Raw genomic sequence first — 115,343 nt, 5'->3', positions numbered from 1 at the left:
CTTTGCTAGAAAATTATTAATAGATAAAACACTACAGAATAATATTGATCAAACGTTAGCGGGGTTCGCCACCAAGTCAAAAAGCGCGGTAGATGCTCGTTATAAACAACAAGACTTACAACGCACAGCAAATAACAAATTACCAACAAAGGGAATGCAAGATAATTCATTAGACCAAGACTCTTTCATCGCTGCTACTGCGTGGGCAAACTCTTACGGTTGGAAAGAAACCTTAATGTACACTTATATCACTAGCCGTGATTGGCGCATTTTAAGACATCCATTAACCGGTATACAAACAGGTCGTCGCATTTCAGGCGTGATCACCATGAAGCGAGATGATGGGTTATGCAGTTACCAAGGTGCTGTATTTGAACAGGCGTATAATGGCACTGACTATCAGAAAACGGTGATGGTTGGGGTTGTTCCGGGACAAAACAAATTAGACTGCAGCAAGTTATGAGGTAGTAGCGGGCAGTCGATTAAAATCGTTTCTTCCCCAAATTGAGTAGTAAGGAAAGAACAAGCTGTAAGGACAGAGTAAGCTGTAAGAATGACTAAGTCACAAGCTGTAAGTTATAAATTAAATGTTATGGCTTAAATTTACAGCTTATCTTTGTCGATTGTGAGTTGTTACCTGACTCGTTTCTGCCCCATAACCCGTTAACGTAAATACTCTAAGGACTGCTTTGAGCGAAAAGCGGACGTTGAATTTATAAAATATCTTCTGTAATTTAGTGTGTATTGAACTTCAAGGAAAGGAATGATGTGAGAGTTTTCACGGTATTTCTAATCGTTTGTTTAACGTCAGGGTGTGTATCTTCTTCTTATTTGGCTAGCGTTGGTGCGAGAGCACAGCACGGAACGGCAACAGAGCAACAAAGTAATGTAACTCTGTTAGATTCCAAAAGAATGCCAGGTGGGTGGGCTCTGATGCATGGCGTTCCTCCGTATTCTAATTTAATTCCAGAAAAGGAAGGTGTGCTCGTTGATGAAGTAGCTGTGAATTTTCAAGATATTACGTGGTTATCTTGGAATACTGGCTTAATTACTTTAGATGTAAATGGCGAGCTTTTAGAGTTTGAAGTTAAAAAAGTGAAGGTAATTTAACCTTCACACATGATTATCGTGATTGGTATGGGTATCCAGTCCAAGCTCTAATTGTTGTTACTATTCCGTTAGATATAGCAATAATAGCAGTTGGAAGTGTTGTGGGGGTAATTGCAATGCCGTTCGTTGATTAAAGGGAAACAATTGGCACATAGCTGCTCATCGCCCAAAATCGTTTCTGTCCATAAACGTAGTAAATCGGGCTTCCGCTTTGCGATCAATTTCCTTGTTAGATCCGGTCTTAACATATTCATGTAACGGTAAGAGTAGAGACGAGACGAGTTAATAGACTTTAGGCTGTAAGTGAATTTACGTTCCACGTGATCTATCTTTTCCTCGCCACTGTTTTTACAAAAAAAACTTGAAAATAGATCAACTCAATTCAAGATTTTTTGCTTACGGCTTACGGCTTACGGCTTACGGCTTACGGCTTACGGCTTACGGCTTACGGCTTACGGCTTACGGCTTACGGCTTACGGCTTACGGCTTACGGCTTACGGCTTACGGCTTACGGCTTTTCCTCGAAACTCGTTCACTCGCAGCTCACACTCTTACTGCTTAAAATGGATTTAAGCTAAAACTCATTCGTTTTGGGTAGTGTGGTGGTTTGCCTTGTTGTGAACTGGATACCGACTCAAACAAATGAAACTCGTCAAAATTCAACTCTAATTTTGGTGGCTGAGACGTTATTGGAATTAATTCTGCGTGTTTGCGGTTTAACGTTATATGCGGCCGATAAACGTCATGTGGGCTAGGTAAATCAAGTTTGCCATTTATTGCCAAACACTGTTGCGCAAGCTGTTGTAGTGTTGGTGTTGACTCAACCCCTAAATACAATATCTTAGCTTTGTTAAACACCCCTAGTTGATTGGTTTGCGTATTAACCGTCTTAGTGGAGATCTGGTCTAGTAAGGCTTCTAACTGCTCTAGTTTATTATGTTTTACCTGACCTAAAAACGACAAGGTTATATGAAAATTCTCAACAGGAACTGGTTTGTCAGAGAGCCCAAACATTTGTTTATCTCGCCAGTTAGCAATTGCTAACTTATCTGCAACTGATAAATCCAAACCAATAAAATATCGTGATTGATTTTTTTGCATTTTGACACCTCTTGTTTTCCAGACTTTATAATTTCAAGCATTCAAGCATTCAAGCATTCAAGCATTCAAGCATTCAAGCATTCAAAGGTTTTGTTTGTTTAATAATTCCTTATAATTGTTTCTACATAACGCTGAATTTAGTCGCTGAGCAAGCAGAGTATATGACCCTACCAATAGATGATATTTTCCCGCAACTTGTTGAAACATTAAACCAAGCGCAGCGTGTTATTTTACAAGCGCCTCCCGGTGCCGGGAAATCTACTCGACTGCCGTTATTGTTATTACAAACTGGGCAATTTCACAATCAAAATAAAATTATAATATTGGAACCTCGTAGAGTGGCTGCTCGGCAAATAGCAGCGTATTTATCATCACAGTTAAATCAAAAGATTGGTCAGCAGATTGGTTTAGTTATGCGGGGTGAAAACAAAACCTCAAAAGATACCGTTATTACTATTATGACTGACGGCGTGTTGGTTAGGCAGTTACAAAATGATCCAGAGCTTAATAATATTGCTTTGGTAATATTTGATGAATACCACGAGAGAGCATTACAAACTGACTTAGCGTTAGCCTTAACTTTAGATGCCCAAGAGTTGAACGAAGGCACAAATGAAGAGACTAAAGTGCTGATCATGTCTGCAACCTTAGACTTACAAGCCTTATCAAATTCATTAAATGCGCCAATTGTCGAATCTGACGGTAGGCAATATCCAGTCACGGTTGAGTATGTTAGTGCCAGCGTTACACCAAGTATTGATGAAATATGCCGTGCTATCGATGTAGCTATCCAATCTGGTTTTAATCAAAACCAATCTTCAATTTTAGTATTATTGTCCGGTCTTAGTGAAATCAACCGTGTACAACAAAGATTAAATGCAAGTTTGCCGGCGGATATTAAGTGTTATCCGTTATTTGGTGGGCTCACCATAGACCAGCAAACTAACGCCATCAAACCAGCAGCTAAAGGTTTACGAAAGATAGTGTTAGCCACTAATATCGCCCAAACCAGTTTGACGATTGATGGTGTGGACATTGTGGTGGATGCAGGCATTGAAAAAGTAATGATGTATCAACCAAAACTTAAATCTGAGCAGTTAGTTAGTCAGCAAATTTCACAAGCATCTTCAATACAACGTATGGGACGAGCCGGACGTTTACGTGCTGGTTTATGTTATCGCTTAGGTTCGGTTGAAAACTTTGACCGCCGTAGAAAACACGATGTAGCAGAAATAGAGCGTGTTGATTTATCCCAACTGTTGTTAGAAGTGCATTTATGGGGGGCAAAGTTTGATGAGTTATTTTGGTTAACTAAACCAGAACCGTTTTTACTTAATGTTGCTCACGATAAGTTAATGGGTCTAGGGTATTTTAAGCAGGATCATTTAAACAAGAGCTATGCCGAACAAGGTAACAAAGGTGTTCAAGTTAGCCAGTTAGCCACGCAATATCAAACTATTGGGGCGGGGTTACGATTAAGTAAAATGTTACTCAAGGCAAACAGCTTGGAGAGTCAACTTAACAATAATCATTTGCTCAAAACTGCTTGTGTTTTAGCTGCGTTAATTGAGCATGGCAGATTGTCTAATAAAGACAGTGATTTAACCAGTAAAATAGACAAGATGGATCATTATACTTGGTCACAGTTAACGGAGTTTATTAACCGCTATGCCAAGCGTTTTAATCTTAAGAGCGTTAATAAATCGGAATTACAATCCGAACATATCGGTTTGTTATTAGCCCTTGCTTATCCAGATAGGATTGCCAAAAAAATAGGTAAACAATGGAAGTTGAGTAATGGCGTAGGAGTGCAGTTTCATCCTAATCAAGTTGAGCCAAAAGCCGAATTAATAGTCATAGCTCAATTTAATGCCGGGCAATATGGACATTATATACAGTCTTATGCTGCAGTGAGCTTGGCAGAAATAGAACAGTTTTTACCTGAACTCATAAGTACGGAAGATAAAACCGGTTGGTCAAATTCATTACAAAAACCTTATCAAGCAGAGCAAATTAAAATTGGCGAATTAGTCTTATCCGAAAAGACCAAGCCGTTAATGTTAACCCCAGAAGGTTGGCAAAGTATTTGGCTTGATTACATTAAACAAAAAGGGCTGAGCTGCTTAAACTTTGATGATGATACCAATACTTTAATTAGAAAATTAGAGTTAGCTTCGCAGCATTTACCTCAGTATGATTGGCCAAGTTTGTGCCAATTAGGTTCTGATAAACAAAGTTTATTTGATGATATCACTAACAATAAACAAAATTGGATAGTGAGTTATTTGGCAGAGATACGTAGCGTAGCCCAACTTAAAAAGCTCAATATCACTGAGATATTAAAAAACACTATGGACTGGTCTTTACAACAAGAACTACAAAAAGCCTGCCCAGATAGCTATAAAACCCCTGCAGGCTCTGCCCGAAAAATTGATTATCTAGCGGATACGCCAAAGCTTTCTGCTAAGTTACAAGAAATGTTTGGTGAGCCAACCAGTCCTGCAATTTGTTATGGTAGGCAACCATTGTTGATAGAGTTATTATCTCCAGCCAAAAGACCATTGCAAGTGACGCAAGATTTAGTTAATTTTTGGAACAATGCCTACCATGAAGTGAAAAAAGAGATGAAAGGGCGTTATCCAAAACATCCATGGCCGGATGATCCAATTAACTTTGTTGCCACCAGTAAAACCAAGTCACAACTTGATAGAAGTAATAAACGTAATTAATAGATAAGAGCAAAGTATGACAGAGTCGGTTGACCCTAATCAGTTTATAAAAAAATGGAGTTATCGTTTTTTAAAGATAGGCATATTTGTATCTATTGTTTTAGCCTTTTATGTGATTTACATGGATGCTTGGGTGCAAACCCGCATGTCCGGACAGAAATGGGAAACACCAGTTAAGGTTTTTGCCCGTCCTTTGTCTTTGTATCAGCATAAGTTTTTGCCACAAAGCGAATTAGTTGCTGAATTAAAGATCTTAAATTACCGCAAAGTAAATACCGTAACTGAGCCGGGACAATACAGTGTTAGTGGCAGCAGCGTAGAGTTCTATCGTCGCGAATTTATCAATGTCGGTGAGCAATTACTGCCGCAAAAAATCAAAGTTAAGTTTGAGGATAATCGAATATTATCAGCACACCGAATGAATGATGGTGAGTGGTTACTATCAAGCATTGAAACATTAGACCCGCTATTGATCTCTCGTAAAACCAACTCTGACAACGAAGACCGTGACATCATTAACTTAGCCACCGTGCCTGAGTGGATGATAGATACTTTATTGGTGGTAGAAGACAGAGATTTTTATCATCATCATGGAGTGTCACCCTTTGCCATTATTAGAGCGTTATGGGCAAATTTAATTGCAGGACGTAAAGTGCAGGGCGGTAGCACGCTTACTCAACAGTTAGCTAAAAATTTACTGTTAAATGACTCCCGTAAAACCTACTTAAGAAAGTTTAAAGAAGCGATAACCGCATTAATTTTGGATTATCGTTTTAGTAAAGATGACATCCTTGAAGCGTATTTTAATGAAATCTACTTAGGCCAAAATGGTAATCGTGCAGTGCATGGTTTTGCGTTAGCCAGTAAGTTTTATTTCAGTAAACCGCTGGTGGAATTAGAGCAGCACGAATTTGCATTATTAGTGGCTATGGTAAAAGGCCCATCCTATTACAATCCAACCAGGCATGTTGAACGCACTAAAAAACGTCGAGATTTGGTATTGCAATTAATGGTGTCTGAAAATGTCTCTGACAGTGCAGACTACGAAAAATACATAACTAAACCTATGGTCATTACGCAGTCCAAATCCAAAGGTCGCGCCTTATATCCTGCTTATATGCAATTGGTTGAACGTGAATTAAAAGCATTAGATATAGATGAATATAACGCGAATGGTTTGTTGGTTTTTACTGGATTAGATCCGGTATTACAAAAAAATTACCAAAAATTGTTTGGTCGCAGTATTAATAAGTTAGAAAAAAAATATGGTTTAAAAGATATAAATGGCGCTGTAGTTTCAGTTGAACATGCCAGCGCAAGCATATCGGCATTAGTGGGGGATAAAAATCCAAATTCATTTGGCTTTAACCGTGCGTTAGACGCCAACCGCAATATAGGTTCGTTAGTCAAACCGGCCATATATTTAACCGCGTTAAAATCTCAAAGTTACAATTTAGCTACTGTATTGCCAAATAAAGCCATTGTAATGAAAAACAATCGAGGGCAAGAGTGGCAACCGCAAAACTACGATAAAACCACCTCTGAGTCTGTTTTGTTACAACAAGGGTTAGTCAACTCCCTTAACTTGCCGACTGTGCATTTGGGCATGGAGTTAGGATTAAATTCAGTGATCTCTACCCTTAAATCGTTAGGTGTTGAACAGCATATTCCTAAATACCCCTCTATCTTGTTAGGTGCTGTGCCTATGTCTCCTTTAAATGTCGCTAAAATGTTGCAACCTATTGCCAGTTTTGGTCAAAAGTTAACAACGTCAGCCGTTATTAGTGTAACGGATGTAAACGGTTTTGAAATTTGGAACAAACCCAAAAAAGTTACCGAGGTTGCTGATTACGCCACCAGTTACATTCTCAACGAAGGATTAAAACAAGTGACTCAGGTTGGCACCGCAAAACGCATTGGTATGTATTATCCACATGTTCAATATGCAGGGAAAACAGGCACGACAGATGACTTAAGAGACAGTTGGTTTATGGGCTTTGATCAAAACAAACTCACTACAATTTGGATAGGCAAAGATGATAATTCACCGGTTGAGCTTACTGGCAGCAATGGTGCCTTAACGGTCTTTTTAGATTTACAAGCTGCCAGAAAAGCCGAAACTATCAGTACCCCAAAACCTAATGATATTGATATTCACCCATTTGATGTAATTACCGGAGAGGCCCTGTCGGGAGAATGTGGTGAATTCATCGTGTTACCAATACAAAAATCAAAAGTGAAAGATATTAAACAATGTCCCTCGTTTTTTGATTTTTTGAAATGATGAAGAGTAGCGGCAAAGCAGCTATAAGCTGGAAAAATGGCTGCGCCACTAGCTGGAAGGAAAAGAAAAGTATAAAAGCGAATGACGAGAAATTTAGATTCGATTTAATTGAAATGCTGAATTTATCTGCTCAAAATGAGTTTTCATATAATTAGAAAGTGAGATCCCATTGGTTGGAAATAATAGATGAAATTTTTTTCAATTATCACTTTTAATTAGTATTAAATTATTTGAATAGAGGTGCTCGATGAAAGAGAATAAATATACGAAATATATTTCATTTGGCTTAGTTGTAGGTTCAGTCATCGGATTGTTTCTAGATATATATCAAATAAATGTGTTCGGGGCTGTAGGGTTAGGTATTGTATTTACGCCAATAATTGGTCTTTGCCTAGGAGCTGTTATTTGTAGCTTTAAAAATAAAAAATATAGCCCGAGTAAATAGCATATAACAAGCCATTGTAGTGCGGGACTTTTACCGTTGGTTTCCCCCATGACTTTCGTTATTTAACCAAGAATAAAATACCTTGAATGGGCGTAACTGAACGTCCGATTTCACAAGTTTTCACTATCAATCCTAGCTTGTACTAACGGCCGAAATGGCACGGAAGATAACATCGAGGTAACTCGTATTTGCCCCAAAACCAGTTATAAGCTGGAAGAATGGCTGCGCCACTAGCTGGAAGGAAAAGAAAAGTATAAAAGCGAATGACGAGAAATTTAGATTCGATTTAATTGAAATGCTGAATTTATCTGCACTAAATTGAGTTTTCATATAACTAGAAAATGAAATCAATGACACTGCCCCCATTGGCTCGTAATACAAGAAAATCTAAGTAACTGATAACTCCATTATTACCTATTGATGCAAGGTGCCTCTTCTGATGAAAATGAATATAAGCGGAAATCCAACCCAAATATGTTTCGATAGATGATTTGGCGTAATGTTTACGGTACATATATTCGACAATACTGTTTAAAAATGGCGATCTTGTTTTCATTAATCCCCCTTGTAAGCTGTTTTTATATACAGTGTTAATGAGTTTCCTACCAAGTCAAGAAAACAGGAACAATGCCCATCCTTGGGGGAACACAAAAAACGGAGTTGTTACGTAACAAAGGTGTGGTAAATGCTGTAGAGGTTTGATATTAATAGTGAAAATAAATAAGAGGAACCGTGTTGTCAGAAACTTAGGCAATCGTCCTCTGATTAAATTGTTATGAGTATCTCAAGTATTGTGAATATGGAAAGTTTGGCGGGAATGACAATAAACGAAAGACTATTCGCGTTAAATAAAATGGATAGCTTTGACCAAGCAATAACTGCTGGTGACAAAGAACGCGCTATTCAAATTCTAGAATCTTGTGATTTATCGAAAAAAGCAGCTACATCAACAGTTACGGATATATTTAGAAGTCCCCAAAAATATGGCTACTCTATCAAATAATTAAGTTATAAAGGCTCAGTGTTTTAATACTCATAACAAGTCGATAAAGAAAAGGACATAAAATCATTGGCTTGGCGCTCGTGCCTCGCTAAAGTATAACCAATTATTTTATTGCCTTTTATCGAGGCGTTAAACCTCATCGAGAGAATGGAGTCTAAATGAAATCAATTATATTGTTATGTTCAATTTTTATTAGTTTTGGTGCGCTGGCTACAGAGCTAGAAATGAAGCCAACAAAATCAGGATTATATGATGTTGGTGGATTTAAGCTTTATCTTGAGTGTTACGAAAATGACAAGCCACAATTAATACTTGAGCAGGGTTTTGGGCGTTCTGGTTCAGATGGTGTTTGGTTAGAAAATATAAAACGATTAAAAAACGATTTTAGTATTTGTTTATATGACCGAGCTGGATTGGGTAAAAGTGAAAAAGGTGTAATTCCATTCACTGTTAATGATATGGCAAGTAGGCTCAGAAATTTGCTTCAAAATGCTAATATCAAAGCACCGTATTATTTTGCTGGTGGTTCATATGCTTCTTATATAGTCGCCGCATACAATAACCTTTATCCACAAGAAGTCATGGGAGCTGTACTTATTGACCCACCACCACTTGGGTATTTTTATACAATGGGTACTAGATGGCCTATAAACTTTAAAACAGATAATGAAAAATTAGAGCGTTTTTATAAATTTGAGCAAAGTGTTTATGACCCAATGTTTGAAAGGGTTCCTGAAAATGTAGACCATATGAAAAGCTATAAAATATTAGCTGACGCCTCAAATTACGGAGACAAACCAGTAATAGTTGTACGCTCAAAGCAAACAGGTAAACGATACGATCCACCTTTTGTTCCCGATGAAATAGCAAATACCATGGATTCCTTATACGCTGGTGCAGAAGGTTACTTCAAAAATTTATCCACTAATAGCCGCATTATCTATTCGGAATCAGAAAAACACCACCTGCATATCGCAGACCGCGATTTGGTAGTAAAAAGCATTAAAGAACTTGTTGGCAAATGAGGCTTAACAAGTTGCTAAAGTTCGTTCGTAAACTCACTGGGACAATTAACAGTTGGCTTGGCGCTTCGCGCAAGTTTAGCCAACAGTCAATTGCCCCTTAGCAAAGCGTTGAGGACGTAGAATAACTCTTTTTTAAGAAAAATTGCCGATTTTATGGGTTCCAAATGCATTTACCTAGTGCAAGAAAAGCGCTTAGTATTTGATACAGGAACTCGATTTTTCATCAATTTGGGCTGTTGGAGTAATTCTACAGCCTCGTTAGTTGCCAATGGAGATCATTTTGAGCATTAGAGTTGTTGAAGTTGTTGATTACGATCCAAATTGGAAGAATACTTTTGAAACTGAAAGAGTTTTGCTAGCTAAGGCAATTGGTATTAATGCTGTCAAAATAGAACATATTGGCAGTACGTCTGTAGTTGGTTTAGCAGCCAAGCCGGTTATTGATATTCTAATAGAGGTTACCGACCTTAAAGAGTTAGATAATGTAGCGGAAAACATGGAAGCTCTTGGTTACCTAGTTAAAGGTGAAAATGGTATTGAAGGTAGACGCTATTTTCAAAAAGGTGGCAACCAACGTAGTCACCATGTTCATGCATTTCAAACTAATGACTTGCACTTGTATCGACATAGAGCATTTAAAGAATATCTAATTGAGCATTCTGAAATAGCTTCAGAATATGGAGTTCTTAAAAAAGAGGCTGCATTTAAAAGCGATAATAATATTAATGCTTATATGGCATTAAAAAATAACTTTATTCAAAAGCATGAAAAAATAGCTATTGAGTGGTTTGGCAACTAACAAGGCAATTATGCATGGGACGTTACTGTACGTCCGATTTTACTAGTTTTTCCTATCAACTCTAATTTGTTCGAAAGGCAGTTCTTGGCACGGAACAGATCATAGAGGTAACGCATTTCTGTCCATAAACATGCTAGAGCGAATTTCTGCTTTGCGTTCAAACTCCAATCAGTTGGGGTTTAAACATATTCACGTAACTGTAAAATAGATATGAGAAGTGCACTTTAACTTGTAGTTGAAATGACGTGCTACGAAGGCACTGCTTTTATCTAGAAGCTCGCCACTTCCTTCAGCAACGAGAATCGAGTCTCGAGGTACGAGTCAAAGCTCAAACTGGTTTTGTACTCGAAACAGCCCTATCTTTTCCTCGCCACTCGTAACTCGAAACTGCTTTTATCTCGCAACTCGTTGCTTGAAACTGTTTTTCACGCACCAGCAAATTCTTCTCCTACTTCTAAAGTAGCATGTACGCACAATTCTAGTGCACTACTCTTGTTGCTGTTCAAACAATGAACAATCAACAAGGTAAATAAAATGATAAAAACAATAATAAATAGAATCACGGCTTATTCGTTAATAAGCATCAGTCTGTTGTTAACAACAGAAGTGTCAGCGGGTAGTTGGCAACAAAATGTAAGTATTGGCGGTTTTACGAGCGTTAATATTTATACTCCAGATAGCAATTCATCGATAGGTAATGGTAAGTCCTTGCTTATTGTTTTGCATGGTTGTGTGCAACCGATTAGTAATTATTTAACTGCTAATCTTGAAGATGCTGCCGAAGCTCATGGAATGGTCGTTGCCGTTCCTGATGCCAAAAACAAGGCTGGCTTTAGTTGTTGGTCGTATTGGCAGGGGGCTATTAATAGAACGTCTGGTGACTATAAAAATTTAGTCAGTTTAGCCAATACGATGAGTAGTGATGTAAACAGAGAAATAGATCCTAAACAGGTTTACATAACCGGTTTATCTTCAGGTGGTGCATTTGCGCAACAAGCCGCTTGTGTTGCTCCTGATGTTTTTGCAGGGGTTGCGCCAAGTGCAGGGCCAACATTAGGTACCAGTTCAAATGGTGCGTTAAACAATTGTGAAGTGGTAAGCCCCACTACTTTTAAGTCTCGGTGTGAATCTTATGCTGGGACTTATGCAAGTCATTTTTCTGATCAAATCGCCGTGGTTGCTCATGGTACTGCTGATACCACGGTTGATACTTGTTACAACCAACAAAACGCGAATGGTTTTGCAAACGTTTATGGCGTGACCCAATTGTCCGGTACTAACAGCCTTGCTGATGATGCAACTCATACAGCAACAGAGAGTTTATGGACAAACAACCGAGTTGCTATGGTGTGGTTTGATGGTTTAGATCATTCATGGTCTGGTGGGGAGGGTGCATCAGGTAGTTATATCGCGGGTAATAGTATTAATTTTGCGACTTATCTAGGTGAATTTTTTGCTGAGAATAATCAAAGAGTGGATAGAAACTCAGGGCCTGTCATTAACAATTTGATTGTTAGTGATAATTCGAATCGTTTATCCATATCGGGTAATGCCATCGATGCAGAAGGAAGTGTTAACAACATTAGTATTAACATTTTCGCCTTGGATACTGGCAGTTCAGTATTAATGGATACCATTATGGTTTCATCTGTGCCTTCTGATGGTTATTTTAACGTTAATTCTTCAATATTAAGCGATGGTTTATATTTAGTTGAAGTACAAGGTACGGATAACGAAAGTAAACAAGGCGATATTACGTCAAACATCGTTAGGGTTGGTCCAGAACCCGCCGATACCGCCCCAACACTCAGTGGTATTGCCGTGGATGTTGTAGGTCAATGCGCTACCGTATCAGGCACTGTCATCGACATTAATCAGAATTTGCAATCAGTCACCGCTGCTTTCTCTAATGCCTCGAATACGGCTGCCGTTTCGAATAATCAGTTCTCGGTTGAGCAATGTAACTTATCTGGCGGTGTTAATGTGGTGACGATCACTGCGACCGATGATACCAACTTATCTTCGTCGGCCTCAGCTAGTTTCACAATAGATGCGGGGCAAACGGGAGATTATAACTATCATATTAATGAAGGTCATATCACTTGGGGAAGTGGATATTCGGCTTGTTATTTAGCCTTTAGTGCAAACGATTTCACTATGCGAGAGTATCCCGCAGGAACAGGGCAATGTAATTGGATTGCCGACGGTGAACCAAGCTGTAAAGGACCGACTCAAGCTTGTTCAGCACCAAGCTCGCCTGTAGACAGTGATAATGATGGGGTATCTGACAGCACAGATAATTGTCCAAACCTTGCCAACAGTGATCAATTAGATAACGACGGCGATGGTATAGGTAATGTTTGTGATTCAACACCAGATGGTAATGTCTTAGATGCAGATAATGACGGTATTCATGATGATATAGATAATTGCCCAAATGTTGCCAATAGTGATCAGTTAGATAATGACGGCGATGGTATAGGCAATGTATGTGATTCAACACCAAATGGTAATTTCAACTGTATTGATTATACCGACAGTAATTATGATCATGTCACTGCTGGTAGAGCAACGGCATCTTATGGGTCGGCATACGCAAAAGGCTCAAATGATTATTTAGGTTGGTGGAATATTTATGTAACGACCACAATTAAACAAACAAGTAGTGGATATTTTGAATTAGGCAGTTGCCCAGCTAGTTAACCTTGTTTGAACGTTAAATTGTAAATTTAGAAAGCCCGCTTCAATTCCTGCGGGCTTTTTATATTGGAGTTAAGAGTTATGGGCTACGAGTTATGAGTCACGAGCTTCGAGTTATGGGCTAGGAGTTACGAGTCACGAGCTTCGTGCTTTTTCTCGAATCTCGCCACTCGTTGCTCGAAACTGCTTTTATCTCGAAACTGCTTTCTCTATAGCTAACCGCAATTTTTCAATCTAGCGTGAAAGCAATGGATTTCCATACAAACGTAAATATTCTTTTGCCATCATAGTTGCGCCACTTACGTTAAGGTGATCGGTATTCCTATACACTATACTGTCGTTGAGTGAAGCCGTACATTTGCCATTTCTGCATAAAACCTTTTTAAAATCAATGTAGTTAATATCAGGAAAGCGTCGTTTCATTTCGTTGACAATATGATCGTCTGCATAATTTGGAAAAGGTGTTTCGAGTTCAATTGGTTTGAAAAAAACAGTTTCACTGCCTTTTAATAACTTTAACTTATGCAGATGATGTTTATCGATTACAGGTGCACTAATGATCACTGACACTTTATTACCATTAGAGATTAAGTCAGATACGGACTGTAACAAGTACTCATAATTGTTGTTGTCGGGGGAACTATAGTTATCCCAGTTTACACCTAAGATAATGTGGTCAAATTGTTTGGCATATTCAAAACGCTGTAACGCGTACTCAGGGGAGTATCTGAGTTTATTGTTTGACAGCTTTGCGGTTAAAATAGGGTGGCCACCAGATGCAGAGTCATGGAGGAAAAGTCCCGCATTTTTGGCAAGTACATCAATAAATGCCGCACTATGATTGGCAAAAGAGTCACCTATCAATACACCATCTAAAGCCTCTTTTTTAACTCCAAGCCAGCATTGCTCAATATTTCCAATTTTATCCGCATCAAAACAATGCTTTCTAACACTACTTGGAAAGTTTAAATCTTTATTAAATTCTGACAGATTTTTAAAGCGTTCAGGAAAACCATTATTAATATCTATCACTGCATAAATACTGGTTAGTAAAATAAAACCGGGTAAAAGAATACGCATAAAGGCCATCTTTAGACTTGTTAATTTAAGTCTTTGCCCCGGTTGTTCTATAAACTTCCACGAAAGGTAAGCACAGAAAATGGCTGCGATAATAGCTATGATTCTAGTCGCTCCGGTTAACTCTAAACCTACATATTGAATGAAGGTAAAAATTGGCCAATGCCATAAGTATAAGGAGTATGAGATTAAGCCTATGAATACAAACGTTTTTAAGCTCAGTAATTTATTAATAATGCCGAGTTGCTGTTGATTTTTCCCGGTATAAATAAGGAGAACCGTACCAAAGCATGGCCAAAAAGCGTTAAGTCCTGGAAATACATCTTGTTTTGAAATCGTAAACGCGGGAACCAAGATTAAAATTAAAGCCAATACAGACAGGGTATCGTTCTGCCACTTAGGTAAGTTTGGAAGTCTTGCATAATTGATAGCGAGTAATGCGCCCATCAATAATTCGAATGCTCGGGACGGTAATAAAAAGTATGCAGAGTCCGGTGATGTGTTAGATAAGTAAATAGATAAGCCAAATAAACACAAAAATAATAAATATATAGTCCTAGATAACACCTTTTCGCGACAAAACTTATGTAGAAAAATAAATAAAGTCGGCCATATGAAATAAAACTGTTCTTCAACGGCTAATGACCACGTATGTAAAAGTGGTAACAAGTCAGTGTCTGGAGAGAAATAGCCACTCGTATTTTGCCAAAGATAAAAGTTACTGGTTGCTATAAATGCATGGATTAGATTTCGAGCAAATATTTCTAAGTCATAAGAAAATAAAAAGAGGTATGCAGGAACCGTAGTTATAAGGAGTAGAAATATAAGTGCCGGAGCAAGGCGTTTAACCCTTCGAATGTAAAAGGATTTATAAGAAAAATTATTTTGTTGAACTTCAGAAAATATTATTTTTGTGATCAAAAAACCAGAAATCACAAAAAATATATCGACTCCAATAAATCCGCCGCTAAAAGCTGAAAATTTGGCATGATAAAAGAGAACTAACAGAACCGCTAATGCTCTTAATCCGTCAATATCAGGACGGTACTTAAAAAGAGTCGACATATGTATACACTTTATAAACTTATGGTTAGTTTAATTGGGCTAATACCAAATCAATTTTGGATATTGTTGTGTCAAGTTGCTCATAAGTGTGAGCTGCCGATACAAACCCAGCTTCAAATGCTGATGGCGCTAAGTACACACCTTGTTCTAAACATAAGTGGAAGAAACGTTTAAATTTATCCGCATCACAAGTTAATACTTCTGCAAAGCTTTGTACTTTTTCTTTGTCGGTAAAGAATAAACCAAACATGCCGCCAACTTGTGAGGTTGTCATTGCCACATTGTGTTTAGCTGCTTTGGCTTTAATGCCATCTAATAAGTAGGTTGTTTTTGCAGTTAGGTCTTGGTAAAAACCTTCCACTTCTAACTGTTCTAATGCAGCCAAGCCTGCTGCCATAGCAACAGGATTACCCGATAATGTGCCCGCTTGATAGACAGGTCCATCTGGTGCTAAGTGACCCATGATGTCTGCTCGGCCACCAAATGCGCCCACAGGCATGCCGCCACCAATGATTTTACCTAATGTGGTTAAATCAGGTGTTACGTTAAATAGAGTCTGACAGCTGCCTTTGGCAACACGGAATCCGGTCATCACTTCATCAAAAATTAGAACGGCTTTAAATTCATCACATAAATCTCTAAGGCCTTGTAAAAAACCATCGTTTGGTGGAATACAGTTCATGTTGCCAGCTACTGGCTCAACAATAATACAAGCAACGTCTTCTGGATGTGCTTCAAATAAGGCACGAACCGAGTCTAAGTTATTAAACTCAGCGGTTAGAGTATGAGCTGCCACATCAGCAGGAATGCCTGGAGAGCTAGGTACACCCATAGTTAATAAACCAGAACCCGCTTTTACTAATAACGAGTCGGCGTGGCCATGATAACAGCCTTCAAATTTCAATAGCTTATTACGACCGGTAAACCCACGAGCTAAACGAATTGCACTCATAGTGGCTTCTGTACCTGAATTCACCATACGTACTTTTTCTATCGAAGGTAAAAATTCAGAGACCTTGTTTGCCATGGTCACTTCAACTTCCGTTGGTGCGCCAAAACTTAAGCCGTTTTCAACCGCTTCTAATACTGCATTTTTTATAGCAGGGTGGTTATGACCTAAGATCATAGGTCCCCAAGAACCTACGTAATCTATATATTCTTTGCCGTCTACGTCATAGATGCATGCGCCATCCGCTTTTGCAAAAAAGACTGGTGTACCGCCTACGCCATTAAATGCACGTACTGGTGAGTTAACGCCACCTGGGATATGTTTTTTTGCTTGTTCAAATAGTTCTGATGATTTATTCATAGGAATTCTTTATTAATTTGTTAGTTATAAAGACCTCAGTAGTCCACTGAGGTTTAGACGAATGTTTTATGTTTTAGCTCTGTATTAAAAAGCTTATTTAGCGCTATACCAAGGTACTGGACATTGGTATTTATCCACTTGATCAGCAACCCCTAACGTCATGGCAAATAACGCCATACGGATCAAAATGCCGTTGTCGGCTTGGCGGAAAATAGCCAAATTAGGGTTTTGATTTAAATCGTTATCCAGTTCATTGGCATCCGCACGTGAGTCACGTGGTAATGGATGCATGATGACGGTATTCGATTTACAAAAACGGGTATAGATATCACTGTTTAATCTAAATTGACCACGATACTTATTGGCTTCATCTTGATTTTCAAAACGCTCTTCTTGAATGCGTGTTTGATAAACAATATCAGCATTTAAGTTATGTTCCATATCATCAGAAATAGTGACTTTATGTCCTGCATTTTCTAGTGTATCTATTACATAATCTGGCATGGCTAATTCAGTTGGTGAAATGAGACTTAAATGCACATTGTTATATTGAGCTAATAACTTAGATAAAGAATGAACGGTACGACCATTTTTTAAATCACCCACCATGGCGATGTGCATACCATCAATTTTTTGTTCAAATGCGCGTAATTCCGACTGAATAGTATAGAGGTCTAATAAAGCTTGGGTAGGATGTTCATTGGCACCGTCGCCACCATTTATAACAGGGACACGGCTACCTTCAGCAAACTCGGCTACTGAACCGGCTTGTGGGTGACGCATAGCAATCACATCGCTGTAGCTGCTGATCACTCTAGCAGTATCGTATAAGGATTCACCCTTGGCTAAAGCTGACGTTTCCATGCCTGTGGTTTCTCTAACTTCACCACCTAACAAGTTAAATGCACAACCAAAGCTAACTCGGGTACGCGTTGATGGTTCAAAAAATAAGTTACCTAAGATGGCACCATCTAATACTTTAGTGCGGAATTTACGCTTAGCGTAAGGCTCCATTTTTTCAGCAATATTAAATATGTATTCTAAATTGTCGCGTTCAAATTGATTAACCGACAGTACATGTTGACCAGAAAAATTCATGCAGAGATCCACGCTAAAAAGGACTGAAAAAAGTTGGTGCGATTATAACCGAGCAAGTGCAAAGACCAAAGCTAAGATTGCTGGTATAAACAATAATATACCCATGTTATTTCACACCGATAAATCTAGCTAAATGTTGGTTTTAATACCGCTAATAAAATGATGGCTAATAACACCAGTACAGGCACTTCATTAAATATGCGGTAGAACTTACTGCTTCTGGTATTACGGTTGTGTTTAAAGTCGTTTAATAATTTAAAACAATAACCATGATAGACATATAAGCCCGTTACCAAGAGCAATTTTGCATGTAACCAATGTGCCTGTTTAAACCAAGCCAAACCATATTGGTGGATGAGTAACAAGCCAAACAATAAAGTGAAAATGGCAAACGGGGTAACAAAATACAATAATCGTCTTTCCATCACTTTTAAGGTGTCGGAGGTATGTGAATTTGAATGTTCTGCACTGTTATTTTCACTGTGGTATACAAATAATCTTGGTAAATAAAAGATACCTGCAAACCATGCCACCATAAAAAATATATGAAATGCTTTTAACCACAAAATAGTCATTATGCTAACGCGTTCCTCTTCATTAAAATGCTATGTAATTGTTCCCACAATACGATGCCCACCACTTTTTCGCCGCTAATCGATGTGATCAATGCCGCGCCATCTCTTTGTTCTTCTAAAATTTCATAGACATGAGCCATAGTCGAACGGGTATTTAATGTTTGCAGTGGAGTGTATTTAATTTTACTTACATCACCAGTAAAAGTGGGTTCTGTTTCAGCCAAAGAATAATCTGTGCCTAAATCATGTTTGATTGACACTATGACTATCTCTTCGTCTTTGGCTTGTTTTAAATGGAAACGAACGTCCTGTTCGGTTCGGTATTCAATAAGATTGATGTTCGTTTTCATCTCGGCTAACACCCCTGTTTTTGACAACACGTCAATAACCGGAGGGGTTTGAAAAGCCAACTGTTGGTATTCAAGTTGTTGCAAGAAAATAGAACGATTTTTTAACACTTGCGCACTGGTTATATAAGACGAAACAATCACTATTATTGCCGGTGTGATTGCCTCGGATGAGCCTGTTAATTCAACAACTGCAACCAATGCCGCTAATGGGGCATGTAAACATGAAGCCATTAACCCGGCCATGCCTAATACGCCATAAGTGCTCATAAAGTGAAGGCTAGGGTCAAAGATCATAACAATATTAGCAATGCATAAACCGAGTAATAACCCCAAACCAAATACTGGACCAATAATCCCGCCTGGAATACCTAACCCTAATGCAACCCAGGTAAGGATTAATTTTGAAAACAATAAAATGATGATCAGTTGGGTATCGGTGGGGGATAACATAGCTTGATTGATTGCACTGGTTCCATCCCCTAACGCTTCAGGTACAAAATAGCCAAATAAAGCCGTTATAATCCCAGCGATTAATAAACGAGGGAACATAGATACATGACGGAATGTACGCATCATTCGCATTAAATTAGTGTTGAAAATAAAGGCCGAAGCGCCAAGGGTCATGCCTAATAAAATCAAAAATGGATAATGATTAATTGGTAAGTTAAAGACGCTCATATAAGCAAATTCAACCTGAGGACCAAAGACAGCTTGAGTAATAATCGAACCGGCAGAAGAGGCTAACATTACAGGAATAAATATATGGATTTTGTATTCTCTAAGAACCACTTCCATCACAAAAATTACCGCAGCGAGTGGCGTGTTAAATGATGCGGAGATCCCTGCTGCAATACCACATGAAGTTAACGTTCTTACTGCATTGTGAGGTAAGCGTAACCAATGACCCAACCAGCTAGAGCCTGATGCCCCTATATGTACGGAAGGGCCTTCTCGACCAACAGAAAACCCGCTAGATAAAGCTAATATGCCACCAATAAACTGATTGATGGCATTGCCCAAAGGCATATTGCCGTAATGTGCTTTAACTCGATGTAATACAAAAGGAATACCTAAGCGGTAATGTCTAAAGCCGGTAAAGTCAGCAACCACGACGATTAATACAGCGGCCAGTATAGGAAGTGAAGGAATAAGGTAAGGTGAAATGTCACCAAAAGCGCCACTTGGGCTGAAAGAAAATTGAACAAATTCAATGGATAAACGGAACAGCACGATGAGACATGCAGCAACAATTCCACCCAATAGTCCTAAAATACTAAGTTGGATACTAGTGTAGGGAACAGCCAGTCGTTTCCTTAACGCATACAGGCTATCAGATAGCATCAAAATTCCGATTAATTAGTGGTAAATCAATAGGTCAAAAGTGTACCATAAAGTTTAGACGTGTAATTAAAATTATCCGATAACAAACAACACCTTGTTTAATGGTTAAGTGGCAGGACTCAGTGTTGGTTTTTATTAGATTTGTGTAGGTAATGTATGACTCCTTGGTGGAGCTTTAGTGGTCTAAAACAAAAACTAGGCCGATTTAAATTTATGTTGTTTTTGTTAGTGATTATTATATCTGTGGGATTAACTGGATATAAAATTGGCGGCGGATTTGCGACTTGGCAACAAAATAAAATATCTGATCAAGAATATCGTTTAAGTAATTTATATAGTGAGCTTGATCAAAAGATAAGACAGATTAACTATTTAAGTGTTGAGCTTGAAGTAGAGCAGCGCGCCAACGAACAAATCCAGCAAGAGTTATTACAAATACGCGAAGAGTCATTTGCCTTACGTAGAGAATTAAATTTTTACCAAAAAGTATTAGCACCTGAGTTAGTGGCTGATGGTATTTCGGTAGAACAATTTAATGTTGAGCCGACCAATATTGAAAATCGATATATCTTTAGGTTTGCTTTGGTACAAACTAATTCGGCAAAACGTTATGCAAAAGGTTATATTCGACTGAATTTGATTGTTAGCCAAAACGAAGAAAAATTAGAACTGGATTTAGCTGAATTAGCACAGTTATCAAAAAATGATCTCAAGTTTAGTTTTCACTTCTTTCAGTACTTCGAAGGGGAGTTTGAACTGGCTCCTGGCATGATAGCCGAACAACTGGCCGTTAAGGTTGTACAACCTAAAACCAAATGGCAGTCTTATAAGGCATTCACGCAAAAATTAGATTGGCCAAATTTAGAGTTATAAACAGCATTATTTGGACATCTTACTGATTATGAATACTTGACTAAAACTGTCGGGTATTACATAATGCCGCCCTCAATTTTTAGAGGTTTTTTTCATGACTGAACTCGTTACTCCAGCTGAAGCATCAGCCGATATTCCTGAACTGCCAATCCAGTTTTCAGATGCCGCCGCGACTAAAGTAAAACAGTTAGTGGACGAAGAAGAAAATCCAGCATTAAAACTAAGAGTTTATGTCACCGGTGGTGGTTGTTCTGGTTTCCAATATGGGTTTACCTTTGATGAAGAGGTTAATCCTGGTGATATGGAAATTGAAAAGCAAGGTGTCAGTATGGTTATTGACCCTATGAGCTTACAATACTTAGTTGGCGGTGTTGTTGATTACACTGAAGGCTTAGAAGGATCTCGCTTTTTTGTGAACAACCCTAACGCAACAACAACTTGTGGTTGTGGCGCTAGCTTCAGCGTTTAATCTGCAAAAAATAAATTTTTACAAATAAGGTCGTTATAAAACGGCCTTTTTTTGTACATTTTTCTACCTAATCTAATCCGCTTGCTTTAGAATGACTGCACTAAAATATCAAGACAATTAGTATGTTGTGGCTTCTTGATAACCAGTGAAACTAACTATAGGAATTAGGATGAGCGTTTTCTCGGGTATTAAAAAAACAGTTGAACAAAAGCCTTATATCTTGGCAATCCTTGTTTGCATTTTATTAACAGCGTGGATGTTATCAGGGAACTCAAATGCTGAAGAGCAAATGGTCAGGAAAAATGCAACTTCTGCAGAAGTTGAAGACACAATCCCCTCGGTAGAAGTGACAACGTTTACCCCTAGTGCAGTCAGTCGTAGTATCGAATTATATGGCAGAACTGAGCCAAAAAGAACATTGGATCTGAGTTCAGAGTTAGAAGGCAGTGTAGATAAAATCTTGGCGATGGAAGGTGATTTTGTTAAACAGGGTCAAATCATACTTGAATTGAACAAAGACGATAGAATTGAGCAATTAGCATCAGCTAAAGCGCTGGTGATACAACGTAGAATTGAATACCGAGGCGCGAGATCATTATCTGACAAAGGCCTGCAAGGTAAGTCTAATTTAGAACAAGCTTATGCCGCATTAACCGAAGCCAAAGCATTGGTCAAAAGTCGTGAAGTTTTATTAGAAAAAGCACAATACGCGCGCCTTTTTCTGGTTTTTTAAATACACGAAAAGTTGAAGTTGGGACTTATGTTCATAAAGGCGATGCCTTATTCCAAATTGTCGATTTAACTAAGTTAGTTGTTAAAGCCAGTATCACTGAAAAATATATAGATGACCTCAATAATGATACCGCAGTGACGGTTGAATTAGTGGACGGTAGTAAAGTAAAAGGCAAGATTAGATACATTGCCAGTGTATCGGACAAAGGCACCAATACTTTCCCAATTGAAGTTGAAATTGAAAACCCAAATCAAAAAATGAAAGCGGGTGTTAGCACAGAAATGTTAATCGAATTCAAATCAGAACAAGCCATTAAAGTAACGCCTGCATTATTATCCCTTGATGCATTAGGTAACTTAGGTGTTAAAACAGTTATAGATGAACATGTTGTGTTTACGCCAATTGACTTAATCAAAGCCGAAAACGATGGCGTTTGGTTGGGTGGATTCGAAGGCGAAACGGATGTGATTACTTTAGGGCAAGGTTTTGTTCGCCCGGGTGATAAAGTTTTAGCAAGTTACAAACAACAATAAGGCGGAACGTAGATGAGAGCCTTAATTGATGCATCGTTAGATAGCACTCGTACGGTATTAATGGTCTTCGTATTATTAATTATTTCTGGTGCAGTGACGTATAACAATATTCCAAAAGAATCCAACCCTGACGTAAACATTCCAATTATTTACGTTTCAATTATTCATGATGGTATTTCCCCTGAAGATGCGGAACGCATGTTAGTACGCCCAATGGAAAATGAGCTACGAGCAATTGAGGGGGTAAAAGAAATGACCTCGAATGCAAGTGAAGGTCATGCCTCAGTTCAGTTAGAGTTTTTAGCTGGGTGGGATACCAAAAGTGCCTTAGCCGACGTACGTGACAAAGTGACACTAGCCAAAGCGAAACTGCCGGCAGAGACAGAAGAACCCGTGATTAAACAAGTGAGTATGGCAGATGAACAAGCTGTAATTACCGTTGTTTTGTCTGGTCCTGCACCAGAGCGTGCGCTGGTTACCATTGCCCGTGAACTTAAAGATGTGATTGAGGGATTAAAAGAAGTTTTAGAAGTTGAAGTCGGTGGCGATCGTGAGGACATAGTTGAAATCGTTGTTGATCCACTCCTGATGGAAAGTTACAGCTTAGATCAAAGTGATATTTTAAACCTGTTAGAGCGCAATAACCGTTTGGTTGCTGCAGGTACATTAGATAATGGCGCAGGACGTTTTGCAGTAAAAGTTCCTTCTGTATATGAAAGTGTAAAAGACGTTTACGACCAACCAATTAAGATTGATGGTGATCGAGTCATTACCTTTGGCGACGTGGCTGAAGTGCGTCGTTCGTATAAAGATCCAAGTAGCTTTGCCCGTTTAGATACTCATCCTGCGGTGTCGCTGGAAATCAAAAAACGCCCTGGTGAAAACATCATTGAAACCATTGATAAAGTAAAAGAGATAGTTGAGAAAGGCAAAAGCTTATGGCCTGAACATATTGAAGTTACGTACACAGGTGATCAATCTAAAGACGTAAAACAGATGTTAAAAGATCTGCAAAATAATGTGTTATCGGCTGTGTTGTTAGTGGTAATCGTTATTATCGCAGCGCTAGGGGTTCGTTCTGCAACCTTAGTTGGTATTGCGATCCCTGGCTCATTCTTAACCGGTATCTTAGTTATTTCACTCATGGGGTTAACGGTCAACATGGTGGTGTTATTTGCCTTAATCATGGCCGTAGGTATGTTGGTTGACGGTGCTATCGTTGTCACCGAATTTGCTGACCGTATGATGAGTGAAGGCAAAAACAGAAAAGAGGCATATCGTTTAGCAGCTAAACGTATGGCTTGGCCAATTATTGCGTCTACTGCTACCACGTTAGCAGCGTTTGCGCCGCTTATCTTCTGGCCGGGAATGATGGGTGAGTTCATGAAATACTTGCCTATTACTTTGATAGCGGTATTAACGGCATCGTTAGTGATGGCCTTGATTTTTGTACCTGCGATGGGCTCTTTAATCGGTAAAATTAGACCGATGTCAGCCAAAGATAAAGCACAAATGCATGAAGCGGAAGAAGGTGATATCACTAAAATCAGTGGGTTCACTGGTAAATATATTCGTGTATTAGCGGTGGCGATTAAACACCCTTGGAAATCGTTGGGTCTATCTTTTGTTATTGCATTTTTGGTATTTAAAGGTTTTGCCGACAGTGGGTTAGGCGCTGAGTTTTTCCCAAATGTAGAACCGGTTGGGGCAAACATTACAGTGCGTTCCCATGGTGATCTTTCTATTTTTGAAAAAGATAAGATCATGCAAAAAGTTGAACAACGATTAGTTAATTTAAAAGAAATCGAAACCTTATATGCTCGCACCGGTGGCAGTGATCAAGTGGGTTACATGCGAATGAATCTAGTTGATTGGCAATTGCGTAAAAAAGCCGATGACATCATAAAAGACGTTTATGCACTCACCGATGATATTGCCGGTGTAGAACTAGAAGTTCGTAAAGATGAAAGCGGCCCAGGTGGCGGTAAAGCATTAGTGTTAGAACTTAGCTCTAGGTTCCCTGATGAACTCACTGATGCAGTGCGTACTATTCGTCACGCGTTAGAGAAAACCGGTAGTTTTGTAAATATTAGTGACACCGCCAATAAAGACGGAATAGAGTGGCAATTATTAATCGATAGAAGTAATGCCGCACGTTTTGGCGCAGATGCGACATTATTAGGCAGTACTATCTCCATGGTTACCAATGGATTGAAAATAGGCGAGTATCGTCCCGATGATGTTGATGACGAATTAGATATTCGTGTGCGTTATCCAGAAGATAAACGTGATATTGGTAAATTAGATTCTGTTCGTGTGAAAACTCAAGCTGGTATGGTGCCAGCAAGTAACTTTGTAGAACAAAAAGCCGTACCTAAAGTGGATGTTATACGTCGTGTGGATAGTCGCCGAGTAGTACAGATTGCAGCAGACATGGCTCCGGGTGTGTTGTTAACGCAACAACTGCCAATCTTAATGGAAAAACTGCCTTCACTTAATTTAAGTCAAACCGTCAATATTAAAGTGCGTGGTGAAAACGAAGACCAGCAAGAGTCAGAAACCTTTTTACAAAATGCGTTCTTAGTTGCTTTGTTTGTTATGGCGATAATATTAGTCACTCAATTTAATAGTTTTTACCAAGCAGGTTTAATATTAAGTGCAGTATTGTTTTCAACGGTTGGCGTGTTCTTAGGTTTATTAATTGTACAAAAACCGTTTGGTATTGTGATGTCGGGTATTGGTGTTATTTCATTGGCGGGAATTGTAGTAAATAACAACATAGTACTTATTGATACTTTTAACGTGTTACGTAAACAAGGAATGAATATTACTGAGTCAATATTACGGACCGGCGCACAACGTTTGCGACCTGTAATGTTAACAACAGTAACGACTATTTTAGGATTAATGCCAATGGTATTAGAGCTAAATATCGACTTGGTTGACCGTTTAGTTGAACATGGCGCACCATCTACACAATGGTGGTCACAGTTGTCTATTGCGGTTGCTGGTGGGTTAGCCTTTGCGACCTTATTGACCTTAATACTCACACCATGTTTGTTAGCCTTGGGTGAAGGGTTTAAAGCCAAACGTGCAGCTAAAAAAGCATTTAAAGAAGAGCAAGCTGCTGAACTCGCAGAACAACAACTGACATAATCTATTCAATCAGTACACTTGTCATTGTTGAGTGATACAAATACTAAAATGCCGGTCATTGACCGGCATTTTTATTTTTAGCATAAAATAAATATTTTATTTAAACATTAATTTTCAAATACAGTGATTACTTTAATTACCCCAGTTACTTGAGAGGCCACAGTTGCGGCTTGCCCAGATTGTTCTTTGCTCACTAACCCCATCAAATAAACTTCTTTATTCTCAGTGACGACTTTAATGTTGTGACCTTTTACCGTGTCGTCAGTCAGTAATTCTGATTTAACTTTTGCGGTGATCCAGGCGTCAGAAGTTTGGGTTGTAATAGAAGCTGGAGTGCCTAATTTGATTTGATTATGGATTTTTTTAACGCCATCAATGCCTTTAATAATATTAATCGCGGTATCAATTAGAAATTTATTGGGCGATTGACCAACCACTAAGACGACGCCGTTATAACTGACCACATTGATATTGGTGTGTTTGCTAACACCATCGTCTTTCATCAGTTCTAAAATCGCTGTTACTTCGATACTACTGTCGTCTATTTGTTTACCTATGGTACGAGGGTCATTGGCTGCTGAGACTGCGGTAACGGTACCCGCGACAATGGCTGTTGCACAGCCTTGTAACGTTGACAGAGATAAAGCCAATATTAATAACTTTTTGGTAAATGTCATATATGCATATTCTCGTTATTATTGTGGTTACATTGAAAAGATAACTTCATCTATTAATTCACTTAATACATGAACAGTAAACAATTGAATTTCTAACGTTCTACTTGGCTTGTTGGTTGGGAGGCGAATTTCGATATCGTTTTCCCCTAATAAACCCGCAATTTCACCACCGTCATCAGATGTAAAGGCGATGACTTGTATATCGTTAGTCAGTGCAGCTTCGATTGCTGACTTAATTGAAAGTTCCCGATTATTAAGTGAAAACACCACTAAAATGTCTTGCTCATTACCGATGGCTCGAATTTGTCGAGCGAATACTTCGACCATTAAGCTGTTATCAACTTGTTCTAACGAACAATGCTGTGCGGTATTAGACAGTGCGATGGCTGGCAAACATGGGCGCTCAATTTCATAATAATTAACTAAAATCCCAGCAAAGTGTTGAGCAATCATAGAGCACAAGGTATCGCCACAAGTTAACACCTTATTGCCTGACAATAAGGTTTGCGAGATCAAGGCGGCTGAAAGCGCCAGAAAATCTGCGTTTTGTTCACCTGACGCCATTAGGTTTTGGATATTGCTTGTATATAATTGTTTTATTTTATTATCAGTCATGAAAATGCAGATTGAATCCAGTTTATTTGTTCATTGTCAAAAGCAACAACATCGAATCGGATAGATGGGCTAATTTTACGTTGCGATAAGTAAAAAAGCGCGGCTTTTTTTATTTTTTGTTGTTTAGTCTCTGTCACTGATGCTGCAGCTCCACCAAATTTACTGTTGGAGCGGTATCTTACTTCTACAAATATTAAAATGTCGGTTGAGGGATCGGAGAAAATCAGATCAATCTCACCTAATTTACAATTAAAATTTTGCTCAATAAACGTCAGGTTTTGAGACTGTAAATAGGTCTTAGCTTGTTGCTCTTTTATGTCACCTACAGAGCGTTTATTGAGTAAGTTTTTTAAGAACAACGATTTTCCCTTGTTGGTATCTGGACCAATCTAAATATCGTTTAATTGTATTTTGCTTATTTAAACTAAGCTTTCCTGTCAGGCCTTCAACTTCTAAACCCGTTAATATTTTTAATTGCTTAAGTAACGGAATTAACTGTTTTGCATCGTAACCAAAGGCAAATAACTTTTTAAGTTGAGTATGGTTCTCACTGACTTGTAAGTAAATGTCGGTGGCTTGTTTATTGGTGTCTTTCACCAACCACGGCATTTCGGTAAAGGTTAAATCGTTTAAGTCACGTTTTTGTGAACTGGTTTCACCTATCAGGTAACTGCGGCTAGAGGCATAAATTGGCAATAGTTTATTAAACACACTCACGTTGGTATCAAAAAACGGCTTAATCAATCGAGTTTGTTGTGAGTTAGCAATGACGTATATTGCATCTATGTCATTTCTACTGCGATTTTCTGCTTTTAATTGAGAACCAAATAGTTTTTCCATTTCTTTAACCCGGCGCTCACTATGATTTACATCCAATAAGTTCTTAACCGCGATGCCCAATTTGGATTTATTTTTAAACGCGATGGTTTCAATTTTTTTATCAGTGTGGAATAACCACTGTTGTTCAAACTGTTCCGCTAAACGTCTGCCCAAAGAGTTATCAGCATAAATAAGCGCAGGGTATTCAATACGTTTACTAATAAAATACTCAACGGCTTGGTTAATCTCATCTTCTGGAGCAAGAGAGAAATAATACTGTTCTTGGTTTTCATACTGCTCTAGTTCAATAGAGTTTAAATACAAGGTTGGTATGTTTTTTAATACTTCACTCTTTTGAAATTCTGTGATCTTTTCTTTTTTCAACGGGCCTACAATAAATTCAATATTCTGATCAATTAACTGCTTTTCTATACTTTCCAACGTTTCCGTTTCTGTGTTTAAAACTATGACTTCGATGTTATCGTCAAAGTCGACATTAGCTAAAAAGCCATTTCGGATGGTTTTTGCTTGAGTTGCAATAGAGCCAGTAAGCGGCAATAACAAGGCCATTTTTTTTGGCGCATAAGGCTGTACTGAAATAAGTTGTTTGATTTGGTCTGGTAAGTATTCGTAGTCATTAAACGATGCATAGTTTTTATGCCAACGCTTTAACTCTATTGGGAATTGGCTTGGTGCACCAATGTAGTTTTGTACAATTTTAGCCAATTGCACCCAACTGGCAGCTTGACTGCCAAAGTCTTGTACAAACTTATTTAATGACGACGCTGGAATTTGAACAATGTGTTTCCAAATAAGCTCATTAACTAATAACTTATCAAGTGAGGTTAAACGTTCTGGGTATAATTCCTTGATCCTAAATAATGTTCTTACCGTATCAATATGCTGATCGTTATATGAGCTTACTTGTGCGGTCAATAACCACATAGGTACTTGATAATGAACCGGTAATACACCTTGTTTTAACCGTTCCAATATTCGTTCTGCGTCTTGATTATTCTTAACATGTAATAGAATTTTTATTAAAGAGATGTCGTCGTCTATTGATCCAAATACTTCTAAATCAATATTAAGCAATATTTTCTTAATGTAACCAATGCTGTGTTGTTCTTGAATGGCGAGCTCAGCCGCTTTAATTCTGTATTGACGGCCTTGAGTAATATCTACTTCATCAGCCTTATTGATGAAATATTCGCTATTATAATCAGGTGAAACTACCGCTTGTTCTTGTGATTGCTTGCCCTCATTAGACTTAGTTACTTTAGATGGGCCAGAAGACGAGCAGCCAACGATAATAACCATACAAATAGAGAGTTGAGTTAAGCGTAACCAATTACCAAATATTAATTTGGTTGTTTGTCCAAGAGTCACTAATTTCCACCTTAAATGTGCTAAACGGTATTACTTATTCGTTCAATAAAAAGGTATCATACAAGCCAATTATCATCCGCACAACGGCCAAGAGACACTAAACATGATAGAAACTGGAACTCTTTATATTGTCGCCACACCAATTGGTAACTTATCTGACATTACTCAACGTGCGTTGGACATATTAAACAGTGCCGATCTTATTGCGGCTGAAGATACTCGTCATAGTGGCAAGCTGTTATCCCATTACGGTATTAAAACCAAAATGTTTGCCCTGCATGATCATAATGAAAAACAGAAAGCACAATATTTAATAGATTTAATCAACGAAGGTAAAAACATTGCTTTAATTAGTGATGCTGGTACGCCGCTTATTTCCGATCCGGGATATAACTTAGTGAATATAGCGAGAGCGCAAAATGTCACTGTTAACCCTATACCGGGACCTAGTGCCGTAATAACAGCATTAAGTGCTGCAGGTTTACCAACCGATAAGTTTTTGTTTGCCGGTTTTTTACCGGTAAAACAGCAAGCTAGAGTGGCCGAAATAGAAAAGTACAAAAATGCCGATTTCACTACTGTATTTTACGAAAGCCCACGTCGTATTATCGACACGTTGGAATACATTAAACTAACATTAGGCGAAGACAAAGAAATCGTGTTAGCGAAAGAGCTAACCAAACACTTTGAAAGTTTTGTCAAAGGCAATGCGCAACACGTTTTAGATTGGTTTGCTGAAGATAAAGATCGTCAGCAAGGTGAAATGGTTCTGATGATAGCGCCAAATAAAACCGAACAAACATTGTCGCCAGAAGCCGAAAAACTAATGAAGGTATTAATGACCGAATTACCAACCAAAAAAGCCGCCGCAATCACTGCACAAATACATGATTTAAAGAAGAATGATTTGTATAAATTAGCGCTGACATGGCAGGAAGATTAAAAGGCAGCTATAAGCTATAAGCTATAAGCTATAAGCTATAAGAGGTAAGACACTAGAGTAGTTAAAGTGGGTGCAAAGTGTCCAAGATTAGTTGACCATTACAAAGTGAGTTAAACCGTTTGTAACTCACTTATCCTCAATTTGAAATTGTTTTAAAATATCTTAAATTCTAGGACGAAAATGCTTTTCGTTTTTACTTACAGCTTACAGCTTCAAACTTACGGCTGTTTTATCTTTTCCTCGCAACTAGGAATTAGCCACTCGAAGCTGTTTCATATTAACTCGCTTTATTGCTTTACATCCATTATAATCCGCGCCGCGAGATGGCTAGACAATCGCCGCTATATCGTTGTACTTTTACTTTCGGGTTTGAGTAGACGGATGTAGGGGAGGAAAGTCCGGGCTCCAAATGGACAGGTTGCCAGATAACTTCTGGGAGGCGTGAGCCTACAACTAGTGCAGCAGAGAGCAAACCGCCGATGGCCGCTTTTATTTATAAGAGTGTGCACAGGTAAGGGTGAAAGGGTGCGGTAAGAGCGCACCGCGCGACTAGTAATAGTTCGTGGCACGGTAAACTTCAACCGGAGCAATTTCAAATAGGGTTCCTCGATCCTTAGAGGTCAACGCGTGGTCCGCGCGGGAACCGGGTAGAAAGCTTGAGCCTTAGAGTGATTTAAGGCCTAGACGAATGATTGTCCTAGACAAAACCCGGCTTATCGGCCATCTCGCACCTTCTTTTTTATATCAATTTAGACGAATGATTGCCCTATCCGCTAACACAAGAATGCGGCTAAGCGGCCATCTCGCACCTTCTTTCAGCATCGAGTTTGTAGTGACGAGCTATAAGCTCAAACCTCGTTTTGCTTTGGAAACTGGCAGCTCGAAACTATCCCAATTGTCCTATCCGCTAACACAAGAACGCGGCTTAGCGGCCATCTCGCACCTTCTTTCAGCATCGAGTTTGTAGTGACGAGCTATAAGCTCAAAGCTCGTTTTGCTTTGGAAACTCGCAGCTCGAAACTATCCCAATTGTCCTATCCGCTAACACAAGATCGCGGCTTATCGGCCATCTCGCACTTTTTCAGCAACGAGTCTCGAGTCACGATCTACGAGTAAAAGTAAAAGTAAAAGTAAAAGCAAAAGCCCGTTTTGCTCTCGCATCTCGCTACTCGCAACTGACCTGTCTCTTTCTCGAAACTCGCCACTCGCAACTGCTATTTTCTTCCAACGGCTTCATATTTTTAAATCAAAAACTGCACTGTATATGCAGTGAGCCTTAAATCCATGCTAAGCTCAAAGATAATTGTATTAAATTTAAAGGTTACATAACTTCACGTGCGGAATTTAAAGTCGACGCTGTCATTGTTATTTTTTTTAGCGGTTTCTTTGCCTGTAATCTTAATTACTGGCTTTTCTGCTCTCATCATAGAAGACGATTCTAAACAAAAAATAAATCAAAGGTTTATTTCCGAGGTTGAGCATTTAGAGCGGCATATTAATTTCATTTTTGAACAAGTCGAAGTCCGGGTAAGATTTTTAAGTGATAGCGCACCTGTATTAAATCGTGTTGGTAATCTGGATAGATTTTATCAAAGTACCAATAACACCGTCGAAAATATTACTGCCAGGGGCATAAAAGAAAAACCAATCTATAAGTTGTTTGAAAGCATCGGCAAAAGCATGGATGACATCGCTTATGTGTATATTGGTGATAGTAATAAAGGTTATATTCAGTGGCCTTTAGGTTCATTAACAGACAACTACGATCCCACTATAAGACCTTGGTTTAAATCTGCAATAAATGCCAAAGGTGCATCGGTTCGTCCCCCCGCATATTATTGGTCAGCCGATGACACAGTGATTTTATCTACGGTGAAATCTATAGAAACAGAGCATGGCGTAGGTGTGTTAGGTGTCGATATTACACTAACTCAAATGGACTCGATAATTCGCGGTATGAAATTAGGGTTTAAAGAGCGGTTGTTGTTAGTTGAATCGACAGGCACAGTGTTAGTTGATACCGCAAATAATAATAATCAGTTCCGCGCAATGGAAGAGGTATTGCCAGAGAACACCTTACTCAAGCTCAACGGTTTGAAACATTTAGACAATATACTGGTCGAAATAGATCAAACGTCTTTTTTAGCCTCTAAGTTCAAATTCGACAAAATGGATTGGACCTTTTACATATTAACGCCACAACACGCACTCACTGACCAATTTAAAAAGATAAACAAATTTACAATTCCTCTGGCCATTTTCTGCATCTTAATTTTTAGTGCATTAGGGTTAATCATTTCTCGGAAGATCACTAAGGTAATTCGTGACAGGGAGAAGCAACTACTTGAAGCAAAAGAACAAGCTGAAGCCGCGGTCGTCGCAAAATCTCAGTTTCTGGCCAACATGAGCCATGAAATAAGAACGCCATTAAATGGTGTTATCGGCATGACTCAATTGTTGTCTCTTACCAAGTTGTCAAACGAACAATCCGGTAAAGTTGAAACGATTTTGAGTTCAGGTAATCGACTTATGCACCTGATCAATGAGATATTGGATTTATCTAAAGCTGAAGCTAACGAATTGGTACTAAATCCGCAGTTAATAGATTTAGAAGAAACCATCAGTATTATTTCGAAGTCGTTCAGCGCTAATGTTGCTGATAGAGGTCTTGATCTTATATTGGAATTACACACGTTAGAAAACGTGTGGGCAAAAGTTGATGATTTACGCTTAGGCCAAGTTATTGGTAATTTACTGTCGAATGCGATTAAGTTTACCGAACAAGGTTTTGTTGCCATAAAAGGCAGCATATCAGAAAACAAATCTGAGCTAACTATAGAAATACAAGATTCAGGCATAGGTTTATCTGAAGAACAACAAACTCTTATCTTTGACAAATTCAAACAAGCAGACAATACAACAACCAGAAAATACGGTGGCACCGGGTTAGGTTTAGCACTTTCCTCCACTTTGGTCGAGATGATGGGGGAAACTACAAGTACGTTCGGCGTTAGGTAAAGGCTCTACTTTCTATTTCTCAATTCCAATAGACGTTCAACGAAATGGCGATAAAATCGATGACAAAAATCGGTCCTTATGGAAAGGATTGAATGTCATGATCTTGGATGATATTAACCTCAATATTGACGTATTGGACTCCATCTTAACTGAGTTGGGTGCTAACACGTTTTGTTATACTGAGCCCAAATTGGCACTGCATGATGTTAACCAAGGTAAATCATTCGATATGGTTATTTGTGACTTTATGATGCCGGAAATGGACGGGTTAATGTGGATAAAACAAGCCAAGTTATCAAACGATTGCATTACCGTTATGCTTACATCCGTAGACGATTTGACAGTGATTGACGAATCAAAAAACTACTTTGATAAAGTGCTCTACAAACCAATATTAATAAGGGAAATCGTAGGCCTTATTAGTGCTAGAGTGACCGATCAGCAAGATGATTTAAACTCAGCAGATGGGAGCGAAACTCCAAAGTTAACAACGGACACACCGTTAATTAAAACTTTACAAGGTAAGGTGTTAATCGTGGAGGACAACAAAATAAATTTTGCCATTCTCAGTAAGTTTTTACAAAACTATGGTGTAACGTTTGAGTGGGCTGTTGATGGTAGGCAAGCGATATCCTTATTTGAACAGCAAAACTTTGACCTTGTGTTAATGGATTGTATGTTACCGGACATCGACGGTTATGAAGCAACTGAAGCGATTAGAGCAAGTACGAAACCAAACGCCAAAACCATTCCTATTATTGCTTTAACGGCTGATTCCACTAAAGAAAATGAAGATAAATGTTATGCCGTTGGTATGAATGATTATCTGAGCAAGCCATTCGATTTAACCGTGTTATACGACAAGCTTAAACAACATTTGTGAGAAAATAACAACGAAAGAAAATAACAAGGCCACCCACCTCAATTTGACAGTTACTTAAACTGCGCTAGACTTGTTTGTACCTATATTGATACATGGGGGTTATTATGCCTAGACCCAGAGAATTTCAAATTAGCTTATCGGATACGCCGTATTATCACTGTATCTCTCGTTGTGTTCGTAAGGCATTTTTATGTGGTGAAGATAAACAAACCCATCAATCTTATGAGCACAGAAGACAATGGGTAGAAGATAAGCTGTTATTTCTCCCTCAAATATTTGCTATTGAAGTCTGTGCTTATGCAGTCATGAGTAACCACACACACCTTGTATTGCATGTAAATGAACAGCAAGCACTTAACTGGAATACAACAGAAGTTCTAACTCGTTGGCATAAGGTGTTTAAAGGCACATTACTGACACAAAAATATCAGTCCTTAGCAGAAAATGAACGTGATACGTTAAGTCAATCAGAGCTTCTAGCCATAGAGCAAACCACCGTTATTTACAGAAAACGCCTAATGGACATAAGTTGGTTTATGCGCGTGTTAAATGAAGGTATAGCAAGACAAGCGAATAAAGAAGATAACTGCACAGGGCGATTCTGGGAAGGACGTTTCAAATGCCAAGCCCTCTTAGATGAGTCAGCCTTACTTGCCTGTATGGCATATGTAGATTTAAACCCAGTAAGAGCCAAAATAGCAACCACACCAGAAAACTCTAATTACACCAGCGTAAAGCAACGCATTAAACATATAATCCAAAACCAACAACAACCAAGCACATTAAAACCATTTGTTGGTAACTCAAGAAAAGATATGCCAAACGGTATTCCTTTTGAACTAAATGAATACATAGAATTAGTAGAGGTGACAGGACGTTGCATAAGAGAAGATAAAGCAGGGCATATAAACAACAACCTACCAAGTATACTCACACGCTTAAGCATAGAGCCTGAGAGCTGGTTAATAATGACCAAGCAATTCACCAAAGTATTCCATGGTGCAGTAGGTAATGAGCATGTATTACAAAACTTCAGTGAGAACTTACAACTAAAACGACGACCAAACTTATCGAGTTGTAGAAGATTGCTAGCTTAATACCCAAAAAAGCCTGTAAAAAAAATAACCAAAAAGACAAAATATCAAATCAGAATCCACTGAGATAAGTGCATATCTAGCATTCAACCCAAAAGTTAAAACAAGCCAAAAATACGAGTAAAAGCGTAGAATTACACTCAATATTTCAAATTAAACTTCGATTAAAAATCTAGAACTTATTTTAAGTTTACAAATTGTCTAAGTTTAATTTAAAGTGGGTGGCACGTTATTTCACGTTATTTTCACTGTCCAATTATGAGTTAGTGTGAGTATTTAACCTTGCTCTGTCTTATCGGTTTTAGGGGGCAGCTCAAACTTAATATTTTTACTTCGCCCCCATCAGATCTTAATTTTTCCGTACAGCATGCAGCTGCTTCCCTCATCAAGCCTCAGTTATTTGGAGCGATTATTTAATATGGCTTCATAAACAAGGGATATGACACTGCCATAACGACCAGTTTCAAATAACTTACCTTGAAAAGCATAATGCTTTTCGTCCCCTTCAATAACACTGTGACGGGCGTTGGTTAATAAGATAATAGCTAAGTCATACTCTGGGTCTATAACAGTAACTGTACCTGTCCAGCCGGTATGTCCGTAAGCTAATGGACTTGCGTAAGGACCAAAGTGAAATTTTCTATTGCCATTGTTGGCTCGGCGCCAGCCTAAGCCATAAGTGCCATTTTTATCCGATGGCTTAACAAATTGATCGATAACACTAGAACTAATCATAGACAAGTCGCCGTATCCACCGCGGTTTAGTAATAACTGGGTCAAAACTGCTAAATCACCAGTTGTTGAGAACAACCCAGCATGACCAGCTACGCCACCTAAAGAATAAAACGCTTTTTCATCATGCACTTCACCTTGGAGCACCTCAGTTCTAATATTTGGAAAACTAATGCGGCCGCTTCTACTGTTGCCAAATATTTCCGTTGCTGCCGTTTGTGATTTGTTAAATCCCTTCTTTAAAGGGTTAAATTTTGTGTGTGATAATCCTAATGGTCTATAGATCTCCATTTCCGAATATTGATCTAATGGCATACCTGTAATTCTTTCGACCAATACACCTAAAAGCATATAATCAGTATCGCTATAAACTTGGCGCACGTTTCTGCCTATTTGCAGCGGTACCTTATTGATTAATAGTCTTTTGGTTCGTTCAGGTGTTTGTGAGTAAAATCGTTCACCTAGTTTATTGTCCGGTTTAAAAAACTTAACTTCAGGTGCATACCCGGCAGAGTGGGTGAGTAGATCTTTGACTAAAATACTATCTTTACCTTTTCCTTGGTATTCAGGTAAATAGTGTTGAATAGTCTGATTGAAATCTAACTTTCCTTCGGTATTTAACTTCATTAATGCCAAGTTAGTAGCAAACATCTTTGTATTAGAGGCGATATCAAATAAATGTTGTGTCGTCATGGTTTCTGGCGACGTTAATTCATTGCCACCATCTTCAAACTTACGGGCGTAACCATAAGATGAGTGCTTAATGATTTCGCCATTTCTTACTACCATTAACACAGCACCAGGAAAGCCATCTTCTATATCTTTCTCAATTAACTTATCAACCGCTTCAAACTGTTTTTTATGCTCAGCGGTTTTATCAACTAAGGTTGTAAATGGAATAGTAATATTAACCTGGCTATTTTCTGGCAATACATTCTCGACTTTTAATGTGTTCACGCCATTGACTGAATACCCTGCCATAGGGAATGTATATTGTTTTCCATCAGATAAGTTTTCAGTCATTTTTAATAATTTACCATTAATAAAAATGTCAGCGGAACGTGCGTCGATATTATTAAGTGTTAAATGACCTTTATCTTTATAACCTTTAAAAGTGGTACGATTGTTTACTAAGCTATTTTTAAGCAGTTTAGGTTGAGGGAAGATTTGATCAACTTGACCTAATTTAACAATATGCTCTTGTTCAGGTTGATAACGACTCTCTCTTTCATAACGTGCTAATAACCATTCTGCATGTTTAGGAAAGTACTTATCTAATAAGGCGAATAACGTAGCTGCAAATTGTTCATCCGCTTTGCCTGTTACTTGCCAAGGTATAAAATGCGCCTGAAACGCTGAAACAACGTCTTGTGTTTGTTTGTCCCAAATACCAGTCTCAATTATTTGATAACCGTATGTTTTTAATGCAGCTTGTATTAAACCTGTATTAGGTATCTCAGTTGATATAAATATATCCCAATACTTCTGAACATCATCTTTATCATACCAAGCCCCGATGCCAGCTTGATACAATTGTTGCCATGGGAATCTTGGGCCAGGATCACTTTTTCTAGCTGGCGCAATATCAGAATGACCAACAATTTGAGTTGGCCCTATGTCAGGATTCCGTTCTAAGATGTCTTGGGTTAACTTGATTAACGTTTCAATTTGCTCAGGATCGTAATCTGGGTAATAACACATTGATTCAAGGGGTAGTTGATGCTGTTGAGTTACTTGCTCTTCAACTTCAGCCTCAGAATCAGTATCAATTTCTATGCTTTGTTGATGACAAGTTGGTACATTAACAATCTCTATACCGATTGACTGATCATTTAAATCGGTCCTACCTTGCCAATAACTTGATCCAGCATGCCAAGCTCGTTCAGATTCGTCTACTAATTGCAAAACCTTGATGTCACTCTCATTGTAACTCTCATCATTACGCTCAGGAATTAAATAATGTGAACTTACTCCACTGCCTTTATTAACTAAGGCTGAAAGGGATTTCTTATAGTCTATTGCCGTATAATGCATGACCAAAAGCTTGATTCGGTTGCTCTTATTGTTGGACTCTATGAAATCGACATTTAAAGAACTACATGAGACTAAAAATAAAATAGCGATGAGTAATACATACTTACTATTTTTATTAAGTGATGAAAAATGACGATTTGAAACAACATTTTTTACGGAAAACATAAATATAACCACATTGATTTTTAAGTACACTTTTACTAAGTAAGCGCCATCTTACTCATTTGACTCCAATATAATTTGCCAAAATTGCGCAAAGTCTCCGCATTTAATACGCAAAGCACACATTAGGATAATCAGGCCTTTAATTTTGTTAAATCTTGAAGCCAAATTAAAACAAGCTTGCACATAAAATGCGCAAAATTGGCAAAGTAAAGACTCTATTTTTAAACAAATAAGGCTGTTTTTTGTATATTATCAATTAACTTAGAATGGCTAAATTGGCTTTATATGTAATGGTTATTTGAATCTTGGCAAAACATAGTCTGCAAGGGTTAGGATAGACAATAATTAACCAGCATTCTCTCAAGTGTGCCACTAACACTCTGTTTTCTAGTAGAGGACGTCCATGAAATATATGATAGTTAATGTTGTTACAATCTTGTTTTTGTTTAGCTCTCAGTTGGTCGCTAAGACTGAGCTATCCATCGACGATATTTTGCAGGAGTTGTCAGCACTTGAATCCTGCGAGTCGACAAACTCATGCCCCCAAGATCTCAACAATCCAAGAAACACCTTTTATTTGCTCGGTGACAAAATTAGCCAACAAATAAACAGAGCAATTGAGCTGCAGAAAAATATAGGGGAAAGCCTAGAATTTGTTGAACTAGGTCAGTATTGGTATCAGTACCCAAATCAGTCAGTACAACAAGCTGCTTTATCATTATTGTCTCCACAAACTGCAAAAATCAGCACTGGAAAAGTAATATTGAGACAGTTTGGGAACCTTAGAGATGCGTCGTTAGTAATAATGAGCCTTGATGAACTAGCAAGATATCCTGAGTTGGAACAAGAAACTTTTGAAGTGATAAGTGGTGTATTAACATCGGGGAGTTTTAGTGCAGCTAAAGCCGTCGCTAAAAATATCTCAGTGCTTCTTAATGAAGATAACATTGCCTCTTATCAATCATTGTTAACGCAATTACCTCCTAAAAGTGCCAAGGCACGTTTTTTATCACAAAGCCTAAATAACTATAAAATAAGGTAAGTCATGAGTAATAAAATTCTAATAACCCTTGGATTAGTCCTAGTTACCGTTATCGCGTTAGAAACGCTTAAAACGAAACCGAATGATTTAAAAACAGAGATTATAGAAAATAACTCTGAGCCAGAAAGTCATATCCAAAATAAATTAACAGACCAAAATTCAGTTCAGGACGTAGTTATTGAACCTAAGGTAGACGAATTGCCATTAAAAGAAACTGGGAAAGCAACCGAACCTTTATTAACGCAAAATCAAGAGCTTCAAAGACAAGCACTGATCAAGGAATTAAACGATTTAAAAACATGCCATTTAAATAATTCATGCCCTGTTGATAATAGTGACTCAAGAGCGTCAGAGCTTTTACGAGGACAAAAAATAAAAGAAAAATTAGAAGCATATAAACAACTTACGATAGAAAATGGCTATGTAGATGCAGAAACTAATGAATTAATTCGTTTGTTTATTGATTACCCAGACGGCCATGTGCAGGAAGAAGTGATTAATATGATGCGTGCAAGTGCATTAAATACAGAAAATGCCTTAGCCTTGATTGAAAGCCTAGAAAAAAGTTATGACGCTAAGATTATGAACCAAGCAATGGATGAATTGCTTCGCTATCCTAATCTAAGCGCTCAAACAGATCAGTTATTTACTCAATCACTGCAAACGGGCAGTTTTTATGTAGCTCAAGAAATAGCTCAGAAAATATTGCCTTATTTAAATGCCAATAATATAGCTTTGTATGAGTCTATTGCAAAAACGCTACCACAGAATAGTAAACGAGCTAACGCGTTGTGGTCGAATATTAATGAATATAAAAAGAAAACGTCAGGAGGGTAACCTAACTCTGATAATTAAATAGCTCATAAATCTTAGGTGACATTTGAGGGTGGCTATTTATCAGTATTGTGCAGATGTACTAGCTTAGACTGTTGTTTTTTTATTATTGGCAGAGTACGAATATGGTTAACACAAGACTATTTTCCCCCTGCATATTACGTTGAAGGGGGTGATAGCGAATAGCCCGTGACCGCATTATGCAGAGTGTTGCTGAACTTCTCGGTTCTGTTTAGCCTAACCTTAGTCCTATTTATCTTTAGAGCAGCGATAAAGGTTAATATTCATTAACCGTTTCTATCTAGACCGTTAATTAAATTTGTTCAAATAATATAGAGGCCAATGCGTCAAGAGCAGGGGATTTATAACGTTTATTAGATTTATCAAAGTAAGTTGAATCGTCAAACGTTGTGATGACCCAGTCGGCATATTGTGTAATGGCTTCGTTCTGTATTGGCAGATTCATACTGACTAGAATGGTTGATTTACCTTTTTCTTTTGCCAGTTTAAGTAGTTCTAGAATGTTTGTTTTGTTGTTATCAAGGTGTTCTTGCTGGTGATCTTCAGCGCCACCAACCATCACTAAACTTTTCATACCATCAATGGCGACAATCACCACTTCGCTTTGGATCACATTCATCAATTGCTGTTCTTTAGGGGCTTTAATCGAAAGTGCAGACACTTTTTTATTCGGCATAGTCGTAATTTTGTCGTTGATAAACTGCTCTAAGGCTTTGGCTTGCCTATATTTAGCTGCGACGATATGAATACTTTTTGAATTTTTAAGAGCTGCAACTATTTTGTTGTTTTTAATATTAGAATCTAATCCACGCTGCGCTAATTGTTTTTCCAACGCCTGATGTTTTTCATTACCTAGAGTTTGATTTGCCTGGTTAATTTTTATTTCCATTGGCGTTTCAAGGTTTGAGTTTGCAATAAATTTATTTTTGACTTTGATCACCCTAAGCACAGATTCTCTGATGGTATTTTTTATCCCTGACTCTTCATTAACTCGCAGCGCTAATGACTTAAGTAACGATTTGAACCCTTCTATATCAGATCGAGTTCGTATTTTCATTGGCATCATGGCAATGTCTGTACCGGCTTCAAACGTATTTAAAGTGGCTTCGACTGGAGTGAAAAAATCTGCGATTCCGGCCATATCCAGCGCGTCGGTAATAATAAGCCCTTTATAACCCATTTTATCTCTCAGAAGGTCGGTTAGGATTGCTTTTGATATTGTTGCGGGGCGCATCATTTTTTGCCCAAATTTATTAATAACCATAGAGTTATCTAATTTAGGGTACTGAATGTGTGCAGTCATAATCATGTTAATATCAGATTTATCAATGGCTTGCTGGAATGGGTATAAATCAACATTGGTAATCGTTTCATTATCGTGGTGAACAATTGGAAGGCCATGATGGCTGTCTATATCAGTATCACCATGACCAGGAAAGTGTTTAAGTGTTGCAAGCACCCCTTGAGATTGCATTCCATTGACCGTAGCTATGCCTAAATCAGCGACGACTTTTGGATCGTTACTAAAAGATCTAACGTTAATAACTGGATTTCTCGGATTGACATTGACATCAACGCTAGGTGCATGATTTACATTTATCCCAAGCACATTAAGCTCAGAACCAATGGCTTTACCTACCTGAGTTGCTAGGGTTGTGCCGTCTGTTTTATAAGTATTCCCTATAGACATATTACCCGTAAATGAGGTTGCGAGGGTACGTGGCAGCCTTACCACTCGGCCTCCTTCTTGGTCGACGGAAATAAACAGAGGTTGTTGTAATTCTGATATTGCAGCTGCTTGTTGTAAGTCTGTAGTTAGTTGAATTATCTGCTCAACAGACTGAAGGTTTTCTGCAAATAATATGACCCCTCCCAAAGAGGTTTCACTTATTAATTCAGCTATTTCCTCAGGCAATTCCGTGATGGGGGTTTTGCACTTTTCTTCTCCAGAAGCTATTTTCGCTGAATCCATGTCTGGGCAATAATAACGGATATCTAACATTATCTTTTGAGCCAAGTTTTGCTCTAAATAACCCATATCAGATTGAAATAATTTCCAAGTCCAGAAACTGATAAATATAAGCGTTACCGCAATAAAGGTTTTTTTCATACTTTTTATACCCACAATAAACGCTGTATTTATAAAGTTTAAAGAAGCTGATACTTAGAAACGTTTTAAAATTCAAAGTACCACCTTATTAAAAGGCGCCTTCCAACCGAATCCATTTCAGAAGGAAGACTAATAGCTACAGCCAACTTTACGTCTAAAGTTAATTAATGATGTGCAGCTTGCACCATCAATCTGAAGCTAAATTCAGTAAGGAGTCATCCAAACTCACTATTTAAATAATATTTACAGTTTGTGTTTTGCAAATAGCTTGAGAACAAAACAAACTTTGTACTCACGTTGATCTTGTTGAGTTAACATTTTCAAGTGTAAGCTTGGTTCAATGATGCAGGCGTAAAAGTCAAGGGGCTGTATTCTATACCTATGAAATTCAACACTTCTTTTTAACAAGCTTACTTGTAACTAAACTCACTCAGAGTCAATATGTACAATAAATTTGTCGATAGAAGTGAAAAATAAAGTAATTACAAATCATATTTTGTGCAAAAGGTATGCAAACACTATACAGTGCATAATCTAAGAAATTTTAATTCCTGATTAATAAATAACTTGAATAAATTATCGTAATTGCAGATATTAGATTTTGAGTTCTTTTATTAGAAATTCTAACTTCCTGACGTAGGTGACTAATTAAAAAAATGAAGAATAAAATACTAGTTGTAGATGATGACCATCATATAGTTGAAATTATTACATTTGCTTTAACCAAAGCTAACTTTGATGTTATTGAAGCTTCTGATGGAAATTCTGCTTTATTGCAATTTAAAGAACACAAGCCAGACCTAATAGTATTAGATGTGGGGATGCCAGAACTTGATGGGTTAGAGGTTTGTAAGGAAATTAAAAGAATCTCAGACACTCCGGTTTTATTTTTATCTGCCAAAGATGAAGAAATAGATAGGATTTTAGGGTTAGAAATCGGGGCTGATGATTACGTTGCTAAGCCATTTAGTCCAAGAGAGTTAATTGCCAGAATAAAAGCTATTTTAAGAAGAAGTCAGGTCATAGTAGAAACAAAAGATGTAGACTGCGAAATTAGTCATGGGCATCTTCGCATCAATACCAGTACGCATGTGGTGACTTGGTCATCACAGCAAGTCGAGTTAACGGCGACAGAATTTTCTATGTTAAAAACAATGGCTTCTCGTCCTGCCCATGTTTTTTCTCGTGAGCAGTTAATGGAAAACAGTTATCAAAATAATATAGCGGTTAGCGACCGAACAATCGACAGTCACTTAAGGCGAATTCGGAATAAGTTTAAAGAAGTGAATGGTTGTCCTATCGATACCGTGCATGGTGTCGGTTATAGGGTCAACGCATGCGAAACATTACTTTAAATTAATTATGAAAGTATTAAAGCTCAGTCACATTTTACTCATCATTAATTTGATTATTTTAGCTTTACCAATTACTGGAATTGCATTATTTAATTTATACGACAGTAATTTAGTTCGTGAAACCGAAAATGAATTAATCACACAAGGTGTTATTATTTCGAATGTGTTTAAGCGGTCACTCATAGAACAAAACCCGGATGTTGATTTTAACAATTACGGTGTTGCTCAAGAAGAAAAATATTGGATAAAAGAGGATCCTTCTCTAGGCAAGTGGCGACCTTTGCCGGCCTCTCTCGACCTTTTCAGTGATGAAGTATTAGAGCAAGCTCCACCTCCTATTCCTGTTGATATAAAACCAGACAAATTAGCATTAGATTTAGGTCCTAGGTTTGATGACTTGCTGCAAGAAACCCAACTTACGACTTTATCCGGCATAAGAATTCTTGATTATAATGGTATTATCATCGCGTCCACCGGTTGGACTAAGTTATTGGCATTGAACAATCAGAACGATGTAAAACAAGCACTCAAAGGCGTTACGACTAAAGTCATTCGTCGCAAGTCCCCCCAAGAAGACAGCTTTTTTCTCCCATTAGCCGAAGCAGTAATATCCGCGTTCATGTGACCCACCCTATAGTCATTAATAAGAGGGTCATTGGAGCCGTTCACATATTAAGGACACCTCCAAATACATTTCAGCATCTTTATCAAAATAGAAAAATGTACCTATCTTTTTTAGTCTTGGTTATGTTGGGAATTCTAGCCATCACGATTTTCTCAGCCTACACGATAGCTATGCCAATTAGAGCACTCGTGACCCAAGCTAAAAATGCAACAGATGGTCGTTGGCTTAAGTTAACCCCTTTAAAATCACCTATTACGGCTGAGTTTGAACTCTTATCAAATACCATAGTACAAATGTCCAATAAACAAATGGATAGAGCTGAACATATAAAGAAATTTGCGTCATATGTTTCTCATGAATTTAAAACGCCTATAACGTCTATCAATGGTGCGGTTGATATTTTGTCCGACCATCACGGCGAGTTGTCAAAAAAAGAGAGTTGTCGTTTTTATCAGATCATCTCTGACAATTGTTCACGTATGAACCTGTTGATGGCTCAATTGACCGAGTTAGCTAAGGCGGACAATATGAAAGTTTCAAGCAAAAAGAATGACTTAATTACCATTTTATCCAAGCAAATAAAGCATTATGAATCTACTTTTTCTGCGATACATTTCGATGTAGATGGCAATGAGTTTTCAATTCATATGGAGGATGAATTAATCACGAGTGTTTTTGTAAATTTATTTGAAAATGTGATTCAACATGGGGGAGATGAAATAACAATTAAGTTAATTAAATTAAAAAATAATATTGTTTTATCTTTTTCAGACAATGGCAAAGGCATTACAGAACAAAACGCTAAACGAATTTTTGAACCTTTTTTTACCACGGCTAAACAAAGTGGGGGCACGGGGTTAGGTTTGGCAATATTAAAGACATTATTAAAAGCTCATGGCGGCGATATACAGTTGGAACCTTCAACTACCGGTTGTCATTTTAGGATAACTTTTCCACTTTTAAATGACTCTAATAAAGGTGCTCAATAAAAAATTGTCGTTTTTTGAGCCTTGCTTATATTTTGCACAAAATTAACTAAAAAAGATTCATAAACCCAGCAAATTAACAGCTTGTATTCAATATTATTTACTCAATTCAGCCCATGTTTTGGAGTTCAAATATGAATAACAACCGTTTCTTAAAATACACCATCGCCTATCTCGCTTTTATTTTTATACTTTGTGGTGCGCCACCCAGTGTAAAAGCCGCGCCATGGGATACAGAAGATTATTATCTGTGTTTCAACCAAACTCCTTGGGGAGGTGGATTCGGTAGTTTTGCAATCGCTTGTGATGTCGAGCCTTGGGGGCAACCCCATTTCGTACTTGAAAACTTCAGTGCCATCATGTTTGACCATCAGGTGGAAGCAGGTGAACGTGCTAGATTCATGAACGAACTATATGCCGTGCTTAAAGCGACAACCCGATATTATATTCAATCTCGCCAGCCTGGAGCTTCAGAAGATGAAATTGAAGCGTGGCAATTAGCTAATTTTGCTAAAGCACATCAAGAATCTTACTGGACACACTATCGTTATAGCCAAAGTGGGCTCGTTCAAATGTTACGAGGTGATTCTGGCCATGGTCATGGCTTGGTTCAAATTGATGATAGGTGGCATTTTACCAAAATAGAAGAAGGCGCCGGTTGGCATATTTTTAAAAATATCACTTATGGTATGGAAATATTCTTTGCTGAATGGCAAAACGCAGCAAATGCAAGCTGTGTAGAGTCCGAAACATCTTGGTTACAACGTTCAAGAGCCGCTTACTCTGCATATAACGGTGGACCAAGTAAGGTTTGCCGCTGGACAGATCCTAGTGACGTTTGGGCACAAAACGATCAGGGCTATTTGGAGAAAATTCAAAACGCAGATTGGCTGACTCATATCACTAATCAAGAGTTAGTCACTGCCCTTGATATTCAATGTTATATGGAAGAAGAAAGAGGATGCAGTGCCGCCGAAGGGATGGTTGAAGTAGACTCTGACGACCCTGCTAACTGGGTTAACCGCGAAATAACGTTGGAGTCAGGCGAACACTGTCTATTAGTTGATGATGCGTTAGAGTGTGTAGAAAATGCTAAAGATCTATTATGTCTAAACTTACAATATGGTGCGACCAAAGGTAATGTATTTCCTTCAAGTAGTGTGACTGATGAATACAGTAAAGTCATTAATGAAGCCAAAGCTTGTTACCAAGATGCTTCGCCACATTTGGCATTCACTGGCAATGCAATGAAATATGTGGCCAAAACGAATGGATTTGCTACATCGACTCCAGATATATATGACACTGTCGGAGGAACAAAAACAGGAAGTTCAATTACGTGGGGTAAACCATATCAAGTGTTAGACATAATCGTTAACGGTTTATCAGAAAGTAATTCAGGCCAAGTTTATTACAAAGTAAAGGATACGTTCTCACAAGGTTACATTCTAGTAGGAGACTTTGACAAACTTGAGCAAACAACCCAGTTAGTGGATGTTAATTCTTTGCCAAAAGAATATATCAGTATTGCACGCGTAGATGATGAAATTATCGTATTGAACCCTGATGGTATTTCAATGTTAGAAGCGTTGAATTCTGACAATGTTCTTGCAACTGTAGAGTATGAAACCACCTTGAGCGTATTGTCAGTTACCATGAGTGGAGATGACAACGAAATTTACTATGGTGTTGAGTACAACGGTCAACAAGGATTTATTTATGGTGGCAAAATACTCAATGGCAATACTCAAAGTAATTGGGCAAGTATCGAGCAACTGCAAAGTGACGATAAACTAACAACCTTAATCAAGACCGCTTTTAAACCAGAAGGAACGGCAGATGATGATAATAGTCAAAATGTCGTTATCCCTGCCAATACCTTACTTTCAGTGTTAGATAAAGTGCTAAAATTTAAAGGTGAAGAACACGAGCTTTGGGACTATAAAGTTGAATATAATAATAGAATTGGAACATTATTTGGCGGCTTTACAAAACCATCTAAACAGGAAAGTGCATTTACTGAATCTAATGCGCTTCATCCAGAGTTAGTTGGCTTATCAAGATATTACACAGACCGTATAACCTTTACTGAGGGAGATACGGATTTGGATGATGATGGTCTGCCAAATGAATGGGAATTAACCTATGGCTTGGATATCTTTGATCCAAATGATGCTCAATCCGACACAGATTTAGATGGTGCCAACAATTTACAAGAGTTCACCAACTCAACTAGCCCTTTAAACCCTGACAGTGATAGCGACGGAATATTAGACGGCAATGACAATGAATTTACACCATCGGGGGCAATTGGATTCTCAATTAGTGAAATTCAAGTCAATGAAAATGAACCAACATTTACATTAACCCTTAATAGAACGGGGAATTTTATTGGTGAAATTGCAATCCTCGTTGAAGGCGTTGATGATACCGCAACATTAAATCAAGATTATACTATCGTTGAAACTGAATTTACTTTCCTACCGGAGGACAGTAAAAAGGTAGTAACTCTAAATATTATAAATAATGATACCTACAGCGGAGACCGTACATTTAGCATTAAATTAACCGTCCCAACAGATTCTCATGCGACATTAGGTGAGATAAGCTCTGTAAGTGTCGTTATTATAGAAGATGAAGAGAAACCGGCCGAAAGCGGCAGTGACGGTGATGGCACGAGTGAACCAGTTGAAGAAGATACAAGCAGCGATGAAGAAGAAGCGAAAAGCAGTGGTGGTAGCGTTAGTATGATCACGCTTATTATGCTTATTCTAATCCGTTGTTTTGGAGCTGTGCGAATCTATAAACGTAAATCCATAGTATAAGCCAGTAACGTTAATTTATATCAGCGAAATTATGTAATCCACTTAGCAAGGTGATGATTATTGTTAAGGACAGAGTTCTTACTTTTTATCCTTATTAATATAGCCTTGCTACATTCCCTTTATTTTCACTTCTATTTCTTCGCATTGGTATTATTCATTACTAAGCTCGAAGCTCGAAGCTCGAAGCTCGAAGCTCGAAGCTCGAAGCTCGAAGCTCGAAGCTCGAAGCTCGAAGCTCGAAACTCGAAGCTCAAAACTCAAAACTCATCTCAAAAGCGTGTTTAGGACTCTTCTTGCCAAAACCGATATTAGGCACTTAGATACCACTGTTCTTTCTGTATTTTACTTCTGCGGCGCGATAGATGGCCGTCAGTAATACTGAAAATCCAAAGTTATCAGATCGTAAGGCTCTGTTCTGTCAAAGGGAACAAGTTCTGTATAACCACGACTGTGGCATTTGAGGTTGTTGTTAGTGTGTTATAGATGCAAATGCAATGCTGGTTTAGTTCTATAGGTTAGTTGGTGTAGTTTGTTTAATAGTGAGGGGGGAGGCTTGCCTAATTGGGGGGATTGGTTAAGAATAGCGACTGTAGTTAGTCAGCTACAAAAGAAAAAACGGTCTTGTATCAATTAAAAATAAATACAAAGACCGTTTAAAATTAAATTTTATGACCCATCACTGTAAAAGAGATGATGAGCCATAAATTGTGTTTATTAGAATGTCCAGTTTATTCCTGCATAGAAACGACGACCATTAGTCCATTCGTTAACATATATCTTGTTTAAATGGTTTTCATAGTACGGTTTAAGTTCTGCCACTGGTACACCACTAGCTTCAGATAACATAGTAAATGCTTCTTCACCTGTAATAGTAGATTCAATGATACCAACACCATCTTCATCAGTCGCGATGACACGATTACCGGTAGCAACACCACTTTCGTCAACTTCGTCAATCCATTTCATCTTGTTAATAACTGGGTCATTAACAATCTGTGAAGATTCAATGTATTGAACAACATTTTCGTTAGTTAAGTTAGTAATAGCGAACGTGGCTACTACATTATCAGTAATCGCATAAGTTGCTTTTGCATCGAACTGCTGACGTGCATCAGTATATTGAATACCTTTTAGTGAACCGCCACTAGCAAACTCACTACGGTAGTTGTATGAAAGACGTACTGAGAAATCGTCATTTTCATAGTAAACCGACGCATTTAATGTGTCTTCAGATTGACCATACATAGGTTCTGTTTGAGTCGTTGTTTCAGTTAAGAAACCTGTTACACGGTAGTATTCACGTTGTTCCGGATCGGCTTGGTGAGTTTCAAAACTACTCTCATCCAAGATGGTAGAAAATGAATTTTGAGTAAACTTCTGATCAGGTACATCGGTATAAGTGTAGTTAATTAATGAACCAAATCCGTTGCCAAAGTCGTGTTGTAATTGGAATTCTAAACCTTTAACTAGTTGTTCACCGGTATTAAAGTAAGAACTTACAATGTAATCCCCCGACACTTCATAACCGTTATTGTCAGTTACTCCAGCTTCACCAAGATACGATAGGTCTTGAACGCTAGACGTTGAACGAACCATATTTGTTATATCTTTTTGGAATGCCGTTACTGCAAACAATGATGACTCAGAGAAATACCACTCTAAACCTAATTCACTATTGATTGACTGGTAAGAACCTAAATCAGCGTTACCAACAGAGCCACGACGTTGAGAGTCTGGGTTGATTCTTTCAGCGTTGCCTTCAGGTGTTAAATCTTGAGGGCGGCCATCATCGTATAATCTGAATCTCTCAGTAACCAAGCTAAAGTTACTTCTCATTTGCGTTAAGCTAGGATGTGAAATATTTTTAGACCATGCGGCTCTTAATATAAGGTCTTCAGCTAAGTCCACAGATAAGTTAAAGCTTGGTAATACATCTTGAGTGCTACTCTTTTGAACTAGCGGCTCATACATATTAAAGCCAGCTTTTTCAGCGATATACCCATCGGCATTCTCATCCGTTGGATATGACATAAGTACACCATTTTCATCTTTCGCTACTTCGTAACTCGTTGATTCACGTTGTGTATCAACAACACGTACACCAACATTACCTCGGAAGTTTTCACCGCTGAAGTTTGTCATAGCGTAAAAAGAAGCAATCTCTTCAGTTACGTCATAAGCTGAAGCTTTAGATTCAGTCATACCTGAGCGACAACCTACATAATTTGAAGAACCTGAGTCAGCAATTGCTTGCTCACAGAAGCCTTGGTTTGGTGTGCCTTCAGAGTGATACAGTAAGAAATTATTTTCTAGTAATGCGTCACGCTTAGATTGGTCAATATCAAAATATTCAGTTGGAGTATCATGACCTGCACTGTCTAAGCCTGAAACGGTTCCACCAACAAGATCTTCGGCTAAAACTAGTGGGAATGGGCTAGATTCATTCGCATAACCATGATGACGAACACTTTCTGAGAAGTAAGTTTGATCACGCTGAATGTTGCGATATTTCGCCCCCATTTTTACGCTATCAATATAAAAAGTATTGTCTAGCTCATAACTAACATCAGCTTGCAAAAAGTTTTCAACATTTTCGCGATATCTTGCTGTATTTGTTAAACCACCTTGAAGAAGGTAGAACTCATTTGTTGGTGCTAATAAGAAGTTCTCTGCACGTGCTTGTGCAGCAGCTAATGCGTCCCCTGTTAATGATGGATCAGCTTCAACGCCCCAATAAACTTTACCTGTATCTGGGTTGTAACCATAACCTAAGTTAACGCCTTCATAAGTAGGTAGTTTCACATCATGTAGGTCACCAGAATATGGGTCCGCATAATCACCATAACGACTCGCAAGTACAGTACCTCGGTCTAAAGCGGTACTTTCTGCACGCGTTTGACCCGCTTGAACTTTAGCAGTAACTACATCTCCCGCGTAATCCATAGTTAAGTGGAATCTATTTTGTTCAGTACCTGAGCCGGTTCTGTCATTTGACCCTCTACGGATCATTTCGCCCCAGATTGCTTGGCCAGCATAATAACCACCACCATCACGTAGATCACCAGGACCCGTTATAAGGTGAACGCCATCAATAGGACCAGTTGCAGAGTAAACAATATCTTTTTCTGCATCCATTACTAAGCGAGGGTCTATACCTTCAACTTCGTTAGAATATAAATATTGAACCAATCTGTGTGGTTGAGCATAAAGGTTGTCGCTCTTATTATCAGAATCAGTTTTGTTGCTGTTTAACTCTAAATTAAAGCTTAATTCATCAGTAGGAGCCCACTGAAGATTTACCGTTGCATCTAAACGTTTTTCTTGTTTTTCAAAAGCTGGCGCATAAACATAGTCACCCAATGTTCTACCTGGAGTTTGGCCTAAACCTGCAGATCGGCGACTGTTCCAAAATAGTGCCCAAAGTGGATCTATATAGTTTGGATCTATTGCTTCATCTAAGTCACCATAGTTTCTTGTGAAGTTATTCCATGGAACGGATGTTGAACCTGCAGCATTCATTAGGTCACCATAGGTGTAACCGTTTAAGGCCATATGACGAGTAATGATTAAGTTATGATTGCTCATGTCTCGTAACTTTATATCGGTACTTAAACATTCTTCTGTAGGACAAGTAATGGCATCTGTTTGCGCAAAACCTGTGCTTGTTGCACCAGCAGAACCTGACATGCCATCAGATTCAAAACCGGTACGGAATGAATTACGCTCTTGTAAACTAATCGCGATAGAAGCACCAAATGTTTCATCTTCATTTTTGAAGTTGTAAGCTGTTGAAATTTGAGGGGACGATTTTTCAGATGAATCGTTATATTCACCTTCTATATTGAAGTAACCATAACCATTTTCTTGTTCAAGTGGCTTTTTAGTATGCAAGATTACGGTACCACCGATACCACCGGCATCTATATCAGCACGTGCAGATTTGTGAACTTCAATTTTTGAAACACTTTCAGCAGGAATATTAGAAAAGTTAAAACCGTTACTTTCTGAACGACCTGGTAAATACTCAGCCGATTTAGCTGATTGACCATTTACCAATGTATTGGTTAATTCCGGAGATGTACCACGGATAGAGATTTTAGCACCTTCGCCAAATTCACGTTCAATTTGCACGCCTGGAATACGTTGTAACGCTTCAGCCATGTTTTTATCTGGGTTTTTAGAAATGTCTTCGGTATTAATTGAATCAACAATCGTGTCTGAAAAACGTTTATTGTTCAAATTTTCTCGTAGTGAAGATCGGATGCCAACGACATTAATGACTTCAATTTCTTTTTCTTTAGCTTCTTTTTTAGCGTTTTTATCCGCTTCATCAGCGGCAAGCGCTGAAGAAGAAAGTAAAGCTGCTGAAACTAGAAGACTTAACTTTGTTTTTCTATATGATTCCATGTTTATCCCCTTTAAATAGGTGTTGTCAATTTATTATTCTAATTTTTATTTTTCGGTGTAATTATTTATTCTGAGATTAGCATGGAGAAAAATTATGGCAAGTGGGATTTAATCATTGGTTTCTTTATCTAAACGATCGATTTTTGGCCTAATTGCATAAGAAGGGGAGTGGATATTTTAATCTTAATGAGGTCGCTAAGTGAACACTTTTTAATAAATAGCCTTGTAACCCTTATTTAAAAAGGAAAGTAACATTTTTGATTGTAGAGTTAAAATGAAATGATAAGTAAGCCATGACGTTAACGCTGATTTGGTAATCAATTTTTTCGCTGAAATCTAGGGTCATACTACTGAAACATTCCTGTGTTTTTGCAAAGAAATTGCAAATATCAAAAGCAATAAAAAAGCATTTATTTACCTAAAAGGCGATCTGTTTAACTAATAGTATTAGGATTGGGTACATATAGGGATCTCAAAATATTACTTAAAGCGACCAAAATGCGATTTGTATATCAGCGCTATATTTGCATCTCCATCACTTGCCAATTTTGTAATCAACTCAACTTACGTTTATAAGGGCGGATAATTGGCATTTCTTATATTTAATAAGTTCTATTCAGTTTTCACGTTTCAACGTATGATCCCCCTTCACCGCCTATTTTTATTGGATATGGGCGCCATTGATAAAGTAAAAGTGAATCTCCTTAAAAGGCTTAGATATTGTGTCCTGCTTATTAAAAATACGCGCATTAAGAGATAATTTTTCTGCCAACGAACGTCGAATTGTCGACTTCATTTTGGAGAACAGTCAATTGATGCGAGATTATTCATCTCAGCAACTTGCTAGTGCCGTTAATGTCAGTCAATCGAGCATTGTTAAATTTAGTCAAAAGTTAGCTTACAAAGGTTATCCAGACTTAAAAATGGCAATCAATGAGGCTGTCGTTATTGATCAAACTAATTATGCCAATACTCCAAGTAATCAGCTGCAAGAATCCCAAAGTCAAAGTTTAACTACAGTACAAAACGTAATTTCAGATGCGTTAAACCATTTTCAAGCGGTTAATAGTCAATTAGATATCACCGAGTTTGCACGTGAACTAATTGCGGCAAATAAAACGGTAATTTTATCGACCAGTTTTGGTAAAACCGCAGCGGCGAGTTTGGTGAATATTTTGTTAGATTTAGGCAAGGTAAGCCGAACAATTGCGTCAGATTTCCCCCATGATTTAAATACCCTACAGGGATTAAATAAGGGCGATGTGCTTTTGATTATTGAAGATAACCCGCTTTCAAATTCGCTAATTAGTGCAATAACAAGTTTGAACCGACAGGGGGTTGTTAGTTTATTGGTAAATCGTATGGGGCATTCTGTTCTTCATGGTGTAACGACTAAACAAATTGAATGGGTAGTGACAGAAAGTACTCCCTCCTTAATGAAGTGCCAAGCACAGGCGTGTTTATTAAGTTTGATGTATTCCCTTGAATTAGAGATTGCTAACCAAGGGAAGTGTTAAAACTCAGACTAATCTTTAAGGCAGTTCCCATTCCTTTTTTAATCTTTCATAATCCGCTTGAGTTAAGGCAACCATAACTGGTTTTTTACTCTTATCTAACCAAGAGAGTAGCTGATCCATATTAAACTCATCCATGGCTGTGCAACCCGCGGTTGGTTTGGTTTCACCTCGCCACAAGTGAACAAATATACAACTGCCTTGGTCAGAAATATTTTTAGGGTTGTGAGCAACAAAAATCCCTTTTTTGTACAAGTGATCTTTACTGTGAATATCTCGGCGCATAGGTTCACTTGAGCCTTTTATCGCTTCCTCACCGACAACCGAACGATCGACCGTTTGGTTGTAAAACTGCGATCCTCTGACATCTATGCAAAAATTATCAGAACTCATTTGTTGATAATCAAGTTTGGTCGATATGTTATCTAAATAGCCAAAAGACGAGGTTAAATTAAATATCCCCGCAGGTGCTTTACCATCACCTTCTTGTTTGTGATAACCGTCTTGTTTTGGATGTAAACCTAAGCCCCATGCTAAGCCAGTTCGACCAACAACTATATCGTGTGACTCTGATTGTTGTTGCCATTGACCATTCTGTTTCTCAAACCGTGTTAATCGACCTTGAATAGCACTGTCAATATCAGTAATCACTAAAACCACTTGTTCAGTGCCTAAATCAGATAGGCTAAATGATGACTGAATAGGCGTGACTTGCCACTGCATGTCGTAATCCCATTGGTCAAAATACACATTGCCACCTGACCACTCAACTTCGCCTCTTTGTGAGTCTACAGTCTCAGATCGGAAGTGTTGTTTGGCAGGATATAATGGTTGTGAATAGTCGTCGTTAAAAATGAGTCGGTAACTGTCGAGACCGCCTAAATAAAACCATTTTAAACGTTCATCGCTACTGTCTAATATGCCATGGGTAACATCCATTGGAACCCAACCATATGGTTCAAAATAGACCATTCCCCAGTCATGCATCGTATTAAACGCGTCTGCTGAAAACTCCCAACCTGATTGCCATTTTGCTGGAATGCCATTCATTCTGAGTAACGTAATAAGTAACATGGTTTGCTGCCCACAATCTGCATATGGTGCTGCAAGCGCGTGTTGACTTAAGTTGCGTATAGTTGAGTATTCAATAGATGTTCCCCATTTTTTACTGTCCACATATTGAAACAGTTTTTGGGCAATTTTATATGGATTTGTTTCGTCGCCAATTAAACGTTTATTAAGTTGTTTAAGTTCAGGTGTAAACTCTATGTGGGGTAATTGTTCTGTGACATATTGTTGTAAATGGTCAGGTATATTAGTGAATGGTTTAACGTTATTCGCATCTATATTGTGGCTAACTCCGTTGGTTTCATAACTGTATTCAACCCAAAATTGTTCAGCCATATCTGCTTGAGCTTTAGCTTGCAAATAGATAGTACGTTGTAAGTTGTCATCTGAGGCGATAATTGGGTTTTGATGTGAACTGGCCGTTAGTTTTATGTTGGTTTGCCTATCCTTTATTTCTCTTGGAAAAGGGAGCCAAACACGAATAAGCTCACCTGCTGGTACTGCATTAGCATCAACCGTTAACGTGTACTTAATGGTGATTTGGTTGCTTTGAGCAAACTCACTTTTCGTTTTTAATGTGTCGTTGACGATATCAACATGATGTTGGTTAATTTTGTATAAAGGCCCTCTGTCGATAAAACGGGTATAGCCTTCTCGTAGGGAAACAGCATCGTCATTCAATTGAAATAAGTTGTAACCCGCATTTTTAAAATAACGTTTTTTGCCGTCTATAACACGAAATTCTAATTCGCCATTTTCATCCCATTTAGCGATTTGTTTGTCGGTCACATCAGTAGCGTATTTTTTTAAGTAGCTTTTAATATCGGCAAAACTAGATACAAAATCTTTTTCAATTCTAACCATACGCTCCAGTTCAAAACTCAGCTGTGCTGTTTGTTTTTCATTAAGAGTGCCATCACTGAGTAACGTTGTTATTTCTACTTTACTTGTACTGAATTGACCCTGGTCAATTTGTGTATTTATACGATTCAGCATTTCCGAAAACTCTTGATTTGATACCCCAGAGCAAGCCGCCAAAGTGAAACTAAGGAAAAGTATTGATAAATATTTCAAGCGATTGTGCTCCTAAGTTAAATCAAAATTAAATCTTTCACCGATTTAATTCCTAAGCCAGGTGAGTTATTAAGAGTGATATCTGATCTGTCAAATATGACACCGCCTTCAATGGATGGGTATTGACATAACATAGGGCCGTCTAGGTCGATTTTTTGTATTGAGGTTGATTTTGCTGAAGCCACATGTGCGGCAGCAGAAACACTAATTGAGCTTTCCAACATACAACCCATCATACATTCAACGCCAAAGTTAGCAGCGATATCGGCGATATGAATGGCACGTGAAATACCACCGGTTTTCATTAATTTAATATTAATAATGTCCGCGGCCTGATTTTGAATTAACTCGATAACTTGCCTAGGATCAAATGAGCTTTCATCGGCCATAATAGGTGTATTTACTCTATCGTAAACATATTTAAGACCTTGAATATCACGACCTTTTACCGGTTGTTCAACTAATTCTAAGTGTATGCCTGCATTTTCTAAGGTTTGAATAGCATGAACCGATTGTTTCGCTGTCCAACCTTGATTAGCGTCTAAGCGGATAAGGGCTTTGCCATCAATGGCTGCATGTATTGCTTTTACGCGTTCAATATCTAACCCTATGTCTTTACCCACTTTAATTTTTAATGTTTCGTAACCTTGTTCTATCGCAATCACCGCATCTGAAACCATCTTGTCGATATAGTCGACGCTGATGGTGAGATCGGTTGTTAATTTTGACTCTCCACCACCTAGCGCTTTGTATAATGGCAAGTTCAACATTTGAGCCCAAAGGTCGTAAATGGCAATTTCAACGGCGGCTTTTGCGCTTAAATTATTGACCATAGCACTCTGTATTGTTTCACATAGAAAGTTTAAGTTTTCTATGTCGACACCTAATATCTTAGGTTTAATATGATTGTTGATGGCATCTTGCATGGAGGCCAACGTATCGCCCGTAATGACTGAAGTAGGTGGCGCTTCTCCGTATCCAAGGTGACCCGTGTCGGTTTCAATAATAATCACTAAGTCTTCAACTGAATCAACCGTTCTAATTGCCGTTTTAAATGGCGTTGTTAGCGGTACTTTTATTATGCCGATTTTTATATCTTTTATTTTCATAGTGATTATTTAATCTTCTTAATGTTGTAAATACCTTTAAGGTAACTTTCAAAAGCTAAAAGTGGTGTAACGGAAACGCCATTTAAAATACCGCTGACTTTTTCGCCCTGACTGTTGTGATAACCTAAACCATGTACATCATGAATTAAAAATGGCTTATCATCGTCATAACCTAATACCATAGCCACATGACCTGGTAAATACACTAAGTCGCCTGCTTCCATAGACATAAACTTTGGCATTTTGGTGTTGATAGGGGTTCCTTTGTCAAAACGTATATTTTCGCCAAATTCAGCTTTGCCTTGTTGACCTGAGTTTCTAGGCATTAAAAAACCAAATGTTTTATAAATTTCACCAACAAAGCCTGTGCAATCACGAGCATTGAAGTCATGGCCCCAACCGTATCTTTCGCCTAAAAATTTAAAACTTTGTTTGATAATATTTTCTTTGGTGTGAGCTAAGTAACCAATATTTACATCAGCGCTTCTTGGTATTAATGATGGTTTGATGGTTAATGTACCGTCAGCATTCCTTGTTGGTAATTGCACTATGTGACCTGTATATGGGTTAAGTCTGTCTAATTCATGTTTTTCAAAATCTTCATAACTTACTAGTGGCAGAGTCACGCCCATATCCAATTGAACCTCAGATGTAGACTCGTCATAAGGGTTAAACGTTGTGAACTCCTTTGCCCCTGTAATTAATAGAAAGTCTTTACTGTGTTTAAACTTTTCTATGTCGGCCTTTTCACCAACAGCTAAATGTTTAGTTTGGATCCAAGCTCGGTAGTTATAATTTTGAACGAACATCCATTCGCCAGATTTGCTTGTATGCAATATGGCTAAAGCTTCACCTGGGAAGGCAGCGGTTTCTTGAAATCTATCTATGTCGTAATCCATTCCAGAATTTAACACTCTATCCAGAGTAGGTAACATCCGCATAACGGCGCGCTTTGTAACTAATGCAAAACCAATAGTTTGTTCAGCGCTGATTTTATCCAACGCCATTTCATCTAAATATGGTTGATAATGTGCCTGCGTCAACTTGGTGCCATCGGGATAAAATCGGTCGTATTTTGACGGCTTGCTGATCTCTTTAATTAACGCGGTGACTTCTGTTCCCACCATAGTAGAGGGGTAGGTTAACGGATCAGTTAGATATTTTTTTGACTGAAACTGCAACGCATTAAATTCATTTATTTTCTCAGCTGACATAATGACTTTTGAAGGCTGTGTCGCTTTAGCTATCCAATATTCAGGGTGTAACTTTTGTTCTGTAACGCCTTCAACATTGTGATAAAACGATTGTTCTAACACATCTTGGTTTGTATTTTTTTGACAACCTGCAATTTGAAACGCAGTGATCAATAAACATAATTTTAAATAAGGTTTTAGACTAAGCATGAATTTATAACTTTTGTATGATTATTATTCTTATTATTGTTATAACAGGAATAATATTTTCTTCAACTTTTTATTTTTTGAAATAAATTATTCCTTTAAGTTTGATCCAATTCTGATTATCATCAATTACTATCATTTGCCATTTTAGAGCGTTTAGTAAACAGGTCGTTTTATTCTTTAAGAATATAGTTAACTAACCATAACTTAATCGATCTCATATGGGTTTGATGCTTTATCAGCAATCAAACTTTAAAATTAAGATAGGAACCAGCATGAAAAAATTAACTTATTTGCTAATAAGCAGTCTTTTATTTAGTGCGTTTATACATGCTGAAGTATCTGGATATATTATTAATAATGTGCAATTAGTGGATGGCAGTGGCGCAGAGCCAAGGTTGGCATCGGTGATAATCACTAACGATAAAATTCAACATATAGCTTGGGGGAAATCAAAACTCCCCAACCCCAATAATTATAAAAGCATAGATGGTAAAAATCGGGTGTTGACCCCTGGGTTTATTGATTTACACGCGCATGGAAACCCATTAACCCATGGCCAGTTTGCTAATTTTATTGCTATGGGAGTCACCAGCATTAGCTTAGGACAAGATGGTTTTTCAAGGTATATAGAAGATTTTGAAGGATGGCGTGGTCAGGTCGCTGATAGCGGTGTTGGGGTTAATCTTATTCCATTTATTGGTCATGGTAGTTTGCGAGTTATTGCTGGCATCGGACAAAATCCAGAGCCAAAAGCAGCACAGTTAAATAATATGCTAGATGTTTTAGACAAATTTTTACCCCACACGTTTGGCATGTCTACAGGGCTAGAATATAACCCTGCTTTGTTCGCAAAAACCGATGAGCTACTCGCGTTAGCCAAAAAAGTGGGTGAGCATAACCGCGTGATCATGAGCCATATGCGTAATGAAGATGATGATCAGTTATTTAAATCTATTGATGAATTAGTGCAGCAGAGTGAGTTTGCTCGGGTACATATCTCTCATTTAAAATCGGTTTATGGCAAAGGCGCTTTCCGTGCTCAAGAGATAATAAAATATATTAACCAATACAAAATGACAGCCGATTTGTATCCTTATAATGCCAGTTATACAGGAATCGCTTTGTTATTTCCTAAGTGGGCAAAAACTCAGGAACAAGTGAACAAGTTAAACCGCACACAAAAACAAGCATTATTAGAGCACCTAAAAAATAGAGTATTAAGCCGTAATGGACCTGAAGCAACGTTATTGGGCTCGGGGAAATTTGCAGGTTTAACGTTAAAACAAGTTGCAGATAAGCTTAATAAACCGTTTGAGTCAGTATTGTTAGAAGACATTGGTCCACATGGCGCATCTGCAGCTTACTTCATTATGGATAACGAATTACAACAACATTTAATTAGGGCGCCATGGTTAAGTTTTAGTTCTGATGGTAGCCCAACTATGTTTCATCCAAGAGGGTATGGCAGCTTTGCTAAAGTGATTGATGAATATGTAAATAAATTAGGTTTATTAAGCCTACCCCAAGCTATTAATAAAATGACAGGGCAAGCCGCTGAGATCTTGAGACTTAATAAACGAGGCCTGATTAAAGAAGGGCATTACGCAGACTTGTTATTATTCGATCCTAAACAAGTCAAAGCAATGGCCAGTTATGAGAACCCACATCAGTTGTCACAAGGTTTTGAGTATGTCTGGGTTAATGGCCAATTGATTAAACAAGGGTCTGATATCAAAGGTTTGGCAGGGAAAGTACTGAGCCCAAAAAGCAATTGATTGCACGGTTAATTGCAGGGGCAATTGCACGGTTAATTGCAGGATCAGTAGCTACTTTTTGTATCACCATTAAAAGTGATGGCTCCTAATGGTAACTTGAGTTGTGTGGATAATTTGAGGATATAACCGAGTTGCTTGAACTTATTTGTCGGGACATTAGATCAACATTGTAATTAAGCAGCCATGCACACCATGTTTCTATCTCGGATCAGACGAACGACTAATTTTCACGCCATATTAGTTGGTTCTGACTTAATAAAGTGATTATTAACATTTTCACTTAATTTAAATGTTTTGAATGACGCATCATAAGTATTAAAGATACGATCCCAAAAACTGCTGGTGTTTCCATAGTTCTTGTTCCATCTTTTTTGGTGATGATATAAATGATAATTTTGAATACTGCGCAAGTATCCTCTGGAATGCCTTTTATAATGTATTTGAAAATGAACAAATTCATAAAATAAGTTGCCCATTAATATACCTAGAGCAAACTGGTAAAATAACTCTGGTTGTGGAGTTAAATTAAATATCAAATAAAATGGAGGTAGTATCAATGCAGAAACCAAATATAACGTAAGAAAGCCTGCATTTAAGACTCTTCTATCATTCATAATATGGTGATGGTAAAAATGAAAGCCATCAATGACGAAACGTAATTTACGACTATTTATGTTTATATGGTATATCCATCTATGGATCACATACTCTAAAAAAGTCCAAAAAACCAAGCCCAATGTGATACAAATAATACTTAGCCAGTTAATGGCCTCAATTTGACTCAAGAAGTAAAATAATAAAGGTGAAGCACCGACAAAAACCCAAAAAGGATTTTTTGCTGCAAAAAAAACCAGCAAAAAAGGGTATTTAACAACTATGTTATTTTTTAATCTTTTAATATCATCCATAGAGTTTAATGCTATCCATATTTAACAAGGAACTTAATATGTGGCTTACTAAAAATGTACAATACAAATCGTCCAAACCTATCTCACCTTGGCGTAAAATATCTCTTGGTTCTTGGAGACCTACTGGAGATTCAAGTACTCACACAACCTTAGAACTCAATATAGAGCCAGTACAAGCCTTTTTGAAAGAGTTCAATGAAAACAATAATTGCCAATGCAATGTATTACAATATTTTTCTTGGGTCATGGCTCAAACTATTAAAAAATATCCATATATAAACCAGTCCGTTAGGTTTGGTCGTTTATACCAACGAAAAGATGTCGACATATTTTTACATGTAGCCATTGATAAAGTTAAAGGAGATAACTTATCAGGAATTGTGATCAGAACAGCCCAAGATTTATCCTTATTACAATTTTCCAAGGAAGTAGAAGGTAAGCTAAAAATATTAACAGAATTGGATGATCCAGAGTTTAAAGTTATTAAAAACGTGTTTAATAGAATGCCTGGGATATTTAGCCGAACCTTTTTAAACATTTCTAAGTTTGTTCAATACAAGTTAAACCTGTGGTCTCCATTATTCGGTAGTCCGCGAGATGTATTTGGCAGCATTCAAATATCCAATGTAGGTTCATTTGGTATCGACAACGCTATTGTACCTATCGCACCTTACACCAACATTCCAATGGTCGTTGCTTTAGGAAGTCTTAAAAAAAGGCCTTTTGTAATTAATGATAAAGTTGAAGCCATCAAAACAGTAAAGGCGGGTTTTACCGGTGACCACCGATTAATGGATGGCGTTCAATTTGGGCAGATGCAAAAAGAAATTATTCGCTACTTTAATCACCCCTCCTCAACTTGTGAGAGAACTTACTGACAACTCCATTAGCCACTTGCTGTTAGACGTGCGTATATTTTTGAGTCGTTTTAACATTTGAGTGTCCTAGTTGAGATTGCACAGTGCTTATATCAGCGCCACTTAGTAACTAGTGCTGCTTTTTTAATGAAATTTTGGACCTATGAAAGATCAAAATTATGTCGTCTTATTTAGTTTAGACAGTAGTCGAGTTTTTATCTTGATTGTGTTTATACACAGTTTTCGAGGGTTTCATACCAAGTCAAGAAAACAGGAACAATGCCCATCCTTTGGGGATCTCAAAAAACCGAGTTGTTACGTAACAAAGGTGTAGTAAATGCGGTAGAGGTTTGTTACTAATAGTGAAAATAAATAAGAGGAACCGCGTTGTCAGAAACTTAGGCAATCGTCCTCTGATTAAGTTGTTTCGATGGAATTGGAAAGGTTAAGACCTAGATATTATAGTCCATATAGAGAATTTAACTGTATATTAAATCAGCATTAAATTTCTATTTTTATAGCTATAAAATCTAACAAAGAAACTTGACGGAACTATACTGTTTTTCAATCCCTTAAGCTTAGATAGAGGCCTTTGAAAATCGACGTCATTTTTCATTGGCCTCTATCTAAGCTTAAGGATCTGAACTCCCGTTCAAGTACCACTTAATTTTGGAGTTTCCAATCTACGCAGCCAAAACGACTAAGGTCTGGCTACCACGAAACAAAGTTAAAGCAGAGGATTATTTAAAATCGCTACGCGAACTGCTATAAATAACCTCTGTTTAACGACGTTAGCTGCCAATCAAGGTGAGGAGCTATGTTCTCAGAGTTGGAAAAAATTTCAGAGGTTGATGAAAACGCCCTCATTTTATACGCACGCCTTCGGCAACTTGAAAAGTGGCTGAGGGAAATGGTGTATGTTGAATTAAAAACGAAGAAAGGTAGAAATTGGTTCAATTTTAATAAAACTAAAAAAACCTATGAGTCAGATAAAGCCGTTACTCATATGCCAACAGTCGATGATAACCCGCTAAGTTTTACCACATTTACTGAGCTCGTTAAACTTATTCAGAATAACTGGGATCTATTCTCCGAATACTTGCCTCCGAAGAACGTATGGGAAGTGAAGTTAGATGAAATTGTACACATAAGGAACAGAGTTGCTCATTTCAGAAGTGGCCACACGGATGACATTGAACGTTTATTACAACTCATGAGGGATATTGATAACGGATTCTGGAAGTTTTGTACTGATTATAATGATTTGCAGCCGATACTGCCTCCTGATAGGGATGCAGTTGCAAAAACATATGTTGATCTGGATCCATTTTCGTTCAAAGAAGTTGCTCCTAACGAATGGGCTCAAATCGGATCGGCTCCCCGAGACTTGAGATACATTGTATCTATCTCTTCACTGAGAAGGAGATGGGCCGAAAAATCGGCAGTAATTGATGGAACGTCAGGCTATATATATGACGTTAGCATTCATCTACGAGATAGCAGACAGTTCGACTACTCTAGGTTTTTAGCGACAGCAAGTAAGTATAAGGCAGAATTAATTCATATTTGCCTGGATACATTTTCGAGTACGGTTCGAGTAACTATTCCAGCAATACTTGGTAGTGATAAAGTTTGTGAAATCGTTGATGGCCTGATCAATCTCGCTGAGAATTCAATGACAACACATCGTCCTATCAATAGTGATGATCATACTGTACAAAAATTGTCTGAAGAATGGCCTGAATATGTACTTGGCCCCAAGAATCCTTTAACTTTTCTTGGGCCTGACATGCCATGCTCATTTTTCAACGTAATAAAAAGCAGCTAACAAACGCGTCAATTAGGACGCTCGCAAGCTCGCGCCTATTACGCGGGCGTTAGCATTAAGGAATTATCGAGAAATGTCTATTTCAGTGGAAGAAATTAAAACGCTTTGTGATAACTGGTGTGAGGCTGCATTACAACCTGGTGGTGGTTTTGTAATGGGGCATGAAACCGAAAAAAATAGATTGTTGGCGAATGGCCTTCAATTTCATGAAGTTGGTTTTGAAGAGTTGGTGGCTGCAATAAATGGTCTCTCAAAAGTCTTGTTACTACCAGGAATGAATACGGTTATTAATCAAGATCACTATGGATTATGGTCATGGTGTGGAGAGGTAATATTTTCTTATCACTCTGAATATTTTTCTCTAGAAGAAAGGGAAATAAGGTCACTCTTTGAAACATGCATAAGGGCTTCTTTATGTGGTTGTCGAAACCCATCATTGAATCATGAAGAATGGGAGAGACAAAACAACATTGCTCAGCAAATTCCACATAATACTCAGTATTTTATTCAAAACTCATCTCTATCCCTAGCATATTTAGCTTTTCCATTATTGGAAGCAGTCGTTAAAAGAGTCTGTCATCAATATATCGGTCTAGACGGAAAGGTGAAAGCTGAATTTACAATCGTTGGTAAAAATGGAAGAGATAGAAACTATGGGATTCAAGGAAAAGTTAGTAAGCAATGTTCAAGCCTTAGAGATTTGCTCTTTTTACTATATAACTATGTCGCTGATGATGAGTTAATTTGGCTACTAGATGAATTCAGATCCAGCATACAAAGATTAGATGAAGATACTGATCCATTTGACCTAATATACAAATGGAGAAATCAATCTTTGCATGGTACAACGAATTTCCAAACGATTGGCGGAACGCTTTTGAACTTGTCCCTTCTTATTTGTATATTCGATTTAAAAGAAGGATACACTGAGCTTAGGGATGTTATTCTACAGCAGTGTATTAGAGACTCGGAGTTCGGACATAGAAGCCCAAATTCCTTTTATCCGCCGTACTAAAAATGCTAACAAGGCAAGGCACAAGACCTCCGGTTACTGTCACCTTTTTTGCGGAGCAAAAAAAGCGCCATTAACCTCCGGCGTGTGCTTGCGGCGTTTGGCATACAAGGAGAGTTCAGTGAAAAAGTTAACTTTAGTATTTATATTCCTTATTTTGTCTTTTTCAATTTCTGCAAATGAGAAGTTCACTGCAGAACAGTTAATCGAAAAAGCAAAGGCATTTGTATCAGCCAAAAATGCACGTCAACAACCAAATACAACCATTAAAGAAATAGACCATTTTTTATCGCTATTATCTGATAATTTCATTGATGAGCATGTTAAATATAATTTTACGTATACTGATAAGTCGAAACTCCGTTCAGATTTGGTTGGTAAACTAAAAGATGAAATTATAAACAGCAATATTGAGATAAACGAAATTATGGTAGGGGCTAATGTTGTTTTTATTAAAATGACTGAAATAGGTAAAGTTAAGCCAGCACATCTAGATAAAACCATTGAATATAGTAAAACTAATATTGTCTCATTAGAGTTTAACGAATCAGGTTTAGTAAAGCATATCCGTCGACACCACGGTTGATGTATGCCATACAAGCGTCTTAACACCGACAATTTTTTGTTGTCATGGTTTTGTCAAACAACGCAAAAAGCCACCAAACTTGCTCACACATTATTCAGGCGTTAAATTTCAAACTCACTTTTGTCCATAAATTAATTAGAGTAAAGATATATCTTCGCTCTGTATTATCGGTCTGATTAGGGCGTTGCTTTCTCGAGGCTCGAGACTCGAAACTCCCAACTGCTCTTCGCTTTTCCTTACAGCTTACAGCTTACAGCTTACAGCTTACAGCTTACAGCTTATAGCTTCCAACTGCCCTTAACTCATATGCCTTTGTTGTCTTTGCAGTAACTTACTTTGGCTTTTTGATGCTACCTTTTCAACCGCGTATAAATCTAAGGTTTGGAAGTGGCTTTTTAGTTTTGACGCTGCGTAATCCAGTTCAATTTTTTCAATTACTTGTAAGTGTCTTTCAGGGAATAAAGCTTCTACCGCTTGGGAAATTAGCTCGTATAACTTTTTAAGATTGATCTTATGAGTTTGCCCTGTTTTTTCAAATATCCATTCAGCAATCGCAATAAAGTGATCAAATGGTTGATCAGCAATAATGATAGGTAGTGAATGTTTAAAGCGGCCTGAATTGCCAATCATGTCCCAGAAACGAGCAAAGCGATTTATGCGCTGCATGGTGGCAAAGTCTACTCTGTCTGTGCTTAATATATTAAACGGTGGCAAAGGGTTAAAACGTAAATCAAAGGTATTGGTATGCCTAATAATAGGACTGCCTTTTAACCGTTTTAATATCCCCAATTGAATTTCATGAGGGTAACAATGATACAGCTGATCAAAGCTATCTCTGAAGGTATCAAAGGTTTCACCTGGCAACCCAAAGATAAGATCCGCATGGATGTGCGCCGTTGTATTTTCTTTTAACCAAATTAGGTTTTCTTTAGATTTAGGGTTGTTTTGTTTACGACTTATATTGGCCTGAACCTCTTGATTAAAGGTTTGAATGCCAATTTCAAACTGCAAACTGTTCTCTGGGAACTGACTTAACAACTCTTTTAATTTTCTTGGTAGATGATCCGGTACCACTTCAAAATGCAGGTAAAGATTGTCATCCATTTTATCTAAGAAAAACTGCATGATCTGCATGGTGGTTTTTATGTTTAAGTTAAAGGTTCGGTCGATAAACTTAAAGTTTCTAGCGCCACGCTGATATAAAATTTCCATTTGGCCAAGAAACAAATCTAAATCAAATGGGTTGGAGGCGGTGTCTAAAGACGATAAACAAAACTCACACTTAAACGGGCAGCCGCGAGATGCTTCCACGTAAAGTAAACGGTTTTTTAAATCTTCATCGGTATAATATTGGTATGGCAGTTCAATATCATTTAATTCAATAGGCTTGGATTTTAAGATCTTTTGTTTAGGTTCATTGTTATTAATGATGTCTTTACATAGTTGATAAAAACTTAAATCAGCAGGGCCAGTTAATACGAAATCAGCAGTATTAACGATAGGTTGACCTTCCGTTTCATAACTCACTTCTGGGCCGCCTAATACGACTTTAACTTCTGGTGCGATGACTTTTAATAAGTTAACCACATCTGTGGTTTCGACTATGTTCCAAATATATACACCAAAACCAACAATGTCGGGTTTAGACTCTAATATTTGCTCAACAATATCCAACGGGCGTGCATTAATAACAAATTCTTGAATTTCACAAAACTCTTGTAATTCTTGTAAGTTAGCGTACAGATAACGTAAACCAAAACTAGCGTGGATATATTTGGCATTCAGGGTAGAAAGCACTATTTTGGGCGCAGATGGATCTATTTTGTGGCTAGTTACCGCACGTTGTTGTGCTGAATCTATTGAATCTCCGTCATTAACGCCAACTTGGGTGATGGTTAATTCTGGAGCATATTGTTGCACTGCCATGCTGAGCCTTAAGTACTTAGTATAATCTGGGTGGGATGATAAAGTTTTCTTACTGATTCAGCAATTAGACATTGCATAAGATCGCCTGAACTAGGCGATTATTATGGTGTATTGATGTTTTAAGTGAGTACAGGCTTATTTATTGGTGAGATGAAATTTTGCTTAGTCTCTATTTCATAAGCCTTTTTTATTAATCTTTTTTGTTTATGACCACTTCAATATTTTTAGTATCACCGGCAAACCATTTTTGCACATATATACTGCCGATAATTGGTGGCATGCCTTCTTCTGGCACTTCTTTGTAACGAACACTGTTCTTAGTTGCTTTTTCAAACTCAAATGTAACTTTTTTCTCAGACATCTTTTTTCCTAAGTATTCAATTAAAAAAGGTTAGGGTCATTTAGTACGAATATATTATGACAAATGCAGCAGGCACACAAAATCCAGCAAGCACTAATAATCCCCGTAAGCTTTTCACTCCATTTTTGCCTTTGACCATAAATAGGGCTGACAAGGCCAAATAAATCAGCATAGCGGCATACAGATCTGAAAAATAAGTCCAAGCGCTTTTGGCTTCGTTTAAGTGTAAGAAATTAAAGCTTTTTAATAAAAAACGAGGGGTAACTTGCTCTATAACGACATTGTTTTTTTGGGTATCAATAAGCAATGTATGATTGTGTTTGGTGAATATTTTGTACTTTTTAGGTGATTCCCAAAACCGAGCTTTGACCGAGGTATCAAGCTTCAGTTCTGACAATAACCAAGATTCAAAATCGTCATTGTCAATTTTGGTATTAATATCAGGAATGAAATGCCGTTGTTGGGTGACTTGATAATTAGGGTTCCAGTCATCCACATGATTAAGGGCGATACCTGATATGGCAAAAATAAGGGTTAAGCCAATACAAAAATAACCAATATCTCTGTGTAAACTGCGATTTAATTTAAACCAATTTATTTTAATAGCCATTAGTCTTTAATGGTGACACCCGTTGGCGACAATTCATAAATGGTCATAGCTTGGGTGACCGAATTAGCGTCAAATTGTTCGTCGTTTTCTTGGGCTAAATAGGCTAAATATTTTTTTGATTGTTCTAGGCTAAGTTCTAATGCTTTTAACTGACCAGTGGCATAAGCTACTTTGCCCATCGCCGCCATAGGAAACACCATATCGCCGTCACGGACTTTAATTCTTAAGGTTTGAAATTTTTTATCCGACGCTAACTCCATCCAACAACCACGTTTGCTACACACTTTAACAATGGCGCCTTCAACCGTAATCGGTGAACTCATGTAACGCTCTGGAGCGGCTAATATGCTCGATATTTTAGCGAGTTGTGTCATATCTGCGCCAGTACCAAAATTACGTTCAGCGTACGCCACATTGATTAACGATAAAGTAACGATGAGTATTACAGCAAGGGCCGTGTTTAAAAAGCGCATTTTATTTACCTTGTATAAAGTCGGTAGGTAATGAACGGCAAATCAATATTAGCCTTAAATTAAGAGAGCTGATTAATTAACAAATTACTTAACTAAAAGGGTAATAGGAAGTGCGTAGATTAATATTAACAGCCATATTAATCTTTTTTGCTTTGATTGCAAATGAGAATAGTTATCACCTTATGGTGCTAAATCGATAAATATAACTGCGCCTTATTTCTATAAGGTTTTTGAATAAAACTCACTTATATACTTGCCACCTTTAATCTCAGCAATCAGTCTTAATTTATATTGCTGACCTTTGTTGGCAATGAATTGGCGAAGTTGGGTTTCGTGTTTCCAGTAAAAGGGATTGTCGTGCATTTGCAGTTTTACACCAGTAGCCATTCCATTTTCATCCACCAAAAACAAGGTTGCTTTGGTCAGCTGGAAGGTTGAATTAATAAAGGTGGTCCCGTTTTCGTCATAAATACTGACTTGTAAATCGTCTGCTTCTAATACACATGATTTATTAATGATATCGCAATTATCAATAGGTAATAGTTGTACAACTTTATCTTCGTAGGCTTTGGTCTCAACATAAATGTCCGACAATATATAACCTAAAACGATTAACACTGGGGCAACAAATAACGCGACTTTTGTATGTTTGTTCATATTAAATCCATCAACTACTTATACCAAAAAAGGCCTCTATAAAGAGGCCAAAGATAGAAAAGGTAAACCTTAAATTTTAGTGATCATGTGCGCTAGCGACTTCGCCAACTGGTGATCTAAAGTTATCCACCATGTCTTGGATCTCTTTTGGCGCATCATCAGTAAATTGAAGGATAGCAAAGGCAACAGCAAAGTTTACGATTGCACCTACAGCACCAAATGCGTTAGGAGAAATTCCGAAGAACCAGTTTGGATCTAGGCTTCCTAAGAAGTCTGTTCCTTGGATAAACATAATGCCTTTATGTTGGAATACATACAACATAGTCACACCGATACCAGAACACATACCCCAGATAGCGGCTTGGCTATTCATGCGTTTAGAGAATATACCCATCATAAGTGCAGGGAATATCGACGACGCTGCTAAACCAAATGCCAATGCCACGGTTCCTGCTGCAAATCCGGGCGGATTGAGGCCGAGGTAACCGGCCACCAGTATAGATATTGTCATAACAACCCTACCCGCTAACAGTTCGGATTTTTCGGAAATGTCAGGGGTTAATACACCTTTCATTAAATCGTGTGACACGGACGAGGATATGGCTAACAATAATCCGGCTGCGGTTGAGAGTGCAGCGGCAATACCACCTGCAGCAACCAATGCAATAACCCAATTTGGTAAGTTAGCAATAGCAGGATTAGCAAGAACCATAATGTCACGGTCAACTTTCACCATTTCATTAGTTTCTTTGCTTGCCGTGTATTGAATTTTACCGTCGCCATTTTTATCTTCGTATTTTAATAGACCTGTTTTTTCCCAATCTTTAAACCATTGAGGGCGTGCTTCATATTCCAAATTTTGGCCTGCAACTGGTTCAATTGTATTCATAAGGTTTAAACGAGCCATCGCACCTACTGCCGGAGCAACAGTGTAAAGTAACGCGATAAATACTAGTGCATAACCTGCTGAAGAACGTGCAGCTTTAACAGATGGTACCGTAAAGAAGCGCATGATTACGTGAGGAAGACCCGCAGTACCAATCATTAGAGATAAGGTATAAGCGAACATGTTTAATGTGCCGCCCATGTTGTCTGTGGTGTACTCTTTAAAGCCTAAGTCAGTGACAACTAAATCAAGTTTGTCGAGTAAATACATACCGCTGCCGTCAGCTAAAGTACTGCCTAAACCAAGTTGTGGAATAGGGTTACCGGTTAGTTGTAACGAGATAAATACTGCTGGAATTGTATATGCAAAAATTAGTACACAGTACTGAGCTATTTGCGTGTAAGTAATACCTTTCATGCCACCTAAAACCGCATAGACCCAAACAACGCCCATACCTATGTATAAACCGTTATCATATTCCACTTCTAAGAAACGAGAGAAGGCAACGCCCACCCCTTTCATTTGACCTATGATATAAGTTAACGATGCAATTATTAAACAAGCAACCGCAACAATACGTGCAGTTTTAGAATAATAACGGTCAGCAATAAATTCAGGTACCGTGAACTTGCCGTGCTTACGCATATAAGGCGCAAGTAACATAGCGAGTAATACATAACCACCGGTCCAACCCATTAAAAATACAGAACCACCATAACCAAGGAAAGCGATTAAACCTGCCATTGATATAAACGACGCGGCACTCATCCAGTCGGCACCAATGGCCATGCCATTTTGCATTGGTGTAATGCCACCACCGGCAACATAAAAGTCACTGGTTGATTTTGCTCGTGCCATCCAGGCAATGGCAAAATACATTGCGAAGGATCCGAATACGGCGATATAGGTAAAGAGTTTTAACTGTTCCATTATTCTTCCTCCACATTATATTTTTTATCTAAGTCATTCATTTTCTTGGTATACCAAAAAATTAGACCTAAAAATGTATAGATAGAACCTTGTTGTGCAAACCAAAATCCAAGCTTGTAACCACCTAATCTAAATTCGTTTAATTGTTCTACTAGCAGTATTCCAAAACCAAATGAAACTACAAACCAGACAATTAAACAGATGAATATTAGGCGAAGATTTTCCTGCCAATATGACGTTTTATTTTCCACGACTCACTCCAAATTAATCTTTGTTAACTTCAAAGAGAAAATTCGTATATTAATTGTCGTAGAAAATTAACCTGTGACTTTCAACAACATCAATACACCAACCAACTAAAATTACATTAACAACGGCATTGAGTATGCGGTATTAAACTTTAGTCTAAAGTGATGATTTAATTGTTGTATATCAAACTAGAACCCTTTAAAAATAAAGCATGTGTAAAAATACATATAATGAAAATGTGTATATAAATTGTTTTAGGGAAGGGTTATGGGTAATGAACTGATAGAGCACTTAATGTTTGTACAGCAAATTCCGCCGTTTGATACTTTACCCAAAGCCACCGTACAGCAACTGGTCAAAAACATAACGATAACCTATGTTACTGCTGAACAAGAATTAACCACGACAGCTTCACTAAAAGGCACTATCTTATTAGTTAAAAAAGGGGTGTTAGCAAAAAAACAGAGTGGAGAAGAGTCCTCTGGTTCTGATCATCCTATAGAGACAATAGAAAAGTATTCGGATGGCGATCTTTGTCGTCAGCTTATCTTAAATGACGATGCTATCTTAGTCGTTGAGGAAGATGCGTTATTATATTGTTTATCACTAGATTCAATTCTACCGTTATTAAATGACTTTCCAGAGGTACTGCAATTTTTAACAGCATCGCCTGAAACTCGATTAAAACAAACCATTATTAGTCAACACGCTACAGAGTTAAGTGCCTCACCATTAAATAACTCATTGGTGGGTGATCTACTTTCTAAGTCAGCAGCGACCATTCCACAACATCACTCTATCGTGCAAGCAGCTGAAAAAATGACGGAGTTAGGTTATTCCAGTTTAGTGGTATTAAAAAATGAAGGCGCAACCCATTTAAGTGACTTAGGGATCATTACCGACCGAGATATACGGGTCAGATGTGTGGCTAAAAGTTTGCCTTTCACTTCACCGGTTAATGAGATTATGACCAGCAACGTCATCAGTATTGATGCCAATAGCCTTGCTTTTGATGCATTGATTATGATGATTGATAAAAACATTCATCACCTGCCAGTGACTAAAAACGGTCACTTATTTGGTGTGATCACAATTACCGACTTAATGCACAAAGAAGCGCAAAATGCAGCACATTTAATTAGTGTGATCCGCCGCGCAAAAACGGTGGATGAATTGGTTAAAGTGGGCGTTATGTTACCTGATCTTCAACTTAAAATGACCAAGTTGGGTATAGCGGGCTTACAAATAGGTAAAAGTATTAGTGCGCTCAGTAAAGCATTAACCATTCAGCTAATTGAGTTGGCTCAACAAGAATTGGGGAATGCCCCTGTGCCCTTTGCTTGGTTCTCCGCTGGTTCATTAGCAAGGCAAGAACAGTTGGCTTATTCCGACCAAGATAATGGCTTGATTATTAGTGACTCAGTATCACCGGAACAACTTGATTGGTTTAAACAGTTGGCGGACTTTGTTTGTGATGGGTTAAATTTATGTGGTTTTGTTTATTGTCCAGGCAATGTCATGGCCAGTAACGATAAATGGCGACAGACCGCCAGTGTGTGGCGTGAGTATTTTAGAACTTGGATAGACACGCCATCGCCTCAGGCGTTATTAAACTCAAGCATCTTTTTTGATTTGAGTTTGGTTTACGGAGACTCACAATTAATTGATGATATAAAACAATATGTATTGTCTAAAACCTCGAAGAGCACTTTGTTCTTGGCACATTTAAGTAAAAATATGCAGAGCAATAGACCACCATTGGGCTTTATTAGAGATTTTGTTTTAATCTCCAGTGGCGAAAATAAATCTACCATGGATTTAAAACATAACGCCATTGCACCTATTGTTGATCTGGCTCGAATATACGCACTGGCACTGGGTATTGAAGAGACGTCGACTATCGAAAGGCTAAAAAAAGTGTCGGAGCATAAGTTAGGTAATAGTGTGGTGAGCCGTTCTTCCGCGCTTAGTTTAATTGATGCCTTTGAGTTTTTAGTGCAATTAAAGTTAAGTTTGTATCTGAAAAAACATGGATCAAACTTACCGGTTAATAATTACCTGTCACCTAAGGATATTTCTCGGTTGGAACGCACACATTTAAAAGATGCGTTTAAGGTTATTAAATCATTACAAGATGTAAGACAGGCGGTACTCTAGTGTTTTTGGATTGGCTATTTACTCCGGCGAGCCATCAGTATGAGGCACGAAGAGTCGAGTTATTAAATAAAATAGATAAAAGCAATAATTTGTATGCGTTTTTGTCAGTGCCTATGCCCGCATTAAACAGCGAATTGTCTTCGGTGGAAATAGTGTCTGTGGATTTTGAAACAACTGGATTGGATGCGGTAAAAGATAAACTGTTAAGCATAGGTTGTGTAAACATGGCTCAAGGACAAATCCAACTTGGCAGTTGTTTTCATGAGATCATCGCAATAGAACAACCTTTGTCGGCTGATAATGTAGCAATACATACAATTACAGATAATGAAACTCAAAATGGCAAGTCACTAAAACAGGTTTTTGATGCATTTTTAATGAAGATTGCAGGAAAAGTTTTATTGGTTCATTTTAATCAAATTGAACGCGAATTTATTAAACAAGCCTGTATTGAATTATATGGTGTTGCGCCCGTTATACCTATGATAGATACTTTGTGTTTGGCTAAAAAAGAGTTTGCTCGTCAGGACTTTCCATTTGATCCACAAGATTTAACATTAGAGAATTTAAGAAAACGAGCTCAATTGCCATTTTACCAGCAACATCATGCACTTTCTGATGCGATTGCAACCGCAGAGCTTTATCTCACTATGATAAAGCCAAAGTGCGCCGCCAACATGCAATTAAAAGATGTGTTAATTTAATTGCGTTTTTAAATGTGTAATCAATTGTGTGTGCAATATTTTAAGGAAGCATGAATGACCATTTTGATAATAATTGCATCAAGTATATATGCAGGGCTGATGTTTATTATCGCTCGATGGGGCGACAGAACTAATAATCCGTTATCACAAAAGATCACACATCATCCTTTTATCTATGCGTTAGCACTTGGCATTTATTGCACAAGTTGGACGTATTTTGGCGCGGTAGGTACTGCATCAACAGACGGTTGGCAGTTCTTACCTATCTTGTTGGGGCCTATTTTATTGTTATTGTTTGGGTATCCGGTTTTAGAAAAGCTGGTGCAAGTATCCAAAAAACAAAATGTGACTTCTATTGCCGACTTTATTTCAGCCCGTTATGGTAAACGCCAACAAACCGCTTTATTAGTCACGGCGATAGCGACGTTAGCGATCATTCCATACATAGCACTACAACTTAAATCCATTAACGCCAGTTTCTCTGGGTTAACCTTGGCTAACGACAGTGTTGGTACTGGCGAATCAAACTCTGCATTTTTAGCCACCTTGATCATTGCGCTCTTTGCTATTTTATACGGAGCCAGAAAAGCAGATGTGACAGAATATCGGTCTGGGCTTATATTTGCGATTGCGTTTGAGTCCTTGTTTAAATTATTAGGATTGGTGGTTTCTGCGAGTATTGCGTTAACCTTATTTTATGATTTTGAAATTGTAAATCTTCCTCCCATGCCTGAGGAGATCTGGTCAGTCGATCGATTTTTTACCACTGACTTTATTGTTCAAACCTTTATGGCAGGTGCTGCAATATTATGTTTACCACGTCAGTTCCATGTCATGGTGGTGGACAATAGTGATTCTCAAAACTTACATACCGCCCGTTGGTTGTTCTCTTTGTATTTAATTTTGACCGCTGTGGCGATTATTCCTATTGCATTAGCGGGTCATTACTTCTTATTAGATACTGGGGTTAATAAAGACATTTATACAATGCAGTTGCCTATGTTCGTGAATAGTAACTGGGCTACCTTGTTTGTATTTTTAGGGGGGATATCGGCGGCCAGTGCGATGATCATTGTCGCGACGTTAACGCTCAGTACCATGATCACAAATGACGTGTTTATGCCCTTGTTGTTAAAACGAGACAGCCGTCAAATCATTGCTCAAGGGCGTTATCAATCTAGGGTTGTGCGATTGCGTCAGTTTACCATAGGTGCCATTTTACTCTTGTCTTATGCTTATTATCAGTCGTGGGCAAATCAGGCAACGTTACATAGTATTGGTTTGATTGCATTTTCTTTGGTGATCCAATTATTACCACCTATTGTGGGAGGCTTATATTGGCGAAAAGGCCATGCTAATGGTGTTTATGCTGGTTTGTTATTAGGCTTTTTAAGTTGGATGATGTTTTTACTTATGCCATTGGCCTCAGCCAGTGATGTGGTTGATCACAGCGGTATTATTAGCCAAGGGGTTATCATCAGTTTAATTGTGAATGCGCTTGCTTATTATGTATTTTCGTTAATGGCTACTGAGCGATTAATTGACAAAATACAGGCTGCTGCTTTTGTTCATCCCAATGTTAAAGTGCCAATTGGCCGCCAAAAGTTAGTTCATACCAGCGCCAGTGTAAAAGACTTAACCGACTTATTGTTAACTTTCTTGGGGAACAGTCGGTGCGAGCAATTGCTGATGGAATATGAACAAGACCAAGAAGAGCTTGCCGCAAAAGAAGGTACGGTAGCGGTTAAGTTAAAAGACCAAGAAGAACTCACCCATCATTTTGTGGAATATTGTGAGCGGATGTTAGCTGGGGTATTAGGGGCATCATCAGCACAGTCATTAGTAAACATTTTGTTATCCGGCAAGCAGTTAGATGTGGAAGATGTGGTTAACTTTTTTGATGACACCACCTTAGCGTTAAAAACCAATCAGGCTATTTTATTTAGCTCGTTGGAAAACTTAAGTCAGGGTGTCAGTGTTATTGACCGTGACTTGAACTTAGTGGCTTGGAATAAACAATATTTAGAACTATTCGATTACCCAAAAGAAATGGTCAAAGTGGGGTTGCCTATTAGAAATCTCATTCAGTTTAACGCAGAACGGGGAGAATGTGGTCACGGTGATATAGATGAATTAGTCAATAAACGCCTTTCACATTTAAAGAGCAGTCAAAAACACAGCTTTATTCGTAGACGCGGTGATGGGCGAGTTATTGAAATGAACGGTAACCCACTACCTAACGGCGGTTTTGTAACGAGTTTTAATGACATAACCAGTTTCGTTGAAACCGAACAGGCACTGAAAGACGCCAATATCAACTTAGAACATAAAGTGAAACGCCGTGTTGATCAAATAAGCGAAATCACTCAAGAGTTAAAATTAGCCAAACAAGAAGCCGAACAAGCAAACGCATCTAAAACGCGATTTTTAGCCCTTGCCAGTCACGATGTTTTACAGCCGCTTAATGCTGCTCGTTTGTATTTATCGTCGTTAAGTGAAGACTCACTGACAACAACACAACATCAAACCTTAGATAAAGTTGATCAATCATTAAATGCGATGGAAGGGTTGTTAGCAACCTTGTTAGAGATTTCAAAACTAGAACAAGGTGCGTTGATCCCCACGTTTAGTCATTTTAAATTGAGTACGGTATTGCGGCCACTATGTGATGAAATTGCACAACAGTGCCAACAAAAAAACATCAAGTTTATAGAGCATTGGCGTGACGTAGTTGTGTTTTGTGATGCAACTTACTTGCGACGAATATTACAAAATTTCCTTTCTAATGCGGTTAAGTACACCGAAAAAGGTAAAGTTCTCATTGGTATGCGCTTGGAAAAAAATGCGATTAGAATAGAAGTTTGGGATACCGGAGAAGGGATTTCTATACCGGATCAAAAACACGTTTTCCAAGATTTTTCAGAACTCATTCGGGCAGCATTAAAGGGTTAGGCTTGGGGTTAGGTGTGGTCGACCGTATGAGTGAACAACTAAAATGTCCAATAAAATTAAACTCAACATTGGGGAAAGGTTCTTGTTTTGGTGTGTCTATTCAATTGGGTCAGGCTAACCAAGCAGAAGAAACACCTCAGTTTGCCTTACACGAGTCGAGTCAGTTTAATAAAATGAACGTGATTTGTGTGGATGATGAATTACAGAACTTAGATGCGATGAAGTCATTATTAGGGAAATGGAACTGCCAATGTTTATGTTTTTCTAGTGTTGAGCAATTGAGTGAATATTTACAATTACCGGATTGTGTTCGCCCAGACGTGTTACTGATTGATTACCAACTTGAACCGTCGACAACATCGGGATTAGATCTTATCCAACAAATGCGTTTGCATTGGCAATTGGATATTCCTGCGGCACTGATCACTGCGGTGAAAGAAGAAAGTCTAAAAGAAACATGCAAAGGTTTAGACGTACGTTATATGCCAAAACCATTAAAGCCGGCCGCGCTTAAATCTTGGTTAAAGAGTTTAGTACAAAGGTAGGACTGAGTCATAAGTGGTAACTAAGAGTTGTGTCTTGGTGGATTAATTGCTGACTCGATATACCCTTATATAAACTTGGTTTGTCGATTTGTTGCGCTACTAACGACTGAGGAAGTTTGGGGGTTAATAAGTCATTAAATACCTCTACATTACTGAACGAGCTATCCAACCACAGGTCTATAGTATTGTCATTTTGCGGCAAGATCAGAGGCATCGCCTTTGAGTGTATATGTTTAAGATTGTCATGCGGCGGAAGTGTAATGACTGAACAGGAGGTTGTTGTTTGTCCTGTTTGTGGGTGAGTCCATGTTCGGTATAAACCACCAAAAGCGATTGCTTCACCTTCCATTGCGGTCATGTCGTAATAATGTATTGGTTTTTTATTAACAAATTCGGTTTCACCAAAACCGGTTGCTGGAATGATGCAACGACTTTCTCTAAAAGGTATAAAACCTGCAGTTCTTGGGGTATTTAGTTTGTCGTATCGGGTATTAAAAGACGTGTATTTGGACGGCTTAAACCCGGTATCAGTTTTATCCAGCAATAACCACCATGTGGCACTTTCTGCACACCTTTGTCTTGTTCCATCTTTTACCGTTTCATGCACTATGGAGACTTGATCGGTTGCTCTTACAAAACGTTGGTTAATCACAGGTGCAGCGTAAAAATTAATATTAAGTTGCTGGTATAACTTTTCTAATCCATTTGAGTAATTAAGGTTTAATCGACCGCACATATTTTATTCTCTTTTCTGTTTTATCATTAGCATGTCATTGCATACTTTAGCACTGAATTTTGGGAATATCGCTCCAGCGAGTAGTGTATCTTGGACTTAAAAAGGCACGTTTCATTTCCCATGTTTTGGTTTGTTGTTCGCTGGCTAATTTAATTGTGCCTTTACCAAACATTTTGTTGATTGAATCTATACTCCCCATTAACTTTTTGTTATCTAAAGTTGGGCTAAATAAATCCCCTTGCATATATTGTTCAGAAACCAGTTCAATGGCCCCTATCCCTGCTTTATAAAAACGCACACCTGGGGCAAAGATATGAGGCAATATTTCATTAACCGCATTGGCTAATACTCTAGAGTCACTGGTTGGTACTGGAAAGTCGTATAAAAAGCTGCGTTTATAAAAGTTGCCTTCGTGTTGTGAGCTATGGGCAAATACGACCAAACGTTTAGTCATTGAACCTTGTTGCCTCAGCTTTTTAGCAACAATAGAGCAATGAGTGGAAAGCGCGGCTTTTAAGTCGTGAATGTTCGTGACTCGTTCACCAAAACTTCTTGTACTGAATATTTCTTGTTTTGCCTGCTTAACGTCATCCCACGATAAACAGACTTGCCCATTTAATTCCTCAACGGTGCGTTCAACCACCACGGAAAACTGTTTACGCATGTGTTTAGGGTTTTGTTTTTTTAAATCTAACGCGGTATGAATATGCATCATGTTGAGCTTTTTACCGAGTCGGCCACCAATTCCCCACACATCGGTTACGCTCATTTTGGCAAGTATTTCATTGGCAGAGTGGTCATCGTCAATAACGGCAACCCCATTATAACCCGCTAACTTTTTAGCGGCGTGATTGGCGGCTTTTGATAATGTTGGCGTAATACCAAACCCGACACCAACAGGCAGTTTGGTTTCGCGCCAAACTGCTAATCTAATCTCTTGACCATAAGCGTACCAATCATTAATGATGGATTGAAATCCTGTAAACTGTAGAAAGCTTTCATCAATAGAATATATGTATTGGTTGTCACAGAAACGACCAATTACACTCATCATTCGACTGCTTAAATCGGCGTATAATTCATAGTTTGAAGAACGAATTACAACCTGATGTTGTTGTAAAAAATTTCGTAATTTGAAGTAAGGTTCAAATTTAGGCACATTCAGTTTTCTTGCTTCTGGGCTCACGGCACATACACAGCCGTCGTTGTTGGTTAATACAACAACTGGGCGTTTTCGTATACTTGGATCAAACACCTTTTCCGCGCTCGCGTAGAAAGCAACAGCATCAACTAAAGCAAACAAGATAATAACTCTCGGCTTTTACGATGTAACCTGACAGAGCGGGTGACTACACCTTCGATTTGAAATTCATCCGCATCGGATATGGAAACAGGACGATGTTTTGCTGAAGCTGATAAAAGCTGTTTTCGTTGTTTATCAATGATTTTACAAACAAAGTTACCGTTGTAATTGGCAACAACAATATCACCTTGAGTGGTAGTCTCTGATCTATCAACAATTAATAAATCACCATCAAAAATACCAACGCCTTGCATAGAGTCGCCATTTGCCACACCGATAAAGGTAGCGTTAGGGTGTGTGATCAGTAACTCATCTAGGGATAAGCTAAGTTCTGTGTATTCAGCTGCTGGAGATTCGAATCCGGATATTCCTGCTTCTGCATAAATGGGGATGACTTTCATTTTTAACTCATAGAACTGTTCATACATACAGTATAATATAAGTTACAATTTATGGATAAGAAAATAACAGAGACACCCACTCAAATTTGACAGTCATAGAAACTAGGCTACATTCCTTGTACCTATATCGATACATGATATTTTAGAGGTTACAGTAAAATAACAGAGACACCCACTCAATTTGACAGTTATAGAAACTAGGCTATATTCTCTGTACCTATATCGATACATGGTATTTAAGAGGTTACAGTGCCTAAACCAAGAAAAAGCCAAATAAGCTTAGAGGATACGCCTTATTATCATTGTATATCTCGTTGTGTCCGTAGGGCATTTTTATGCGGTGAAGATAAATTAACTCATCAATCTTATGAGCACAGAAGGCAATGGGTAAAAGATAAAATTGAACAACTCACACAAGTCTTTGCTATTGAAGTTTGTGCCTATGCGATTATGAGTAACCACACACATCTTGTGTTGCACATCAACAACCAAGTTACATGCCATTGGACGACCGATGAAGTACTCAGGCGTTGGCATAAACTGTTTAAAGGCACATTGTTAACACAACAATACCTATCTCAATGTCAACTAAATTCAGACGAGTTAAGTCATAACACTTTAACCCAGCTCACCAAATCTGAGCTATTAACCATAGAGCAAACGGCACAAGTGTATAGGCAACGGCTAATGGATATCAGTTGGTTTATGCGAGTATTAAATGAAGGCATCGCGAGACAAGCCAATAAAGAAGATAGCTGCACAGGCCGTTTCTGGGAAGGGCGCTTTAAATGCCAAGCTCTACTGGATGAAACCGCATTACTCGCATGTATGGCTTATGTTGATTTAAACCCAATCAGAGCAAAAGCCGCAACCACGCCGGAAACATCGGATTTCACAAGCATACAAGAACGCATCAAACAGGCAATTCATAATCAACAACCAAATAAATTAATGCCCTTTAGTTGTAACCCTCAAATCGATATACCAAACATATTGCCATTTGAATTAAGTGAATACATCGAACTCATAGAAACAACGGGACGGTGCATAAGAGAAGATAAAGCAGGGCATATAGACAAACAACTTCCCGCCTTAGTAACGCGTTTAAACATAAGGCCAGAGAACTGGCTTACCATCACGAAGAAGTTCACCAAAGTATTCCATGGGGCGGTAGGACATGAGGATGCATTACAACACTTTTGTGAGAGCCAACAACTAAAACGACGGCCAAATGTATCAAGCTGTCAAAGGTTGTTGTCTTAAACCTTTATACTTAAAACATATCAGGAATAACACCTTATCAGAACACTCTGAGATAACTTAACACCTACCATTTAGGACGAGCGTTAAAAGTTACTCAAAATTCTAAATTCAAGTAGACGATAAAGCTTAAAATCCAGGATGTCATAGAAATACAAAAGCGATTACACCATTTGGGTAAACACATGCTTGAATTTGAAATTAAAGTGGGTGTCTCTGTTAATTTGAGCCTTCTGATTTAGTTACTAGATACACTTGGTTCTAATTGTAACTTTTCAGCTAACAGTACCGCTTGTGTTCTATTATTTATACGTAATTTACGGAATATTGCGGTTATATGCGCTTTAATCGTTGCTTCTGTAACATTTAATTCGTATGCGATTTGTTTGTTTAACAAACCTTCGTGTAATAAGTACAACACTCGGTATTGTTGTGGTGTTAGTTGTGCAACACGGTTAGCTAAGTCGAGATCATCGCTAGATAAGGCCTGAATTTGATGAGCAATTCCTGGTGGAAGCCAAGTATCACCTTCTAAAATATTGTTGATCGCTTGGGCTATTTGCACCGAAGATGAGGATTTCGAAATAAATCCCATCGCACCAAACCCCATGACTTTTGAAATAATATCAAGTTGATCTGAACCAGAAATTACCGCAACAGGTAATTCCGGATAGTCTTCTCTAATTCGAATTATGCCATATAAATCACCGCTACCAGGCATGTGTAAATCGAGTAATACTAAATCTAAATCGTCGTGATTTTCTATTTGTTGGATAGTTGACTCAAGGGAGTCTGATTCAACGATACTCAATTCAGAAAATTGAGTTCGTAAGGCGCCAATTAGCGCCTCACGAAATAATGGATGGTCATCTGCTATTAAAAAGTTAGCCATATTTTCATCGATTTAGTCGATTCTCGATGATGGTATCCACCACACTTGGATCGGCTAAAGTAGATGTATCTCCTAATTGAGCATAATCATTTGCTGCGATTTTTCGTAATATCCGGCGCATAATTTTGCCACTTCTGGTTTTTGGTAAACCATTAGTCCATTGGATCATATCTGGCGTTGCAATTGGGCTGAGATCATGGCGAACCCATTCACGTATTGCTTTGGTTAAGTCTTCCGTTACTTCTGTTCCAGATATTGGCGTTATGTATACGTAGATACCCTGACCTTTAATGTCATGAGGATAACCAACAACAGCTGCTTCTGCGATTTTTTCGTGTGCCACTAGTGAACTTTCAATTTCAGCTGTGCCTAGTCGGTGGCCTGAAACATTAAGTACATCATCAACACGACCTGTTATCCAATAATAACCATCATTGTCGCGTTTACAACCATCACCGGTGAAATAGACATTTTCATAAGCAGAAAAATAGGTTTCTTCAAAGCGTTTATGATCACCATATATAGTTCTGGCTTGTCCTGGCCAAGAATCTTTAATGATTAAGTTACCTTCGTTTTCACCTTCAAGTTCATTACCTTCAGCATCGACTAAGGCGGGTTGAATACCGAAAAATGGGAAGGTTGCCGATCCTGGTTTTAATTTTGTTGTGCCCGCAAGTGGAGTGATCATGGCGCCACCGGTTTCGGTTTGCCACCAAGTATCGATAATTTCACATTTAGACTTACCAACCACATCGTTATACCAATGCCAAGCTTCAGGATTAATCGGCTCGCCGACGCTGCCCAAAATACGCAAAGTATCACGGTGTGAATCTTGAGCCGCTAAGTTCCCTTTTGCCATCAAGGCACGTATTGCGGTAGGGGCGGTGTATAAAATATTTACTTTATGGTTATCAATGATTTGACCAATACGTCGTTCGTCAGGGTAGGTTGGAACCCCTTCAAACATAAGGGTTGTTGCTCTATTCGCAAGAGGGCCGTAAACAATATATGTATGCCCTGTAACCCAACCAACATCGGCGGCACACCAATACACTTCACCTGGTTTGTAATCAAAAATCATTTGGTGAGTCAGTGATGCATAAACTAAATAACCGCCAGTAGTATGCACTAACCCTTTTGGCTGACCAGTTGAACCTGAGGTGTATAAAATGAAAAGGGGATCTTCTGCATCCATTGGTTCTGCAGGACAGGTCACAGCACAATTTTCTGTTAGTTTATGCCACCAAATTTGTTTATCTAATAATGGCATTTCTACATCGTCGTGATTAAAAATAATTGTCTGTTCAACACACGTCACGTCATCTCTTGCTAAAGCTTCATCAACATTTGCTTTTAATGGCAAACTTTTCCCGCCACGTTTACTAATGTCAGAGGTGATCACGATTTTTGCTTCACAATCAATAATACGGTCAGCAATGGCATGTGGAGAGAAACCGGCAAAAATAACAGAATGAATTGCACCTAATCTGGCACAAGCTAACATAGCGTATGCTGCTTCTGGCACCATTGGCATATAAATAACAACACGGTCACCTTTATTAACACCAAGTGATTTTAAACCGTTAGCTAATTTACATACTTCATCGTGAAGTTGTTGATAACTAATGTGTTGGCTATGACCAGGACTGTCAGCTTCCCAAATGATGGCCGTTTCATCAGCATGTTGTGATAAATGACGGTCAATGCAGTTGCTCGACACGTTAAGTTTGCCGCCAGCATACCAATCAATATTAACATTGCCTTTATTAAAGCGGGTTTGTTTAACTTTAGTGTATGGCGTCATCCAATCTAAACGTTGCCCTTGGGCATCCCAGAATTCATCTGGGGTTTCAATAGAAGCTTTATATAACTCTTTATATTGCTCCATTGTTAAAGGGTTTGATTGATTATGATTAATCTTTGGAATTGAATATGATTTAGAGGTCATAATATTGCACCTGATGAGTAAATTTAGATTACGTGTATTTTTAGACACTCGGCCATTTTTATGAATTAGACCTTAGTCGAATTGGGCATTGCGATGGTATTAGACCTTAGTCGAATAGACTAATAGCTAATTGCTCAATTAATGTTCTTTTCAAATAATGAATCTCGAAAAAGATAACTAAATGGCTGCGTAATGACTTCTGTTGGCAGCTCATCAGTTCATAATCAATGACTAGGGATGCAACAATGAAAAAAATAATAAATGTATTAACGTCAGCCAGTTTACTATTTAGTGGCCTTTCTTATGCTGCTTACGAATTTAAAGTAAATGATGAAGAAACCATTAAATTTGGTGGTTTTGTTAAAATTGATGGCCGACATGTAGATGGTAACGTGGCGTATCGAGATTTTTGGATAGGCAGTGGTTCAGTATTGGCTGAAGATGCCGCCCAAACTAAATTTTTTGCGAACGAATCTAGATTTAATACGACTTACACTAATAATGGTGTGACCGCATTTATTGAAATGGATTTTTATGGCGGTGGCGGCACTGAAACCATTTCTAACTCTTCACATCCTAGACTACGCCACGCGATGATTAAGTATGAAGACTTTGTAATAGGCCAAACTTGGACCACCTTTATGAATACCAGTGCGTTGGCTGAAACCGTTGATTTTGCAGGTGCAATGGTTGGCGAAGCCTTTGTACGAAATACTCAGGTGAGATACAGCAAAAATGGTTGGTCAGTCGCATTAGAGAATCCAGAATCATATGGTGGCGATACAGCCAATGATTCTATGCCTGATATGATTGCAAAATATCAACATAACGCCGACTGGGGTAATGTGTCAGTGGCCGGTTTAGTGAGACAGTTAACAACCACTATGGGTGAAACTGAAAGCGCTTTTGGCGTTTCAGTTGCGGGTAAAGTCAAAGTAGCAGATAAAGACGATTTTAGATTTCAATTCCATCAAGGTAATTTAGGTCGTTATGTTGGTGTTGCAGCCGCACAAGACTTGGTTGGTGAAGAAGTAGAAGAATCGACCAGCTTTATGGTTGCGTATCGTCATTTTTGGACTGAATCAACTCGTAGTTCTGTATTTTATGGCAACATAACCACAACAGAAAGCGATGTCGATAGATCTCATTGGGGTATCAATGTATTCAAAAACTACACACCTAAGTTTTCTGTTGGGGCCGAGTTAGGCAACTTTGAAATGGCTGAAGCAGATGCGGATTCAACTTATATGCAAGTATCTGCAAAATTTGCATTTTAATTTGTTAGCTGAATTGGCCAGTGTTTGTTAACAGTGGCTACCGCTTTATAAAGATCACAAGTCGTTTGAAATACTCACTCAACTTGTGATCTTTTCTATTCATATCTTTTTTCTTTGGATTGTTCGATTTGTTCTGTATTTTGTGTGGTAATAAAATACTATGGAATTAAATATGAAATCCCTAATATCAAGTCTATTCATTCTCCTTATATCCAGTACTGCATTTGCAAAAGATTCAACGCCTACTGAAAGTTTTGCGTGGCAAAAATTAGTTGAATTAACCGATGAAACGATAGGCATTGGTGCAAGGCCTGCAGGTTCAGATAAAGAAAAAGAAACTGCAGCTTGGATAAAGGAGCAATGGCAAACATTAGGATATACCGTCAACGAGTTTCCATTTGAATTCACGTTAAGAAAAAAGTCGTTTACCTCCTCAAACTTATCCATGGTGATCAAAGGCCAATCAGACAAAACCATTATTATTGGCGCGCATTATGACTCCACAGGCGAGAAACAAGGTAGTTTAGGCACCACGGATAATGGCTCTGGTGTTGCGGCTATTTTGGCGTTAGCAAAACGATTAAAAGGTCAAACCTTGCCTTATACGATTAAGTTAATCGCTTTTGGTGCTGAGGAGTACGGTTTGCAAGGTTCAAAAGCTTATGTTGGTAAACAACAAGAGTCGCTTGAAAACGTAATTGGCATGATTAACTTAGATACTATTATCGGTGGTGACAAACTCTATATTCATAATGCCCATGAAAAATCATATAAATGTAACGCAGTTGAGAACCCGAAATACAACTCGTCATCGGTATTGAGAGACGGATTGTTAACCACATCTAAAGCCTTATTTGCTGACCATAGTCACATGTTACACCCTGCCTATGACGGTTACCCAGAAGGACAAACAGGAAGTTGGTCAGATCACGCACCTTTTGCATGCAGTGGGATGCCAATTGCTTATTTGGAAGCCACTAACTTTGCAATAAATGGACATTCAGGTAATGACGGATATTCTCAAACGACACATAGTGATGTATGGAGCTGTTATAAAGAAGATGGAAAAACCGCCTGCGATAGAGACTCAGAGAAAAAGTGGGGCATGATCTGGCACACTGAGTTTGACCGACTAGACAAATTAACCACGCTGTTCAAAAACAAATTGAAACATCAATTAATCCAAAATGTTGATGTACTAGAAACTTTTGTAAAACAGGCTGATAAAAGTATTTAGCATAGAATCATTTGAACAATAGTAAAAAATAGCGCCTAAAAGGCGCTATTTTTTTATCTATGAATTTACAAATCGGAGAGGTGAAATAAAAAAACAACAATCTAATTGATAATCGTTCTCATTTGTATTGACTTAAGTGTTAATAAGTTTATTATGTTTGCAAATAAGAATCATTATCATTTAAATAATATGTCGCGCTTTAATCTCTATCTGTTACTAACCTTATTATCACCCGCTTTAACCCAATCTGTTTTTGCCAAAGAAATAGAAACCTTAGTTGTATCTGGAACGAGAACGCCAAAGTTGTTGAGTAACTCGCCAGTGTCTGTAGACGTAATTGAAGGTGAAACTATTCAACTGTTAAGCCAAGGTACGTTAGCCAATGTTTTAGACTTTATACCTGGCGTTGTTATTACTCGAAGTGCTAAAGATGGTTATAACGTTCAGATGCAAGGTTTTTATAGTAAACATGTACTTATCTTAATTGATAGCTTGCCTGTCGTTTCACCAACGGGATCCTCAGTAGATTTAGATCAAATTAGCGCCAGTGACATAGCACAAATAGAGATAATTAAAGGGGCTGCGTCTGTTATGTATGGCAGTTCGGCATTAGGTGGTGTGATCAACATCATCACTAACAAAGACAGTTCAGCCGCAACGTCACTGAGTTATCAAATATCACAATATATAGACCGTGAATACGAAGGTTCAGCACCGTTTTCAAATACATTAAAATTTAATACGGGTGCGTATGTTTTTGGTTGGGATCATAAAGTTAATGTGCAACTCATCCAAGATACAGGGTTTGATTACGACCTCAATACGGTTGCTGTGGATGCTGCAGAACTGGATAAAACTTTTCTAAACTACTCTACCAGCAAAACATTAAGTCAGTTGATTGCTCAATTTAAATATCAGTATTTTGATGAATATAAAAAGCGTGATGTTTCTGTGTTACCGGGACAATCTGATATCGTATTTTATTCTTCAGACGTTCATCAACATCAATTCGACTTTTCACTAAATAACCCCGAAAGTGGTAAAAATTGGCGCACGAATACACGTTATATTAGTCATCAAGAAACCAGTGGCCAGACAGGGAGCTTACGTGAAACCACAATAACGTTAGCTGAAATTGATGGTCAAAAAGTATGGCAACATGGAAGCATTAATCCTAAGTCTACAGGCGAATCTGGTTCAGAAACGGTTGCTGGTTGGTTATTACATCAAGATCAATTAGACCAATATAAACCTGCTGATGGCAGTGTTGAAATTAACGATGAATCTCGCAGTAGCATTGAAGCCTATGTTCAGCATAACTTTATTTATAAAAATGCTCAGTACCTAGCCGGTTTTCGCGCACAACAAGATTCGGATTTTGGGACACATACCGCATTTAGAATTAGCTCAATGCTGAACTTAGGTAAAAGTGGTACTCCAATAAAATGGCGTGTAGGACTTGGACAAGCTTACCGAGTACCTGATTTAAAAGAACGTTTTTATGTATTTGACCACAGTAACTTAGGTTACATGGTGTTGGGTAATGAAAACTTAATGCCTGAAACAGCTACTAGCTTGAACACCAGTTTGTCTGTACGTACTAGCTTATTTGATCACTTTGCGGACGTATCATTAGAAATTGCAGGTCATTATTCTGAAACGGAAGACTTGATCAATACGGTACATAACGCACAGTTATCTGCTGAAACAGGTTTGGATATTTCAGAATATAGCAATGTCGAACAAACCAAGATTTATGGCTTTGATGTGAGTTCAGAAGTCACTTTTGAGCAGTGGAGTTGGCAAGTAAATTATGCTTACAACGACAGCAAAGATGACAATAAACAGCGCCTTCAAGGCCGACCTCGTCATCAAGCTAAAGTCAGTGTTAACTATCAATTTGATCAACCTTCAATTAATGCCATTTTATATGCCGTTTATCAAGCGGACGAAGTGATCCCTAGTTCGTACGACGGAGCCGTTGTAACAGATTACACCATTGTAAAATTTAGCTTATCCCATGCATTAACTGAGCAATTGTCATTACGTTTTTCAGTAAACAATTTATTTGATGAACATAAAGATCTTGCCGCTCAAAAAATAAACCATTTTGATCCACGCCCAATATCAAGCCGAGAGCTGGTGTTTGGTGTGAATTACCAATTTTAAAAATAAAACTATTAATACTTTCAAGGAGTTTGTTATGAAAAACCTATTTAAACTATCCCTATTATCTCTTGCTGTTGTGTTGGCTGGTTGTAGTGATGACGATAAAAAAGTGATTGAAGAAGACGTGGTTGTAGAAGGCGAGATCTTTGGTCCATTCTCAACGGGTTCTAGTCAAGAGTCACACTTCGCGTATTTTGATTTAAATACTCAATCTTTGCTTGAACTTACCGCAGAAGAAGCCGCAACAAACACAGAATGGGATATAGCGTTTAAACGTACAGGTGTGTACTTGAATGAAGCACAAGATACGCCTGTTTCAGTTTATTTCACAGGTAATAACGCTGACTTTTATGATGCTAATGGTGCGGCTGTTGTAGATACATTTGTCGCTGCAACACCAGATTCAGAACTTGCTGATTACACTGCGGTAACATTTGCTGACATTCCATCTGATGAGAATATGTTTGTATCTGATGTAACTGAGCGCATTTTAGATGGTTTTTATAACTATGACTTCACAACACATGTAGTGACAGCTGCAGATGATAAATATTTCATCGTGCAGTCGGATGACTTATTCACAAAATACAGTGTGACCGACTTAGTACAAGATGGTATGGCAATGACAAGCGTAACCTTAAGCGTTGCTGTACAAGATAATACAACGGAAGAATTTGGTGAAACAACAGACGTTGTTGTTGATCTAACTTCATGTGTGGCAGGTGAATCCAAATACATTGACTTAGATGGTCAGTCGGTTGTTACTGCCACTGCTGCATACGATTTAACCATTGAGTGTGCCGATGGCGGTGCTGATTTCGCTATTGATTTAGTTGACGATGCATCAGCAATTCAAGATTTCACTAACGCGTTTAGTGGAGTGGCCGTTGCAGCAGCAACCCATTATGGTTTCCAACCAAATCAATATACGGTTCGTGCCTTTTCTGAAAATAACTGGTATGCCTACAACCTACAAAGTGGCCACAAATTATGGTCACAATACGGCGTTTATATTGTTAAAACCGGTGAACAATACTTCAAGATCCAGTTCACTAGTTATTACGATGCAGAAGGTACTTCAGGCAGTTATAGCTTACGTGCAGACGAATTAACGTCTGACTAATTACAGCTAACATTAAATACATTAATCAAAATAGAGTCAGGTATTTCAGTACCTGTCTCTTTTTGGTTTTAAATAGATTGGTATAAAAAGACAATTAATTATGTTGAATATTCGATTAAATAAGTTTGTTTCTTTGGTCACAGTTGCGCTGTTATTCCTGAACAATCAAGCAAGCGCAAAAACGTCAGAAACTACAGCTGATCCTGCAACATCTACAAAGATTTTATTTATCAGTGCTGCACACAGTAATAGAGCCAAAGTGACTTTATTAAAAGATGCCGCTAAAACTCATGAAGCAAAATGGAGCATCACCCATAAATCGACTCGTGATTTAAAAGATGTAAAACAAGTAGAGCAGTTGTTTAATCAGCACCAATTTATAGTATTAGATGGTGTATCAAAAAATGAATCCGAGAAAAGTTACCAGGCCTACCTAGGGCTGATAGCAAAGAGCGATAAGGTGTTTTTTGCGCCAGGTTGGTTGTTTCAGCAGGCTGCTCAAAAAGGCATTAACAAAGAGCAACAAATTAACTTACGTGACTATTGGAAAAACGGTGGTCGAGTAAACTTAACCAATATGTTGAGTTATATCAGTGTTAACGTATTAGATTCTGGTAAGTCAGATTTAGAGTTTGCCAAACCTATTATTTTTCCAGAAAAAGGCATCTATCATCCAACATTACCTAATCTAATTGTTGATAATTTAGATGATTACTTTGCATGGAAAAAGCCAGCGGCTAATCAACCTAAAATAGCGTTATTGTTTCAACGTGCCAATATAGAAATTGAACAAACCACACTGATAGATGAAACCATCAAACGTTTCGAAAACAAAGGCGTACATGTGGTTCCGTTTTTCTTTAAGTTAAGTCCAGGTGAAAAGAATTACAACGAACTCTTGTACACAGGTATAGATCAAACAACACCTGCGGTTGATTTAATTATTAACTTTAGAAATATTCACTGGGCTAATCAGCGTAAATTAGAATTTGAGCAGTTTGGGGTTCCAGTATTACAAGCATTAACGTATTACAGCGGTAATAAAGCGGCATGGGAAGCGGATGAACAAGGCATTGATGCTGGCATGATGGCGTTTACTTTAGTCTTGCCAGAAAGTGCAGGGGTTACCGACCCTATGGTGGTTGCTGCAATGGATAGACGTACTGCTAAAGTTGAAGTTATCGACTATCAGTTAGAACACTTAGTAAACAAAGCGTTTAATTTAACTCAGTTAAAATACAAAAAGAATCAAGACAAAAAGATCACTGTATTTGTATGGGGCGACCAAGATGTTGGGGCGTCATTTATGAATATCCCAACCACATTAAGTGCCATAACTAATACATTAGATTCAGAAGGTTATGCAATCCCAAGCCAAGACGACACTTTTTTCAGTGACAAAGTTAAAAACATATTAGACCCATTTTATCGTGACTATCAGCTTGATGAATTGTTGAAAAATGACTTAGCTGAATTAATGCCAATTGCTGAATATAAGCGTTGGTATGCCACTTTACCTAAAGCAATAACGGATAAGATCACCGAGCATTGGGGACAGCCTGAAGATAACTTTATGGCGGTTCAACGTGAGGGGACAGATTGGTTCGTATTGCCACGTATACGTAACGGCAATATGTTAGTCATGCGTCAGCCACCTCGTTCTGATAACAAAGAGAAAGAGTCGGGTATTTTCCATGAAGGCCTAGTGCCAATTAATCACTTCTATCTAGCCGCGTACTTTTATGCGCGTGATTATTGGAAAAGTGATGCCATAGTGCATTTAGGAACTCATGGATCTCAAGAGTATTTAGGCGGTAAAGAACGTGGTTTGTCTATGTATGACCAAGGCAATTTAGCGGTTTGGGATACACCGGTTGTCTATCCATTTATTGTTGATGATGTTGGTGAAGCCATGCAAACCAAACGTCGTGGACGCGCTACTGTCATTTCACATATGACACCTCCTTTTGCTGCTGCTGGCTTACATGGTGATATTTCGGTATTACATGAATTAATGCATCAATATAAACAACTTGATGAAGGTGGTGTAAAACAAAAAACAGCTAAACAAATTGAAGCTAAGTGTATTGAAGCTAATTTATGTAAAGACATAGCTTGGGATGAAGCTCAAATAGCGGCTGATTTTGAAGGGTTTTATGATGCCTTACATACCCACATGGAATCGATTGCTACAGCCAATCAACCATTAGGTTTACATACCTTTGGCGAGTTAGCTGAAACCCGTTTGTTAGTTTCAACCTTAGTGCAAATGTTAGGTGTTGAGTTCACCAACTTAGCATCTGAATTTGAACATGATGAGTTTGTCTCCGAAGAGCATGGCTCACACGATGATCACGATGAGGATGACAAAGACAAACACAGTCATAATTTCCATGAAACGGGAACGTCTGAAAAAGATGACGTTAACGACTTATTACCAGAGCAAGAGCTTGAGCAATTAGCTGGTTACCAAACAGTTTATAATTATATTGTATTGCCTGTAATAGACGCTAAAGAAGCACAACAACCTGTTGAATTTGACGATTTATCTGATGAGTTAAAGACGTTTATTGAAACGGGTAAAAATATGTATGCCAGCATGACAGGTATTCGTGAGTTAACCAGCATGTCTGACTTTTTATCAGGTAAGTATATTCCAGTTAAAACCGGCGGTGATCCAATCCGTAACCCAGAGTCATTAGCTACAGGTTACAACTTATATGGTTTTGATCCGTCAAAAGTACCAACCAAAGCAGCCTACGAACAAGGTAAAGAATTAATTCAACAAATGATTTCAGATCATGTTGCTAAAAATGGTTCTTATCCAGATAAAATGGCCTTTTCTTTGTGGTCTATTGAGACGATGCGCCATTATGGTGTACTAGAAGCGCAAGCGTTATATGCTATGGGTGTAAGGCCAATCTGGACTGAAACTGGGCGTGTAGTCGGTTCTGAGATCATTCCTTATTCAGAGTTAGGTCGTCCGCGTGTGGATGTGGTGTTATCTGCAACAGCACTATACCGTGATGCTTTTCCAAATGTTATGCAGCGTTTAGCCAAAGCGGTTGAACAAGTAGCACAGTTAAAAGAAGACTCAAATCCTATCTGGCGTAACAGTGTCCGCATTAAACAAGAACTATTAGACCAAGGTGTATCAGAAGACGATGCACAATATATGTCTACGGTTCGTGTGTTTTCCAATAAATCTGGGGATTACGGTTCTACAGTGGATACCATTGCTTGGGATAGTGGTTCTTGGGAATCAGACTCAGTGATTGCTGATAGTTACATGAACAAGATGGGTTATGCATTTGGTGCTGACCGCAGCCGTTGGGGTCAAAAACTGACGAATGAAAATGGCGAAAGAGTTAACTTATATGGTAAACAGTTATCAGGCACTGACATAGCCTTATTCTCTCGCTCATCTAACTTATATGGCATGTTGTCATCAGATGATCCGTTTGAATACTTTGGCGCATTAAGTTTAGCGGTAAGAAACTTAGATGGTAAAAGCCCTAACATGGTGGTGTCTAACTTAAGAAATGCTAACAATGCAAAAGCAGAAGATGCTGGAATATTTTTAGCAAAAGAATTAAGAACCCGTGTATTCCATCCTCGTTGGATCAAAGAAATGCAGAAAGAGGGATACTCAGGTGCGGTAGCCATGAGTTCGCGTATGGATAATTTCTTTGGTTGGCAAGTTGTTGATCCTACCCTTATCCGAGATGATCAATGGGATGAATTCTTTGATGTCTATGTTGATGACAAACTAGAGCTTGGTTTAGATGAATGGTTTGAGAAAACCAATCCACAAGCGTTAGCGCGAATGATGCAACGTATGTTGGAAGCAGAACGTAAAGAATATTGGGAAACCTCACCAGAGCGTCTTAAAAAGTTAGTGGAAACCTATAGTGAGTTTGTTGAAAAATATAACTTGTTTGTAGATAACGAAAAACTGAAAGAAAACGTGACTGAATTAGCGACCGGTTTTGGTTTAACGCCACCTAACTTTAATGCACAAGCTGCACAAGTTGAAGCGGATGCAAATCCGGCGCAAGATCAATCACAAGGGCAAACGGAACAAGTCACGGGACAGAAATTAGAACAACAAAAACCAACGGAATCAGACGTATTAGACAATACGGTTTGGTATTCAATCGTGGGTCTGTTGTTTATTTTCTTTGCTGGTTTTGTTGTTGAATGGTTTAAAGTTAGCCGCACTGAAAGTAGCGAAAAACCCGAGGTTACTGAACTAAATTAGCCTCCAATATAAAGGAGAGTTGAACCAATAAGTTCAACTATCTCAAACGACTAAAAGCGTAAGTTGATCGTTCAACTTACGCTTTTTTATTAGCATTACTCGTTATTGTGTCTAGTAATCTCATACAATTCAGACATAATCCAATAGGATAAATAAGAATAAAAAAATTAGGGAAAAGTATGAACGCTGTAGTTATTGCGGTATTGCTTATGGTGGGTCTTAGTTTAGCGCGAGTAAATATTGTTATTGCGTTAGTATTAAGTGCTTTATTAGGCGGTGTTGTTGGTGGATTGCCATTGTTAGAAACCGTCAATGTATTCACTCAAGGTTTGGGTGGAGGGGCTGCCATTGCATTAAATTATGCCATGTTAGGTGCATTTGCTGTGACCATATCTCGCTCTGGTATAACCGATGTATTAGCCAATAAAGTTATTACAAGAATTAGCGGGAAAAATGCAACCGCAGGCAGTACCATTTGGGTTAAGAGCATATTATTTGGTGTGATTTTGCTTGCTGCCATTGCTTCACAAAATATAGTCCCTGTACATATTGCCTTTATCCCAATTCTTATCCCTCCTTTGTTACATGTAATGGCTCAGCTCAAATTAGACAGACGCGCTGTTGCTTGTATTTTAACCTTTGGTTTAACTTCAACTTATATGTTGTTGCCAGTTGGCTTTGGTAAAATATTCCTTAATACCTTGCTGTACACAAACTTAGTGGATAATGGCGTAAGTATTCAAGCAGACCAATTACCTTTGGTAATGGCAATCCCTGTGTTTGGCATGTTTTTAGGCTTGTTAGTTGCCTTGTTTGTTACTTATCGTGGTAAACGCGAGTACTCGTTAGATAAAATTTTAGAATCAGAACCTGAAAGCCATACTATAAAAACGAAACACCTATGGGTTGCTGTGATTGCAATTATCAGTGCACTGTCAACTCAATTAGCCACAGACTCTGTGATCATAGGTTCATTAACGGGGCTGGTTGTCTTTGTTATTGGCGGTGTATTAAAAGTTGAAGAAACCCAAGATGTATTTACCAAAGGGGTTTATATGATGGGCTTATTTGGATTTATTATGATCTCAGCCGCGGGTTTTGCCGAGGTAATGAAAGCCACTCATGCGATAGACTCATTAGTATTAACTACCACAGATTTAGTTGGTGACAATAAAGTATTAGCGGCATTTTTAATGTTGTTAACAGGATTGTTGGTCACTATGGGCATTGGCTCTTCATTTTCCACCATTCCAATTATTGCCTCTATATACGTACCATTAGCATTAGGGTTTGGTTTCTCTCCAATGGCAACGGCTGCGTTAGTTGGTGCTGCAGCAGCATTAGGTGATGCGGGATCGCCTGCATCTGATTCAACCTTAGGGCCAACATCAGGTTTAAATGCAGACGGACAACACGATCATATTTGGGATTCAGTCGTACCCACTTTCTTGCACTACAATATTCCACTGATAATCTTTGGTGTTATTGCAGCGATGGTGTTGTAAACAAGCAAGCTATAAGAATGGCTTCGCCACAAGTTTTAAGCTTTAAGTAAGAGCAAAGAAAGTATGTATCTATCATTCAATAAATATTCAAAAATTCTGAGGTTAATTGGTTTTGTATTTGTCTGTTTTGGCTTATTTAAGGGGTACTCTGCGATTGAGAGCATGCAAGATAAAACAGTTAATGTTGTTTTAAACGGCGTAAGTCGCAATGATATTTTAGCTAAGCTAATGGGACTATTTATCCCATTTATACTTATTTCTGTTGGTTTGTGGCTTACAATGACTAAATCAAAAACGTTAATTAACGTTCATAAAATTAGGGAACAGTTCTGGGATATTTTTCACGGCAAATAAATAATATTAATGTGAATGTTTATCTCAAGTCTAAGTTGAAAAGTCGATGATTATCGGTTTTAAGAAAAACTTAAAACTTCTCCCACCTTTGTTGGGCGATTTCATCTTTAACTTCAGCTTCTACCCAACGGGTGCCTAGGTCTGTGTTTTCTTTTTTCCAAAACGGCGCGCGGTTTTTAAGAAAATCCATAATAAACTGCGCGGCTTCAAATGCGGCTTCGCGATGTTTACTGGTGACGCCAACAAATACGATTTGATCAGATAAGTTTAGTTGACCAACACGATGAATAACTCTCACTTTACCTAACGGCCATTTTGCACGAGCGTTAAGGACAATATCTTCTAATGCTTTTTCTGTCATGCCCGGGTAATGCTCTAAAGTGAGTCCTTGCACATGATTACCTTGATTGTAGTCTCGTACTAATCCCACAAACGTCACGACCGCACCATCAGCGCTATTAATCGTACTGTCGGTATTAGTCAGTAGGGCGTGGTATTCAGTTGCCATATCAAAGTCGTGTGTTTGCACCGATATCATTTTATCCGCCTGTTACCGGAGGGAAAAAAGCAACTTCATCACCATCTTGCAAAATATGCTCACCATTCACTATGGTTTGGTTTACTGCCATTAATAACTTGCCGTTTTGCATATTTAATTGCCAAGTATCGTCGGTGTTTGCTAGTTGCTCACGTAATTGTTCAAGTGTGAACGCTGATTTTAATGTTGAAGCAAACTTTGGATCGTTAAGGTCAATTCTTAACTCGGCACAGTTTAGTGATTCTCTCAGTTGGGCGAAAAATAGGACTTTGATCATTGTGAATCGCTTTCATCAATTTGTTTATTTTCATGTCGCCAATGGCCTGTTTTACCACCGACTTTTTCTAATACTTTAATGCCTTGAATTTCCATATAAGGATCAGCCGCTTTGCACATATCAAATAAGGTTAATGTGGCAACACTTACAGCCGTCAATGCTTCCATTTCAACCCCCGTACGGCCAGTTAATTTACACATGGCTTGTACACGTATGCGGTTAAAGTCTGGTTGGATTTCAAAATCCACATCCACTTTTGATAAGGCCAATGGGTGGCACAAAGGAATTAAATCGGCACATTTTTTTGCAGCTTGAATACCGGCAATTTTTGCAGTGGTGATCACATCACCTTTTTTATTGGTGTGATTAATGACTTCTTGGATAGTAGCAGGTGACATCAAGATGTAACCCTCTGCAATTGCCGTTCTTACCGTTGGCGTTTTGTCAGTAACATCAACCATATTTGCTTGGCCGGTTTGATCTACATGAGTTAACTTTGTCATGAATTAACCTCTCGACGTGTTGCAAGTATCAACCGCTGACTTTAATTGACCTACAAAATTACAAGGACGATGTGATGCGTCTAATTGAGATTCAATTATGCCCCAAGCTGTCTTACACGCACCAGTCGAACCCGGCATACAAAATACTATGGTGCCATTGGCTAATCCGGCCACCGCACGTGATTGAATCGTGGAAGTGCCTATTTCTTGATAAGACACATGTCTAAATAATTCGCCAAATCCATCTACTACTTTATCAAACAAAGGCAGCATAGCCTCTGGTGTTGAGTCACGTTTGGTGAAGCCTGTGCCTCCGGTAATTAATACGGCTTGCACATCTGTACTGGCAATCCAGTTGGAAACAACGGCACGCATTTGATAGATATCATCTTTGATAATTTTTTTATCAATCAAGTGATGACCCGTTTGTTTTAACGTGTCTGCAAGATAACCTCCAGAAGTATCGGTCGTTTCGTCACGGGTATCGGATACGGTTAAAACTGCGATATTTAGTGGTGTAAAAGGAACGGTTTGTTTTGCTGCCATCTTGTTACCTGTACTTAATTATTATCTGTTGTTAAGCGGTGTGCCATGTTCAAATGCATCTAATTTCTGGACAAACTGTTGATTAAGTCACACCACTGCTCTGGTGTATTGGTATTGATCAACTTGTCATTTTCGCCAGTGCTTAGTTGTACAGCATCAATACGAGTTAAAAATCGTCTTATAGAACGACTCGGTTTGGTGGCCGAAATATCCGACAAAATTGCTTCCAAATATTCTCTGGTTAAATTGGAATTAGGAATAAATGCAGGAAGCGGATGTTCAATATAATGAACGGCATTATCCATAGTTAACCCGGCTTCAACCAAACATATCAATAAGTCTTCTGACAATAATGGCATATCAATTGGCAACACTATGATTGGGGCACTGTTGTAGCATAACTGACTTTGAAATAACGCACTGTGGATTCCACTAAGCGGCCCTTGATGTGGATATATATCGGGTAAGCTACCTTCTGAAAAGTCATTACGACTAACAAAAACGTCGGTTGCGCCAATTTGTTTTAATAGTTTGATGTTTCTTTGCAGTAAGGTTTCACCGTCAATTTCTAATAAGGCTTTGTCTTCCCCCATACGTGAGGAATAACCACCGGCTAATATTAAACCGACAAAAGGTCTAATTTTATTTGTGCTCATATCTATCCCCCTAACATGGCTAAGTGCGTTGTTGCACCAGTGAAATTTTTAGCGAGTTCATGACCGACTACTTTGTTCGTCATGGCGGCGAGTAAAGCATCACAAGTTTGATCAACGCCATCTTCAGTTAAGTATGGGCGTAAATCTATGCCTTGCTCGGCAAATAAACATAAGTGCAGATTACCATTGGATGCTACGCGTAAACGATTACAAGATTTACAAAAATCAGTACTGTAAGGCATGATCAAACCAAAACGGCCTTTAGACTCTGGATGGTAAAACTCTTGGGCCGGGCCAGCTAACTTGTCTTTAATGACTTGAGTCCAACCTTTTGCCAATAAGTTCTGCTTAATAAACTCTCCAGAGACATGATTATCTGCAAAATATTCTTTGTTATTGCCGGTTTCCATTAACTCAATAAAACGCACAGTGACAGGTTTGTGTTTGATCCAAGTTAAATATTGATCTATTTGCCCTAAGTTAAAGGTCTTTAATAAAACGGCATTAATTTTAACATTGTTAATACCAAGCAAAGTGGCTTTGTCTACTCCGCGTAATATAGATTCAAGGTTTTGCTGACCGGTGATAGCTTGAAACAACCTTGGATCTAAACTGTCTGCGCTTACATTTAAGTGGGTTAACCCGGCATCAATCCATTCGGCGATTTTTTTCTCTAAATTAAAACCGTTGGTGGTGATGGCTATTTGTTCTATGCCTGGCGTGTCCCGACAAATTCGAATAATGTCAGTTAAGTCTTTACGGAGTCCCGGTTCACCACCGGTAATGCGGATTTTTTTCATGCCGAGTTTGGCAAATGCGCTGACTAAGGTTTTAATCTCAGGCACAGTTAGGAAGTCACGAGCCCCTGAACAGTCATAACCGTCGGGTAAGCAATAGTTGCAACTAAAATTGCAGACATCAGTGATGGATAACCGTAAGTATTCAAACTTACGGCCAAAATTGTCTTGTAACATAACACCTTTCCAAATGTGGGAGGCCAGCAACATTTCTATTGTGACCCTGGCAGTACATTTCAAACATCGAAATGACTACGGCTAATCCGCCATATTTATCAAGTTGCTGTAAAACAATAATGTTAAACATCAGCAAGTTAATAAGGTTAGGCGATGAAACGAATGAACGTATTAGCTCGGAGTTAATTTTTGTGAATCTTCATCATAACGATTTTTACTAATTAATAAACACTTGTGATGGCTTATTTTTAGACTCAAATGAAAGTGCTAATAACCAGAAATAACAATAAAGTAACGATTGTTGATCATGAAAAATGGCAAACATTATTTGTTGTTTAAACGAAACAGGTTATGCTCGGTGGTAATCATCTCCAATAAAACAACACACCTCTAAACCATGGCAAAAATAGTAAAACCGTTATCCGATCAACAACTTCTACGTTATAGCCGTCATATCATGTTGCCAAATATGGATATTGATGGGCAAGAGAAGCTTTGGAACAGCAAAGTATTAATCATTGGCGTGGGAGGTTTAGGTTGTGCTGTGGCGCAGTATTTGGCTTGTTCTGGTATTGGAAAGTTAACGCTGGTGGATGACGATAAAGTTGATAAAACCAATTTACAGAGACAAGTGCTGCATACAGAAAATAACGTAGGCTTAAATAAGTGTGACTCGGCCAAACAAAGCCTGCAACAGTTAAATAGTGAAATAACCATAGATACACACACTATACGTTTAACAGGTGAGGTCTTATTACAGACAATACAAGAGCACGATGTTGTAGTGGATTGTTCTGACAATTTAACGACTAGAAACGAATTAAATCTATTGTGTTTTAAAACCAAAACGCCATTGGTTTCTGGTGCAGCCATTAGGATGGAAGGGCAAGTTGCTACTTTTACAATGGACAAAGATCAACCTTGTTATCAATGTATAAGTTCAATGTTTGGAGAGCAGGAATTAACCTGTTCAGAGTCAGGTATTTTATCACCTGTGGTTGGCGTTATAGGATCGTTACAAGCAACTGAAACTATTAAGTTATTAGTGCAAATTGGAGAAGTTTTATCGTCACGTTTATTGATGTTTGATGCTGTTACCATGTCATTTAATGAGTTTAAGTTGAACCAAAATCTGACTTGTTCGGTATGTAGTAAGTAATTCAAATTAATTGAAATTAGATAAATAAGAATTATGTGTTTTACTTAGAGCGTGACAGTGTTGCTCACTGTTTTAACTTTGAGGTTGTTTTGAAATTATATTTAGCATTTTTGTTACTCACAATTAGTTTAACTTGCCAAGCGCAAGTTATAAAAGTGCTCGCCACCTCTGAACAACAAATTGGCAGTATCGATTTTTTTCATCATTTATTAGCGCGTGCATTGGATGTTAGCCAAGACCGTTATGGCGATTATCAATTTGAGTACCGTCAGTTTAATTTTTCTCAAAATCGCAGTTTGAAGATGTTAGAAAACGGTGAGTTAGATGTGATGCATTCCATGACAAATAGTAATCGTGAAAAGCAATTTTTGGCCGTTAAATTTCCATTAGTTAAAGGGTTGATGGGGCATAGAGTATTGGTCATTCACAAAAAAAATAGTGCGGTTTTTGAGAATATTACGCAAAGTGAACTGGCGAAAAAAATTGCCTGCCAAGGATTACACTGGCCTGACTCTGATATATTAGAAGCAAATAAATTCACAGTAGCTAGGATTTTAAGTTTTGAAGCTATGTACGAAATGGTTGCTAAAGGGCGATGCGATTACTTTCCACGTTCAATATTAGAAATAGACAGTGAATTAGTGCGCTTTTCTAAGCTTTATCCTGAGTTAACCTCGGCCAAAAATGTGATGTTGATTTACCCTGCGCCGGTTTATTTCTTTGTAGCAAAATCAAATTTTGCATTAGCTAAACGTTTGCAGGATGGCTTAACTCAATTAGAAAAAAGTGGCGAGATTGAAAAGATATTAACCCAACAACCACTGACTAAACCAATTTTCCCGTTACATAAATGGAAAAACGCAAGGCAGATTCATCTCATTAACCCTGATTTAAATAGCAGCATTAAATCGATAATACCAACAGATCATTAAACTTAGAGTTAACTAAAGGTTTTTTAGAATGTTATTCCAACCCTAAAAAACCACCGGTTTGATGTTGCCACAATTTGGCATAAATTCCATTTAACTCAAGTAGTTCTGCATGGCTTCCCGACTCAACTATCTTGCCTTGATCTAATACTAACAATCTATCCATTTGTGCGATAGTGGATAATCGGTGAGCTATCGCAAGTACGGTTTTGTTTTCCATCAGGTTATCTAAGCTTTTTTGAATGGCTTGTTCTACTTCAGAATCAAGTGCTGAAGTGGCTTCATCTAAGATTAAGATAGGTGCATTTTTTAATATCACACGAGCAATCGCGATACGCTGGCGTTGTCCACCGGACAGTTTCACACCTCGTTCGCCCACTTGAACATCGTATGCGGTATTACCTTTATTATCACTTAACTTAGCAATAAATTCGTCAGCCTCTGCTGCTTTTGCCGCTTCAATAATCTCATCGGTTTGAGCATTTTGTTTACCGTAGGCAATGTTTTCTTTAATAGTACGATGTAACAAAGAAGTGTCTTGCGTCACCATGCTAATGTTAGCTCTAAGGCTACGTTGGCTAACTTCTGCAATGTTTTGCCCATCAATATAAATACCGCCTTTATCGAGATTATAAAAACGTAATAACAAGTTCACTAGGGTAGATTTACCAGCTCCAGAACGACCAACAATACCCACCTTTTCACCAGGTTTTATTTTGATGTCTAATTGATCAAACACTCGATTTTTTTCATCGTAATTAAATGTGATGTTTCTAAAATCTATTGCGCCTTGTTGAATGTTAAGGTCATTGGCGTTGTTAATATCTTGCACTTCTATCGGTTTGGCTAGGGTATTTATACCATCTTGTACTGTGCCTATGTTTTCAAATAAGGCCGACACTTCCCACATTACCCATTGTGACATGCTGTTTATACGTAAACATAAACTGATGGCTATTGCGATGTCCCCGGGTGTGACAACTTGTTGTAGCCACAAGTAAATAGACATTGAAGCCATTGTGAATATTAAAATGGCATTATTGATCCAAACTGCGGAATATAACCAAGTTGCTAAGCGCATTTGTGGATATACGGTTTGTAGAAAACCATCCATGCTGTCTTTGGCATACTCGGCTTCTTGGTTGGTATGAGAAAATAGTTTAACTGTTGAAATATTGGTATAACTATCGACAATACGTCCAGTCATTAAAGATCGAGCATCCGCTTGTTTTTGTGATACTTTTTTAAGTCTTGGTAATAAGGTTCTTAAGATTAAGACATATACGATGAACCAAACAAATAATGGTGTTGCTAGACGCCAGTCGATATTAAAAACCAATACCCCAATCGAGATAAAATAAACACCGATGTACACTAAAATATCGACAACTTTCATCACGGTTTCACGAACCGCTAGAGAGGTTTGCATTACTTTAGTAGCGACCCGCCCGGCAAATTCATTTTGAAAAAACGACAAGCTTTGTGCAAGCAAGTAACTATGTGCTTGCCAGCGAATTTTCATCGGGTAATTACCCATCAGAGTTTGATGCGTTACCAAAGATTGCAGAATAACGATAAATGGCAGTCCGATTAAAACTAATAAGCCCATCCAAATTAACGTAGATTCATTATTGGCAATGAAAGTGGTTCGCTCCTGAGTCGACAACCAGTCAACGAGTTGCCCTAAAAAACCAAATAAAGAGACTTCTAAAACCGCGATCAGGGCACTCATTATTGCAACGGCGAAAACAGCTAATAACATTCCTTTTGAGTAATGCATTAAAAAAGCAAATATACCTGTAGGCGGTTTTAGGTTGTCATTTTTAGGGAAAGGGGTGGTTAGTCTTTCGAAAAAAGAAAAGATCATAATAGGTTGATATCTCGTTAAATTGGGGGATGTTTGGTGTCAAACCTGCAAGTGGTAAATGGTATATGAATTACCTTTAATGCCCAACTGTTTAAGTTTATAAATTGGCAATTAAAGTTAATTAAACCGCTTTAAATTGTACAAATACGTCATCACCAACAGCCAAGTTCATTTTCTCTAAACTTAATTGTGATATTTCGGCAAGCAGGGTTTGGCCGTTAATGTCTAATGACACCAATACTAAGTGTTGCAAGTGTTGAATATCGATGATGTTAATATCGGTAACCTGTGAGGGTAAGTGATTTAACATGCTGCTGGATAAGTTAGCTTGTTTAGACAAACTAATACGATTAGCGTCAATGATAATTGTCTTGTGAGTAAGTTGGTTCTGCTCCAAACCTTTGCAATAGATGACCAATGTATTGTCTTGTTCAGAGTTAGGACCATTAGTTAACTGCCATTGAGTTAGATGATGTTGTGGCAATGGGGTTGGTGCACTGAGTTCCAATTTAGAAAATACGGTTTGGTTACTAGTGGTCGTTAATTTTGGAATTAATATTTCACTGACGCCAACTTGACTAACCTTACCGTTTTTAATCACGATTAAATTGTCTGTCGTAAGTGCGAGTTCTTTCAATGAGTGGCTCACAATGACAAAATAGAGTTGATAGTTTTGCTGTAACTGTACAAGCAAACTCAGCAGCTCTGTTCGGGTATTCCAATCTAATGCTGAAAAAGGTTCATCTAACAAAATAATAGGTTTGCCACACAATAAGCTTCGGGCTAGATTCACTCTTTGTTGTTCGCCACCAGATAAGCTCGTACTGGTTTGGTTCAACAAATGTTGAATACCACACCAATCAATCACTTGCTCAAAACTAAACGGACATGAACTAGTCCAAGATGAATGTTTAATTACAAAAGTTAAATTTGCCAGTACCGTAAGGTTAGGGAAAAGCTGCGCTTGTTGCGTTTGCAATAAACACGGATTTTGATCTGCGGGAAGTTTATCAATACGCTGATCTTGCCAATGCGCTTTGTATTCTATTTGTTTTTTTAAACCTGTATCCACACCTGCAATCGTGCGTAATAACGTAGATTTCCCCGCGCCAGAATCGCCAAATATGCCAACAATACCTTGTGATAGAGGCAGGATTACGTCGATATCTAAAGACAAATACGGAGAAACAGATTTTTGTGTATAAGCTTGTAGCGAAGTAGCTTGTAATGAAACATCTGCTTGTTTCAATGTACGCTGATCCTTGATGTGTAAATCATCATTACTAGATATATGCGAATTTTCTATTGGCGTATTCATGATTTATTTAACGTATAAAAAGATTTATTAAATTTGTATAACAAGGTCAAACTGACAAAAGAAAAACACAATAAGACTAGCGCCAAATTATGTGCTTTGTCATAACTTAACATTTCAACATGGTTATATAGGGCAATAGACAATACTTGTGTTTCGCCTGGAATATTACCACCAATCATTAACACTAAACCAAACTCACCCAAGGTATGGGCAAAGCCTAATGTTGCGGCGCTGATAATACTTGGTTTGATTAAAGGTAAGATCAAAAATACAAAACGTTTAAAGGGCGGAACCCCTAAACTCGACGCGACTTGATCGTACTGATGGCCTAATTGAGAAAAACCAACCATGAGAGGTTGTACTACAAAAGGCAATGAATAAATTAACGAACCTAACAAAATGCCACTGAAACTAAATACCAATTGTTCACCAGTTAAGCTTAACCAAAACGAGCCAAACCAAGTGTCAGGGGAAAAGGCCACAAGCAGATAAAACCCTAAAACCGTTGGGGGCAATACTAAAGGCAGGGCAACCAAAGCTTCAAATATAGGTTTTAATTTGCCTTGGTATTTAGTTAACCACCAAGCTAAAGGTATGCCAATAAATAACAATAAAATGACGGTTAAACCCGCAAGTTTGATAGTTAGCCAAAGGGCTTGTGCATCAGAAAACCAGTCGGTCATTTATTGTTTCCTGCTAATGATGTCGAAACGGCTGTATAACCCATTTTTTCTAACTTAGATTGCACGGTTGGTGATAATAAGTATTCTACTAATCGATGAACCTCATGGATATGTTTACTGCGTTTTAATATTACTAATTGCTGTTCAATGGTTTGGTAATGCTGGTTTGGGATCAACCAATAATGGTTATATTTTTCTTGTTTGAGTTGTTGCTGTGCTTGAATTAATAAAGATAAAGGAACAAGACCTAAATCCACATTATTGGTATTCACAAACTGAAACACCTGATTTACATTATTGCCTAAAATTGTATTTTTGTGTTTGAGCTTTAGTGACGCTAATACTTGTTCTGCGGCCAGTCCAAACGGAGCAAGCTTAGGATTCGCGTACGCTAATTTTCCTTTATTGGAATGTAAAACCTCAATGTAGTTAGTTTTGTTCGAGCCTGATTTATTTGAATGGTGTTTATTTAGGTTTAGTTTATTTGACCATAAGGCTAATTTACCCAGCGCATAAGTTTGTCGGAAAAGGGTGAGCTTATCTTGTTCAAGTAATTGCGGGCGAACAGTGTCGGCCGATAAAAACAAATCAAATGGCGCACCTTGTTTAATTTGAGCGTACAACATACCGCTAGAGCCGGAAGATAACTTAAACTGTATTTGTTTGTTTTTAGGGTAATTTTTTAATAATTGAGTCAAGCTGTAATGGAAGTTACTGGCTACGGCAATTTTAATGTCTGTATTAGCTTGCAGGGTCGTAGAGGATAAAATAAACAATAATATACTGCACAGGCTGAAGAATCGTTTTTGGGATACTAAGAAAGTCATCTAGCGCATATTGTTTGTCTTTAATGGTAAGAATCGTAATGTAACGGAGGTTAAATTGAAAGTGCTAATAATTAACCCAATGCACTTTAGGTCTTGATCCAATGGTTATTACTTGGCATATGTTGCTTTGTCTGGGACAATGTACAACTATTGATATTATCCACAACAAAAGCAAGGCTCAGAGATGAAAATATTAGTTCGTAACCTTTCACGTTCTACCACCGAGGACGAATTATCTGAAGTATTCTCCAAGTTTGGTGACATTGAATATTGTAATTTAGTGTTAGACAAAATGTCTGGAAAATCAAAAGGTTTTGGTTTTGTTGAGATTGCTGATGATAAAAAAGCGTTGTTAGCTATCGTTAAATTGAACGGCACTGTATTAGGCGGCAAACCTATCCGTGTGAAAAAAGCAGACGAATAGTAAAACAACAATTTAATCATTATAGAAAAGCCACTTAGTGGCTTTTTGCGTTTTTGACACATATAAACCATTTTTGGCAAATTTTATGTATCGCCTTCATACTCACGACCACATATTATAATTTAATAATAAAAATCTAACTTTTTTTGACTTCAGCAGAATCGCAGCCGATATTTTCATCTTTAAAAAAGAGACCAATAGAAACAGGTTTCATTCCCATAGCAATGTCTTTTAAAGGGACATAATCGAGGTAATTCGACAATATTTTCTGTTTGAAAGCTCGGTCAATTTTAAAGTCGTGGCTAGTGTATATTTGAGAGCTAATTATAGTACCGGTTAAAGCTCGTCTCGTTGTTTTTTTATATTTTTCTACATAATGATAAATGTCTTTATCTTGTAAACATGATCTTGCATAACCCATAGAAAATGCAACATACATTCTTTGAAGGAAACTATGGAAATAGGGAGTTAAAAAGTACTTAATGATGGTTTTGTTATTCCGTGATAGGTGGTAAGCAACCACTCTGAATGCTGAAAAGTTCTGTTTAGTAATTGCACCACTGTTGTTATCACCTTCTTCAACTCGATAAAACAAGTCGTTTGAAATGAGATATTCAGCAACTTGTTTTTCATCTCTGGTATATAGTTTGAGGTTGCAAGGGATATTGTCCGTACAATTATAAACGTCACGTGACCTTGAATAGTAGGTTTTGGTTAAATATTCAATAACGTCTTCAGTATAATCATCTTTTATTCCGTCAACAAATACACCAAATATTGTTCTATTATCTTGAACGCCCCTAGGTGGCGTTAATGATAACCTCTCAGCTTGTTCAACATATGAGGAATCTGCGATAGGTAACGTTTTCATTACTTCCTTTGCTTTTGATAAAGCCTCTGCAGGAAGTTTCATTTTTTTTGTGCCAAAGTTTAAGCCAAAAATGAAACTATTGGGGAGAGTGGTATCCGTAAAAGTAGATAAATCAAAACGCCACTTTCTGCAGGTCCCTTCAATAATATCTAAATCAAAGTCTTCATCGTCTTTATAAAGTGTTTGGCATTTTTGCACCTTTCCATAAACGTCAATGTCTAGTTTTGCAATAAGGCTTCCCGAGGTATTTTCTTGTCCTTGTTGGTACATCAAACTGATATACCTGTCTGGCTTTTTATAATTGTCTGGCCAAACACTGACACTGTTTTCGTTAATAATTAATACAGGATCAGAAATATGAAACTTGGCATACGCTTCATTAACCGTTAAAAAAAACAATAATAAGAGTTTAATATTCATAGCGCCTTAAAATCCATCTCGGTTAAGCAAGCTCATGGTATCAGTAGTAATTAATCAATTTTTTCTAACAGTGCATCGATTTCTGCTTCTCTGTTACGTTCTTTCTGTTCATATTTTTTCTTGTGTATTTCTTTTATTTTTTTATTCTTTATCGCTGCTTCTTTTCTAAGAGTTATTAATTTGATATTGAGCTTATCAATAATGCCTTCCTCTTCTAAAGCTTTGGTGATGAGCTTACTTCTTTCGTACCCTCTAAACGGGATTAATGCTGGGAATAAACCAATTGGCTTATTAATTTGTTGCACGTATATGTTAATTTCATTAGATGATGTTTTGATAATTGCTTTCATTTTCTCAAACAAGGCCTGTTCAAACTTATTAGAGTGAAAAGGCTGTGATTCAATATCTCGAATCAATTCATTACGATTGGGGTAATTAGCTAACAAATCTGGCTTCCATTTGACACAATTTGAGCTGGAGTTATATACCCCATTTTCTATGTTAGATAATGTCCTTAATCCGGATATCCCAGATTCCGTAAATGAAGTGATGTTATCAGCAGCGTTATCCAGCATAACTTGGTAGGATTTCCTGAACTCCCTATGATCTTTGACTAAGTTTCTTGGATCCAATAATTGTGCGTTTTGGATATAGTCAATCTCATATTCAATCACTTTTATTTGGTTAGCGAGTTTCAGTGCTGGCTCCCTTTTTAACCTTTCTTTGGAAAATTGGCTTATCAAGGCGTCTCTTTTTTTGTTTAGTCGGTTTAAATTGTCTTGTTTAATGTTGCTTAAACGTTTGAATGAATAATTTGATTTTTTTCTAGAGAGAAGATCAATTGCTGCATGGTATGGGCGTAATATATTAAGCACATTCTGATATTCATTTAGTGAAATAATACCTTTAAAAGAGTTAATATATTTGCACTCACTTGGCGTTATATAACGGTAAGCATTATTACCAACGGGCCTAGACTCTGGGAGTTCAATTAAGTACTTTTTTGAGTAAATTGAATAACGCTTTTCAATCTTAGTAGCTAAATTAGTCGGTACAGTAACCTATGATGCTATATCTTGATATTGATATGTTGTTGCACATGCAGTGAGAAAAAGAGATGAAAAAAATATCAAAGGTAGAACTCTAGGTATTTTTATTTTAGAAAAGTTACGCACAATTTGCCTCAACTGGAGAATACAAAAGCTGTATGTTATTTATACCAAATATAATCTTAAAATTAAATGCGTTAACAGATATGGGCAAGTTAAGCTTTATATAAGTGGAAATGGAACGTTTTTTACCAATATTATCAACTTGATACATTACAATACTCAAAAAAGCACAGATAAATTAATAAAGTTTCATTAAATTGTTTTCTTACCAAACATTAAGGAGATTATCGTTAAAACAATAAATGATTAAAAAGTAGACAATAAATTTGACAAAGTCATTTTTCATACAATAATTACCTTTATTAGGAAAATGACAGTCAGGAACAGATATGTCTTTATTTAGAAAGGAAGCTATTTCACATCAAAATGGGCGGTTAGTTGGCGCAATTGTGTTAACTCAACCTATGTCTCTTAAGCTCACCGTTATCTCAATATTGTTAATCGCTAGTTCTATTATTGTTTTTCTTTTTACTGCCGAGTACTCCCGCAAAGAAACCGTACGTGGCTTTTTAATGCCTAATAAAGGCGTGATCAAAAGCTTGGTAAATCAGAGCGGCACAATTGAAAAGGTATGGGTCAAAGAGGGTGACAAGGTAACTAAAGGGCAAATATTAGTGTCCTTGAGAGTACAACAAAATAATCATGAAGGCATTGCTGTCAGCCAACAGTTAATAGCACAGTTAAATAGACAATCCTTATTATTCGACGATGAGCTCAAGCAACATCATTCCCTGCAAAAACAGCAAGTACTTAACCTAAAACAAAATATAGAATCATTAATTAAAGAACAAGCTGCACTCGAAGAACAATTATTATTGGCTCAACAAAAATTTACGTTATTGCAGAATCAACAAGGTGACTTTCGTAAGTTAAATAATAATGGTTATTTATCTGAGTTAGAAAAAGATAACCAACTCCAGTCATTATTAAGCGTTCAGCTTGAACAAAAAAATATAACTAGATTGTTATTACAGCAAAGAAAAGAGCTGAACTTAGCGGAATATAATTTAGCAAGAGCCCCTCAGCAATACGCCTTACAAGTTAATACTATTAACCGTCAAAAAGTGGAAGTTGATCGTCAAATTTCGCAACTAACCAGTAATTACGAATATACCGTTACTGCCAGTCATAATGGCACAGTAACCGGAGTACAAGTTGTTGAAGGGCAAGCTGTGCAAACATCTAAATTACTCATGTTTATTCTACCAGCGGGAAGCGAACTAGTGGCTGAATTGTTATTACCGACTCGTTCAGTTGGTTTTGTTCAATCAGGGCAATTTGCGCGGTTACGATTTGATGCATTCCCATATCAACGTTTTGGATTTATACAAAGCCAAATTACTAGAATAGATAAAGCCTTAATTTCACCTAATGAAGCGCAGTTGCCTGTGCAATTAAATGAACCTATGTATCGCCTAAGAGCTAAGTTAGAACATCAACAATTTGTTGCTTACGGTAAGCAAATAGACCTTATCAGCGGAATGTTATTTGAAGCCGACATTATGTTAGAGCAACGCACATTAATCGAGTGGTTATTCGAACCTGTTTATAGCCTAAAAGGGCGAATCAGTTAACACATTTAAAAGGATTTTCTAAAGAGGTTGTGGGTAGTAAAACACCTGTTGGGAAATATGTGGCTGGCCTAGTTAATCTTTGGCAAGAGCAACTAATACCAGCTTAATTAAGGGCTAATTGCAGTGATTAATACTGTGTTAGTTAATAAACAACCCCGACAGACTTTTGTATAAAAGTTTATGTCGGATACAAGGAGTAAATTATGCGTGAATTAAGCGTAAATGAAGTAGAACAAGTGAATGGGGGCTTAGCTGATGTGGCTATAGTAGCGATTATAGGTATGCTTTTAATTTGGTATGACAATAGAAATTAATAAGGAGATACAAAATGCAAGAATTAACATTTGAACAAACAAAAGAAGTATCAGGCGGAATTGCAGAAACACTAGCAATTGTTTGGATTTTTTCAATTTTCGCTAATTATTATTTGAATAAATAAACGAAGATTATTTTAAAAATAGGCTTTTTATAAAAAAGCCTATTTATTTCGGAGAGAATCATGAGCAAGTTAGCCCAATTATCTTCTATTTTGTTTTTAAGTTTTCAATTATTAGCATGTAGCACCATGGGAAGTGTTGCTAAAGGAACATTTATATTTGGAACTGAGTTTTATAAAGCTCAGCCTAAAGTAGTAACAGATCAATATCCTAAATACTTTAATCAAACGTTTTATACCGCTGAATTGTTTGTAACTGATTATAATGAATGGCGGTTAAGGATAGTTTCTGAAAATGATATGAGCAATTACATTGAAAGTAACGAAATCTATGTTGACTTAGAATACGAAATGGACTTTCAAACTTATAGCAAGACAGTACCATTAGTATTTGAATCTTTTTCTATTATAAATGTTGATGATAAAGAGTTATATGCCTTTGATTTCTCTTACTCTCAAGAGGGTAAAGAGTTTTGGTCTGAATTCCATGAGCTATTTTTTCTGAGGCGGAAGCCCTGGTTTCATTACCCTGTTTCACCAACTCTCCCTATTGAAGTAAGGCGATATGTTAATTCGATTGAGTATAACTTTGTACCACATTGGGGCTACTTATCATTAAGACAATTTATGGAGTTATACAGAGGTATGCAAGGTAGGCGTTGGGATGAGTTTTGTTTTTGGAACAACTATCAATATGACGACTCTTCAGTGTGTGGAGATATCCGAATAGAGGATGATCCAGACTCAATACAAGGTGCTAAAAATTAATTTTAAGCGTTGTTAAGAATAAATGGAAAATATAGAAGGAATTATGTTTTATAAATTACTAATCAAAATACTGCTGTTACTTGTGATCAGTTCATGTAGCACAATGGGGCATGTTGCTAAAGGTACATTTAAATATGGAACTGAATTTTATAACGCACAACCAAAAGTGATAACGGATAATTATCCAACATACTTCAAGCAAACATTTTTTAAAGGTGCTCTTTTTATTACTGATTATGATGTTTGGAAATTAAGAATATTATCTATTCAGGACATTACTGAATATATTGAAAATAATAGTATTTTCGTGGATTTAGAGTATGAAATGGATTTCCAGAATTACAGTAAGTCAGTCCCTTTAATTTTTGAATCTCAATCATTATTAGAAAGTGATGGACGGGCTTTATATGCTTATGACTTTTCATTTTCCCCTGAGGGTAAAGATTTTTGGGTAACGTTTCATGATCATTTTTTTAAACGTGATCTACCTTCATTTAATTACCCTATCTCACCTGTATTACCACCGGAAATAAAACGAAATATCGATTCAATTCAATATGCATACGTTCCTAATTGGGGTTTTTTAACCCTTCGTGAATTTATGGTTCTATATAGCAGCAGGAATGGAAAACGCTGGGATGAATTCTGTTTTTGGAATAACTATGCCTACGATGATTCAACAGTGTGTGGTGATATACAAATTGAAGATGAACCTGAAATAATCAAAGTCACCACCAACTGATGGACTCTAAAGTGAACTGGAATGTATAGCTTAAACGGACGTTTTATATACAAGGTTATGATTAACGTAATACTCGTTATGTCCATCTGTGCTTGTTCAACTATGGGGAAGGTTGCAAAAGTTAGTTTTATTTCTGTAAAAGAAATATATGCAGTACAACCAGAGTCAATTAGAACTAATTACCCTGATTGGATGAAAAGAACATTTTTTACATCAGAATTGTTAACAACGGATTACGAAAAATGGAGGGTGCGTCTTCATTCAAAAGCTAATCTTGAACAGTACTTCTTGAATAATAAGACGTTTACAGAACTTGAATATGAGCTGAACTTTGAAACTCATCGAATGACTGTTGAGCTTTTATTTGAACAAAAAATAGAGGTGTTACAAGATAATGAACAATATTATGCTTATGACTTTTCATTCTCTAATAGCGGTAAGTCATTATGGAAAGATTATCAAAATCACTTTTATGAAATGGAAAAGCCTTGGTTTAACTACCCAGTTTCACCCGAATTACCTGCGAATATTAAACGTGAAATAGAGTCGATTCTTTACAATTATGCTCCTAATTGGGGATACCTTTCATTAAGAGAATTTATGGAGTTATTTGAATTAAATACAGAAAGACGCTGGGAAGACTTCTGTTTTTGGAATAACTATCAATATGACGACTCTTCAGTGTGTGGCGATATTCGGATTGAGGATGACCTTGATGCAATGCAAGGTGCGAACAATTGATTTTTTAATCTTGTAATAAATAGAAAAAGTAGAGGGAATTATGATTTATAAATTACTGATCAAAATATTACTGCTGTTTGTCATTAGCTCGTGCAGCACTATGGGGAAAGTTGCTAAAAACACCTTCATTTATGGTACTGAATTTTATCGGGCGCAACCTAAAATTGTTACAGATAACTACCCTGAGCATTTTAATAAAACGTTTTATACCGGCGCTTTGTTCATCACGGATTATAACGTTTGGCGTATTCGGATTGTCAGTGAAACAGATATGACCGAATTTATTGATGAAAACCAAATTTTAGTAGACCTGGAGTACGAATTTGAATTCCAAGATTATCGTAAAACAGTGCCGCTAATATTTGAATCTTATGAGTTAATTGAAACCGATGATGCTGAGTTACATGCATTTGATTTTGCTTTTTCACCGGAAGGGCGGCCGTTTTGGTTAACTTTCCATAATCTGATGTTTGAAATGAAAAGGCCTTGGTTTCATTATCCTATGTCTCCCCAATTGCCACTTGAAATGAAAAGAACTGTAACCTCTGTGGAATATAACTTTGTACCAGATTGGGGCTTTTTAACTTTGAGAAAATTTATGGATATGTTTGAGTTGAATACAGATAAAAAATGGGATGAATTCTGTTTTTGGAATAACTATTCATACGATGACACTTCAGTTTGTGGCGAAATTCAAATAGAAGATGATCCTGATTCGCGACAAGAATCAACAACACATGCTGACATTTAAATGCACTATTAATTCATATGTCTTAAATACGCATAGAGGGGAAGTTTTATTTTTATTGGTGTTATAGGACGTTAATTAACCTAAGGATATGGGCATGGATGACAGTCAAAATGAACCGATCAACTTAATTAAATTTTCAGTAGGACGAACAGTTCCACTTATTTTACAAGCAGAAATTGCAGAATGCGGTTTAGCTTCCATGGCGATGATTGCTAGTTATCATGGCCATAAGCTTGATTTACAAGCTATGCGTAAACGTTACAGTGCAAACTTAAAAGGCATGAATCTACAGCAGCTTATTGAAGTTGGTGACAGTTTAGGTCTAGCGAGTCGTGCGCTGCAATGTCCATTAAATGAGATTCATAAGCTGAATCTACCTTGCATCCTACATTGGGATATGAATCATTTTGTTGTGTTAACGCAAGTTTCCGGGCGAGACAAAAAAGCCAAGTTCTATATTAATGATCCAGCCAGTGGCAAGCGTACTCTGAATTTAGAACAATTTAGTAAGCACTTTACCGGAATATGTTTGGAGTTAACGCCCACAAGTAAATTTGAAATAAAACAAGAACAACAAAGGATGAAACTCTCTCAATTGTGGAGTTCAATGTCCGGGTTAAAATCTGGCCTCATTAAGTTATTAGGCCTGTCTATGGTATTACAACTATTTGTGTTGATGACCCCGTATTATATGCAGTGGGTTGTGGATGAAGTTCTGGTGAGTTTTGATAAACCGTTATTGATGGTTTTAGCCATTGGATTTGCATT

Annotated in this window: 92 protein-coding genes, 1 other RNA gene, 2 pseudogenes and 1 riboswitch (2 of these 96 cut by a window edge); of the genes and pseudogenes, 52 read left to right on the top strand and 43 right to left on the bottom strand. The window is 37.8% G+C overall.

Translation table 11 applies throughout. The annotated features are described in order from the left end of the window. Nucleotides 1-463 carry the final stretch of a hypothetical protein gene (locus RT723_RS11140; protein WP_315947160.1) on the top strand. 836 nt of this gene lie to the left of the window's left edge, so the window shows 463 of its 1,299 coding nt (coding positions 837-1,299); its start codon lies beyond the left edge, outside the window; it ends in the stop codon at nucleotides 461-463. Nucleotides 464-768: 305 nt separating this feature from the next. Beyond that, nucleotides 769-1,110, top strand: coding sequence for a hypothetical protein (locus RT723_RS11135; protein WP_315947159.1), 342 nt, complete (start codon nucleotides 769-771; stop codon nucleotides 1,108-1,110). A gap of 558 nt (nucleotides 1,111-1,668) precedes the next feature. Here the strand turns inward: RT723_RS11135 and thpR are convergent. After that, on the bottom strand, nucleotides 1,669-2,211 hold the full coding sequence (gene thpR, locus RT723_RS11130; RefSeq protein WP_315947157.1) for an RNA 2',3'-cyclic phosphodiesterase: 543 nt from the start codon (nucleotides 2,209-2,211) through the stop codon (nucleotides 1,669-1,671). Between the two features lie 161 nt (nucleotides 2,212-2,372). Here thpR and hrpB point away from each other — a divergent pair, with 161 nt between their 5' ends. The 3 genes from hrpB (at nucleotide 2,373) to RT723_RS11115 (ending at nucleotide 7,669) form a co-directional block, all read left to right on the top strand. Then, on the top strand, nucleotides 2,373-4,940 hold the full coding sequence (gene hrpB / locus RT723_RS11125; protein WP_315947156.1) for an ATP-dependent helicase HrpB: 2,568 nt from the start codon (nucleotides 2,373-2,375) through the stop codon (nucleotides 4,938-4,940). Nucleotides 4,941-4,956: 16 nt separating this feature from the next. Then, nucleotides 4,957-7,224: a penicillin-binding protein 1B gene (gene mrcB, locus RT723_RS11120; protein ID WP_315947155.1), complete on the top strand. Its 2,268-nt coding sequence runs from the start codon at nucleotides 4,957-4,959 to the stop codon at nucleotides 7,222-7,224. 247 nt (nucleotides 7,225-7,471) lie between these two features. Continuing rightward, nucleotides 7,472-7,669: a hypothetical protein gene (locus RT723_RS11115; protein WP_315947153.1), complete on the top strand. Its 198-nt coding sequence runs from the start codon at nucleotides 7,472-7,474 to the stop codon at nucleotides 7,667-7,669. A 334-nt stretch (nucleotides 7,670-8,003) separates the two neighbouring features. Here the strand turns inward: RT723_RS11115 and RT723_RS11110 are convergent, their stop codons facing one another. Further along, the gene (locus tag RT723_RS11110; protein WP_315947151.1) at nucleotides 8,004-8,225 is read right to left on the bottom strand and encodes a phage integrase N-terminal SAM-like domain-containing protein; all 222 of its coding nucleotides are present in this window, start codon (nucleotides 8,223-8,225) and stop codon (nucleotides 8,004-8,006) included. A gap of 219 nt (nucleotides 8,226-8,444) precedes the next feature. Between RT723_RS11110 and RT723_RS11105 the strand changes: the two genes are divergently transcribed. From RT723_RS11105 to RT723_RS11090, 4 genes are all read left to right on the top strand, one after another. After that, entirely contained in the window at nucleotides 8,445-8,672 is a 228-nt protein-coding gene (locus tag RT723_RS11105; RefSeq protein WP_315947149.1) for a hypothetical protein, read from the top strand. A 158-nt stretch (nucleotides 8,673-8,830) separates the two neighbouring features. Next, nucleotides 8,831-9,697 (top strand): alpha/beta fold hydrolase, encoded by an 867-nt coding sequence (locus RT723_RS11100; RefSeq protein WP_315947148.1) that lies wholly within the window; start codon nucleotides 8,831-8,833, stop codon nucleotides 9,695-9,697. Nucleotides 9,698-9,977: 280 nt separating this feature from the next. After that, nucleotides 9,978-10,496: a GrpB family protein gene (locus tag RT723_RS11095; protein WP_315947147.1), complete on the top strand. Its 519-nt coding sequence runs from the start codon at nucleotides 9,978-9,980 to the stop codon at nucleotides 10,494-10,496. Between the two features lie 534 nt (nucleotides 10,497-11,030). Continuing rightward, on the top strand, nucleotides 11,031-13,199 hold the full coding sequence (locus RT723_RS11090; RefSeq protein ID WP_315947146.1) for an extracellular catalytic domain type 1 short-chain-length polyhydroxyalkanoate depolymerase: 2,169 nt from the start codon (nucleotides 11,031-11,033) through the stop codon (nucleotides 13,197-13,199). A gap of 231 nt (nucleotides 13,200-13,430) precedes the next feature. Here the strand turns inward: RT723_RS11090 and RT723_RS11085 are convergent, their stop codons facing one another. The 5 genes from RT723_RS11085 to RT723_RS11065 all read right to left on the bottom strand — a co-directional run bounded on the left by RT723_RS11085 (nucleotide 13,431) and on the right by RT723_RS11065 (nucleotide 20,011). After that, on the bottom strand, nucleotides 13,431-15,338 hold the full coding sequence (locus RT723_RS11085; RefSeq protein ID WP_315947145.1) for an acyltransferase family protein: 1,908 nt from the start codon (nucleotides 15,336-15,338) through the stop codon (nucleotides 13,431-13,433). 25 nt (nucleotides 15,339-15,363) lie between these two features. Next, nucleotides 15,364-16,647, bottom strand: a complete 1,284-nt coding sequence (gene hemL, locus RT723_RS11080) for a glutamate-1-semialdehyde 2,1-aminomutase (protein WP_315947143.1) — start codon at nucleotides 16,645-16,647, stop codon at nucleotides 15,364-15,366. A gap of 93 nt (nucleotides 16,648-16,740) precedes the next feature. Beyond that, nucleotides 16,741-17,745 (bottom strand): aspartate carbamoyltransferase, encoded by a 1,005-nt coding sequence (locus RT723_RS11075; RefSeq protein ID WP_315947142.1) that lies wholly within the window; start codon nucleotides 17,743-17,745, stop codon nucleotides 16,741-16,743. Between the two features lie 125 nt (nucleotides 17,746-17,870). Beyond that, nucleotides 17,871-18,320, bottom strand: a complete 450-nt coding sequence (gene hemJ / locus RT723_RS11070) for a protoporphyrinogen oxidase HemJ (RefSeq protein ID WP_252731630.1) — start codon at nucleotides 18,318-18,320, stop codon at nucleotides 17,871-17,873. Beyond that, the gene (locus RT723_RS11065) at nucleotides 18,320-20,011 is read right to left on the bottom strand and encodes a chloride channel protein (RefSeq protein WP_216054080.1); all 1,692 of its coding nucleotides are present in this window, start codon (nucleotides 20,009-20,011) and stop codon (nucleotides 18,320-18,322) included. Before RT723_RS11065 ends, hemJ begins: the two co-directional genes overlap by 1 nt. Nucleotides 20,012-20,167: 156 nt before the next feature. Between RT723_RS11065 and RT723_RS11060 the strand changes: the two genes are divergently transcribed. The 5 genes from RT723_RS11060 to RT723_RS11040 all read left to right on the top strand — a co-directional run bounded on the left by RT723_RS11060 (nucleotide 20,168) and on the right by RT723_RS11040 (nucleotide 25,775). Next, the gene (locus tag RT723_RS11060) at nucleotides 20,168-20,884 is read left to right on the top strand and encodes a DUF6776 family protein (protein ID WP_216054081.1); all 717 of its coding nucleotides are present in this window, start codon (nucleotides 20,168-20,170) and stop codon (nucleotides 20,882-20,884) included. A gap of 94 nt (nucleotides 20,885-20,978) precedes the next feature. Then, complete coding sequence (gene erpA, locus RT723_RS11055) at nucleotides 20,979-21,353, top strand: iron-sulfur cluster insertion protein ErpA (RefSeq protein ID WP_216054082.1); 375 nt, start codon at nucleotides 20,979-20,981, stop codon at nucleotides 21,351-21,353. 169 nt (nucleotides 21,354-21,522) lie between these two features. Then, entirely contained in the window at nucleotides 21,523-22,086 is a 564-nt protein-coding gene (locus RT723_RS11050; RefSeq protein ID WP_315947141.1) for an efflux RND transporter periplasmic adaptor subunit, read from the top strand. After that, nucleotides 22,044-22,619 carry an efflux RND transporter periplasmic adaptor subunit gene (locus RT723_RS11045; RefSeq protein WP_315947191.1) on the top strand — a complete coding sequence of 192 codons (576 nt, stop codon included), beginning with the start codon at nucleotides 22,044-22,046 and terminating at the stop codon, nucleotides 22,617-22,619. Before RT723_RS11050 ends, RT723_RS11045 begins: the two co-directional genes overlap by 43 nt. A gap of 12 nt (nucleotides 22,620-22,631) precedes the next feature. After that, nucleotides 22,632-25,775 (top strand): efflux RND transporter permease subunit, encoded by a 3,144-nt coding sequence (locus RT723_RS11040; RefSeq protein WP_315947139.1) that lies wholly within the window; start codon nucleotides 22,632-22,634, stop codon nucleotides 25,773-25,775. A gap of 107 nt (nucleotides 25,776-25,882) precedes the next feature. Here RT723_RS11040 and dolP read toward each other — a convergent pair whose 3' ends face one another. The 4 genes from dolP to RT723_RS11020 are packed head-to-tail and all read right to left on the bottom strand — an operon-like array spanning nucleotide 25,883 to nucleotide 29,275. Next, nucleotides 25,883-26,452, bottom strand: a complete 570-nt coding sequence (gene dolP / locus RT723_RS11035; RefSeq protein WP_315947137.1) for a division/outer membrane stress-associated lipid-binding lipoprotein — start codon at nucleotides 26,450-26,452, stop codon at nucleotides 25,883-25,885. Between the two features lie 27 nt (nucleotides 26,453-26,479). Continuing rightward, a complete protein-coding gene (locus RT723_RS11030) occupies nucleotides 26,480-27,067 on the bottom strand; it encodes a D-sedoheptulose-7-phosphate isomerase (RefSeq protein WP_216054086.1) in 588 nt (195 codons plus the stop codon). Then, nucleotides 27,064-27,426 (bottom strand): YraN family protein, encoded by a 363-nt coding sequence (locus RT723_RS11025; protein WP_216054087.1) that lies wholly within the window; start codon nucleotides 27,424-27,426, stop codon nucleotides 27,064-27,066. Before RT723_RS11025 ends, RT723_RS11030 begins: the two co-directional genes overlap by 4 nt. After that, on the bottom strand, nucleotides 27,401-29,275 hold the full coding sequence (locus RT723_RS11020; RefSeq protein ID WP_315947134.1) for a penicillin-binding protein activator: 1,875 nt from the start codon (nucleotides 29,273-29,275) through the stop codon (nucleotides 27,401-27,403). Before RT723_RS11020 ends, RT723_RS11025 begins: the two co-directional genes overlap by 26 nt. 103 nt (nucleotides 29,276-29,378) lie before the next feature. On the opposite strand from RT723_RS11020, the gene rsmI reads away from it, so the two are divergent. The 5 genes from rsmI to RT723_RS10995 all read left to right on the top strand — a co-directional run bounded on the left by rsmI (nucleotide 29,379) and on the right by RT723_RS10995 (nucleotide 35,216). Continuing rightward, on the top strand, nucleotides 29,379-30,218 hold the full coding sequence (gene rsmI / locus RT723_RS11015; RefSeq protein WP_315947132.1) for a 16S rRNA (cytidine(1402)-2'-O)-methyltransferase: 840 nt from the start codon (nucleotides 29,379-29,381) through the stop codon (nucleotides 30,216-30,218). 319 nt (nucleotides 30,219-30,537) lie between these two features. Beyond that, nucleotides 30,538-30,950, top strand: an RNA gene (gene rnpB / locus RT723_RS11010) — RNase P RNA component class A. 654 nt (nucleotides 30,951-31,604) lie between these two features. Further along, a complete protein-coding gene (locus RT723_RS11005) occupies nucleotides 31,605-33,236 on the top strand; it encodes a sensor histidine kinase (protein WP_315947130.1) in 1,632 nt (543 codons plus the stop codon). Nucleotides 33,237-33,333: 97 nt separating this feature from the next. After that, the gene (locus RT723_RS11000; RefSeq protein WP_315947128.1) at nucleotides 33,334-34,119 is read left to right on the top strand and encodes a response regulator; all 786 of its coding nucleotides are present in this window, start codon (nucleotides 33,334-33,336) and stop codon (nucleotides 34,117-34,119) included. Nucleotides 34,120-34,223: 104 nt separating this feature from the next. Then, nucleotides 34,224-35,216, top strand: a complete 993-nt coding sequence (locus RT723_RS10995) for a transposase (protein ID WP_315947127.1) — start codon at nucleotides 34,224-34,226, stop codon at nucleotides 35,214-35,216. 393 nt (nucleotides 35,217-35,609) lie between these two features. On the opposite strand, the gene pbp4b is transcribed toward RT723_RS10995, so the two are convergent. After that, on the bottom strand, nucleotides 35,610-38,144 hold the full coding sequence (pbp4b, locus tag RT723_RS10990; protein WP_315947126.1) for a penicillin binding protein PBP4B: 2,535 nt from the start codon (nucleotides 38,142-38,144) through the stop codon (nucleotides 35,610-35,612). A 403-nt stretch (nucleotides 38,145-38,547) separates the two neighbouring features. Here pbp4b and RT723_RS10985 point away from each other — a divergent pair, with 403 nt between their 5' ends. Together RT723_RS10985 and RT723_RS10980 are read left to right on the top strand one after the other, a co-directional pair. Beyond that, a complete protein-coding gene (locus RT723_RS10985) occupies nucleotides 38,548-39,186 on the top strand; it encodes a hypothetical protein (RefSeq protein ID WP_315947125.1) in 639 nt (212 codons plus the stop codon). A 3-nt stretch (nucleotides 39,187-39,189) separates the two neighbouring features. Next, nucleotides 39,190-40,023: a hypothetical protein gene (locus tag RT723_RS10980; protein ID WP_315947124.1), complete on the top strand. Its 834-nt coding sequence runs from the start codon at nucleotides 39,190-39,192 to the stop codon at nucleotides 40,021-40,023. 310 nt (nucleotides 40,024-40,333) lie between these two features. Here RT723_RS10980 and RT723_RS10975 read toward each other — a convergent pair whose 3' ends face one another. Beyond that, complete coding sequence (locus RT723_RS10975; protein ID WP_315947123.1) at nucleotides 40,334-42,151, bottom strand: glycoside hydrolase family 3 N-terminal domain-containing protein; 1,818 nt, start codon at nucleotides 42,149-42,151, stop codon at nucleotides 40,334-40,336. A gap of 656 nt (nucleotides 42,152-42,807) precedes the next feature. Here RT723_RS10975 and RT723_RS10970 point away from each other — a divergent pair. From RT723_RS10970 to RT723_RS10955, 4 genes are all read left to right on the top strand, one after another. Beyond that, nucleotides 42,808-43,506 carry a response regulator transcription factor gene (locus RT723_RS10970; protein ID WP_216054644.1) on the top strand — a complete coding sequence of 233 codons (699 nt, stop codon included), beginning with the start codon at nucleotides 42,808-42,810 and terminating at the stop codon, nucleotides 43,504-43,506. Between the two features lie 7 nt (nucleotides 43,507-43,513). Next, nucleotides 43,514-44,131: a hypothetical protein gene (locus tag RT723_RS10965; RefSeq protein WP_315947122.1), complete on the top strand. Its 618-nt coding sequence runs from the start codon at nucleotides 43,514-43,516 to the stop codon at nucleotides 44,129-44,131. Between the two features lie 122 nt (nucleotides 44,132-44,253). Beyond that, a complete protein-coding gene (locus tag RT723_RS10960; protein ID WP_315947121.1) occupies nucleotides 44,254-45,120 on the top strand; it encodes a sensor histidine kinase in 867 nt (288 codons plus the stop codon). A 131-nt stretch (nucleotides 45,121-45,251) separates the two neighbouring features. Continuing rightward, nucleotides 45,252-47,942: a Calx-beta domain-containing protein gene (locus RT723_RS10955; protein ID WP_315947120.1), complete on the top strand. Its 2,691-nt coding sequence runs from the start codon at nucleotides 45,252-45,254 to the stop codon at nucleotides 47,940-47,942. A gap of 714 nt (nucleotides 47,943-48,656) precedes the next feature. Here the strand turns inward: RT723_RS10955 and RT723_RS10950 are convergent. Then, nucleotides 48,657-52,349 (bottom strand): TonB-dependent receptor, encoded by a 3,693-nt coding sequence (locus tag RT723_RS10950; RefSeq protein ID WP_315947119.1) that lies wholly within the window; start codon nucleotides 52,347-52,349, stop codon nucleotides 48,657-48,659. Between the two features lie 722 nt (nucleotides 52,350-53,071). Here RT723_RS10950 and RT723_RS10945 point away from each other — a divergent pair. Next, nucleotides 53,072-53,866 (top strand): MurR/RpiR family transcriptional regulator, encoded by a 795-nt coding sequence (locus tag RT723_RS10945; protein WP_315947118.1) that lies wholly within the window; start codon nucleotides 53,072-53,074, stop codon nucleotides 53,864-53,866. Between the two features lie 15 nt (nucleotides 53,867-53,881). Here the strand turns inward: RT723_RS10945 and RT723_RS10940 are convergent, their stop codons facing one another. From RT723_RS10940 to RT723_RS10930, 3 genes are all read right to left on the bottom strand, one after another. Next, on the bottom strand, nucleotides 53,882-55,927 hold the full coding sequence (locus RT723_RS10940; protein WP_315947117.1) for a transglutaminase domain-containing protein: 2,046 nt from the start codon (nucleotides 55,925-55,927) through the stop codon (nucleotides 53,882-53,884). Between the two features lie 95 nt (nucleotides 55,928-56,022). Next, nucleotides 56,023-57,114 carry a dipeptide epimerase gene (locus RT723_RS10935; protein ID WP_315947116.1) on the bottom strand — a complete coding sequence of 364 codons (1,092 nt, stop codon included), beginning with the start codon at nucleotides 57,112-57,114 and terminating at the stop codon, nucleotides 56,023-56,025. Nucleotides 57,115-57,119: 5 nt separating this feature from the next. Next, nucleotides 57,120-58,517, bottom strand: coding sequence for a C40 family peptidase (locus tag RT723_RS10930; RefSeq protein ID WP_315947115.1), 1,398 nt, complete (start codon nucleotides 58,515-58,517; stop codon nucleotides 57,120-57,122). Nucleotides 58,518-58,789: 272 nt separating this feature from the next. Between RT723_RS10930 and RT723_RS10925 the strand changes: the two genes are divergently transcribed. After that, nucleotides 58,790-60,292: an N-acyl-D-amino-acid deacylase family protein gene (locus RT723_RS10925; protein ID WP_315947114.1), complete on the top strand. Its 1,503-nt coding sequence runs from the start codon at nucleotides 58,790-58,792 to the stop codon at nucleotides 60,290-60,292. 227 nt (nucleotides 60,293-60,519) lie between these two features. Here RT723_RS10925 and RT723_RS10920 read toward each other — a convergent pair whose 3' ends face one another. Continuing rightward, the gene (locus RT723_RS10920) at nucleotides 60,520-61,200 is read right to left on the bottom strand and encodes a sterol desaturase family protein (protein ID WP_315947112.1); all 681 of its coding nucleotides are present in this window, start codon (nucleotides 61,198-61,200) and stop codon (nucleotides 60,520-60,522) included. A 38-nt stretch (nucleotides 61,201-61,238) separates the two neighbouring features. Between RT723_RS10920 and RT723_RS10915 the strand changes: the two genes are divergently transcribed. Beyond that, nucleotides 61,239-62,078, top strand: a complete 840-nt coding sequence (locus tag RT723_RS10915) for a 2-oxo acid dehydrogenase subunit E2 (protein ID WP_315947111.1) — start codon at nucleotides 61,239-61,241, stop codon at nucleotides 62,076-62,078. Nucleotides 62,079-62,100: 22 nt separating this feature from the next. Here the strand turns inward: RT723_RS10915 and RT723_RS10910 are convergent. After that, a pseudogene (locus tag RT723_RS10910) lies at nucleotides 62,101-62,187 on the bottom strand (tyrosine-type recombinase/integrase); the annotation flags it as partial. Between the two features lie 687 nt (nucleotides 62,188-62,874). Between RT723_RS10910 and RT723_RS10905 the strand changes: the two are divergent. The 3 genes from RT723_RS10905 to RT723_RS10895 all read left to right on the top strand — a co-directional run bounded on the left by RT723_RS10905 (nucleotide 62,875) and on the right by RT723_RS10895 (nucleotide 65,483). Beyond that, on the top strand, nucleotides 62,875-63,885 hold the full coding sequence (locus RT723_RS10905; RefSeq protein ID WP_315947109.1) for a Swt1 family HEPN domain-containing protein: 1,011 nt from the start codon (nucleotides 62,875-62,877) through the stop codon (nucleotides 63,883-63,885). 73 nt (nucleotides 63,886-63,958) lie between these two features. Next, nucleotides 63,959-64,900, top strand: coding sequence for a hypothetical protein (locus tag RT723_RS10900; RefSeq protein ID WP_315947108.1), 942 nt, complete (start codon nucleotides 63,959-63,961; stop codon nucleotides 64,898-64,900). Nucleotides 64,901-65,018: 118 nt separating this feature from the next. Continuing rightward, complete coding sequence (locus RT723_RS10895) at nucleotides 65,019-65,483, top strand: nuclear transport factor 2 family protein (protein WP_315947107.1); 465 nt, start codon at nucleotides 65,019-65,021, stop codon at nucleotides 65,481-65,483. 297 nt (nucleotides 65,484-65,780) lie between these two features. Here the strand turns inward: RT723_RS10895 and RT723_RS10890 are convergent, their stop codons facing one another. The 7 genes from RT723_RS10890 to RT723_RS10860 form a co-directional block, all read right to left on the bottom strand. Beyond that, nucleotides 65,781-67,409: a B12-binding domain-containing radical SAM protein gene (locus RT723_RS10890; RefSeq protein WP_216054656.1), complete on the bottom strand. Its 1,629-nt coding sequence runs from the start codon at nucleotides 67,407-67,409 to the stop codon at nucleotides 65,781-65,783. Between the two features lie 190 nt (nucleotides 67,410-67,599). Beyond that, a complete protein-coding gene (locus RT723_RS10885; protein ID WP_216054657.1) occupies nucleotides 67,600-67,770 on the bottom strand; it encodes a hypothetical protein in 171 nt (56 codons plus the stop codon). Nucleotides 67,771-67,810: 40 nt separating this feature from the next. Further along, entirely contained in the window at nucleotides 67,811-68,380 is a 570-nt protein-coding gene (locus tag RT723_RS10880) for a PepSY-associated TM helix domain-containing protein (RefSeq protein ID WP_216054658.1), read from the bottom strand. After that, nucleotides 68,380-68,853 carry a DUF4920 domain-containing protein gene (locus tag RT723_RS10875; protein WP_315947105.1) on the bottom strand — a complete coding sequence of 158 codons (474 nt, stop codon included), beginning with the start codon at nucleotides 68,851-68,853 and terminating at the stop codon, nucleotides 68,380-68,382. Before RT723_RS10875 ends, RT723_RS10880 begins: the two co-directional genes overlap by 1 nt. A 219-nt stretch (nucleotides 68,854-69,072) precedes the next feature. Further along, a complete protein-coding gene (locus tag RT723_RS10870) occupies nucleotides 69,073-69,510 on the bottom strand; it encodes a hypothetical protein (protein ID WP_315947104.1) in 438 nt (145 codons plus the stop codon). 76 nt (nucleotides 69,511-69,586) lie between these two features. Then, the gene (locus RT723_RS10865; protein ID WP_315947103.1) at nucleotides 69,587-71,326 is read right to left on the bottom strand and encodes a sodium:solute symporter family protein; all 1,740 of its coding nucleotides are present in this window, start codon (nucleotides 71,324-71,326) and stop codon (nucleotides 69,587-69,589) included. Further along, entirely contained in the window at nucleotides 71,326-71,577 is a 252-nt protein-coding gene (locus RT723_RS10860) for a DUF4212 domain-containing protein (RefSeq protein WP_216054662.1), read from the bottom strand. The genes RT723_RS10865 and RT723_RS10860 overlap by 1 nt, the downstream gene beginning before the upstream one ends. 265 nt (nucleotides 71,578-71,842) lie before the next feature. Between RT723_RS10860 and RT723_RS10855 the strand changes: the two genes are divergently transcribed. The 3 genes and pseudogenes from RT723_RS10855 to RT723_RS10845 all read left to right on the top strand — a co-directional run bounded on the left by RT723_RS10855 (nucleotide 71,843) and on the right by RT723_RS10845 (nucleotide 77,933). Continuing rightward, nucleotides 71,843-73,732, top strand: coding sequence for a DUF294 nucleotidyltransferase-like domain-containing protein (locus RT723_RS10855; RefSeq protein WP_315947102.1), 1,890 nt, complete (start codon nucleotides 71,843-71,845; stop codon nucleotides 73,730-73,732). After that, entirely contained in the window at nucleotides 73,732-74,436 is a 705-nt protein-coding gene (locus tag RT723_RS10850; protein ID WP_315947100.1) for an exonuclease domain-containing protein, read from the top strand. Before RT723_RS10855 ends, RT723_RS10850 begins: the two co-directional genes overlap by 1 nt. 54 nt (nucleotides 74,437-74,490) lie before the next feature. Then, nucleotides 74,491-77,933, top strand: a pseudogene (locus RT723_RS10845) (PAS domain-containing hybrid sensor histidine kinase/response regulator). Between the two features lie 7 nt (nucleotides 77,934-77,940). Here RT723_RS10845 and RT723_RS10840 read toward each other — a convergent pair. Genes RT723_RS10840 through RT723_RS10830 form a run of 3 tightly spaced genes read right to left on the bottom strand, consistent with a single transcriptional unit; the run spans nucleotide 77,941 to nucleotide 80,373 of the window. Then, on the bottom strand, nucleotides 77,941-78,669 hold the full coding sequence (locus tag RT723_RS10840; protein ID WP_315947099.1) for an SOS response-associated peptidase family protein: 729 nt from the start codon (nucleotides 78,667-78,669) through the stop codon (nucleotides 77,941-77,943). A 46-nt stretch (nucleotides 78,670-78,715) separates the two neighbouring features. Further along, nucleotides 78,716-79,972, bottom strand: a complete 1,257-nt coding sequence (locus tag RT723_RS10835) for a Y-family DNA polymerase (protein WP_315947098.1) — start codon at nucleotides 79,970-79,972, stop codon at nucleotides 78,716-78,718. Then, complete coding sequence (locus RT723_RS10830; protein WP_315947097.1) at nucleotides 79,960-80,373, bottom strand: LexA family protein; 414 nt, start codon at nucleotides 80,371-80,373, stop codon at nucleotides 79,960-79,962. Before RT723_RS10830 ends, RT723_RS10835 begins: the two co-directional genes overlap by 13 nt. A gap of 249 nt (nucleotides 80,374-80,622) precedes the next feature. Here RT723_RS10830 and RT723_RS10825 point away from each other — a divergent pair, with 249 nt between their 5' ends. Continuing rightward, nucleotides 80,623-81,636, top strand: a complete 1,014-nt coding sequence (locus tag RT723_RS10825; protein ID WP_315947096.1) for a transposase — start codon at nucleotides 80,623-80,625, stop codon at nucleotides 81,634-81,636. A 235-nt stretch (nucleotides 81,637-81,871) separates the two neighbouring features. Here RT723_RS10825 and RT723_RS10820 read toward each other — a convergent pair whose 3' ends face one another. Continuing rightward, the gene (locus RT723_RS10820; RefSeq protein WP_315947095.1) at nucleotides 81,872-82,525 is read right to left on the bottom strand and encodes a response regulator transcription factor; all 654 of its coding nucleotides are present in this window, start codon (nucleotides 82,523-82,525) and stop codon (nucleotides 81,872-81,874) included. Nucleotides 82,526-82,529: 4 nt separating this feature from the next. Further along, on the bottom strand, nucleotides 82,530-84,413 hold the full coding sequence (gene acs, locus RT723_RS10815) for an acetate--CoA ligase (protein ID WP_428983659.1): 1,884 nt from the start codon (nucleotides 84,411-84,413) through the stop codon (nucleotides 82,530-82,532). A gap of 305 nt (nucleotides 84,414-84,718) precedes the next feature. On the opposite strand from acs, the gene RT723_RS10810 reads away from it, so the two are divergent. The 7 genes from RT723_RS10810 (at nucleotide 84,719) to RT723_RS10780 (ending at nucleotide 96,399) form a co-directional block, all read left to right on the top strand. Continuing rightward, nucleotides 84,719-85,750, top strand: coding sequence for a DcaP family trimeric outer membrane transporter (locus RT723_RS10810; RefSeq protein ID WP_315947093.1), 1,032 nt, complete (start codon nucleotides 84,719-84,721; stop codon nucleotides 85,748-85,750). A 172-nt stretch (nucleotides 85,751-85,922) separates the two neighbouring features. Further along, the gene (locus RT723_RS10805; RefSeq protein WP_315947092.1) at nucleotides 85,923-86,987 is read left to right on the top strand and encodes a M28 family metallopeptidase; all 1,065 of its coding nucleotides are present in this window, start codon (nucleotides 85,923-85,925) and stop codon (nucleotides 86,985-86,987) included. 153 nt (nucleotides 86,988-87,140) lie between these two features. Further along, on the top strand, nucleotides 87,141-89,156 hold the full coding sequence (locus tag RT723_RS10800) for a TonB-dependent receptor plug domain-containing protein (protein WP_315947091.1): 2,016 nt from the start codon (nucleotides 87,141-87,143) through the stop codon (nucleotides 89,154-89,156). A 34-nt stretch (nucleotides 89,157-89,190) separates the two neighbouring features. After that, nucleotides 89,191-90,279, top strand: coding sequence for an HmuY family protein (locus RT723_RS10795; protein WP_315947090.1), 1,089 nt, complete (start codon nucleotides 89,191-89,193; stop codon nucleotides 90,277-90,279). 100 nt (nucleotides 90,280-90,379) lie between these two features. Beyond that, on the top strand, nucleotides 90,380-94,540 hold the full coding sequence (locus RT723_RS10790; protein WP_315947089.1) for a cobaltochelatase subunit CobN: 4,161 nt from the start codon (nucleotides 90,380-90,382) through the stop codon (nucleotides 94,538-94,540). Between the two features lie 179 nt (nucleotides 94,541-94,719). Next, nucleotides 94,720-96,045, top strand: a complete 1,326-nt coding sequence (locus RT723_RS10785; protein WP_315947088.1) for a Na+/H+ antiporter family protein — start codon at nucleotides 94,720-94,722, stop codon at nucleotides 96,043-96,045. Nucleotides 96,046-96,108: 63 nt separating this feature from the next. Further along, entirely contained in the window at nucleotides 96,109-96,399 is a 291-nt protein-coding gene (locus RT723_RS10780) for a hypothetical protein (RefSeq protein ID WP_315947087.1), read from the top strand. Nucleotides 96,400-96,469: 70 nt separating this feature from the next. Here the strand turns inward: RT723_RS10780 and moaE are convergent, their stop codons facing one another. The 6 genes from moaE to moaA form a co-directional block, all read right to left on the bottom strand. Further along, entirely contained in the window at nucleotides 96,470-96,937 is a 468-nt protein-coding gene (gene moaE / locus RT723_RS10775) for a molybdopterin synthase catalytic subunit MoaE (protein WP_315947086.1), read from the bottom strand. Nucleotide 96,938: 1 nt separating this feature from the next. Continuing rightward, complete coding sequence (gene moaD / locus RT723_RS10770) at nucleotides 96,939-97,214, bottom strand: molybdopterin synthase sulfur carrier subunit (protein ID WP_315947085.1); 276 nt, start codon at nucleotides 97,212-97,214, stop codon at nucleotides 96,939-96,941. Next, nucleotides 97,211-97,717, bottom strand: a complete 507-nt coding sequence (moaC, locus tag RT723_RS10765) for a cyclic pyranopterin monophosphate synthase MoaC (RefSeq protein ID WP_315947084.1) — start codon at nucleotides 97,715-97,717, stop codon at nucleotides 97,211-97,213. Before moaC ends, moaD begins: the two co-directional genes overlap by 4 nt. Nucleotides 97,718-97,720: 3 nt before the next feature. Then, nucleotides 97,721-98,263 (bottom strand): molybdenum cofactor biosynthesis protein B, encoded by a 543-nt coding sequence (gene moaB, locus RT723_RS10760; RefSeq protein ID WP_315947082.1) that lies wholly within the window; start codon nucleotides 98,261-98,263, stop codon nucleotides 97,721-97,723. A gap of 59 nt (nucleotides 98,264-98,322) precedes the next feature. Next, nucleotides 98,323-98,919 carry a molybdenum cofactor guanylyltransferase gene (mobA, locus tag RT723_RS10755; RefSeq protein WP_315947081.1) on the bottom strand — a complete coding sequence of 199 codons (597 nt, stop codon included), beginning with the start codon at nucleotides 98,917-98,919 and terminating at the stop codon, nucleotides 98,323-98,325. A 2-nt stretch (nucleotides 98,920-98,921) separates the two neighbouring features. Next, nucleotides 98,922-99,893, bottom strand: a complete 972-nt coding sequence (gene moaA / locus RT723_RS10750) for a GTP 3',8-cyclase MoaA (protein WP_315947080.1) — start codon at nucleotides 99,891-99,893, stop codon at nucleotides 98,922-98,924. Beyond that, nucleotides 99,880-100,087: riboswitch (molybdenum cofactor riboswitch) on the bottom strand. (Overlaps the previous gene by 14 nt.) 203 nt (nucleotides 100,088-100,290) lie before the next feature. Between moaA and RT723_RS10745 the strand changes: the two genes are divergently transcribed. Further along, complete coding sequence (locus RT723_RS10745) at nucleotides 100,291-101,052, top strand: molybdopterin-synthase adenylyltransferase MoeB (protein WP_216054051.1); 762 nt, start codon at nucleotides 100,291-100,293, stop codon at nucleotides 101,050-101,052. Between the two features lie 89 nt (nucleotides 101,053-101,141). Further along, nucleotides 101,142-101,984, top strand: coding sequence for a substrate-binding periplasmic protein (locus tag RT723_RS10740; RefSeq protein ID WP_315947077.1), 843 nt, complete (start codon nucleotides 101,142-101,144; stop codon nucleotides 101,982-101,984). A 31-nt stretch (nucleotides 101,985-102,015) separates the two neighbouring features. Here RT723_RS10740 and RT723_RS10735 read toward each other — a convergent pair whose 3' ends face one another. From RT723_RS10735 to modA, 4 genes are all read right to left on the bottom strand, one after another. After that, nucleotides 102,016-103,845 carry an ABC transporter ATP-binding protein gene (locus RT723_RS10735; protein ID WP_315947190.1) on the bottom strand — a complete coding sequence of 610 codons (1,830 nt, stop codon included), beginning with the start codon at nucleotides 103,843-103,845 and terminating at the stop codon, nucleotides 102,016-102,018. 124 nt (nucleotides 103,846-103,969) lie between these two features. Beyond that, complete coding sequence (locus RT723_RS10730) at nucleotides 103,970-105,166, bottom strand: ATP-binding cassette domain-containing protein (RefSeq protein WP_315947076.1); 1,197 nt, start codon at nucleotides 105,164-105,166, stop codon at nucleotides 103,970-103,972. Beyond that, entirely contained in the window at nucleotides 105,163-105,849 is a 687-nt protein-coding gene (gene modB, locus RT723_RS10725; protein ID WP_315947074.1) for a molybdate ABC transporter permease subunit, read from the bottom strand. Before modB ends, RT723_RS10730 begins: the two co-directional genes overlap by 4 nt. Continuing rightward, nucleotides 105,846-106,676 carry a molybdate ABC transporter substrate-binding protein gene (gene modA, locus RT723_RS10720; protein WP_315947072.1) on the bottom strand — a complete coding sequence of 277 codons (831 nt, stop codon included), beginning with the start codon at nucleotides 106,674-106,676 and terminating at the stop codon, nucleotides 105,846-105,848. The genes modB and modA overlap by 4 nt, the downstream gene beginning before the upstream one ends. Nucleotides 106,677-106,860: 184 nt before the next feature. Between modA and RT723_RS10715 the strand changes: the two genes are divergently transcribed. Beyond that, on the top strand, nucleotides 106,861-107,100 hold the full coding sequence (locus RT723_RS10715) for an RNA recognition motif domain-containing protein (protein ID WP_216054056.1): 240 nt from the start codon (nucleotides 106,861-106,863) through the stop codon (nucleotides 107,098-107,100). A gap of 136 nt (nucleotides 107,101-107,236) precedes the next feature. Here the strand turns inward: RT723_RS10715 and RT723_RS10710 are convergent, their stop codons facing one another. After that, nucleotides 107,237-108,391, bottom strand: a complete 1,155-nt coding sequence (locus tag RT723_RS10710) for a hypothetical protein (protein WP_315947070.1) — start codon at nucleotides 108,389-108,391, stop codon at nucleotides 107,237-107,239. A 50-nt stretch (nucleotides 108,392-108,441) separates the two neighbouring features. Further along, on the bottom strand, nucleotides 108,442-109,266 hold the full coding sequence (locus RT723_RS10705; protein WP_315947068.1) for a hypothetical protein: 825 nt from the start codon (nucleotides 109,264-109,266) through the stop codon (nucleotides 108,442-108,444). A 626-nt stretch (nucleotides 109,267-109,892) separates the two neighbouring features. Between RT723_RS10705 and RT723_RS10700 the strand changes: the two genes are divergently transcribed. The 7 genes from RT723_RS10700 to RT723_RS10670 all read left to right on the top strand — a co-directional run. Next, nucleotides 109,893-111,137, top strand: a complete 1,245-nt coding sequence (locus RT723_RS10700) for a beta-barrel domain-containing protein (RefSeq protein WP_315947066.1) — start codon at nucleotides 109,893-109,895, stop codon at nucleotides 111,135-111,137. Nucleotides 111,138-111,340: 203 nt separating this feature from the next. Then, nucleotides 111,341-111,451 (top strand): class IIb bacteriocin, lactobin A/cerein 7B family, encoded by a 111-nt coding sequence (locus RT723_RS10695; protein ID WP_315947065.1) that lies wholly within the window; start codon nucleotides 111,341-111,343, stop codon nucleotides 111,449-111,451. A 185-nt stretch (nucleotides 111,452-111,636) separates the two neighbouring features. Continuing rightward, on the top strand, nucleotides 111,637-112,341 hold the full coding sequence (locus RT723_RS10690) for a hypothetical protein (protein ID WP_315947064.1): 705 nt from the start codon (nucleotides 111,637-111,639) through the stop codon (nucleotides 112,339-112,341). 43 nt (nucleotides 112,342-112,384) lie between these two features. Beyond that, a complete protein-coding gene (locus RT723_RS10685) occupies nucleotides 112,385-113,083 on the top strand; it encodes a hypothetical protein (protein ID WP_315947063.1) in 699 nt (232 codons plus the stop codon). A gap of 21 nt (nucleotides 113,084-113,104) precedes the next feature. Further along, nucleotides 113,105-113,824, top strand: a complete 720-nt coding sequence (locus RT723_RS10680; RefSeq protein ID WP_315947061.1) for a hypothetical protein — start codon at nucleotides 113,105-113,107, stop codon at nucleotides 113,822-113,824. 40 nt (nucleotides 113,825-113,864) lie between these two features. Beyond that, nucleotides 113,865-114,575, top strand: a complete 711-nt coding sequence (locus RT723_RS10675; RefSeq protein WP_315947059.1) for a hypothetical protein — start codon at nucleotides 113,865-113,867, stop codon at nucleotides 114,573-114,575. Nucleotides 114,576-114,669: 94 nt separating this feature from the next. Further along, a protein-coding gene (locus RT723_RS10670; protein ID WP_315947057.1) for a peptidase domain-containing ABC transporter crosses the window boundary here: on the top strand, nucleotides 114,670-115,343 show its start. 1,456 nt of this gene lie beyond the right edge of the window; the window shows 674 of its 2,130 coding nt (coding positions 1-674); the start codon lies at nucleotides 114,670-114,672; its stop codon lies off the right edge, out of view.

Origin of the sequence: Psychrosphaera aquimarina, assembly GCF_032461525.1 — a bacterium.
Lineage (GTDB): Bacteria > Pseudomonadota > Gammaproteobacteria > Enterobacterales > Alteromonadaceae > Psychrosphaera > Psychrosphaera aquimarina.
Note: the sequence above shows the minus strand (reverse complement) of the source record. Positions and strands in the feature narration are given on the sequence as shown.

Excerpts from the sequence above, each read along its gene's own strand:
- thpR (WP_315947157.1), bottom strand. The coding sequence starts at position 2,211 with ATGCAAAAAAATCAATCACGATATTTTATTGGTTTGGATTTATCAGTT.
- hrpB (WP_315947156.1), top strand. The coding sequence starts at position 2,373 with ATGACCCTACCAATAGATGATATTTTCCCGCAACTTGTTGAAACATTA.
- mrcB (WP_315947155.1), top strand. The coding sequence starts at position 4,957 with ATGACAGAGTCGGTTGACCCTAATCAGTTTATAAAAAAATGGAGTTAT.
- RT723_RS11115 (WP_315947153.1), top strand. The coding sequence starts at position 7,472 with ATGAAAGAGAATAAATATACGAAATATATTTCATTTGGCTTAGTTGTA.
- RT723_RS11110 (WP_315947151.1), bottom strand. The coding sequence starts at position 8,225 with ATGAAAACAAGATCGCCATTTTTAAACAGTATTGTCGAATATATGTAC.
- RT723_RS11105 (WP_315947149.1), top strand. The coding sequence starts at position 8,445 with ATGAGTATCTCAAGTATTGTGAATATGGAAAGTTTGGCGGGAATGACA.
- RT723_RS11100 (WP_315947148.1), top strand. The coding sequence starts at position 8,831 with ATGAAATCAATTATATTGTTATGTTCAATTTTTATTAGTTTTGGTGCG.
- RT723_RS11090 (WP_315947146.1), top strand. The coding sequence starts at position 11,031 with ATGATAAAAACAATAATAAATAGAATCACGGCTTATTCGTTAATAAGC.
- RT723_RS11085 (WP_315947145.1), bottom strand. The coding sequence starts at position 15,338 with ATGTCGACTCTTTTTAAGTACCGTCCTGATATTGACGGATTAAGAGCA.
- hemL (WP_315947143.1), bottom strand. The coding sequence starts at position 16,647 with ATGAATAAATCATCAGAACTATTTGAACAAGCAAAAAAACATATCCCA.
- RT723_RS11075 (WP_315947142.1), bottom strand. The coding sequence starts at position 17,745 with ATGAATTTTTCTGGTCAACATGTACTGTCGGTTAATCAATTTGAACGC.
- hemJ (WP_252731630.1), bottom strand. The coding sequence starts at position 18,320 with ATGACTATTTTGTGGTTAAAAGCATTTCATATATTTTTTATGGTGGCA.
- RT723_RS11065 (WP_216054080.1), bottom strand. The coding sequence starts at position 20,011 with ATGCTATCTGATAGCCTGTATGCGTTAAGGAAACGACTGGCTGTTCCC.
- RT723_RS11060 (WP_216054081.1), top strand. The coding sequence starts at position 20,168 with ATGACTCCTTGGTGGAGCTTTAGTGGTCTAAAACAAAAACTAGGCCGA.
- erpA (WP_216054082.1), top strand. The coding sequence starts at position 20,979 with ATGACTGAACTCGTTACTCCAGCTGAAGCATCAGCCGATATTCCTGAA.
- RT723_RS11050 (WP_315947141.1), top strand. The coding sequence starts at position 21,523 with ATGAGCGTTTTCTCGGGTATTAAAAAAACAGTTGAACAAAAGCCTTAT.
- RT723_RS11040 (WP_315947139.1), top strand. The coding sequence starts at position 22,632 with ATGAGAGCCTTAATTGATGCATCGTTAGATAGCACTCGTACGGTATTA.
- dolP (WP_315947137.1), bottom strand. The coding sequence starts at position 26,452 with ATGACATTTACCAAAAAGTTATTAATATTGGCTTTATCTCTGTCAACG.
- RT723_RS11030 (WP_216054086.1), bottom strand. The coding sequence starts at position 27,067 with ATGACTGATAATAAAATAAAACAATTATATACAAGCAATATCCAAAAC.
- rsmI (WP_315947132.1), top strand. The coding sequence starts at position 29,379 with ATGATAGAAACTGGAACTCTTTATATTGTCGCCACACCAATTGGTAAC.
- RT723_RS11000 (WP_315947128.1), top strand. The coding sequence starts at position 33,334 with ATGATCTTGGATGATATTAACCTCAATATTGACGTATTGGACTCCATC.
- RT723_RS10995 (WP_315947127.1), top strand. The coding sequence starts at position 34,224 with ATGCCTAGACCCAGAGAATTTCAAATTAGCTTATCGGATACGCCGTAT.
- pbp4b (WP_315947126.1), bottom strand. The coding sequence starts at position 38,144 with ATGTTTTCCGTAAAAAATGTTGTTTCAAATCGTCATTTTTCATCACTT.
- RT723_RS10985 (WP_315947125.1), top strand. The coding sequence starts at position 38,548 with ATGAAATATATGATAGTTAATGTTGTTACAATCTTGTTTTTGTTTAGC.
- RT723_RS10980 (WP_315947124.1), top strand. The coding sequence starts at position 39,190 with ATGAGTAATAAAATTCTAATAACCCTTGGATTAGTCCTAGTTACCGTT.
- RT723_RS10975 (WP_315947123.1), bottom strand. The coding sequence starts at position 42,151 with ATGAAAAAAACCTTTATTGCGGTAACGCTTATATTTATCAGTTTCTGG.
- RT723_RS10970 (WP_216054644.1), top strand. The coding sequence starts at position 42,808 with ATGAAGAATAAAATACTAGTTGTAGATGATGACCATCATATAGTTGAA.
- RT723_RS10965 (WP_315947122.1), top strand. The coding sequence starts at position 43,514 with ATGAAAGTATTAAAGCTCAGTCACATTTTACTCATCATTAATTTGATT.
- RT723_RS10960 (WP_315947121.1), top strand. The coding sequence starts at position 44,254 with ATGTTGGGAATTCTAGCCATCACGATTTTCTCAGCCTACACGATAGCT.
- RT723_RS10955 (WP_315947120.1), top strand. The coding sequence starts at position 45,252 with ATGAATAACAACCGTTTCTTAAAATACACCATCGCCTATCTCGCTTTT.
- RT723_RS10950 (WP_315947119.1), bottom strand. The coding sequence starts at position 52,349 with ATGGAATCATATAGAAAAACAAAGTTAAGTCTTCTAGTTTCAGCAGCT.
- RT723_RS10940 (WP_315947117.1), bottom strand. The coding sequence starts at position 55,927 with ATGCTGAATCGTATAAATACACAAATTGACCAGGGTCAATTCAGTACA.
- RT723_RS10935 (WP_315947116.1), bottom strand. The coding sequence starts at position 57,114 with ATGAAAATAAAAGATATAAAAATCGGCATAATAAAAGTACCGCTAACA.
- RT723_RS10930 (WP_315947115.1), bottom strand. The coding sequence starts at position 58,517 with ATGCTTAGTCTAAAACCTTATTTAAAATTATGTTTATTGATCACTGCG.
- RT723_RS10925 (WP_315947114.1), top strand. The coding sequence starts at position 58,790 with ATGAAAAAATTAACTTATTTGCTAATAAGCAGTCTTTTATTTAGTGCG.
- RT723_RS10920 (WP_315947112.1), bottom strand. The coding sequence starts at position 61,200 with ATGGATGATATTAAAAGATTAAAAAATAACATAGTTGTTAAATACCCT.
- RT723_RS10915 (WP_315947111.1), top strand. The coding sequence starts at position 61,239 with ATGTGGCTTACTAAAAATGTACAATACAAATCGTCCAAACCTATCTCA.
- RT723_RS10905 (WP_315947109.1), top strand. The coding sequence starts at position 62,875 with ATGTTCTCAGAGTTGGAAAAAATTTCAGAGGTTGATGAAAACGCCCTC.
- RT723_RS10900 (WP_315947108.1), top strand. The coding sequence starts at position 63,959 with ATGTCTATTTCAGTGGAAGAAATTAAAACGCTTTGTGATAACTGGTGT.
- RT723_RS10890 (WP_216054656.1), bottom strand. The coding sequence starts at position 67,409 with ATGGCAGTGCAACAATATGCTCCAGAATTAACCATCACCCAAGTTGGC.
- RT723_RS10885 (WP_216054657.1), bottom strand. The coding sequence starts at position 67,770 with ATGTCTGAGAAAAAAGTTACATTTGAGTTTGAAAAAGCAACTAAGAAC.
- RT723_RS10880 (WP_216054658.1), bottom strand. The coding sequence starts at position 68,380 with ATGGCTATTAAAATAAATTGGTTTAAATTAAATCGCAGTTTACACAGA.
- RT723_RS10875 (WP_315947105.1), bottom strand. The coding sequence starts at position 68,853 with ATGCGCTTTTTAAACACGGCCCTTGCTGTAATACTCATCGTTACTTTA.
- RT723_RS10870 (WP_315947104.1), bottom strand. The coding sequence starts at position 69,510 with ATGAACAAACATACAAAAGTCGCGTTATTTGTTGCCCCAGTGTTAATC.
- RT723_RS10865 (WP_315947103.1), bottom strand. The coding sequence starts at position 71,326 with ATGGAACAGTTAAAACTCTTTACCTATATCGCCGTATTCGGATCCTTC.
- RT723_RS10855 (WP_315947102.1), top strand. The coding sequence starts at position 71,843 with ATGGGTAATGAACTGATAGAGCACTTAATGTTTGTACAGCAAATTCCG.
- RT723_RS10840 (WP_315947099.1), bottom strand. The coding sequence starts at position 78,669 with ATGTGCGGTCGATTAAACCTTAATTACTCAAATGGATTAGAAAAGTTA.
- RT723_RS10830 (WP_315947097.1), bottom strand. The coding sequence starts at position 80,373 with ATGAAAGTCATCCCCATTTATGCAGAAGCAGGAATATCCGGATTCGAA.
- RT723_RS10820 (WP_315947095.1), bottom strand. The coding sequence starts at position 82,525 with ATGGCTAACTTTTTAATAGCAGATGACCATCCATTATTTCGTGAGGCG.
- acs (WP_428983659.1), bottom strand. The coding sequence starts at position 84,413 with ATGGAGCAATATAAAGAGTTATATAAAGCTTCTATTGAAACCCCAGAT.
- RT723_RS10810 (WP_315947093.1), top strand. The coding sequence starts at position 84,719 with ATGAAAAAAATAATAAATGTATTAACGTCAGCCAGTTTACTATTTAGT.
- RT723_RS10805 (WP_315947092.1), top strand. The coding sequence starts at position 85,923 with ATGAAATCCCTAATATCAAGTCTATTCATTCTCCTTATATCCAGTACT.
- RT723_RS10800 (WP_315947091.1), top strand. The coding sequence starts at position 87,141 with ATGTTTGCAAATAAGAATCATTATCATTTAAATAATATGTCGCGCTTT.
- RT723_RS10795 (WP_315947090.1), top strand. The coding sequence starts at position 89,191 with ATGAAAAACCTATTTAAACTATCCCTATTATCTCTTGCTGTTGTGTTG.
- RT723_RS10790 (WP_315947089.1), top strand. The coding sequence starts at position 90,380 with ATGTTGAATATTCGATTAAATAAGTTTGTTTCTTTGGTCACAGTTGCG.
- RT723_RS10785 (WP_315947088.1), top strand. The coding sequence starts at position 94,720 with ATGAACGCTGTAGTTATTGCGGTATTGCTTATGGTGGGTCTTAGTTTA.
- RT723_RS10780 (WP_315947087.1), top strand. The coding sequence starts at position 96,109 with ATGTATCTATCATTCAATAAATATTCAAAAATTCTGAGGTTAATTGGT.
- moaE (WP_315947086.1), bottom strand. The coding sequence starts at position 96,937 with ATGATATCGGTGCAAACACACGACTTTGATATGGCAACTGAATACCAC.
- moaD (WP_315947085.1), bottom strand. The coding sequence starts at position 97,214 with ATGATCAAAGTCCTATTTTTCGCCCAACTGAGAGAATCACTAAACTGT.
- moaC (WP_315947084.1), bottom strand. The coding sequence starts at position 97,717 with ATGACAAAGTTAACTCATGTAGATCAAACCGGCCAAGCAAATATGGTT.
- moaB (WP_315947082.1), bottom strand. The coding sequence starts at position 98,263 with ATGGCAGCAAAACAAACCGTTCCTTTTACACCACTAAATATCGCAGTT.
- mobA (WP_315947081.1), bottom strand. The coding sequence starts at position 98,919 with ATGAGCACAAATAAAATTAGACCTTTTGTCGGTTTAATATTAGCCGGT.
- moaA (WP_315947080.1), bottom strand. The coding sequence starts at position 99,893 with ATGTTACAAGACAATTTTGGCCGTAAGTTTGAATACTTACGGTTATCC.
- RT723_RS10745 (WP_216054051.1), top strand. The coding sequence starts at position 100,291 with ATGGCAAAAATAGTAAAACCGTTATCCGATCAACAACTTCTACGTTAT.
- RT723_RS10730 (WP_315947076.1), bottom strand. The coding sequence starts at position 105,166 with ATGAATACGCCAATAGAAAATTCGCATATATCTAGTAATGATGATTTA.
- modB (WP_315947074.1), bottom strand. The coding sequence starts at position 105,849 with ATGACCGACTGGTTTTCTGATGCACAAGCCCTTTGGCTAACTATCAAA.
- modA (WP_315947072.1), bottom strand. The coding sequence starts at position 106,676 with ATGACTTTCTTAGTATCCCAAAAACGATTCTTCAGCCTGTGCAGTATA.
- RT723_RS10715 (WP_216054056.1), top strand. The coding sequence starts at position 106,861 with ATGAAAATATTAGTTCGTAACCTTTCACGTTCTACCACCGAGGACGAA.
- RT723_RS10710 (WP_315947070.1), bottom strand. The coding sequence starts at position 108,391 with ATGAATATTAAACTCTTATTATTGTTTTTTTTAACGGTTAATGAAGCG.
- RT723_RS10700 (WP_315947066.1), top strand. The coding sequence starts at position 109,893 with ATGTCTTTATTTAGAAAGGAAGCTATTTCACATCAAAATGGGCGGTTA.
- RT723_RS10695 (WP_315947065.1), top strand. The coding sequence starts at position 111,341 with ATGCGTGAATTAAGCGTAAATGAAGTAGAACAAGTGAATGGGGGCTTA.
- RT723_RS10690 (WP_315947064.1), top strand. The coding sequence starts at position 111,637 with ATGAGCAAGTTAGCCCAATTATCTTCTATTTTGTTTTTAAGTTTTCAA.
- RT723_RS10685 (WP_315947063.1), top strand. The coding sequence starts at position 112,385 with ATGTTTTATAAATTACTAATCAAAATACTGCTGTTACTTGTGATCAGT.
- RT723_RS10680 (WP_315947061.1), top strand. The coding sequence starts at position 113,105 with ATGTATAGCTTAAACGGACGTTTTATATACAAGGTTATGATTAACGTA.
- RT723_RS10675 (WP_315947059.1), top strand. The coding sequence starts at position 113,865 with ATGATTTATAAATTACTGATCAAAATATTACTGCTGTTTGTCATTAGC.